This window comes from Pseudoxanthomonas sp. X-1, assembly GCF_020042665.1.
In the GTDB taxonomy this organism is placed as follows: domain Bacteria; phylum Pseudomonadota; class Gammaproteobacteria; order Xanthomonadales; family Xanthomonadaceae; genus Pseudoxanthomonas_A; species Pseudoxanthomonas_A spadix_A.
Window position 1 is genome coordinate 2,337,211 of the sequence record NZ_CP083376.1, and the last position, 114,609, is coordinate 2,451,819.

Genomic DNA, 114,609 nt, shown 5'->3' on the forward strand with positions numbered 1-114,609 from the left:
CCGATCCACTCGGCCTTGTCCTCGCCGATGGTCATGGTGATGGTGTAACGCAGCCGTCGCCCGCGCTTGTCGGTGCACATGTACACCGTGGGGAACTGCATGGCGAACTGGTTCTCGGTGCTGAGCTTGCTCAGGAACGCCCGCGTCTGCTCCACCAGTTCCGCACGCTGCTGGGGATCCAGGTGCTCGGTCTCGCCCTTGAAGTAGGGCGAGTCGTTCAAGAAGTGCTCGACAGCCTCCGCGGGCGCATAGCCGTTGCGCCGGATCCAGCTGGCGAAAGCGGTTTCATGGCGGGCGAACAGGGCAGTGGCTGGCTTCGACATCGAGACTCCTGGGGATCGGCAGGCGGAACGCGGGGCGGCATCGCATTGCACGGCGTTGCGCCTGTTTATTTTGATGAAGCCCGGGTGGCGTGAGCATGAAGATGCAGACGCTTTCTTCTTCATGTGGGGCTAATGCTTGCCGCCCTTCGCGCGCTTGCGACTTGCAGGTTGACCTTGCGTCCCGTGCTTCTGCGATGAGCGCGATGGCCTCGAAGATGGGCGCTATGGCTTCGGAGGGGCAGCGGCCTGATGGGCGGCGTCCGATTTCCCCAGGAGTCCTGATCCGTTCGCCGCGGCGCCTCGACCGGTCGGGCGTGCGGAAAGCGGGCCAGGGAAGGCTCGGCGGCGAGTCCGCCAGAGAGATGGACCGAGCCGAGGAGCCACGTCCGGCCAGGTCGAGGTTGGTTGGCGAAGTGAGCGCTTCGATCCGCTCAGGGACCGACAGGCCTAAGCCAAACCCTCGACAAACAAAAAAGCGCAGCGGGTGAGCGCTGCGCTTCTCGTAAAACCTGGCGTCCCCACGGGGATTCGAACCCCGGTCGCTACCGTGAAAGGGTAATGTCCTAGGCCTCTAGACGATGGGGACGCGTCTGGAACATCTGACGCGAACGGGTCGGTCTTCGGACCCGCGCATCCTGGATGCGGCGATGAAGTGGTGGAGCCAGGCGGGATCGAACCGCCGACCTCCTGCATGCCATGCAGGCGCTCTCCCAGCTGAGCTATGGCCCCGAACTTCAAGAAAAAGCGCAGCCGGACAACGCTGCGCTCTTCGTACAACTTGGCGTCCCCACGGGGATTCGAACCCCGGTCGCTACCGTGAAAGGGTAATGTCCTAGGCCTCTAGACGATGGGGACGCGGTGAAACCTGTGTTGCCTCGCGGACGGGCCTAACGTCTGCGATTGAAACGTGGTGGAGCCAGGCGGGATCGAACCGCCGACCTCCTGCATGCCATGCAGGCGCTCTCCCAGCTGAGCTATGGCCCCGGTGTCTTGGGAGCCCGGCATTCTAATGACGCTCCGGGCCTTCCGCAAGCATCACGCGAAGGGAATCGTGCGGGCAGTGTCGGGTCTGGCGAGCGTTGCTTCGAGGCCGCGATGCGTCCGCCGGCGCGGGTAGGCACTCGACGGGCCAAGCGCCGCCCGACGGGGTGTCGCGAGGATCGGGAGCGCGTCGCACCCGGGCCGCGCGGGTTGAAGGGGATGGCGAAGGCGCGGGGCAGGGAGTCGACGCGCACCCCATAAGGCGCGGCCGCATGGGGCGCCGATCCGGGAGACTCCCCGCGCCAAGCGCGCAGGATCGGATGAGATGTCTCCAAGGTCGTCGCGCCAGACGAGGAGAACGGCTCCATAGACATTCAGCATCACGCTGAGAAATCGCACTGCGCAACGCCGGGGCTGCGCACTGTGCGAGCGCGCTCGCAGGCGCGTTAGACGAGCGCCCAACGAGCGCCGTCGCGCCATGTCTCGCGAAAACGATCAGGCCGCCGAAGCGGACACGTTCCAGCGCAGGATCACCGGCACGTTCGCGTGGCGGGCGTCCAGATCGAGCACGCACAGCGTGGCCGGATCCAGGATCAGATGCTGACCCAGGTCGACCGGCCGCTGCAGCCAGCGCGCGGTCAGCACACGCCCGAAGTGGCCGTGGCTGAAGACCGCCACGTCGCCCGGCAGCGTCAGCAGGCGCGAGACCAGCCGGTCGGCGCGCGCGGACACGGCCGCCGGCGACTCGCCGCCGGGACAGCCGTCGCGCCAGATGTCCCAGTCGGGTCGCGCGGCCAGGATCTCGGTCGAGCGCAGGCCTTCGTAGTCGCCGTAATCCCATTCGGCCAGATCCGGCTCGATCTGCGCGGCGTGCCCAAGGCCGGCGAGCCGGCAGGTGTCCTGCGCGCGCTGGCGCGGGCTGACCAGCACGCTGGCGAAGCGCACGCCGGCCAGCAACGGCGCAAGCGCGCCTGCCATCTGCGCGCCGTGTTCGGTCAGCGGGATATCGGTGCTGCCGGTATGGCGGCCGGACCGCGACCATTCGGTCTCGCCATGCCGGATGAGATGGATCGCCAAGGCCGTCTTTCCTGGAAGTGGGGACGGCATCGTAGACAGTTCCGCGCGAGGCGTGCACGCCTCGGCAACGCCCTGTCTCCTAGCCGCCAGCCGCGGATGCGGACAGGGCAGGGTAGTCGGTCAGGCCATGCGCCCCGCCGCCGAACAGCGTGGCGGGATCGTGCGCGTTGAGCGGCGCGCCGATGCGCAGACGCTCGGGAAGATCGGGGTTGGCCACGAAGGGCCGACCGAAGGCGATCAGATCGGCCCAGCCTTCCTCCAGCGCGGCACGCGCACGCTCGGCGGTGTACTTGCCGGCGTAGATGAGCGCGCCGGGGAAGGCGGCACGCAGCTGCTGCTTGAACTCGAGCGGCATGTGCGGCGCATCGTCCCAGTCGGCCTCGGCGATATGGAGGTAGGCCACGCCGATCTCACCCAGCCGCCTGGCAGCGGCCAGGTAGGTGACCTGCGGCTGCGCGTCCGAGCAGCCATTGAGCGTGGTCAGCGGGGCCAGGCGGATGCCGACGCGGCGCCTGTCCCCGGTGCCTTCGACCAGCGCCGTGGTCACTTCCTCGAGGAAGCGCAGCCGGTTCTCCAGCGAGCCGCCGTAGGCATCGGTGCGGTCGTTGGCGTTGGAGTCGATGAACTGGTTGACCAGATAGCCGTTGGCCGCATGCAGCTCGACGCCATCGAAGCCGGCAGCCATGGCATGGCGCGCGGCCTGGCGGAACTCGTCCACGATGCCGGAGATTTCCCCGGTGGCCAGCGCACGCGGCATCGAGGCCTGGACGAAGCCGGGCGTGCCGTCGCGCTCGGCCACGAATACGTTGACGCCTTCGGCCTGGAGGGCCGAGGACGACACCGGCGATCGCCCGTCGAGCAGGCTGGTGTGGCTGAGCCGGCCGACGTGCCAGAGCTGGGCGAAGATCCGCCCGCCGGCGGCATGCACGGCCTCGGTCACCTGGCGCCAGCCTTCCACTTGCGCGGGACTGTGGATGCCGGGCGTCCACGCGTAGCCCTTGCCCAGCGGAGCGATCCAGGTGCCTTCGCTGACGATCAGCCCGGCGCTGGCGCGCTGGGCGTAGTAGGCGGCCATCAGCGCGTTCGGCACATCGCCGGGCTGGCTGGCACGCGAGCGCGTCATCGGCGGCATGACGATACGGTTGGGCAATTCGAGCTCGCCCAGGACATAGGGCTGGGTGAGAGGATCTTGGATGTTGGACATCATGGGTCTCCTTGGCGGGCAGGCGAACGCCGGCCATGCGGGAAAGTGGGGGAGAAAGGACTCGGCCAAGCCGGTTGCGCATGCGCGGCGACGTGTCAGTCCCAGGCCGGCGCCAAACCGGTGGGATCGACCTCGCGGCCATTGCGCTCGAGCGTGGCGATCTGGGCCATGTCGTCCGCATCCAGCCGCAGGTCGCGCGCGAGCAGGTTGCTGGCCAGGTTCTCGCGCCGGGTCGAGGAGGGGATCACCGCATGGCCCAGCTGCAGGGCCCACGCCAGCGCGACCTGGGCCACGGTGGCCTGGTGCTTGTCCGCGATCCGCATCAGCACCGGGTCCTTGAGCACCTTGCCGTAGGCCAAGGTCATGTACGAGGTGACTGCGATGCCCTGCTCCTGCAGGAAGGCGGTTAGCTTGCGACCCTGCAGATACGGGCTCAACTCGATCTGGTTGGTGGCGATCTCGCCTTCGCCCACCACGGCAATGGCCTGGCGGGTGAGGGCGATATTGAAGTTGGACACGCCGATCTGGCGGGTCAGGCCCAGCGCCTTGGCCTCGGCCAGTGCCGTCATGAACTCGGCGAGCGCCACGCCGTTGCCGGGCGCCGGCCAGTGGATCAGGGTCAGGTCCACGCGGTCGGTGCGCAGCTTGTCCAGGCTCTGGCGCAGGCTGGGGATCAGCTTGTCCCGGGCGTAGTGATCGACCCAGATCTTGGTGGTCAGGAACAGCGCATCGCGCGCGACGCCGCTCTCGGCGATGGCCTGGCCGACTTCGGCCTCGTTGCCGTAGACCTGCGCGGTGTCGATGTGGCGATAGCCCAGTTCCAGCGCGTTGCGCACCGAATCGATGGCGGTCTGGCCGGTCAGACGGAAGGTGCCGACACCAAAGGAAGGAATGCTCATGGAAAACGCTCCGATTGCGTGGAGAGAAAGGCGAGGGGAGATCAGGCCGCGTGGGCCAGGGACGCGGCGTTGCGACGATCCAGCCGGCCTGAGAGGACAGTCAGGCCCAGGGCGCCCAGCGTCACCAGCGCCGCGATCCAGGGCGTGTGGGCGAGCCCCAGGTGCGCGACCACCTGCGCACCGGCCCAGGAACCGCCCGCCACACCCAGGTTGAAGGCCGAGATGTTGAAACCGGCGGCGACATCGGTCGCATCGGGCGCCACCTGTTCGGCCTGCCTCACCACATAGACCTGCAGGGCGGGCACATTGCCGAAGGCCACCGCGCCCCAGGCGAGCACCGTCAGCACGACCAGCCACGGCGAGGAGGCGGTGAAGGTCAGCACCAGCAGCACCAGCGCCAGCAGGCCGAAGATGACTTTCAGCGCACCAACCGGCCCGCGGCGATCGGCCAGGCGACCGCCCCAGACGTTGCCGATGGCCACCGACACGCCATAGGCCAGCAGCACCAGGCTCACTATCTGCGGCCGGAAGCCCGAGATGTCTTCAAGGATGGGCGCGAGGAAGGTGAAGGCGATCAGCGAGCCGCCATAGCCGACCGCGGTCATCGCGTAGACCAGCAGCAGGCGCGGCTGCAGCAGCACGCGCAGCTGGCGGCGCAGCGGCGCCGGCGTGGCGTGCGCGATGTTTCGCGGCACCAGCGACTGCGCGCCGATCATTGCCACCAGACCGAACACCGCCACCGCCAGGAACGTGGTGCGCCAGCCGAAGTGCTGGCCGATGAACGTGCCCAGCGGGATGCCGGTGACGAAGGCCACGGTCATGCCGCTGAACATCGTGGCGATGGCGCTGGCCGCCTTCTCCCGTGGCACCAGGCTGGTGGCGACGATGGAGCCGACCGAGAAGAACACGCCGTGGGCCAGGCCCGTCAGCAGGCGGGCGACGATCAGCGTGGCGTAGCCCGGCGCCAGCCAGGCCACTAGGTTGCCGACGGTGAACAGCGCCATCAGCCCGACCAGCAGCGGCTTGCGCGGCACCCGGCCGGTGATGGCCGTGAGGATGGGCGCGCCGATGGCGACGCCCAGCGCATACAGGCTGACCAGCAGGCCGGCGGAGGGCAGGGTGACACCCAGATCCGTCGCGATGGTGGGGATCAGGCCGACGATGACGAATTCGGTGGTACCGATGGCGAAGGCCGCCAGGGTCAGGGCGAGGAGGGCAAGCGGCATGGTGGACTCACGTCAGGGCGCTTCTGGTATGAAGCGATGGCGCGCAGTCTGGGCGCTTTACATTTCCGGGAAAACACCCTAATAGGTCATATACTTTTGATCCGGCGTCAACAATGAAGATCACCCTCGACGAACTGCAGGCCTTCATCGCCGTGGTGGACGCCGGTTCGATCACCGCGGCCGCCGAGCACCTGGAGCAGACTGTGTCCGGGATCAGCCGCACCCTGGCCCGGCTGGAAACCAAGCTGGACACCACGCTGCTGCGCCGGACCACGCGGCGGCTGGAGCTGACCGAGGAGGGCGCCGCCTTCCTGGCCCGCGCCCGCGCCATCCTGGATTCGGTCGAGGCGGCCGAGGAGCAGATGGCCGCGCGGCGACAGCAGCCCGTGGGGCGCCTGCGCGTGGATGCGGCGACGCCGTTCATGCTGCACGTCATCGTGCCGCGGGTGGCGGGCTTCCGCGCGCGGTTTCCCAAGGTGGAGCTGGAGCTCGCCAGCAACGAGGGCATCACCGACCTGCTGGAAAAGCGCACCGACGTGGCGTTCCGCATCGGGCCATTGAAGGACTCGACCCTGCATGCGCGACCGGTCGCCACCAGCCGGCTGCGCGTGCTGGCGAGCTCGGCCTATCTGGCGCGCGCCGGAACGCCCAGGCGCGTCCCTGACCTGAAGGCGCACTCGCTGCTGGGCTTCACCCAGCCGGAGTCGTTGAACCGATGGCCGCTACACGACGCCGACGGCCAGCCCCTGCAGATCCGCCCCGACGTGGCGTCCTCCAGCGGCGAGATCCTGCGCCAGCTGGCGCTCGCAGGCGAGGGCATCGCCTGCCTGTCCGACTTCATGACCGCGGCCGACCGCCAGCGCGGCGACCTGGTCCAGCTTTTGCCCAAAGCCACCCTCGACGTCCGTCAATCGATCAACGCCGTCTACTACCGCAACACCACGCTTGCCTCACGCATTACCTGCTTCATCGACTACATGATCGATGCGCTGGCGCCGGGGAAGTTTGAGGCTTGAGGACGCTGGGGCGCCGTCTGGTTTGCAGGATCTGCAGCCGATGCGAGAGGCAGATGGCTAGATCGCAGAGCCAGACTAGTTCGCATGCGTCCGGCGCCATTCGTAGAGGCAAAGCCTCCAGACGGGCTCAGCAAGGCTCATAGGGCAGGTCCTGCCAGCCGTTCGGGAGTCGCTTGAGCCGACGGCCGCCAATGCAGCGTTCGTCCTCTGCCAACGGACGCTTGGTCCTTGCCTGCGGCGGCGTGAAGCCTGGCGTGGGCGGCACCGCAGACTGCGCCTGCCGCGTGGCCTGCTGCAGCTGCCGGCTGAGCTGCTTCGCCGCATCTTCCGCCTGACTGGCCGCGAAGCTGGCCAGGACAAGGAATGCGACGCCCGCCACAGCCGCGCTCATCAGCTGGCCGACAAAGACGCCGAGCGCGATCTGCCACCACAATCCGTCGTGCGGCCCGCGCGTGGGCTGGTAGCGATAGTTCATTGGCCTGTCCCTGGTCGAAGTCCTGGAGCATAACGGGAGGCAGGCGTCCGCCTCCAAAGCGTATGGCAGCTTGACGAGGAGCGGTGCTAAGGGGAGCGCCAAACCCGCTTACAGCCAAACATTACTTCGCATAATGTATATTATGTAATATCTACTCACTGGGGCTCTCGCGGCATCTCGCGATCCAGTAGCTGCCTGCCAATGCCCTTGCCCCACGCCTGATCGACAGGATGAGCCAACGCTGGTGCGCACGGTTCCCACCCAGGTCTTCGGCATCGAGCGCGATGGAGCCGACGATTTGGCCGTCGACGATCGCGGTGCCAGACCCGGTTCCCCGAATTGTCCAGGCGATGGCAAAACGCGCAGCCAACCCGGTGACCACGACCGATTCAAAGGCCTAGCCGAGGCTTGACCCCGAGGATCATCAGGCCGAGCGCGCAATGGGTCCATCGCGGTCCGTGCAAGTATCGAGACCGGCCTAATGCTGGAGCCGCACGGCAAGCTCGGTGTCGCGCATCGGGAACGACCTCCGTCATTGATGGCGATCTCCCACCAGCCTGTTCGTGTTGAAGCGGCTTATCAGCCATCCCCAGGGCTCCTATCTTGTACTGGACCTCATGGGAAACCACCGATGAAGACATGGTTGATCGCTGATGTGCCATCCGGTTCTGGCGGTGCCGCGGACAGGAAGCTGTTACCGGGGCGACCCGACCGGATGGCGGCGTGCGTGCGACCGGAAGCGCGCCTGCGAAGGGAGGACAGGGCATGAAGTGGTCGCTCGCACTCCTGCTTGCGGCGACGTCCATTGCCGCCAAAGCCGGCGAACCCGTGCCCGTCCCTGCCCGGCCCAATCTGGTTGCAGGCACATGGCGCATGGCGGCTGCCACCCTGGAGACCGCGGGCACCACCCAGCGGCCTTATGGCGAGCATCCGCAAGGCATGCTCGTCTTCACCATCGACATGCATTTCGTCGAAGTGCTGACCGATGGCGACACCCCGCGCTTCGCGTCAGATGCCCGCGGCGGGGGCACCGACGATGAGAACAGACGCGCCATGGCATCCAGCATCGGCTTCTTCGGCACTTACTCGGTAGACGAGCACGGTCGTTTCGCCGGCAACCGCGTCGAGGGCGCCACTTTTCCGAACTGGGTGGGCAGCGTGCGGACCAGGCGGGACCTGCAGCTGACCGTCGAGGGGGACCGGATGTACGAGACGTTCACTCGCCCGGACGGAGGACGGGTGAGCGCGGAGTTCGTGCGGGTGCGCTAGTCCGCATGGGGCGTCGGGAAGAATTCATGGCACGAGGTCCCCCGACGGTACCGCCAATGCCGGACCAGCCTTCAGGCGCTTCCCCCATCCTGCGCAACCTCCCTGCGTCCTTGGCGGGAGGCATGCCGAACATACGGGCATAGTCGCGACTGAATTGCGAGGGACTCTCGTAGCCGACGCGATATCCGGCGCTCGCCGCGTCCATGGCCTCGACCACCATGAGCCTGCGTGCCTGCTGCAATCGCAACTGGCTACGGAACTCCAGCGGACTCATCGACGTGACGGCCTTGAAGTGCAGATGGAAAGCGGAACGGCTCATGCCGGCGATATCCGCGATCTCTTCGATCCGGCATGCTTCGCTGTAATGCTGCCTGATCCAGTCGATGGCTCTTGCGATCTGGTTCAAACGGCTGTCCGCGGTCGCCATCTGCCGGACGATGCCGCTGCCTGAGTCGGTGAGCAGACGATAGAGGATCTCCCGGACCACCAGCGGGGCCAACGCTTCGATGTCGCTCGGCTGGTCGAGCAACGCCGCAAGCCGTGCCGCCGCGTCCAACAGCTCGGGCGTGGCACTGTTGAGGACAAGGCCGGCGGACGGCAGGGGGTCCTGCGCATGCGGTGCGGGATGACGCAGGGCGAGATCGCTCAGCTCGGCCATGTCCAGATCGAGCACCAGGCACAGGTACGGGACAGCCTCGCTGGCCTCGATGACCGAGCCGGTAACCGGCAGATCGACCGATGCGAGCAGGTACCTGGTCGGGTCGTACACATAGGCGTGCGTCCCCAGCATCACCCGCTTCCGCCCCTGCGCGACGAGGCAGAGCGTCGGCTCGTACACCACGGGCATTGGCATGGTGGGCGCGCGCGAGCACACCAGGCGCACGCCCGGAATGGGCGTGTCGTGCATGCCATCGTCCCGCGCATGACGACCCAGGATATCGGCGAGCTTTGTCAGCGAGTCCATGATCACGTCCTCAGTGGGCCGGCGCGCCAGCAAGCGAGAAAGCACTCGCTGGACGATCGTACAAGAACGCCGGACGATCCCGCTACAGGCCTGCGGCGTGTCGACAGCAGACTGCGTCCATGCAAGTTAGTCCTGCCCAACGACGCAATGCGCGCTCGAATCGAAGCTGGCCTGTGCACCCCATCGGCGCATGGCGGTCGACGCAGGATGTTGTGTCCACTCATGCCGAAGGAGAGCCGTGATGCGGATCATGCCGGTCGCCCTGGTGCTGGCCGCGATGGCGGGCACCCCGCTTCAGACCGCCGCGAAGACAGGAATCGAACCGCGGCCGGAGACGTGCGCCGCCAGCGGTCCGGGGAGCCCCGGCGCGCTTCATCGCGAATGGATCATGGTGGGATGGGAAAAGCGTCGCGGCGATCCTCCGTTCGACTTCCGCCAGAGGCTGGGACACCTCTATCACTGGACCTCCAGCGACGTCCGGCTCTACGACGATTTCGATCCTCAGCACCGTGTGGCGCGCAGCGCGGGCGAATGGGCCTCGATCTGGACAGCACCTTTCACCGCGCTGAGGTCGGCCCGGCACAACATCACCGATGGTCCGGATGTCGTGGACGGCGATGCCCTGTCCGCCTCCACCCTCGAATTCGCTGCGCGCCTCGAAACGGCACAGGGGGAGATCGTCGGCATCAGGGCGCGTTCCTCGCTGGTCTGGCAGTGCACGTCCACTGGCTGGAGGATCGTGCGTGAGCACACCTCCACCCGCCGGGTGTCGCGCCAGGACATCGACGCGATCGTCCCTGCCCGCGATTGAGTTCGCGGCGGCAGAAAGGCGGTACTGATGGCCCCACCCCACGCACACCGTCATCTCCGGGAGCACACGACATGAGCAAACCAGGATCCATCAAGGCTGCGGCACTGGCGCTGGCCATGCTGATCAGCGCTTGCGCGCTGGCCCGGCCCGTCGATTCGACAGCCGAGCGAAATCGCCAATTCGTCGCGCAGGCGTTCGAGAAGTGGGCCGCAGGCGGCGGGACGTTCTTCCAGGACGTCCTGGCGGACGACGTGGTGTGGACCATCAAGGGAACGAGCCCGGCAGCCGGGAGCTACGAGGGACGGGACATGTTCCTGAAACAGGCGGTCGCCCCCTTCGCGGCGCGCCTGTCCTCGCCGGTCCGGCCCACGGTAAAGGGCATCTGGGCGCAGGGCGACCACGTCATCGTGCATTGGGACGGTGACGCCATGGCGGCCGACGGAAGGCGTTACAGCAACAGTTATGTGTGGATTCTCCGGATGGCGAATCTGCGCGCAAGCAAGGTCACCGCGTTTCTCGACCTGGTGCCCTACGACGATGTCATCAGGCGAATTCCGATCGAGCGACAGGGAGACAATCAAATGCACAAGCATCCTTACATCGGCATGTGGGTGACCGCCGACGGGCGCATTCGTCAGGCGCTTCTCGCGAGCGGCCGCTACGACGAGGCGCGCGGCAGCCGGGAAAGCGCCTATCAGGGTCGTTACGAGGTGAAAGGAAACCGGATCGATTACTGGGACGACTCCGGATTCACAGCGGATGGCATCTTCGTCGACGAGAACACGCTCCATCACGGCGGGATGATCTTTCGTCGCCAGTAACCCCTGCTTTTTGCGGCGCTTTCAACTGTTGGCGCGAGGCTGCGTCGTGCCGCTCGCGCCCGCAACGCCCTCCCTTGCGCCGGAGGCCGAACCATAGGGAAGGACCCCCGCCCTCCCCTATGGCCGCGCGCTGCACCTCGCCCGGCTCGGAAGATTGACTGCTCGTCTTCTTCGCAATGGCCGCATTCGCGCCCGAGCGGATCGCGCTTGCGATGCCATAACGCACACCGTCTTGCCGCCGTCCCGATCACCTGATCGCTGGGCCGCCCTGGACACATCGCTTCGCAAATCCAGGCGATTGCATCGTTGGCCACACGCCCGCCGTCGCTGACCGATGGTCATGTGATGACGCACCGCCTGGTCGAGGCCGACGGCGGTCGGTCCACGACGATGCTGCGGCTTCAGCTGCGTCCCCGAAGCATTAATCGCTTCTTAAAGTCGGCGCCCCAGATTGGGAGTGCCTGCTCTCCCGTACGCAGGCCATCGCCTCCGCCCTCCTCCGCGCTCCATGAGCGCTGAGGAACGAGCACTCCCATGGCTGTCCAGGAGACTTCCCCGTGAACAAGAGCGCCATGCCAACGTCGGGCCGATTTCGGCCGCTCCATCGCCTGTTCAATCTTCATCACGAGGAGACCTGGCCGGTCCTGATCGCCGCGCTGTTCTTCTTCTGCGTGCTGACAGCGCTGATGCTGCTGCGGCCAGCGCGGGACGCCCTCGGCATGGAACGCGGCATCGAGAGCATCCGCTGGCTGTTCGTCGGCACCGCGTTGGCGACGCTGGCGGTCAATCCGGTGTTCGGTTGGCTGGTCTCACGTTTGCGACGGCTGCAGTTCGTCGGTGCGACCTACGGCTTCTTCGTGCTGAGCCTGGTGGGATTCTGGGCGCTGCTGGTGTTCGCGCCGGGCGCCGTGGGCCAGCGAAGCGGGCAGGTGTTCTATGTCTGGTTCAGCGTATTCAACCTGTTCGTGACCATGGTGTTCTGGGCGCTGCTGGCGGATCGTTTCACGAGTGATCAGGGCAAGCGCTTGTTCGCGCTGATCTCCGTCGGCGGCACGCTGGGCGCGATCTTCGGCCCCTGGCTCACCTCGCGCCTGGCCGAGCCGCTCGGCACCCCGGGCCTGCTGCTGGTGGCGGGCGGGTTCCTGCTTGCGTCACTGACCCTCGCATGGCTGCTCATGCGCGTGAGGCCGGACAGCAGCGCCGCCAGCCAGCGGCTTTCTGTGACGCGTCACGAGGCGGCGGACCCGCGCATCGGCGGCGGCGCGTGGGCCGGCCTGGCCGCGGTGTTCCGCTCGCGCTACCTGACCGCCATCGCCGGCTACGTCGTGCTGATGACCGTGCTCGCGACCTTCATCTACTTCACGCGTCTGCAGATGGTCGCCGCGGTCACCGACGACACGGATGCGCGTGCGGCCATCCTGGGTAACATCGACATGTGGACACAGGTGGCCGTGCTTGCGCTGCAGGTCACGCTGACCGGCAAGCTCATCCAGCGGTTCGGTCTGGGCGTGGCGCTGGCGATCCTGCCCGCCGCTATGGCGCTGGGCTTCATCGGGCTGGCGATCTATGGCTCGTTCGTTGTGCTGGTGCTGCTGGAGGCCAGCAACCGTGCCGTGCAGCGCGGCATCACCCGGCCGGCGCGCGAGGCGCTGTTCACCGTGGTCAGCCGCGAGGACAAGTACAAGGCCAAGGCCTTCGTCGACACCTTCATGTACCGCGCGGGAGACGTCGTCGGAGCGCAGGCCGAGGGCGTCCTCGGCCGGCTCGGGCTGGCCCTCGGCGGCCTGGCCAGCATCGTCGTGCCACTGGCCGTCGCCTGGGCCGCCATCGGCCTGTGGCTGGGCCGCGCGCAGGCCCGACATGCCGCCTCCGCGGCGCCGACGTCCGATTCCACCTTACGCAAAGCATCCGCGCAGGATCGCCCGCGCTCGCCGCATGCGTCCCCCGCCGCAGATGAGGCTTGACGACACCCGCACCGACAGTCCGCTGCCCGAACGGTATGGCGACGGCCCTGGCGGCGTCACGCCAGGCCGCAAACGCCGCTTCCTGTGCTCACGCAACACCCACTCCCATCCCTCGCGAGGACTCGCCCATGCTCAACGAACCCATCCCTTCCCGCACGCCGCGCTCTTCCCGCTGGCGCCGCTGGCTCGCCGCCCTTGGTCTGCTGCTGGGCAGCGTGTCCACCGTCGGCGCGACCGCGCAGACCCCGCCACCGCCCGCCTGGAGCACGGCCGACATGCCCTCGCAGAAGGGGCGCATCTTCCTGGTCACAGGCGGAACCAGCGGCATGGGATTCGAGGATGCCAAGGCCCTGGCGGCGGCAGGCGCCCGCGTGATCATCGCCGCGCGCAACGCGGAGCGCGGACAGGAGGCGATCGACAGGATCCGGCAGGACATTCCGGCGGCGCAGGTGCAGTTTGAAAGGCTGGACCTTTCCAGCCTGTCCTCGGTTCGGGACCTCGGCAGGCGCCTGGGCGCTTCCCTCCCCAGGCTGGATGGCTTGATCAACAACGCGGCCATCATGGCGACGCCCGAGCGCGCGACGTCGGTGGATGGCCTGGAAATGCAGTTCGCCACCAACTACGCCGGCCACTTCGTCCTCACCGCCGAGCTGCTGCCCCTGCTGCGCAAGAGCGACGCGCCACGCGTGGTGACCTTGTCCAGCGTCGCGGTGCATCGCGGCACGCTGAACCTCGACGACCTGCAGTCGTCCGGCGCCTATGAGCCCATGACGACGTACGCGCAGTCGAAGCTGGCCTGCCTGATGTTCGCCTTCGAGCTGCAGCGTCGCAGCGATGCCGCGGGATGGGGCATCCAGAGCATGGCCGCGCATCCCGGCGTGGCGGTCACGGAGCTGGTGGCGCGCGGCCCGGGCCTGGACAGCCCACAGGGACGCCAATGGGCCAGCCACCGGGAGCACTACCAGACCGCGGCGCAGGGCGCCATTCCCACGCTGTACGCGGCGACCGCGCCTACGGCGCAGGGCGGCGTCTACTACGGGCCGACCGGGCCCAATGAAATCTCCGGACCGCTGGGTCTGGCCACTGTTCCCGCCATCGCCCGCGACACGGCGGCGGCCGCCAGACTGTGGGAGTTGAGCGAGGAGATCACCGGCGCACGTTTCCCGCAGCCCGTCCCCACCCGCACGCGATGACGTGACGTCGATCGCGATGTTCGCCCCGGCATGCGGCGGCTCGCCCGCCGCCTCGCCGACCCAGGCAGGCCGCGGGACGTCGCAGGCCGTCCCACACCCGGGAGCGGGCCAGCTCTTTGTCCACCTGCCGGACCGGCGGCGCCGTCTTCACCGCATGCATCGCGATTTTCTTCGGAGATACGGCCACCGGACGGACGCCCATGATCGATGCGCGTCCGCCCTGCCCGCTGCCTGCAGGCCCGCCTTCCCTTCCACGGATGAAATGGCTCCGTTGAGGAGCCACATGGGGCCGTGACCTCAGCCCGCGAGGCTTGGGCAGCTAGGCTCGGCCCCGTGTCCAGTCGAAGAGCGCATCGAACACCGGCCCGAGCCGCCGCGCTTCCTCGGTGATTTCGTATTCCACCCTGGGCGGGACTTCGGGATAGAGCGTCCTGCGCACCAGGCCATCCTTCTCGAGTTCCCGAAGCTGCATGGTGAGCATGTGCTGGGTCACCCCCGGCACGGCGCGACGCAGCTCGTTGAAGCGATGCGTCCCGTGGCTGAGCACCCACAAGATCTCAAGCTTCCATTTGCCGCCGAACACCGCAATCGCTTCACGAATCTGGGCATGGAGCGCGGCAGCGTGTTCCTCGCTGGGACACGAATCAACAGTATGGTCAGGCATACCAGGTCTGCAAGATGATCCTTCTTGTCCAGAAAACTATACGCGCTTAGTTTGCTGCGGGCACCGACCGCTTGGCCTGTGCAGACCCCGCTCACGCATAGACTCGGACATGAAAATTCTGCACATCGATTCCAGCATTCAAGGCGACAGTTCCATCAGCCGCCGCCTGTCGGCCGCCATCGTCAGCCGGCTCCTGGCCGTAGCGCCGGACAGCAGGGTGACGTACCGGGATCTGGCGATGGAGCCGCTCCCGCAGTTCTCGCCCGAAGTCGTGGCCGCCATGCAGGACAACGATGGACACGGGAAAAGCGCCGAAGTCATGGCGCGCCTGCGCGAAGCATTGGATGAGCTGCTCGCGGCCGACACGATCGTCGTCGGCGCGCCGATGTACAACTTCAGCATCCCCACCCAGCTCAAGTCCTGGCTGGACGCGATCGCCGTGCCCGGGAAGACCTTCAGCTATGGCGCCGAAGGCGTGACGGGGCTGCTCGGGGACAAGCGCGTCATCGTCGCCTCGGCCCGCGGCGGCCTCTACGAACAGGGCTCGCCTGCCGCTGCCGCCGAACATCATGAGACCTACCTGCGCGCCTTCTTCGGCTTTCTCGGCGTCACGCGGTTCGAGGTCGTTCGCGCCGAAGGCGTTCGCCTGGATCCGCAGATCGCCGCGCAGGCTGTGAGCGACGCGCTGGCCCAGGCCTCGCAGCTGCTGCCGGCATGACGCCCGCCGGCGAGGCCGACCGGAACCGCAGTCAACCGGATTAATGTCCGCCCCGCCGGCCGGCTGCCAGGATGGCATGCCAGCTCGACCGACCGCCGCGCAGGACGCCCGGCTGCGGAACAACGACTATCGATCACGCATGGCGCCGGCCGGTCGAACGCGGCGCCGAGGTGCAGGCATCCACCGCGGCGTCATCCGGGCGGCGGAGCGCCGAAACGATCCTCGTACAACCGCGCCACCCAGTCGATGAAGACTCTCACGCGGGGTGACAACTGGCGATGCAACGGGTACATCGCGGACACCGGCAGCCCTGTGCTCGACCAATCTCCCAGCACCTGCACGAGACGACCATCGCGCAGCTCGTCCTCGACGTGGAAGCGCGGCAGCTGAATCAGGCCGCAGCCCTGCAGCGCGCATGTCACGTAGCTTTCCGCGTCGTTGACCGCGATCCACCCGCCCAGCTCGAACGCCCTGACCTGCCCATCGACGATGAGTTCGAACGGGTAGTTGCGGTCATGGCTGCTGGCGAAGAAGCCCACGGCCTGATGCGAGGACAACGCATCGGGATCTCGAGGCGTGCCGAAGTTCCGCAGGTAGTCCGGGCTTGCACAGATGACCTCCGGCATCACGGCCAGGCGCCGCGCGACCAGTGACGAGTCCTTGGGCGTGCCGGCACGCACGACGCAGTCGATTCCCTCACGGACAAGATCCACCAGGCGATCGCCGCTGCTGATGACCAGATCCATCCTCGGATAGAGGCGGCGGAACTCATCGATGCGCGGCAGCACGATCCGCGTCGCGTGGGTGCCATGCAGGTCCAGACGCAGGATGCCACGCGGGTCCGCGACATTCGTGCGCAGTGAGGACTCGGCGTCGTCCAGGTCTGCCAGCAGTTGCACGCAGCGCTCATAGAACGCTTGGCCATCCAGGGTCGGGCGCACCTGACGGGTCGTGCGCTCGAGCAGGCGCGTGCCCAGCCTCGCCTCCAGTTCCTTCATCGCATGGGTGGCGGTGGCGCGCGGGATCCCGAGCGCACCGGCGGCCCGGGTGAAGCTGCCCAGTTCGACGATTCGGGTGAGCAGCCGGAAAGAGTCGAAACGATCCATCTCCTATTGTTGTCGATTTTTGAATGTAATTGCCAACATTCGATTGTTTATCCAGAAGCCGACAACGATCAGCATGGACGCCGTCCCCACCCGCCTCGCGGGCGCCCCATGGAGTACGAAATGAGCGCGATCCATCACCGCAGTCCCCAGTCCGCCCTCCCCGGCCCTCCGCTACGGGTCGCCATCGTCGCCGGTGGTTCGCGTGGCATCGGCCGCGCGATCGTGCGTCGCCTGGCGGCCGATGGTTTCGCCGTGGTCATCAACTACACCGGCAACGCGTCCGCGGCGGAATCGGTCGCGCAGGAGGTGCGCGCGGGCGGCGGCGACGCGGTCGTCGTCCAGGCGGATGTCTGCCGCCCGGAAGATGTGGCGCGCCTGTTCGCGGCCGCGCAGGACGCCTTCGGCCAGACCGATGTGGTCGTCAACAGCGCCGGCATCATGCCCATGGCGCCCATCGAAGAATCCAGCCTTGCCGACTTCGACCGCGTCATCGCCGTCAACCTGCGCGGCAGCTTCCTGATGCTGGCGCAGGCCGCGCACCACTTGCGCGAAGGCGGTCGGATCATCGCCCTGTCCACCAGCGTGATCGCCAAATCCTTTCCCGGCTACGGGCCCTACATCGCCTCCAAGGCCGGGGTCGAGGGCCTGGTGCCTGTGCTGGCCAACGAACTGCGCGGCCGGGGCATCACCGTCAACGCGATCGCCCCGGGGCCGGTGGGCACCGAGCTGTTCTTCGCCGGCAAGACGGCCGAGCAGATCGCGCACATCAGCCAGCTCGCCCCGCTCGGGCGCCTCGGCACGCCGGAGGACATCGCGGCCGCGGTCGCCTTCCTGGCCGGACCGGAGGGAGGCTGGGTCAATGCCCAGGTCCTGCGCGTCAACGGCGGCTACGCCTGATCACGATTCCCACCGCACGACGCAAGCGCGTCCTGGAGACTTTCCATGAAGGCTCATCCGAAGCACGTCATCCTCGTCACCGGCGCCTCCAGCGGCTTCGGCGCCCTGTCGGCGCGAGCGCTCGCACGGGCGGGCCATATCGTCTATGCGAGCATGCGCGAGACCGCGGGCCGCAACGCTGCGCAGGTGCAGGCCGCACGCGACGATGCGGACAAGCAGCGCATCGATCTGCGCACGATCGAACTGGATGTCCAGTCGCAGGCCTCCGCCGATCGGGCGATCGCACGCATCGTTGGCGAGACTGGCCGACTCGACGTGGTGATGCATAACGCGGGGCACATGGCGTTCGGCCCGGCCGAGGCCTTCACGCCCGAGCAGTATGCCCAGCTCTACGACATCAACGTTCTCGGCGCGCAGCGCGTCAACCGCGCGGCAGTGCCGCACCTACGCCAACAGGGACGTGGCCTGGTGTTGTGGATCGGCAGCAGCAGCCATCGCGGTGGCACCCCACCCTATCTCGCGCCGTACTTCGCGGCGAAGGCCGCGATGGACGCGCTCGCGGTCAGCTACGCCGCAGAACTCACGCGGTGGGGGATCGAATCCTCGATCGTGGTACCCGGCGCGTTCACCAAGGGCACCCAGCACTTCGCCCACCCTGCCGTGCCGGCCGATACCGACCGTCTCGCCGAATACGATGCGGGCCCAACTCAGGGCCTCGCCCAGGAAATCCTCAGCGGGCTCGCCGCTTGCGAGCCACCGGACGCGGACGTGGCGGCCGTGGCACAGGCCGTGGTCGACGTCGTCGATTCGCCGTTCGGGAAACGGCCCTTCCGCATCCACGTCGATCCCTCCAGCGACGGTTGCGAGGTGGTGAACGTGGTGGCCGACCGGATCCGCGCCGAGTTCCTGCGCCGCATCCGGCTCGGCGATCTGCTGACACCGCGGGACGCTGCCCCAGCCGAGGGGGTGTCCCATGGCGCATGATGCCGGCGTCGCCAGGGAGTTCAAGATCACACTGGGCGAATCGGTCATCGCCACGTGCGCGGCCACGATCAGTGCGCTGGTGCTGGAGGTCCCGGTGTGGGCGATGTTCGTCGGATGGATCTCCTACTTCACGCGCGGGGTCAATCTCCGCCAAGGGCTGGTCAATCTGGTCTGCGTGTTCATCGGACTCGGCCTGGGAATCGCGGCGGGCGCGGCGACCCACGCCCTCACGCCTCATCTCGGTCCGGTGGCCCTCACGGCCGTCGTGTTCGCCATGTCGCTCGTGGTGCTGTCGCTACGGCATCTGCCGGTGTTCAACAACCTGCTCGGCTTCTTTCTCGGACTGGTCGCCTTCTTCGCTTCGCACCAGCCGCCCTCGTGGGTCGCATTCGCGGACCTGGCCATGGCCGCGGCGGTCGGCACGACGGCCGCCTGGATCGCCGTCCTGCTTCAACGGCGAGCACTGCGCGCAGACGCCCGGGCCTGACACGCCTGGCATTCCCCGGTCGATCGCTCCCACGGCATCGCGCAGGCCGCAACGACGTCACAGCTCGCCGGCGCGATCGCAAACCATTCCTTGCCGGTGGGGTCGGCGCCATCCATCCCACAAAAAACGCGGCCGCCCCGGCCGTTGCCCTCCTGGAGGACACGATGCAGCTTCCTACTCCGCCCGATACCGCCCACCCTGCCGCCGCGGGGCCGCCGCTGATCTTTCCTCATCTGAGCGGCCTGTACGCGCGTGCCGAGCCCGCCGCCTATGCGCTGTTGCGTGGCGTGTTCGGCGTGGTGCTGATGACCCATGGCCTGCCCAAGCTGCTGCGGACTTCGCATGGCTCGATGGCCGACCCGATGGCAGGCTCGATCCAGCTGATCGAGAACGTCCTGCGTCTGCCGGCGGCACCCGCGCTGGCCTTGTTCGTCGCCCTGCTCGAAGGCGTGGGTGGCGCGCTGCTTGCCATCGGCCTCGGCACGCACGCCATCGCGGCCATGGTGACTGTGCAGATGCTCGCGATCTGCGTGGCACTGGGCCCGACGTGGCCCTGGATCGATCGCGGTATCGAGTTTCCATTCCTGATGATGTTCCTCGCGATCTTCATGGCCTTCAAGGGGAGCGGCCCCTGGTCGCTGGACCGTGCTCTCGGCCGCGAGCTTTGAGGCCACGCTCGACCCGCCGCCGCCGAACGGCCCCACGGGTCGGCGGCCAACCGCGCGGTCGGTGCGCGTTGAAGACGCCACAGGTCACGATGCGCTACAGCATGTGATTCCGTCCAAGGATGTGACTTCCGGCGCGTGACACCGGTACCAGGGTCTTCTCCAATTACATCCTCCAGGGGCAATGGCAAGGATTCGGACATGAAGATTGCCAGGCGCACAGCTGCCGTGTTGTTCCTGCTCGCCGCGGCGACAGCAGGCGCGAAGGAGAATGCGGATGGGCAGGTCCGCAGCGCGGATGCAAGGTTCTGGCAGGCGTACAACACCTGCGACATGAAGGCGATGGGCGATCTGCTGACCGCCGACGTCGAGTTCTATCACGACAAGACCGGACTGACGGTCTCCCGCGAAGCGGTCGTTGAATCATTGCATAAAGGCCCCTGCGGAACTCCCGGAATGCGGCTGCGGCGTGAAGCGGTGGCTGGAAGCCTGGAATTCCATCCGCTCGCCGGTGGCTATGCCATCCTCTCCGGCAGGCACCGCTTCTATGTCGAGGAGGCAGGCAAACCCGAGCGCCTCGATGGGCAAGCCGACTTCACCAGCGTATGGAAACGCGACGATGGCCAATGGCGCATGCACCGCGTGCTGAGCTATGACCATGGTCCCGTCCCCTACACGCCGCCCCGCGTCACGATGGCGCTTCCGTCTTCGACGCTCGCGACCTACGCCGGCCGCTATCGTTCGCCCCGTATCGGCGACATTCTCGTCTCCGTCGAGGGCGACCATCTCAAGCTCACCGCCGGCAGTTTTGTCGCCACGCTCTATCCGGAGACGCCAACGCGCTTCTTCGCCATGGAGCGCGACCTGCGCTTCGATTTCGAAAGCGGCGGGGATGGCGACGTGCGGGCGCTGGCCGTCTATGAGAACGGCAAGGTGAGCGAACGTGCCGCGCGCGCCGGATCGAACTAGACGCGGGTGTTGGCCACTAATCGACAGGAAGGCAGCATGGGATTGTCGACCGGATCATCGGTTCGGTCGCGTCTCCGGCGACATGCCTGACCCTCACATCGCCGGCCGCGTCGCCGGAGGCCTCGGGTCAGGTGACCGCTAGCGGCCTTGGCCGGCGCGGGAATCGGCCCCCGGAACGGCGGGGATCCGGATCTCGACGCCAAAACCGCGGCCGTCGAGTCCAACGCCGCAATGCAGCCGCCCGCCATGCGAGGCGACCACGCGCTCGACCAGGGACAGCCCCATGCCGATGCCCTGCGCACGATGCCCGGTGCCGGCACGATAGAACCGCTCGAAGACCCGCTCGCGCTCGCCTTCGGCGATGCCCGGACCGTCGTCGGCGACGCGCAGGACGGCCGTCCGCGCGGGCCCCTCGCCGTCGACCCCGGTGTGCAGCCGCACGCGGGTGCCGGGCCCGCCGTGTCGCAGCGCGTTGTCGAGCAGGTTCCTGACCAGGATTCCCAGATCGTCGATGTCGCCATGCACCGGCGCGTGCCCGCCTTCGATCTCGATCGACTGGCCGGTGCGCAGCGCGAACAGTTCGAATTCGTCGGCGACCATTCCCACCACCAGCGCCAGATCCACATCGGTCGCGCGCGAAGCGCCACCGCCGCCCTCCACCCGCGCGGCGTCGAGCAACTGCTGGGCCAACCGCGAGGTGCGCTCGATCCCGGCGACCAGGTGGTCGAGCGCCTCGCGCGCCTCCTCGCGATCGCCGGCGTGCTGCAGCACCTGCGCCTGGGCCAGCAACGCCGCAAGCGGCGTGCGCAGTTCGTGCGCGGCCTCGTCGAGGAACTGACGCTCGTGCCGCAGCGCCTGCGCCAGCCGCGCCATCAACTGGTTGAACGAGCGCACCAGCGGCGTGAACTCGTCCGGAAGTCCGCGTTCGGGCAGCGGCGCCAGATCCAGCGGCGCACGCCTGGCGAGCGATTCGCTCACCCGCACCACGGGCCGCAGCGACCAGCGGATCACCAGCCAGACCGCGATGGCGATGAACAACAGCAGCAGCAGCGCGGTACCGAGGCTGACGCCGAACCATCGCCGCAGCTCCGCCCGCAGCGCGGCCCGCGGCAGACCGACCTGCACCTGGACCCGCGCGCCGGCGTCGCTGAGCGAGAACACGCGCCAGGGCGCGCCGGCGATGTTCACCTCCGCGAAACCGTCCGCGAAGTCCGGCCTCATCGCGTGCGCCGGCGCCGGCCGCGAGGACATGAGGCGCCGGCCGGTGCCGCGCTCCCAGACCTGGAAACCAAGCGCGGCGAACTTGCCGCTGCCCTGCCTGGCTTCGCCACCGAGCACGAACTGCCGCTGCTGGCCCGCGGTCGCGATGTCCGTCGGCAGCGAATACAGGATCTGTTCGGCGACGTTGCGCAGCATGCCATCGACCTCGCCGTCCTGCCGCGATGTCATCTCCAGGAACTGCATCAGAAACCAACCGCCCCACGCCGCCAGCAGCACCGCCGCCAGCGCGACCAGCAACCGCGTCCGCAGCGCGCGCATCAGTCCTCGCTCCCGGCGCGGTAGCCGAAGCCGAGTTCCGTCAGGACCACCTCGTCGCCGAGCTTGCGCCGCAGCTGGTGCACGTACACCGCGACCGTATTGCTGCCGATCTCCGCGTCGCCGCCGTAGAGCCGGTCTCGCAGCTGGTCACGGCTGAGCACCCGGCCGCGCGCCTGCAGCAGGGCCACCAGGATGTTGTACTCGCTCGCACTCAGGCTCACCCGCTTGCCGCCACGGGTCACCGTCCTGGCCGCCGGATCGACCTCGACATCGCGCCAGCGCAGCAGCGGCGTCACCTCGCCGCGACTGCGCCGCAGCACCGCGCGCAGCCGGGCGAGCATCTCATCGCGCTGGAACGGCTTGACGATGTAGTCGTCGGCGCCGGCGTCCAGCCCACGAACGCGGTCGCTGAGCTGGTCGCGGGCGGTGATGATCAGCACGGGCGTCGGGTCATAGCGGCTGCGCATCATCGTCAGCACTTCCAGTCCCGAGCCCCCGGGCAGCCCCAGGTCGAGCAGCACCGCGGCGAAAGCATGGTCGACCAGGGCGGCCCGTGCCGAAGCCGCGTCCTCACAGTGGGCAACGCGCCAACCCTCCTGGCCGAGCGCGGCCGTCAGCGCACGCCCGAGCATGTGGTCGTCTTCGATGAGGAGCAGTTCTTCCATGGCGGCGCAGGCTGAAGAGAAGCGGTCGGCGATGTTCCGATGCCGGCATTAATACCGGATTAAACGCCGCGCTCAAAACCCGTTGGACCGACCGCCGCGACGGGGCTCACCGCACGCGCGCCCACGCCATCGCCTTAAACGCAAATTAATCGCGCCCGCCGAACTTGGCCGCGTCCGCAACCGTTCCTCCTTCCCCAAACCCCGCGAGGCACCGCCATGGGCCCCTGGACCGCGACCGGCATTCCCCATCGACGCACACGCGCCGCGCCCAGCGCGGGCTTGCAGGCCCAGCCCAGTCCCGATCCGGCTCGGGCCGCCATGTCCTCTCGCACACCGCGCCACCCGCACGCGTCCCTCCAGCCCGCATCGAACCAGGATTCCCACTCATGACTCCCGCCGCGAGACCGACGCCGTCCCGTCCGCGCCCGTTACAGGCGCTCTTCAATCTCCGCCGCGAAGAGGTCGGGCCGGTCCTCATCGCATCCCTGTTCTTCTTCTGCGTGCTGACGGCGCTGATGCTGCTGCGTCCGGCTCGTGACGCGATGGGCATGGAGCATGGCATCGAGGGCATCCGCTGGCTGTTCGTCGGCACCGCGGTGGCGACGCTGGCGGCGAACCCGCTGTTCGGCTGGCTGGTCAGCCGGCTGCGGCGGCTTCAGTTCATCGCTGCCACCTACGGATTCTTCGTGTTGAGTCTGCTGGGCTTCGGGGCGCTGCTGTCCTTCGCGCCCGGGGCGATCGGGCAGCGCAGCGGGCAGGTGTTCTACGTCTGGTTCAGCGTGTTCAACCTGTTCGTGACCATGGTGTTCTGGGCGCTGCTGACCGACCGCTTCACCCCCGATCAGGGCAAGCGCTTCTTCGCCCTGATCTCGGTCGGCGGCACCCTCGGTGCGATCTTCGGACCCTGGCTGACCTCGCGGCTGGCCGAACCGCTCGGGACGCCGAGCCTGCTGCTGGTCGCGGGCGGGTTCCTGCTGCTGGCCCTCGTGATGGCCTGGCTGCTGGTGCGGGTGGTGCCCGACAACGCTGCCGACAAGGGGCCGGGCGACGGGACCGGGCCAGCGGAGGCGGCGGGCTCCATCGGCGGCAGCGCCTGGGCGGGCCTGCGCGCGGTCTTCCGGTCGCGCTATCTGACTCTCATCGCCGGCTACATCGTGCTGATGACCGCGCTGGCGACCTGCATCTACTTCACCCGCCTGCAGATGGTCGCGGGCGCGGCGGATGGGCTGGATGCGCGTGCGGCCCTCATGGGCAGCATCGACATGTGGACGCAGGTCGCCGTGCTGGCGCTGCAGTTCACTTTGACCGGGAAGATCATCCAGCGCTTCGGCCTGGGCGTGGCCCTGGCGATCCTGCCCGTGGCCACCGCGCTGGGCTTCGTCGGGCTGGCGCTCTATGGCTCGTTCCTGGCGCTGATCCTGCTGGAGGCCGCCAACCGCGCCGTGCAGCGCGGCATCACCGGCCCGGCGCGCGAAGCCTTGTTCACCGTGGTCGGCCGCGAGGACAAATACAAGGCCAAGGCCTTCGTCGACACCTTCATGTACCGCGTCGGCGACGTGGTCGGCGCACAGGCCGAAGGCGTGCTCGGGCGGCTGGGCCTGACCATGGGCGGACTGGTCGGCGCGGTGGTCCCGCTGGCGCTGGCGTGGGCCGCGCTGGGCATCTGGCTGGGCCGTGCGCAACTGCGACACAGCGCGCCGGCGGCTCCCGGCAGCGCGCACCAGGCTCCGCAGCCGCTCCTTCCGGTGCAGACCCCTGCTCCTACCACGCGCTAACGCGACATCGACCCAGCCCCCTTCACCCACCACGGCAGCCACGGAATGAACAAGACAGCCCGCAATCTCGTCAAGCTCGCGCTTCTCGCGCTTCCCGCGACCGCGCTCGGCCAGCAGCCCTCCTCCACCTCCGACACATGGTCGCTCGGCGTCGGTGCCGCGGCCATCGACAGTCCCTATGCCGGCGAAGGGACGCGGGTGCGGCCCTTTCCGCTGATCGGCTATGAAGGAGAGCGCGTGTTCCTGCGCGGCGTCTCCGGCGGCGTGCACCTCTACGAGTCGGGCCAATTCACCCTCGATGCACTGCTGTCCGTCCGGCTCGACGGATTCGACATCAGCGATCTTGGACGGACCGAGCTTCTCGCCAATGGCGTGGACCCTGCCCTGCTGAGCGACCGCGACGACGGCATCGATGCCGGCTTCCGCGCGGGCATCAGCTCGACCTGGGGTGCGATCGCCCTCGAGGCGGTTCATGACATCTCCGATACCAGCGACGGCTATCAGATCTCCCTGGACTATCGATACACATGGCTGCTCGATCGCAGCAGACTCACGACCAACGTGGGCGCGAGCTGGATGTCGTCGGCCCTGGCCGACTATTACTTCGGAATACTCGACGAGGAAGTCGCGCGCGGCGTCGCCGCATATGCACCGGGATCGGCCCTGGTCCCGCGCCTTGGGCTGACACTGACGCAGCCGATCGGGAAGAGCAAGTGGCAGTTGCTGGGCTCGATCGAGTATCGCTTCCTGCCAGGCGAGCTCAGCGACAGCCCGCTCCTGGAGCCGGGAAGCGAGGGCGTCGGGCGCGTATTGCTTGGACTGAGCCGGCGCTTTTGAGCCCGACAGTCGGGGCGGGGACGCGTCTCGGCGGAATCGACCGAGATGCGCCGCTCGGCGGATTCGGTCGATCCGGAAGCCGCTCGCTCCACCAATTCCCAAGATGAGCCACCACCATGCACAAGTACCTCCTCTATTCCGCCTATGGATGGCTCGCCCTGAGCGGGGCGCTGCATTTCGTCGTCGACGTGGCGTCCCAGTATTTCCGCGGGAAACGCGAGCCAGGCCTTGAAACCACGCTGTACTACGGACTGAATACCGCCTTTTCGCTTGGGCAGGTGGCCTTCGGTCTGTTCGGGGTTCTCCTGGCCTGGCGGGCTAGAGGCCTGCTGAGCGCGACGCCGGTCCAGATCCTGTCCATCGCCGCCGCGCTCGGATGGCTCGCCATCACTTTCATGTTCATGGAGTACTGGGAACCCAAGCTCAACGCGGGCATTTTCCTCGCGCTCGTCGTCGCCGCCATCATCACCCGATGATCGCACTGCATGAGGCGCCTGGCGGCCACGCAAACGGGGGCCGATGGCGTCTGCCTTCCGGGGGTCTTCGTGGCAGCGGTGTTCGCCCCGCCTTTGATGCGAACGATGGCGCGTCCCTCGACACCCGCACCGCGTCCAGCGGCAGCTTGGATCGATGATGATTTCCGGCACCGCCTGTCCGCAGCCTCGCCTCGACGCGCGCATGCGCAGGAGCACGCGCATCGGCCTGGACGTTCATTCCACTCCCTCTTACCCAGGCAAAACAGGAGGTCACCGCATGAAGTACGGCATTGTCCGCCAGATCGCCAATCTCGCCTTTCAACTCGACGACAACCCCGAGCATGTCTATCGCTGGATCACCGACGAACACGTTCCCGCCCTCGGTGATCGAAGGCCGATAGAGCTCATCTGGGAAGATCAGGGCGAACTGGTGCTTTCCTTTCTGTCTGATCTCATCGGCAGGAACGCGCCCTCGACTGCCTCGCCGGGCGGGTGCGATCATTCGAAGCGGGTTTCGTCGCCGGACATCCCGCAGACGCAAAGGGCTCCCTCACTCGCCTGAGCTCCCCACCAGACTCCAGGCCAGCGACCATCCCATGGCCTGCCCGGTCCCGTTTCTCCTACAGGCGATGGTCCCTCACCCGCCAGGGTTGGCGAACTCCATACATGAGTGTCCGCCACAGCCACTCCATGGGGCCGAACCGGAACCGCTTCAGCCACCAATGGCTGATGAGAACCTGCGCGATATAAACCGCGATGCCCAGCAGCATCGCCTGCGATGCGCCCAGGCGGCCGAACAGGCCCAGTCCATATCCGAAGAAGATCCAGCCGAACACCAGCGACTGGGCCAGGTAGTTGCTGAAGGCCATGCGGCCCAGCGGGCCGAGCAACCCCAGCAAGCAGTTGAGCCTGGTGAACGTATACAGGGCGACGCAGGTGGCGCCGTAGCCGATGGCAAGCACGACCGGGGCCAGTGTCGTCAGCGCCGAGACGAGTGGCGCCAAGATCCGCAAGGAAGACCCTGGGCCAGGCAGCGTCAGCAGACGCATCCCCAACCCAAGGACGAGGCCCACCACGGCGATACCGATGAGTAGGCGGCGGTACCTTTCGGGGTCGCGCAGCAGGCCGGTGCGCCACACGAGCACGCCAAGCAGGAACAACGCGAACGTCCGCGGGGCCACCAACACATGCAGCGGCACGAGGCGGGGTATCTCGGCGATGTTGAAGCGGACGACCTCGCTCCAGGTGCCCGTTGCGTAGACCGATGTCGCGACGCGGATGTACTGTCGAAGCCCTGCCTCGTCGGGCCCGAAGAAGCTGTCCGGGAGCCAGGACGGCATCGCCGCATAAAGCAGCAGCGCCGCCGCACAGAAGACGATGAGCGCCCTGCTGGGAAGATAAAGGAACGGCAGGGCGAGCAACCCGATCAGCGCGTACTCCGTGAGGATGTCGCCATTCCAGATCAGGCACAGGTGCAGGATGCCGAACCCCAGCAGGACCAGCAGTCGCCTGACCAGCAGCGACAGGCGCTGTGGCTTGGAGGCGAGCCTCTCGAACTGGATGGCAAGGCCAACGCCGAACAACAGGGAGAACAGGGCAAACGCCTTCAACTCCATGCCGATGCTCACAACCGCATCGACCAGTCGATCCAGACGGCCCCCCGCCATGGTCGGCTGGAGAAACTGCTGAAACACCGAGACCCGGAACTCGGTGATCAGGTTGACGGAGAGCACGCCGAAGAGCGCCACGCCCCGCAGCACATCGATGACCGCGACGCGACGGCCGGGAGCGACAGGGAGCGCAGCATGCTGTTCAAGGAAGTTGCCTGCTTCTGAAACGCCGTTCATCGCAGCCTCTGGGCCGTGCGCTGGTTCGCAAAGCATGTCCGCTTCGTCGCGGCGCAGACGGCCGCCCCGCCCTGGATCACCCCACCATGACCTCGGGATCGAACCCGGAAGACAGGCGAAGGTGATCGCGTTGGTTCTCTTCCGGAGACATCCTGCCGTCCTGCCATCCCGATCTCATCGAGCCGATCGTCGCTACGCCAGCGACCACTCGACCCCCTCCCCCGCCCGCATCGGCACCACCACCGAATCGGCCAGCGGATAGGTGTCGGGCACGGTCCAAGCCTTGCGCTCCAGCACGATCCGCTCCTGGTTGCGCGGCAGCCGGTAGAAGTCCGGGCCGTGGAAGCTGGCGAAGGCCTCCAGCTGCTCCAGCTTGCCGGCCTGGTCGAAGGCCTCGGCGTACAGCTCGATCGCGGCATGGGCGGTGTAGAGGCCGGCGCAGCCGCAGGCGGTTTCCTTGGCGCCGCGGGGGTGCGGGGCGCTGTCGGTGCCGAGGAAGAAGTGCGCATCGCCGCTGGTGGCGGCCTGCAGCAGGGCCTGGCGGTGGGTCTCGCGCTTGAGGATGGGGGCGCAGTAGTTGTGCGGGCGGATGCCGCCTTCGAACAGGACGTTGCGGTTGAGCAGCAGGTGATGGGCGGTGATGGTGGCGCCGACGTTGGCCGGGGCGCCGGTGACGAAGTCCACCGCGTCCTTGGTGGTGATGTGCTCGAGCACCATGCGCAGGCCGGGGAAGCGGGCCTGCAGCGGCAGCAGGTGGCGCTCGATGAACACGCGTTCGCGGTCGAAGATGTCCACGGCCGGGTCGGTCACCTCGCCGTGCAGCAGCAGCGGCAGTTCGTGCTTCTCCATCGCCTCCAGCACCGCGTTCACGCGCGCCAGGTCGCGCACGCCGGACTGCGAGTTGGTGGTCGCGCCGGCCGGGTAGTACTTGACGGCAAACACGTGCTCGCTGGCCTTGGCGCGGGCGATCTCCTCCGGCGCGGTGTCCTCGGTCAGGTACAGGGTCATCAGCGGCTGGAAGCCGGACCCGGCCGGCAGGCAGGCCAGGATGCGCTCGCGATAGCTTTCGGCCTGGGCCACGGTGGCCACCGGTGGCTTGAGGTTGGGCATGACGATGGCGCGCGCGAAGCGCCGCGCGGTATGCCTCACCACCGAGGTCAGGGCCTGTCCGTCGCGCAGGTGCAGGTGCCAGTCGTCGGGGCGGATGAGTTCAAGGCGCGTGGCGGTCATGGCGCGGTCGTCTTCAAGGTCGGATTGCGGGGCGCGGCATGGTAGCGCACGCCCTCGGCACTGCCCTGCCCTGCCCGGCCCTCCCTCGCCGCCCTTTAAAGCGCGACGCCCGCGGCGGACGCGGGCGTCGGGTTGCAGCAATGGGGGCGTCCGCCTGGGCGGCTCAGCCCGGATAGGCCGGGAACTTGTCCTTCGGGTGACGCGCCTTCCACTCGTTGTAGGCGGCGGTGCCTTCCCAGGCGGCGAAGGCCTTGGGGGTGCGGCCTCGGCCGGTCCAGGTCTCGCCGGTGTGCGGCAGCCAGTACTTGGGCGCCACGGTGGTGCCGCGGGTGCTGGAGCCGGCGGACTTCCGCGCGCGCGGCTCGCCGGCGCCGGTCAGCGCGGCGATCTCCGCCTTCTGCTTGGCGTTGAAGTGGCTGCCGTAGGTCTGCAGCAGCTTGATCACGTTGGAAAACGCGTCCGTGGCCTCCTGCTGGCGCAGCTCGACTTCCTGCGCCTCGAGCTTGCGCAGTTCTTCGGCCAGCTTGGCCTTGGCTTGGGCGATGGCGTCCAGGTTCAGCGTGTTCTTTTCGGTCATGGGTTCGTGTCGGAAGGGATGGAAGGCAGGGCATGCCCGCCGCGCATTATGCCTGTCCGCGCGTGCAAGCCTTGGGCTGTCGCGCCGTCGCATGCGACACTGGGTCACATGTTCGAGCCATTCAAAGCGGGCGGCGCGCTGGCGCCGCTGTGGTCGCGGGAGCGCTGGATGCGGCGCGTGGCCTTGTGGGGCGGCGCCGTCGCGGTGGCGGTGGTGGCGCTGATCTTCGCCCGGGCGGCCGATGCGGCCTTCGGGCTGTTCTCGCGGGTCATCCACCACTCGGTGTGGTGGGCGCTGCTGCTGACGCCGACGGTGTTCGCCGCGCTGGCCTGGCTCACCAACGGGGCGCTCAAGCCGACCCGCGGCTCGGGCATCCCGCAGGTGATCGCCGCGCTGCAGCTGCCCGATCGCGATTTCCGCAAGCGCAACCTGTCGCTGGGGGTGTCGGCCGGCAAGCTGGCGCTGACCGTGCTGGCGCTGTTCGGCGGCGCCTCGGTCGGCCGCGAGGGGCCGACGGTGCACGTGGGCGCCAGCCTGATGTATGTGATCGGGCGGGCGCTGGGCTTCAAGGATCCGCGCGACGCCACGCACTTCCTGCTGGCCGGCGGCGCGGCCGGCATCGCGGCGGCGTTCAACACCCCGCTGGCCGGCGTGGTGTTCGCGATCGAGGAACTGTCGGGCCGCTTCGAGCACACCTTCTCCGGCACGCTGCTGACGGCGGTGATCGTCGGCGGCGTGGTCTCGCTGGGCCTGCTGGGCAACTACACCTACTTCGGCACGGTGCAGGCCGCCCTGCCGCTGGGGCTGGGCTGGCTGGCGGTGCTGCTGTGCGGGGCCGTGGCCGGGCTGCTGGGCGGCCTCTTCAGCCGCACGATCCTGGCGGCGATGGACGGCCGGCCGCGCTGGCTGGGACGGATGCGCGCGGCCAATCCGGTGCTGTTCGCCGGCGGCTGCGGCCTGGTGCTGGCGCTGCTGGGCATCGTCTTCGGCGCGGGCGCGTTCGGCACCGGCTACGAGCAGGCGCGCAGCCTGGTGCAGGACCACGCGGTGGTCGGGCATGAGTTCGGGCTGATGAAGTTCGCCGCCAACCTGGTGTCCTACGTGGCCGGCATCCCCGGCGGCCTGTTCTCGCCGGCGCTGGCGGTCGGCGCGGGCCTGGGCCACAACCTGGCGGTGCTGCTGCCGGGCGTGGATCCGTCCTCGATGGTGCTGCTGGGCATGTGCGCCTACCTGACCGGCGTGACCCAGGCGCCGCTGACCTCGTCGATCATCTGCCTGGAGCTGACCGACAACAGCGACATGATGCTGCCGATCCTGGCCACCGCCCTGCTCGCCCGCGGCGCCTCGGCGCTGGTCTGCCGCAAGCCGGTGTACAAGGCGCTGGCCGACCGCCTGCTGGCCGCCATGCCCGAGCCCGCGCCCGTGGCGCCGGACGCGCACGACGACGATGCCGACGGGCCACGTCCGGCGCATACCTGACCGATCCTCGTCCGCCGGACCTGGCGCGGCGCGCGCACCGTGCACCAGGCGTCAGGCGGCGCTTTCCGAGGCGGCGCGCAGCAGCGCCTTGCCGACCCGGCGCCGGTCGAGCGAGAACACCTCGGCCAGGACGTCCCCCACCACGACGCGGTCCCCGGGCGCGGGCAACCGGTCCAACTGGTGCAGGAACAGCCCCGACAGGGTCTGGTAGCGGCTCGAACGCGGCAGCACCAGCCCGGTCAGGCGCTCGATCTCGTCCAGATGCATGGCGCCGTCGATCTCCCAGACGCCGGTCTCGCGTTCGAGCGCGCCGTAGTCCGCGTCCTGGGTATCGGCCAGGTCGCCGGCGATGGCGGCCAGCAGATCGTTGGCGGTGACCAGGCCCTCGATGCTGCCGTACTCGTCCACCACGATCGCCAGCGGCAGCGGGTGCTCGCGGATCCGGTCCAGGGCGCGCAGCGCCGTGGTCGTCTCGGGCAGCACCAGCGGCTCGCGCGTGCAGCCGACCAGGTCCAGCGGCGCGCCGCCGAGCGCGTTGGCCAGCAGGTCGCGGCTCTGCACCACGCCCTGCAGGCGATCGAGTTCGCCGTCGCACACCAGCATCCGGGTATGCGGCGAGGCGGCCAGGCGCTGGGCGATGTCCTGCGCATCGGCCCGGGAATCCAGCCATTCCAGGTCGGCGCGCACGGTCATTAGCGCGGTCACCGGACGCTCGGCCAGCGTCAGCACGCTGCGGATCATGTGCTGCTCCGACGGCTCCAGGCGTTCCTCGTCAGCCGCGTCCGCAACATCGCGCTGGTCCTGTGCGTCGCGCCGGCCGCGCGCGCCCAGCAGGCGCAGCACGGCCTCGGCGGTGCGCTGGCGGAAGGGCAGCCGGCGCTGGCGGCGCTCGCGGTTGAAGCGCGACCACTGGTTGAAGCCTTCGATCAGGATCGAGAACGCGATCGCCGCGTACAGATAGCCCTTCGGGATCTTGAAGCCCAGGCCTTCGGCCAGCAGGCTGAAACCGATCATCAGCAGGAAGCCCAGGCACAGGATGACCACCGTCGGATGGCGGCCGACGAACCGGGTCAGCGGCCGGCTGGCCAGCATCATGATGGCCATGGCGATGACCACCGCGGCGATCATCACGCCCAGTTCGTCGACCATGCCGACCGCGGTGATCACCGAGTCCAGCGAGAACACCGCATCCAGCACCACGATCTGGGCAATCACCAGGGCGAAGCTGGGAAAGGCCTTGGCGCCGTCCTGGTGCGCATCGGCGCCTTCCAGGCGTTCGTGCAGTTCCATGGTCGCCTTGAACAGCAGGAACGCGCCGCCGGCCAGCAGGATGAGGTCGCGTCCGGAAAAGGACTGCCCGCCCAGGGCGAACAGCGGATCGGTCAGCCGCATGATCCACGACAGCGTGGCCAGCAGCACCAGGCGCATCAGCAGCGCCAGGCTCAGTCCGATGAGGCGGGCCCTGTCGCGCTGCTCCGGCGGCAGCTTGTCCGCCAGGATCGCGATGAAGACCAGATTGTCGATGCCCAGGATGATCTCGAGGATCACCAAGGTCGCCAGGCCCATCCAGATCGATGGGTCGGACAGCCATTCCATAGGAAGTTCAGCGTGGGACGGCCCCGGATCTTCGCACGCGCGGTCGCCCGGCCAGCCGAATCCGCACCGAAATGACCACGCCGTCACTCGGCGGCCGGCACGACGCCGCGCGCATTTTCCTTCCGCGCGCCACCGGCGATCCGTCAGGTGGCTCGCGACGACGTGTCGCCGCGTTGCAGCAAAACCGAGGGGGCTCTACTATTGATGAGAACAATTCGCGTTCTCATAACATCCCCCTCGATGCCCCTGCCCCGCCCCGTTTCCCTGTGCGCGTGCCTGCTGACCTGCGCGCCGTTCGCCCTGCATGCGCAGCCCGGCGACGAGACCACCGCGGCCGCCCCCATGCCCCAGACCCGGGAACTGGATACCGTGCGCGTCACCGGCACGGCGAGTGGCTTCCACAGCCAGGGGCCGGCCCAGGTCGGCAAATCGGGGCTGGCGCCGGAGGCGTCACCGCAATCGGTCAGCGTGGTCACGCGCGACCTGCTCGATGCGCAGCAGGCCCAGAGCCTGGCCGATGCCCTGCACAACGTCCCCGGCGTGGTCAGCAACACCTTCGGCCGACGCGGCTGGGACGACCTGATCATCCGCGGCCAGGTCGCCTCCGACTCGCTGTTCGTCGATGGCCTGCGCACGGCCGCGTCCAGTCGGGTGGCCGAGCAGCTGTTCGGCTACGAGCAGGTCGAAGTGCTCAAGGGCCCGGCCTCGCTGATGTACGGGCTGGTGCTGCCGGGCGGACTGGTGAACATGGTCAGCAAGCGTCCGCAGGCCGACCCTTTCGGCCGCGTCGACGCCACGGTCGGCAGCCACGGATGGGTCCAGGGCACGTTCGATCTCAACACGCCGCTGTCGGCCGATCGCAGGGCCGCGCTGCGCCTCAACGGCCTGGCCATGAACAGCGACGACGCCACCGACCATGTCTGGTTCCGGGCGCGCCACATCGCGCCGGCGCTGTCGCTGGAGCTGGGCCCGGACACCGACCTGACCCTGCTGGCCAGCTATCAGACGCGCGAATACCTGCGCCAGCAGGGCCTGCCGCTGGTGGGGTCGATCCTGCCCAGCCGCAATGGGCCGATCCCGCGCGACACCTTCACCGGCGAGCCAGGACAGGATCCCTACCGCGCGCGCCAGTCGCGCATCGGCTACGCCTTCAGCCACCGCTTCGGCAACGGCTGGACGCTCAACCAGAACCTGCGCGTGCAGGACTTCGAGGTCACCGGGCAGTTGGTCAGCAATACGGCGATGAACGCCGACCAGCGCACCCTGCGCCGCGGCGCGCAGGACCAGGCCTACGATGGCCATACCCTGTCGGTCGATACGCATGCATGGAAGCAGGTCGCCACCGGCGCCTTGCGCCACGACCTGACCTTCGGCGTGGATTCCCTGGAGACGCGCGAAGACGTGCTGTCCTACACCTGCAGCGTCGCCGCGCTGAACGTCTACGCGCCGGTCTACGGCAGTCCGATCCGTTGCCCTGCCACGCCCCGCACTAACACCCGCGTGCGGCTCGAGATGCTGGGCCTGTATGCGCGCGACCAGTTGCACATCGGCGAGCGCTGGCTGGTCAGCGCCGGGCTGCGCCGGGATTTCACCACCACCCGGACCACCAACCGCGCCAACGGCCGCGTCGAACGCGATCCGGCCGACGCCACCACCGGTGCGCTGGCGGTGATGTACGACCTCACGCCGGCCGTGCGGCCCTACCTGAGCTACGCCACCTCGTTCTATCCCAACACCGGCACCGATGTGGACGGCCGCGGGTTCGAGCCCGAGGAAGGCCGGCAGTGGGAAGCGGGCCTGAAGATCGACCTGGCGCAGGGCCGCGCGACGCTGACCACGGCGCTGTTCGACCTGCGTCGGCAGCACGTGCTGCAGGGCGATCCGCTCAACGACGGCTTCAGCATCGCCATCGGCGAGCAGCGCACGCGCGGCGTCGAACTGGGCATCGCCGCGGATTTCGGGAATGGCCTGAGCCTCAACGCCGGCTATGCCTACACCGACGCGGTGATCACCGACGACGGCGGCCAGGCGGCGTCGACGGTCGGCAACCGCCTCAACAACGTGCCACGGCACAGCGCCACGGCCTTCGCGCGCTACCAACTGCCCGGCGCCTGGTCGCGCTGGTCGGTCAACGGCGGCCTGCGCGGGGAAAGCGATCGCTTCGCTTACAGCTACGTGCTGCCGGGCTATGTGGTCGCCGATGCGGGCGTGGCGTATGACGCGCCGCGCTGGCACGCTGCCTTCAGCCTGAAGAACATCTTCGACACCCATTACTACAGCGGCGGCCTGGCCGCGGCGGTGGCGATGGGCGACGACCGCACCGCGCTGTTCAACCTCGGCCTGCGCTTCTAATCCTCCCCCTTTCGGCAATCCGCGCGCAGGAACCCCCACGTGCTCAAGCAGCTCCTGTTCCAGACCCATTGGTTCCTGGGCATCACCGCCGGCACGGTGCTGGCCCTGATGGGACTCACCGGCGCCAGCCTGTCCTTCCAGGACGAACTGCTGCGCGCCATGAACCCACCGCTGGCCCAGGTCGCGCGCCATCATGCCGCCGGCGAGCAGGCGCTGCCCTTGACCACGCTGGCCGAGCGCCTCTCGCAGGGCCGGCGCGGGCCGATCCAGCGCCTGCGCGTGGACACCACCGGCGCCCATCCGTCCGAGGTGCGCTTCGATGGGCGTGGCGGCACGTCGCTGTACTTCGACCCCTACACCGGACAGGTGATCGACGCGCCCCGCGGTGCGCGCTTCTTCGACGTCGCCGAGGACCTGCATCGGCGGCTGGCGGCCGGCGAGACCGGCAAGGCGATCACCGGCGCCTGCGTGCTCATGCTGCTGTTCTTCTGCCTGTCCGGCCTGTACCTGCGCTGGCCCCGGCAGTGGCGCAGTCCGCGCACCTGGCTGGCGGTGGAGTGGAAACGCAGCGGCCGCAGCTTCCTGTGGAGCCTGCATTCGGTGATCGGCACCTGGGTGCTGGTGGTGTATGTGCTGATTGCGTTGACCGGGCTGTGGTGGTCCTACGACTGGTACCGCGATGGGGTCAGCAGGCTGCTGGGCGGTGCCGAACGCGAGGAGACGCGTGGCGGGGCCGGCTTCGGCCGGCTCGACCTGGCCCGGGTGCAGGCCAGCCTCGACGCGGCCGTGCCCGCCCTGCGCGCGGGTGGCTACCTCGACCTGCGCTTCGCGCCCAAGGGCGATCGCCCGCTGACCGCACGGGTCAGGCTGGAAGGCGCCGCGCACGACCGCGCCTACGACACCTACCTGCTCGACCCGGCCACCGGCGCGGTGCTGGAGCGCAGTCCCTACGCCGCGCTGCCGGCGGGCCGCAAGCTGCTGACCAGCGTGTTCGCGCTGCATTCGGGCAGCTTCTTCGGCATGCCAGGGCGGATCATCGTGATGGTGTCGGCCCTGTGCATGAGCCTGTTCTTCGTCACCGGCTGGATGCTGTACCTGGATCGGCGCCGCAGGAAGCGCGCCGCGCGCGCATCGCGCCTGCCCTTGCTGCAGGCCGATGGCGAGCCGTGGCTGGTGTCCTTCGCCAGCCAGAGTGGCTTCGCCGAACAGCTCGCCTGGCGCGCGGCCGGCCAGCTGCAGGCCGCCGGCCTGCCGGTGCAGGTCGAATCGATTGCGCGCCTGGATGCCGCGCGCCTGGCCCGGACCCGGCGGGCGCTGTTCGTGATCAGCACCTTCGGCGACGGCGAGGCGCCGGACACCGCACGCCCGTTCGAGCGGCGCATGCTCGACCGGGCGCTCGCCCTGCCCGAGCTGGGCTATGCGGTGCTGGCGCTGGGCGATCGCCAGTACGCGCGCTTCTGCGGCTTCTCGCGCCGGGTCGAACACTGGCTGCATGCGCAGGGCGCACGGGCGCTGTTCCCCAGCGTGGAGGTGGACCGCAACGACGGCCAGGCGCTGGAACACTGGCAGCGGCAGCTGGCCGAACTCACCGGCGTGGCCGCCGATGCGCCCCTGGTGGAAGACGTGCCGTTCCAGGCCTGGCGCCTGCTGGACCGCACGCGGCTCAATCCCGGCAGCGCCGCGGCGGCGATGTGGCATGTGCGCCTGCAGCCCCCGGCCGACGCGTCCTGGCAGGCCGGCGACATCCTGGAGATCGCACCGCGGCACGGCGCGGGCCACGTCGCGGCCGTGCTGGCGCATGTCGGCCTGGACGCCGCCACGCCGGTGACGGTCGACGGCCGGACGCAGGCGCTGGCGAGCGCCGCCGCCACGCGCGACCTGCCGCAGCTGGACCTGCCGATGGCACCGGTGCACGACGCGCAGGCGTGGATCGACGGCCTGCCGCCGCTGCCGCATCGGGCGTACTCGCTGGCGTCGATCCCTTCCGACGGCGCCGCCGAGCTGGTCGTGCGCCTGATCACGCTGCCCGATGGCCGCCATGGATCGGGCTCGGGCTGGCTGTGCGCGCATGCGCCGGAAGGCGCTGCGGTGCAGGCGCGCGTGCGCCGCAACCCCGGCTTCCACCGCGTCGATGGGCCCATGCTGCTGATCGGCAACGGCACCGGCATCGCCGGCCTGCGCAGCCTGCTGCACGAGGCGGCGGCGGCCGGCACACACGGCCACTGGCTGCTGTTCGGCGAACGCACCCGCGCGCACGACCATGTCTTCGAACAGGCGCTGGCGGCATGGCAGCGCAGCGGCCACCTGGCCCGGGCGGATCTGGCGTTCTCGCGCGACCAGGCCGAACGCCGCTACGTGCAGCACCTGCTGGCCGCGCAGGCCGAAGAGGTGCGGGCCTGGGTCGCGCGCGGGGCCACGCTGTATGTGTGCGGCGCGCTGCACGGCATGGCCGCCGGCGTGGACGAGGCCCTGCGCGGCATCCTGGGCGAGGACGGCCTGGACCAGCTGCTGGCCGCCGGCCGCTATCGCCGCGACGTGTACTGAAGACGACAGCGGCTGTTGCCACCGCGCGGGCACGGAGGCCCGCTGCCGGCGATCGCGTGCGGGCTGCCGGGCCATCCACGGCCCGCCTGCCGCCGCTCCACGAACGCCTCACATCGCTGGCCTGCTTGTCATCGGTGGGGGGAAGGCATTTAGTAGGATGGTCCGGTTCGCACCGGTCCAGGTTCCGGCGCCCCCACCCTCGCCTGCACCGCATGACCGCCTCGATCCCCGCGTCTATTCATTCCTTTCGTCCGTTCGCCTGGACCGTGCTGCTGGCGGGCACGCTGGGCCTGGCCGCCTGCGGTGCGCGCCCCTCGCCGGCGTCGAAGGCGGCGCCGGTGGTTTCGGTACTGACGCTGCAGCCCGAGGCGCTGGCGCTGGAAACCGAACTGGCCGGCCGCACGGTGGCCTCCGAGGAATCCGAGGTGCGCCCGCAGGTGGACGGCGTGCTGCTCAAGCGGTTGTTCACCGAGGGCGAGACGGTCCAGGCCGGGCAACCGCTATTCCAGATCGAACCCACGCTCTACCAGGCCGCCAGCAACGAGGCCCGCGCCAACCTGGCCACCGCCGAGGCCGCCCTGGCCAGCGCGAAACTGCAGGCGCAGCGCTACCAGGTGCTGGGCAGGCAGCAGCTGATCGCCCAGCAGGATGTGGACGATGCCGACGCCGCCTACAAGCAGGCCGCGGCGACGGCGGAGGCCAGCCGCGCGGCGCTGGACACGGCGCGCACCCGCCTGCGCTTCGCCACGGTCACCGCGCCCATCACCGGGCGCGTCGGCCGCGCCCTGTTCACGCCCGGCGCGCTGGTGACCTCCGGCCAGGCCGATCCGCTGGCGCGCATCCAGAAGCTGGACCCGATGAACGTGGACATCACCCAGTCCAGCACCGACTACCTGGCGCTGCGCCGCGCGGTGGCCGCCGGCGGCGTGCAGCCGGCGACCACACCGGTGCGACTGAAGCTGGCCGACGGCAGCGACTACGCCGTGGCGGGGACGCTGGAATTCGCCGACATCGACGTGGACCAGGCCACCGGCAGCATCACCCTGCGCGCGCGCTTCCCCAACCCGGACGGCACGCTGCTGCCAGGCATGTACGTGCGGGCGCTGGTCGGACAGGGCGTGCGCCAGCAGGCGCTGCTGGTGCCGCAGGCGGCCGTGGACCGCACCCCACGCGGCGAGGCGCAGGCCTGGGTGGTCGGCGCGAACGGCGTGGTGCACCAGCGCCAGTTCACCACCGTGCGCGCGGTCGGCAACCGCTGGCTGGTGGCCGAAGGCCTCAAGGCCGGCGACCGGATCGTCACCAGCGGCCGCCAGGACCTGCGCGACGGTGCCAGGGTGAGCGTCAAGCAGGCCGCCGCCAGCGCCGGACAGGGCTGAGCGGCCGATGCTGCCGCGCTTCTTCATCCACCGGCCCATCTTCGCGTGGGTGCTGGCGATCTGCATCATGGCCATGGGCGCGATCGCCATCGCCACCCTGCCGGTCGAGCAGTACCCGGACATCGCCCCGCCGCAGGTGAACATCGCGGCCAACTACACCGGCGCCTCGGCCAAGACGGTCGAGGACAGCGTCACCCAGGTGATCGAGCAGCAGCTCAAGGGCATCGACCACCTGCTGTACTTCTCCTCGTCCAGTTCGTCCTCGGGTCAGTCGCGCATCAACGTGACCTTCGACCAGCGCGCCGACCCGGACATCGCCCAGGTGCAGGTGCAGAACGCGGTCAACCAGGCCGTCAACCGCCTGCCGCAGGAGGTGCAGCAGCAGGGCATCACCGTGTCCAAGTCGCAGGGCGACAGCCTGATGGTGGTGGCGCTGTACGACACCACGCGCAAGATGACGCGCGTGGATGTGTCCGACTTCCTGGTCAGCACGCTGCAGGACCCGATCAGCCGCATCAACGGCGTGGGCGAGGTCAACGTCTTCGGCGCCCAGTACGCGATGCGCGTGTGGCTGGACCCGCACCGCCTCAACGCCTACAGGCTGATGCCCAGCGACGTGCGCGCGGCGATCCAGGCGCAGAACACCCAGGTCACGGCCGGTGAGCTGGGCGCCCTGCCTGCGGTCGATGGCCAGTCGCTCAACGCTACGGTCACCGCGCAGTCGCGCCTGCAGACGCCCGAGCAGTTCCGCCAGATCATCCTGTCCACCCTGCCCAGCGGCGCCAGCGTGCGCCTAGGCGATGTGGCGCGGGTGGAGATCGGGGCGGAGAGTTACCAGAACAGCAGCTTCCTCAACGGCTATCCGGGCTCGGGCTTCTCGGTGTCGCTGGCCTCCGGCGCCAACGCGCTGGAGACCGCCGATGCGGTGCGCGCCGAGATCGAGCGGCTCAAGCCCACCTTCCCGCCCGGCGTGGAGGTGGCCTACCCGCGCGACAACACGCCGTTCGTGCGGGTGTCGGTGGAAGGCGTGGTGCACACCCTGATCGAGGCCATCGTGCTGGTGGTCGTGGTGATGTATCTGTTCCTGCAGAACGCGCGCGCGACCCTGATCCCGGCGATCACCGTGCCGGTGGTGCTGCTGGGCACCTTCGGCGTGCTGGCACTGACCGGCTTCACCATCAACACGCTGACGCTGTTCGCCATGGTGCTGGCCATCGGCCTGCTGGTGGACGATGCCATCGTGGTGGTGGAGAACGTCGAGCGGATCATGCACGAGGAGCACCTGCCGCCGCTGGAGGCCACCGAGAAGTCGATGGGCGAGATCACCGGCGCGCTGGTCGGCATCACCGTGGTGCTGGGCGCGGTGTTCCTGCCGATGGCGCTGTTCGGCGGCTCCACCGGCATCATCTACCGGCAGTTCTCCATCACCATCGCCTCGGCCATGGCGCTCTCCGCGCTGGTCGCGCTGACCCTGACGCCGGCCCTGTGCGCCACCCTGCTCAAGCCGGTGGAGAAGGAGCGCAGGCCGGGGCGGTTCTTCCAGTGGTTCAACCGCAGCGTCGAGCGCAGCCAGCACGCCTACCAGCGCCGGCTGAGTGTGCTGCTGACCCGTCCGAAGCGCTGGATGGCGCTGTACGCGCTGGTGGTGGCGGTCATGGCCGTGCTCTACCTGCGCATGCCGACCAGCTTCCTGCCGGTGGAGGACCAGGGCCAGCTGTCGGTGCAGTTCACCACGCCCGAAGGCACGACGATGGCCACCACCGAGGCGCTGGCCCATCGCATCAGCGACTACTTCCTGGACAAGGAGAAGGCCAACGTCGAGGCGGTGTTCCTGGTGGTGGGCCGCAACAACGCCGGCATCGGCCAGAACGCGGGCCAGGGCTTCCTGTCGCTCACGCCCTGGGGCGAGCGCGACCGCCACAACACGGCCGCGGCGATCATCGAGCGCGCCAACAGGTACTTCCGCGCCCACGAGGACGCGCGGATCAACGTGCTCTCGCCGCCGGCGGTGCGCGGGCTTGGCCAGTCCAGCGGTTTCGAGCTGTGGATCCGCGATGCGCAGGGCAAGGGGCGCGAGGCGCTCGAGCAGGCGCAGCGCACGGTGCTGGAGAAGGCCGACGACGACCCGGCGCTGACCTCGGTACGGTTGAACGGCCTGGGCGACAAGGCGCAGCTGCAGCTGGACATCGATCATGCCCAGGCCGGTGCGCTGGGCCTGGCGCAGTCGGACATCAACGCCACTTTGGCGGCGGCGTGGGGCGGCACCTACGTCAACGACTTCATCGACCGCGGCCGGGTCAAGCGCGTCTATATCCAGGGCGATGCGCCCTATCGCGCCGTGCCGGAGGATCTGGGCCAGTGGTACGTGCGCGGCGACACCGGGCAGATGGCGCCGTTCTCCAGCTTCGCCACCAGCCACTGGACGCGCGGCCCGCAGCTGCTGCAGCGCTTCAACGGGCTGTCGGCGCTGCAGCTGCAGGGCAGCGCGGCCGAAGGGCGCAGCTCGGGCGAGGCGATGGACAAGATGCAGGCGCTGGTGGACCAGCAGCCGGGCTTCGACCTGCAGTGGAGCGGCCTGTCCTACCAGGAGCGGCTGTCCAGCAACCAGACGCTGTGGCTGTACGCGGCCTCGATCGCCTTCATCTTCCTGTGCCTGGCCGCGCTCTATGAGAGCTGGTCGATTCCGGCGGCGGTGCTGATGGTGATCCCGCTGGGCGTGCTGGGCACGGTCGTGGCGACGACGCTGGCCGGGTTCACCAACGACATCTATTTCCAGGTCGGCCTGCTGACCACGATCGGCCTGTCGGCCAAGAACGCGATCCTGATCGTGGAGTTCGCCGAGGCCGAACAGAAGGCGGGCCGTACGCCGATGGCCGCCGCGCTGGAAGGCGCGCGCCTGCGCCTGCGGCCGATCGTGATGACCTCGCTGGCCTTCGTCGCCGGCGTGATCCCGCTGGCCGTCGCCACTGGCGCCGGCGCCGCCAGCCGCCGCGAGATCGGCATCAGCGTGATCGGCGGCATGCTCTCCGGCACGCTCCTGGCGGTGCTGCTGGTGCCGCTGTTCTTCGTGCTGGTGCGCGGCATGCGGCGCGAGCGCAAGGTGGAAGACGCGCAGGCTTTGGGTTGATCCCGCAGGCCCAGGGTCGATCCTGCACCCAGCGTTGAGCCGGTCGGCTCAGCAGTGAGCAACAGGGCGCAGGGTCCGCCCCTCCCCTTGCGCAGCAAGGGGAGGCTGGGAGGGGGTCGGATCAGGTCACGGCAGTGCCTGGCTTGGACACCGATACCAGCAACCCCGACAAAGCGCGGGGGCTGGAGGCTTCAGGCTCCCCACGAAGAACACCCCTCCCCAACCCTTCCTTTCGCCTGCGGCGAAAGGGAGAGGGCAGAAGCTTCTGTGCCCACGTAACTACCGCACGTGCGTGCCGATCGAATCCGCTCAAGCCGATTGGACCGGAATGCGGCTTACGGGGCGTGCGCGGGTGCGAAGCGTTCGACGAGGAAGTCGACGAAGGCGCGCACCAGCAGCGAGGCCTGGCGGTGCTGGGGATAGAGGGCGTTCATCGCGCTGGGGGCCGGTTCGAATTCCTCCAGCACCGGCACCAGCCGGCCATCGGCCAGGCCATCGTCCAGCAGGAAGGCCGGCAGGTGCACCAGGCCGTGGCCGGCGAGCGCGGCCTGCACCAGCACTTCGCCGTTGTTGGCGTGCAGGCGGCCGGACACTTCCACCGACAGCGCGCGGCCTTCGCGCGCGTAGTGCCACTGGCTGGTGCGGCCGTGGCCGTACAGCAGGCAGGCGTGGTCGCGCAGCTGCGCGGGCTGGTGCGGCGTGCCGGCCCGCTGCAGGTAGGCGGGGCTGGCGCAGGTGACCATGCGCAGCGCGCCCAGGCGCCGGGCCACCAGCGTGGACTCGGCCACCGCGCCGATGCGCAGCGCCACGTCGAACCCCTCGCCCACCAGGTCGACCGCGCGGTCGCTGAGCTCCAGCTCCACGCTGACCTCTGGATAGTCGGCGAGGAAGGCCGGCAGCACCGGTCCCAGGTGCAGGGTGCCGAAGGACATCGGCGCGCTGATGCGCAGCGTGCCGCGCGGGCGCGCCCCACCCTGCTGGCAGATGGCCATTTCGGCCTGGTCCACGGCGGCGACGATCTCGCGCGCGTGTTCCAGATAGGCCAGGCCCAGCGGCGTGGGGCTGAGCTTGCGCGTGGTGCGGTTGAGCAGGCGCACGCCCAGGCGCGCCTCCAGCGCGGCGATGCGCCGGCTGACCAGCTGCTTGGAGGTGCCCACGCGCTCGGCCGCGGCGGTGAAGCTGCCGGTGTCCACCACTTCCTGGAACACACGCATGTCTTCGAGTGCGTTGATTGTCATCTCTGTGCTGACAGTATTTCCATCAAAGACTGATTTATAGCATTCAATGGCGACAGTAGGATGCTCCCACGGTGAGGCCCAGCCCTCATCTCCCATCCAGAACAACAGCGAGGCGTACCCCATGCACGACATCATCCGGGCCGACAAGCGCGGCGTCGCCAACCACGGCTGGCTCAACTCGCGCCACACGTTTTCCTTCGGCCACTACTACAACCCGCAGTTCGTCGGCTTCTCCGACCTGCGCGTGATCAATGACGACCGCGTGTCCCCGGGCCAGGGCTTCGGCACCCATCCGCACCGCGACATGGAGATCTTCTCCTACGTGCTGGAAGGCGCGCTGGCGCACAAGGACTCCATGGGCAGCGGCTCGGTCATCCGCCCGGGCGACGTGCAGCTGATGAGCGCCGGCTCCGGCGTGGCGCACAGCGAGTTCAACGGCTCGGATCGTGAGAACGTGCACTTCCTGCAGATCTGGATCGTGCCCAACGTGACCGGCGCGCCGCCGCGCTACCAGGAGAAGTCCTTCCCGGAGGCCGAGAAGCGCGGCCGCCTGCGGTTGATCATCTCGCCCGATGGCGCGCAGGGCTCGCTGGAGATCCGCCAGGACGCGCGCGTCTACGCCGGCCTGTTCGACGGCGAGGAGAGCGCCTTGCTGACGCTGGGCGACGATCGCCACGCCTATGTCCACGTGGCCCGCGGTTCGATCGAGCTCGACGGCCAGGCCCTGCACGAGGGCGACGGCGTGCGTGTGCGCGATGCCGGCACGCTGAGCCTGGCCAAGGGCCAGGGCGCCGAAGTGCTGGTGTTCGACCTGCGCCCCAACGAGGTGCCGGGCCTGAACTGAAGCCCGGCGGCTTGAACGCTGCGGCCCGCCGCGTGTGCCCCCAGGGGCCACGCGGCGGGTCGCTTTGCGTCAGCCCCAGCGGCACACCTTGAACACCGCCGCATCCCAGCGCGAGGCATCGTCGAAGGACCAGTGAAGGCCGCGCCGCGCATGGGCCGCGGCGCGCGCCGCGCGGGCGCGCTCGCAGGCATCGGCCCTCGGGATCCGCACCGGCGCCTGCCTCGACCTGGCGCCACGCGCGGAGCGTGCCCGCGAGGTGGCGCGAGGTGCGGCCTTGGCCAGCGAGGCCTGCCAGGCCTTCCGCGTCACTTCGATCCTGCGCTGCGCCTCGTCCCGGTCCAGGGGCGGGCCCGGCACGGCGACCAGCTCGGCCCGCACCCAGGTCTGCAGCGGCAGGCCGGCGCAGGGCGCCTCCTGATAGGCCACGCCTTGCGCGGCGGCGCAGCGATGGACCGCCTGTGCCCCGGCGTGGTCGGCGGCCAGGCTCAACAGCAGCAACAGCGCGCATCGGTGTCGCATTGTCTCGTCCCTCGGTGTCCGGAGGGCCTCAGGCTCGCGCGTGGCGCTGCCCCAGCCCATCGGACAACGCCGCCGGCGGGCGTCGGAAGGTGCCGCCCTGCATCCGCGCCGCCGTCGCCGACGTAATCCCCGGTGTCGCCCCCGGAGCCGATGCCGATGTCTGCCGTCTTGAAGCCCTTGTTGGACGCGTACACGATCCCGGCTTCGGCATGCCCCCCCATGCTGCTGACGCGCCATGCGCACTGAGCCTGTCATGGTCATCGCGCCTGCCGTGCCGGAGCGACGGCACGTTCCCCTGGATTGTGGAGGAAACGCGACATGGTCAATGCCTACCTGTGGCTCAACGCGCTGCTCTACATCGCCCTGGCGCTGTGGTGCACTCTGGCGCCTGACAGCACCGCGCAGGCGGTGGGATTCACCGGGCTCACGCCGGCCGGTCAGACCGAGTTCCTGGCGGTCTATGGCGGCATGGAGTTCGGCATCGGGCTGCTGTTCGCCTACTTCGCGCGCAGCCGGCAGCCGCGCAACGGCCTGGTCCTGGCCCTGCTCTTCTATGCGCCCATCGTGGCCTGGCGCGCCTATGCCATCGCGCGCTACGGGCTGCCGGGCGGCACGACCCTGGGGCTGGTGGTGGGCGAATGGCTGCTCCTGCTCGCCGGAGCGGGACTGTTCCTGTGGCAGCGCAACCGGGCCGGGTGAACGTGTCGAGACCGCATTAACGGGGCGCCCCGTAGGATCTGCCGCACTTTCCGCCCCCTCTCCAGAAGACGCGCGCCGCATGGCGGATTTCCCCGAACGCGACATCCAGGCCGACGATGCCGACCAGCTACTGCTGGCCACGGCCCGCGGCGACCATCTTGCGTTCGAGCGCCTGTACAAGGCGACTTCGCCGCGCCTGTACGCCGTGTGCCTGCGCGTGCTGACCCAGCGCAGCGAGGCCGAGGACGTGCTGCAGGAGGTCTACACCAATGTCTGGCGCAAGGCGGTGCAGTTCGATCCGGGCAAGGCCGGCGCGCTGACCTGGCTGTCGATGCTGGCGCGCAACCGCGCCATCGACCGCCTGCGCGCTGGTCGCAACGAGCGCCAGTCGGTTCCCATCGACCTGGGGCCTGAGCTGGTCGACGACGCCCCCGGCGCCGAACAGCTCGCCGACGCCGCCCTGGAGGCCCACGGCCTGGACGTCTGCCTGGAGGAACTGGAGCCGCAGCGGCGCACGCTGATCCGCACCGCCTTCTTCGAGGGCTGTACCTACGAGGAGCTGGCCACGCGCAGCCAGACCCCGCTGGGCACGGTGAAGAGCTGGATCCGCCGCAGCCTGGCCAAGCTCAAGGCGTGCCTGGAACGATGAACACTCGCGCCGACACCTTCGAACAGGATCCGCCGGACCACGGGCCACAGGCCGGCGAGTACGTGCTGGGCGTGCTCGACCAGGCGCAGCGGGCGCAGGTGCAAGCGCGCATCGCCCACGATCCGGCATTCGCCGCCGAGGTGGCGCAATGGGAGGCGCATCTGGCGCCGCTGCTCGAAGAGCTGCAGCCGGTGGCGGTGCCCGACTATGTCTGGGCGCGGCTGCGGGCTGCGCTGGCGCTGCCCGACGCGGCCGTGATGCCCGCCTCGTCCGCGACCACGGCCGCCCCGACCGGCTTCTGGAACAACCTGGGCCTGTGGCGCAGCGTCGGCATCGGCAGCCTGGCCACCGCCGTGGTGGCGGTGCTGGCGCTGGTGTCCACCCTGCGCAACGTGCCGCCGGCCCCGCAGCCGCCGCCGGTGGCGCAGCAGTCGCCCGCGGCCAGTGGCATGCCGCAGATGGTCTCCACCCTGGCCCAGGACGACGGCAGCACCGGCTACGTGGCGACCATGGACGCACGCAATGGGCGGATGACCATCATGCCGATGCAGCCGATGCACCAGGACGGGCGCGTGCCGGAGCTGTGGATCATCCCCAAGGGCGGCAAGCCGATCTCGATGGGCGTGATGGATCCCGAGCACCCGGTCGAGCATGTCCTGCCCGAGCCGATGCGCAAGCTGCTGCGCGCCGACGCCCTGCTGGCCGTGACGATGGAACCGCCAGGCGGCGCCCCGGGCGGCGTGGCCACCGGCCCGGTCGTCGCCAAGGGCGCCATCACCGCGCTGACGCTGGGCAGCTGACCCCTGCATCCGGGAGGGTGCGTGCCACGTACATCTCCTCACGCCTTGCCTGAAGGAGTCTTCGTGCCAGACCCGGCTCTCGCCGACGCGCCCGCCTCCCCTGCCCCGCCCGCCGCCCGCGCGCGCTGGTGGCAGGCGCTGCGGCGCTGGTTCGACACCGCCGCGGACACGCCGCTGGATGCGGCCCGGGCCGACCGCATCGACTGGCTGCGCGCGGTGCCCTTCATCTTCCTGCACCTGATGTGCCTGGGCGTGTTCTGGGTGGGCTGGTCGTGGTTCGCCGTCGCCACCGCGGTGGCGCTGTACGCGGCGCGCATGTTCGCGATCACCGCCTTCTACCATCGCTACTTCGCGCACAAGGCGTTCAAGACCTCGCGCCCGGTGCAGGCGGCCTTCGCCGCGCTGGGCGCGATGAGCGTGCAGCGTGGCCCGCTGTGGTGGGCCGCGCACCATCGCCACCACCATCGGGTCACCGATACGCCGGACGATCCGCATTCGCCGCGCCAGCATGGCTTCTGGTGGAGCCACATGGGCTGGTTCCTGACCCCGCGCGGTTTCCGCACCGACTGGGCCGCGATCCCGGACCTGCGTCGCTTCCCCGAGCTGCGCTTCATCGACCGCTTCGACCTGCTGCTGCCGGTGCTGCTGGCCGCCGGGCTGTTCGCGCTGGGCATGGCGCTGGAGCGCTGGGCGCCCTCGCTGCACACCAACGGGCCGCAGCTGCTGGTGTGGGGGTTCTTCGTCTCCACGGTGGTGCTGTTCCATGCCACGGTCACGATCAACTCGCTGGCGCACCGCTTCGGCTCGCGCCGCTTCGACACGCGCGATGACAGCCGCAATAACGCGCTGCTGGCGCTGCTGACCTTCGGCGAGGGCTGGCACAATAACCACCATCACTTCCCCGGCTCGGCGCGGCAGGGCTTCGTGTGGTGGGAGGTGGACCTGACCTGGTACGGGCTCAAGCTGATGGCGTGGCTGGGCCTGGTGCGCGACCTCAAGCCGGTGCCGCCCGGACTGCTGCGTCGCGCGCGGGGCACGCGATGAGCCGCATCGCGGTGGTCGGCGGCGGCATCGCCGGCATGGGCGCGGCCTGGGGCCTGTCGCAGCGTCATCAGGTGACGCTGTTCGAGGCCGGCGACTATCTGGGCGGGCATACGCACACCCACGAGATCGAGATCGAAGGGCGGCATTACGCGGTCGATACCGGCTTCATCGTGTTCAATCCGCTCCACTACCCGCTGCTGTCGCGCCTGTTCGACACGCTGGGCGTGGCCTCGCAGCCGACCACGATGAGCTTCTCGGTCAGCGATGCGCGCAGCGGGCTGGAATACAACGCCGGCACGCTGGCCGGCCTGTTCTGCCAGAAGCGCAACCTGGTCAGCCCGACGTTCTGGCGGATGCTGGGCGACCTGCGCCGTTTCTATCGCCAGGCGCCGCAGGTGCTGGCCCAGCCTGCGCCTGGCCCGACGCTGGGCGAGTACCTGGCCGCGAACGGCTACTCGGCCGCCTTCCGCGACGCGCACATCGTGCCGATGGCCTCGGCGCTGTGGTCCTCGCCGGCCAGGACGATCCTCGACTTCCCGATGCAGCACCTGGTGCGCTTCATGCACAACCACCACATGCTGCAGCTGACCGGGCGGCCGCCCTGGCGCGTGGTCAGCGGCGGCTCGAACCGCTATGTGCAGGCGCTGCGGCAAGCCTGGCGCGTGGAGGTGCAGCTGGCCACGCCCGTGCACGGTGTGAAGCGCCAGGCGCAGGGCGTGCGGCTGCGGACCGCCGCGGGCGAGCAGGACTTCGATGCCGTGGTGCTGGCCTGTCACGCCGACGATGCGCTGGCGCTGCTGGAGGACGCCGATCAGGAGGAGCGCGCGGTGCTCGGCGCGGTCACCTACCAGGACAACGACACCGTGCTGCATACCGATGCGCGCGTGCTGCCGCGCGACCGGCGCGCCTGGGCGGCGTGGAATGCGCGGCTGCCCGAGCAGGACGGCGACACCTGCACGGTGAGCTACTGGATGAACGCCCTGCAGTCGTTGGACGCGCCGGTGCCCTTCATCGTCAGCCTCAACCAGGACGCGCTCATCGACCCGGCGCGCGTGCTGCGCCGGATGCGCTACCGCCATCCGCACCAAACCGCCGCCTCGGTGGCCGCGCAGGCGGCGCTGCCGCGCATCCAGGGGCGCGGCCAGGTGTGGCACGCGGGCGCCGGCTGGGGCTTCGGCTTCCACGAAGACGGGCTGCGCAGCGGGCTGGACGTGGCCCGCGCACTGGGATCGCCATGGCCGTGAGCCAGGCCCGCGAAACGGTTTCGGCCCCGAGCCACGCGCACGATGCAAGTGCGCGTGCCGATGGTCGCGCGCGCGATGCCGCGTCGAGCGCGCTGGCGAGCGCGCTGTACGTAGGCCGCGTGCGCCATCGCCGCCACGCGCCCAGGCCGCATGCCTTCACCTGGCCGCTGTTCATGGCCTACCTGGACCTGGACGAACTGGAGCGCGTGTTCGCCGGGCGCTGGCTGTGGTCGCGCGAGCGCCGCAACGTTGTCGAGTTCCGGCGCGCGGACTTCCTCGGCGATGCCGTGGTGCCGCTGGATCAGGCGGTGCGCGACCTGGTAGAGGCGCGCACCGGCCAGCGGCCGCGCGGCCCGATCCGCATGCTCACCCACCTGCGCACCTTCGGCTACAGCTTCAATCCGGTGACGTTCTACTACTGTTTCGCCGCCGACGGCCGCACGCTGGAGACGCTGGTGGCGCAGATCACCAATACGCCGTGGAAGCAGCGCCATGCCTATGTGCTGCCGGTGGCGCAGGCCACGGTCGACGGCGAGTTCCTGCAGTGGCGCTTCGACAAGCGCTTCCATGTCTCGCCGTTCATGGCGATGGAACACGACTACCGCTGGCGCTTCGATGTGCCGGGGCAGGCGCTGCGCGTGCATATGGACGTGCTGTGCCCGCCCGATCCACAGGGCGGCCACGCGCGACGCTTCGACGCCACCCTGACCCTGCGGCGCCGGCCGATGACCGGCCGGCGCATGGCCGCGGCGCTGCTGCGCTATCCGCTGATGACCCTGCAGGTGATCGTCGGCATCCATTGGCATGCGCTGCGCCTGTGGCTGCGCGGCAATCCCGTCCACGACCATCCCGACAAGAGGGCCGCCCCATGACCCGACTCGACGCGTCCACCACACCGGCCGCCAGCACGCCGGCCGATTCCGGCAGCTTCGTCGAGCGTCTGCTGCGCCGCCGCCTGCTCGACACCCTGGGCCAGCTGCGCGGCGGTCGGCTGGTGCTCGAGGAGGCCGGCCAGATGCACGTGCTCGGCCACTGCGCGGCGGACGAGCCGGCGCCGCTGAGCGCCCACCTGCGCGTCCACGACCCGGCGTTCTGGCGCATGGCCGCCTTGAACGGCAGCGTCGGCGCCGGCGAGGCCTGGATGGAGGGACTGTGGGACTGCGACGACCTGGTCGCGCTGATGCGCCTGCTGGTGCGCAACCGCGACCTGCTCGACGCCATGGACAGCGGCACCGCGCGCCTGGGCGGCGCCGCGATGAGGCTGCTGCACGCCTGCGCGCGCAACACCCGCCGCGGCAGCCGGCGCAACATCGCCGCGCATTACGACCTGGGCAATGCGCTGTTCGCGCTGTTCCTGGACGAGAACCTGATGTACTCCTCGGCCATCTACGAGGACCAGGACGAGTCGCTGGAGGTCGCCGCCACCCGCAAGCTCGACCGCATCTGCCAGAAGCTGCAGCTGGGGCCGCAGCACCGCGTGGTGGAGATCGGCACCGGCTGGGGCGGCTTCGCGCTGCATGCGGCCGGGCGCTACGGCTGCCATGTCACCACCACCACGATCTCGCGCGAGCAGCACGACCTGGCCGCGCAGCGCATCGCGCAGGCCGGGCTGCAGGACCGCATCACCCTGCTGATGCGCGACTACCGCGACCTGGAGGGTCGCTTCGACCGGCTGGTCTCGATCGAGATGATCGAGGCCATCGGCCATCAGTACCTGGACACCTACTTCGCCAAAGTCGGCGACCTGCTGGCCCACGATGGCCAGGCGCTGATCCAGGCCATCACCATCGAGGACCACCGCTATGTGCAGGCGCGCGATTCGGTAGACTTCATCAAGCGGCATATCTTCCCGGGCAGCTTCATTCCTTCGGTCGCGGCGATGACCGGGGCGATGGCCAAGGCCAGCGACCTGCGCCTGTTCAACCTGGAAGACATCGGCCCCAGCTATGCGCTGACCCTGCGCGCCTGGCGCGCGCGCTTCACCAGCCGGCTCGACGAGGTCCGCGCCCTGGGCTACGACGCGCGCTTCATCCGCATGTGGGTGTTCTACCTGGCCTATTGCGAGGCCGGCTTCCTGGAGCGCTCCATCGGCGATGTGCAGCTGTGGCTGACCCGCCCCGGCGCGCGCGCCATGCAGTATCCCTACGCGTTGGCAGGCGCATGAACGGCTGGCTGATCCTGCATGTGCTGCTGGTGGCGTTGGTGGCCATGGTGCTGGCCTGGCTGTGGCAGCGCCGCACGCGCAACGCCGGCGTGGTCGACGTGGTCTGGGCCGCCGGCATGGCCGCCAGCGCGGTGTACTACGCCCTGGCGGCGAACGGTGCGGCCCTGCCGCGTGCACTGGTCGCGCTGCTGGGCGGGGCCTGGGGACTGCGCCTGGCCTGGCATCTGGGCCGGCGCGTGTTCGGCGATGCGCACGAGGACGGCCGCTACGCATACCTGCGCCAGCACTGGCACGACCACCAGGGCAAGTTCCTGCTGTTCTTCCTGGCCCAGGCGCTGATGATCGTGCTGCTGTCGCTGCCGTTCTGGATCGTGGCGCACAACCACGGCGCCGCGTTCTCGGGCTGGACGGCGGCCGGGATCGCGGTGTGGCTGGTGGCCGTGGCCGGCGAAAGCGTGGCCGATCGCCAGCTGGCCGCGTGGAAGCGCGATCCCGCGCACAAGGGCCGCACCTGCGACGCCGGCCTGTGGGCGTGGTCGCGCCATCCCAACTACTTCTTCGAGTGGGTGCACTGGTTCGCCTATGTGCTGCTGGCCGTCGGCCTGCCGTGGGGCTGGCTGCTGGCCGCCTTCAGCGGCCCGGTGCTGATGCTGGCCTTTCTGTATCGGCTCACCGGCATTCCCTTCACCGAAGCCCAGTCGCTGCGCAGCCGCGGCGAGGACTACGCGCGCTACCAGCGTCGGGTCAGCGCCTTCTTTCCGCGTCCGCCGAAGGCGTAGGCTTCATGGACTTCCAGATGGACGCGGCCAACAGCACCTCGTCGTCCCCGCGCAAGCGGGAACCCATGGACGTTGCCTTCCCGCCAGAAAGCCTCTGGATTCCCGCGTTCGCGGGAATGACGGGAGAGGGGCCTTGGCGGCTGAGCGCTCGACCTCACGGGCGCGCCCCATGACGCAGGACGCGCGCGTTCCAACGCCCCGCATTCGCGACAGATCCCATCACACGCATTGAATCCCCCTGGAGTTGCCGATGTCCGCCGCCCGCCCCCTGCCCGAACACGACGCCTCGCGCGAAAGCCTCGCCACGCGCCTGGCCGAATCCGGCCGCCTGCCCGACCCGCTGCTGCGCCTGGGCATCCGCCGCCAGTGCGCGCAGCGCCTGAAGGAGGAACGCCGCGGCGGCGCCGAGGCCGTGCGCCAGCGCCAGCAGGCGCTGCTCGACGCGCTGCGCCTGGACGCGATCGCGGTGGAGACCCAGGCCGCCAACCGCCAGCACTACGAGCTCCCGCCTGAGTTTTTCCGCCTGTGCCTGGGCAAGCACCTGAAGTACAGCAGCTGCCTGTGGGACGAGCACACCACCGAGCTGACCCAGGCCGAGGAGAAGATGCTGCGCCTGTACGGCGAGCGCGCCGATCTGGCCAATGCCAGCCGCATCCTTGAGCTCGGCTGCGGCTGGGGGTCGCTGACGCTGTGGATGGCCGAGCGCTATCCGAGGACCATGATCACCGCGGTGTCCAACTCGCGCCCGCAGAAGGAGTTCATCGAGGCGCGCTGCCGCGAGCGCGCGATCTTCAACGTCGAGGTCATCACCTGCGACGTCAACACGCTGCAGCTGCCGCAGGGCATGTTCGACCGCGTGGTGTCGATCGAGATGTTCGAGCACATGCGCAACTACCAGACGCTGATGGAGCGCGTGGCCGGCTGGCTCAAGCCGGGCGGCAAGCTGTTCGTGCACATCTTCTGCCACCGCGAGTTGGCCTATCTGTTCCAGACCGAGGGCGAGGACAACTGGATGGGACGGCACTTCTTCACCGGCGGGCTCATGCCGGCGGCCGACACGCTGCTGCAGTTCCAGGAGGCGCTGACCCTGGAGGAGCGCTGGCTGCTGCCCGGCACCCACTACGAGAAGACCGCCAACGCCTGGCTGGCCAACCAGGACGCGCACCGCGACCAGATCATGGGCCTGATGCGCCAGACCTACGGCGTGGCCGAGGCGGCGCGCTGGTACCAGCGCTGGCGCATGTTCTGGATGGCCTGCGCCGAACTGTTCGGCTACGCCGGCGGCAGCGAGTGGATGGTCGGCCACTACCGCTTCCGCAAGCCCGCCTGACGCGAGCGCTTCGCCCCTCCCCTTCGCGCGACCAGCGCAAGCGACCTGCCCCTCCTCTTTGCGCGAAGCGCAGGGGGAGGCCGGGAGGGGTGCGCTTCGCGGAGACCCTTCAGCCGCCGCTCAACGCTCCCTCAGGCAACAGGCAACTCCACCGTCGCCACCGCGCCACCCTCCTCGCCGTTGCGCAGCGCAACCCGCCCCCCGTGCAGGCGCACCACCTCGCGCACGAACGGCAACCCCAGCCCGGTGCCGCGACGCCCGCTGCCTGGCGCGGGCAGCGAGTAGAACCGCTCGAACACCCGCTCCAGCGCATAGTCCGGCACGCCCGGTCCGGCATCGCGCACGCGCAGCACCACCAGGCCCTCGCCGGAACGCGCAGACAGGACGATCCGTCCACCCCGCGGCGAGAACGCCAGCGCGTTGTCCAGCAGATTGGCCAGCGCCTGGCGCAGCAGGAAGGCATCGCCCTGCACCACCAGGCCCTCCTCGGCCTGCGTTTCCAGCGCGACCTCGACGGCCCGCAGGCGCGGCGCCATGGCCGCGGCCACCTGCGCGAACAGGTCCGCCACCGCCACCGGCGCGCGCGTCTGCAGCCAGCCATGCTGTTCGACCTCGGCCAGCGCCAGCAGCTTGTCGATGGTCTCGGTCAGCCGCTGCTGCTGGTCCAGGATGTTGCGCGCGAAGCGCTGGCGCTCGGCCTCCGGCAGCGGCTCCTGCAGCAGTTCCGCGGCGCCGCGGATGCCGGCCAGCGGGCTCTTCATCTCGTGGGTCAGCGACTGCACGTACTGCTCGACGTAGTCCTTGCCTTCCAGCTTGCGACGCATGGTCTCCAGCGCCCGGCCCAGGTCTCCGATCTCGTCGCGCCGCGGCTTCGGCGGGGGCACCGGCAGGCCGGCGCTGACCGCCTGCGCATAGCGGTTGAGGCGGCCGATGCCGCGCGCCAGCCACCAGGTCATCAGCACGCCGATCAGCACCGACAGCCCCACCAGCCAGCCGCCGCGCCGCAGGATGCTGCGCTGGCTGGCGGCGATGAACGGCTCGAAGGTGCGGTTGGGCTGTGACAGCGTCAGCACGCCGATCAGCCGCCGCGACGCGTCGCCCGGCGCATAGATCGGCGCGGCCACGTGCATCACCGTGTGGACCTGGTCGTCCGGCGCCTCAGGGCTGGAGCGCGCGCCGTACTGGCCGCGCAGCGTGCGGTAGACATCGTTCCAGCGCGAATTGTCGCGGCCCAGGTCCTGTCCGCGCGAGTCGAACACCACCACCCCGCGCGCGTCGGTGATGCTGACCCGGTAGTCGACGCGCTTCTTCGGGATCTGCCAGATGTGCGCGTCGACCTCGCGCTGGAACGCCAGATCCATGTCGCGCGCGAAGCGGCCCTGGCCGATGCGCCCGGCCGCCAGATCCTCGGCGGCCATCACCGCCAGCACGTTGGCCGTGTCCACCAGCGTGGACTCCATCGCCTGGCGCACGCCCGGCTTGACCTCGTCCACGAACACGCGCATGACGAAGAACGCCGCCAGGCCGGTGATCAGGAAGAACCCCAGGAACAGCCGCAGGCCCAGCTTCATCGGCTAGAGCTCCAGCGAGTAGCCCAGCCCCCGGTGCGTGCGCACCGGATCGGGCTGCGCGCCGGCCGCGCGCAGCTTGGCGCGCAGGGTCTTGATGTGCGTATCCACGGTGCGGTCGGCACTGTCGGCATCGCGGTCCCAGCCGCGGTCCATCAGCTGGGCGCGGCTGAGGATCGCGCCGGGGCGCTGCAGCAGCGCGGCCAGCAGCGCGTATTCGTAACGGGTCAGGTCCAGCGGCTGGTCGCGGAAACGGATGCGATGGCCTTCGTGGTCGATGGTGAACGCGCCTTGCGCGCGCTCGGCCGGCGCCGCGCTGGCCGGCCGGCGCAGGCGGGCGCGCACGCGCGCCACCAGCTCGCGCGGGGAGAACGGCTTGGCCACGTAGTCGTCCGCGCCCAGCTCCAGGCCCAGCACGCGGTCGATCTCGTCGTTGCGCGCGGTCAGGAACAGCACCGGCACCTGGCTGAAGGCGCGCAGCTGCCGGCACACCTCGAAACCGCTGCCGTCGGGCAGGCCGACGTCCAGCACCACCACGTCGATGCCGCCGCCGCGCAGGCGCGGCACCACCTCGCGCGCCAGCGCCACGTGCTCGGCCTGCAGGCCTTCGCTGCGCAGCGCATAGAGCACCGCGTCGGCGATGGCAGGCTCGTCTTCCACGACCAGGACCTTGGGCATGGCGCGCAGCATAGCCGTGCCCTGCCGCGCGCTCTATCCTTGCGCGCATGAACTATCGACACGCCTTCCATGCCGGCAACCACGCCGACGTGCTCAAGCACCTGGTCCTGGTCAACCTGCTGGAGGCGCTGAACCGCAAGGACAGCCCCTACTTCGTGCTCGACACCCACGCCGGGCGCGGCCACTACCTGCTGGCCTCGCCGGAGGCGCGCAAGACCTCCGAGGCCGAGCACGGGGTGTTCAAGCTGTTCGGCCAGCCGCAGCTGCACCCCAGCATCGAGGCCTACCTGCGCGCGGTGCAGGCGCACAACCCGGTCGGCGCGCTGGTGGCCTACCCCGGCTCGCCGCTGCTGGTGGCCCAGCACCTGCGCGAGGGCGACCGCCTGGCCGCCTGCGAACTGCAGCCCGAGGAGGCCCAGGCCCTGCGCGAGCTGTTCCACCGTGACGCGCGCGTGGCGGTGCATGCGCGCGACGGCTACGGCGCGATCAAGGCCCTGCTGCCGCCGCGCATCGGCCAGGTCAAGTACGGCCGTGGCCTGGTGCTGATCGACCCGCCCTACGAGGCGCAGGACGCCGAGTATCCGCAGATCATCGCCGCCGTGCGCGAGGGCCTGGCCCGCTGGCCCGGCGCCAGCTTCGCGGTCTGGTACCCGATCAAGCAGCGGCGCACGCTGCAGCCCTTCCTGCGCAAGGCCGCCGCGCTGCCGGCGCGCTCGGTCTGGCTGGCCGAGCTGCAGGTGCGCGCCGACGATTCGCCACTGCGGCTGGCCGGCAGCGGCATGCTGATGATCAACGCCCCCTGGCAGTTCGAGCAGGCCATCGCCCCGGCCCTGCCGCAGCTGCAGCAGGCCCTGGGCGAGGCCGGCGCGACCACCCGGCTGGAATGGCTGCGGCAGCCGGACTGACGCCTAGAACTTCTTGCGCAGGGTCACGAACACCTGCCGCGGCGCGCCGGCCTGCATCGTGTTGTTGAGCGAGGCGGCGGTGTTGAAGAACTGCCCCGAGCCCAGCGCGGCGATATAGCGCTTGTCCAGCAGGTTGGTGGCGTTGAGCTGGATCTCGCTGTTGTCCCAGATCCCGCCGGCGAGGCGGTAGCCCAGCGTCGCATCGACCAGGGTGTAGCCGGGCGTGGTGACATCGCCGGTGTAGGTCACGTTGCGCTTGGAGGTGTAGGCGCCGGACAGGTTGCCGAACAGCGTGCCGTTGTCGTAGTTGAGCTCCAGCTTGGCCAGCTGCTCGGGCGTGTCGACCGGCCGCACACCGCGCGTGGGCACCGTGGTGGTGCCGTTGACGGTGTCGTCGTCGTACTGGCTGTCGTTGTAGGAATAGGAGCCGATCAGCGACAGCGCCGGGTCGATGCGCCAGGTCAGGCCGGCCTCCACGCCCTGGCTGGTGACGCTGCCCACGTTCTGCAGCACGCTGGGATTGCCCAGGATGTTGGCCGAGCTGAAGGCCGCCAGCAGGCGGTTCTCGAACTTGACGTGGTACAGCGTCAGCGAGCCGCGCAGCGCATCGGCATCGAAGCGCCAGCCGCCCTCCACCGTGCGCGAGGTCTCCGGCTTGAGCGTGCCGCGGATCGCCTCGAATCCCGCCTGGGTGGTGCCGAATGGCCCGCGGAATGAGCTCTGGAAGGCACGCATGTTCTCGGCATAGTTGGCGAAGAACTCGCTGCCGCCCACGCGCCAGGCCGCGCCCACCTGCGGCTGGAACCAGTCCTTGGCCTCGATATGGCCATTGATGAACGGCGTGCCGGCCCGGGTGACGATGCCGTTGCGCACCTTGGCGCCCTTGAAGCCGGCGTCGATGGTCAGCCGATCGTTGACCGACCAGCGATCGCTCAGCGACACCTGGTTGGTGATGGTGGTGAGGTCGGTGAGGAAGTCGCTGCGGAACGGATCGGAGAGGAAGTCGGTCACGTCCGGGCGGTGGCTCAGACTGGCCGCGTAGTAGTTGCGATCGGTCGAGCCACGGTTGTCCTCATACCAGTAGGTCGCCTGCACGCTGTGCGCGCCCAGCGTGGCGGTGGCCTCCAGCAGCGCGCCATCGCGGTCCACGCCGTATTCGGTGGTGCGCACCGACAGCGGGAAACCATCGGGGCTGAACACCGCCGGCGTATAGATGCCGCCCGACCCCTTGTCGGTGTGACGGTAGTAGGTGCCCTTGAGGCTCAGCCAGTCGCCCACCGGCACTTCCAGCGTGCTGGCGCCCAGCCAGTCGCGGCGGATGCCGCCGCTGTCGTAATAGGTGTCGTTGACGGTCTTGTACGGCGCCGGGAACTGCGTGCCGGCCGACGGGAACGGCAGCGGCTTGCGCGCGGCGGCGGCCTTGCGGTTCGCATCGACCTGCGAGAGCAGGATCGCCGTGGCGTAGTCCGGCGCCAGGAAGTCCAGGTCGTAGCCGATGGTGCGCAGCGTGGCCGGCGAGAGGTCGGCGTAGTTGCGCTCGCGGTGCAGCGAGTAGTTGACCCAGGTGGTCAGCGTGGCGCGGCCGATCTCCTGCTCCCACTTGGTGTTGAGCTTGCGGTCGGGCTGGGTGCCGCTGCCCTTCCACTTGTCCGCGTCGTGGTAGACGCCGGAGATGGACAGGCGCGTGCCGGTGGACAGCTGGCCGGTCTCGGCGCGGGCGAAGACGTGCGTGGTCGCGTCGCTGCCATAGGTCGCGGCCACCTCGCCGCCGGCCTTGTCCTCCAGCGGCCGCGAATGGAACTGCAGGCTGCCGCCCAGGTTGCTGGTCGAGGCCACGCCCAGCCCGCCGGCGCCCTGGGCGAACACCACTCGGTCGATGTTCTCGGCGGCGATGGCGCGGCTGATGTGCAGGCCGTTCCAGGTGTTGTAGAACATGTCGCCCAGCGGCACGCCGTCCAGGGTGTAACCCATCTGGCTCTGGTTGAAGCCGCGCACCGACAGGCGCGTGCCCAGCTCGTAGGTGCCGAACGGATCGGAGGACTGCAGCGCCACGCCCGGCAGCCGGGCGATGGCCTTCAGCGGCGAGCTGCCCGGCGCCAGCAGGTCGATGGCCTGGGCCGAGACCGTCTGCTCGGCGCGCACGGCGCCATCGCCGTACACCACGATCTGCGACAGCTCGGCGGGCTTGGAAGGATCGGTGGCGGCGGCGCCATCGGTGGTCTGGGCGTGCAGCGGCGCGGCCAGCACGGTCAGGACCACCGGCAGCCGCGAGGCGAACGCGAGGCGTGATGTCATGGGGAGATGGCACAGATACGGGGCCAGCGACCATATCGGCGCTGCGCTGCAGCAATACGACGGGGACATGACAGTCCGGTGTGGGTGGCATGTCGGCGGCGCTGGTCCAACGCCGCGCGGCGATGGGCGAACGCCGCAGGCGCAACGCTTGGACGTCCATGGAGTCCCGCGTTCGCGGGGATGACGGTGGTGGTTGCCACCGTCGTTGACGTGGCTTGGCCGCTGCCAATGACCGGCAGGGGCGAAGTTGCGTCCGCGCCGTGTCAGCGCCGATCCCGTCGCGCAACGGTCATCAAACCCGCCTGGCCACGGCCTTCAGGCTGGAAAGCTCACCACGGCCATCGCGCCTTGAACCTCACCCTCGTCGTTCCCGGGCACGCGCGAACCCAGGCGCTTCCACGCGAACGGCTCAAGGTCCTGCCCCAAACGGCGCACGGGTGTCAGCCAGACGACCAACCCGTGTCCAAGCCATGTCACCCAAATGCGCCGCTCTCCCGGCCACCCATCCCGTGTCCGCGCCCTCATCTTCCATGTCAATCCGGACTTCACCCGGCCCGTGCCAGCATCGCGACCATGAGCGGGCAAAAGCGACTGCCGCCGTGGCATGAGAACTTCCGGTTGCGTGACGGCCGGGAACTGCTGATCCGCCCCATCCGGCAAGAGGATGCGGCGCCGATCCGTGGTGCATTCGAGCTGCTGGAACCGATCGAGATCCGCCAGCGCTTCCTCACGACCATGGCCGAACTTCCGGCGGACCAGGCCGCGCGCCTGTGCAGTCCGGACCCCAGAACCGAATTCGCCCTGGTGGCGGCCGAGCCCTTGCCGCCCGGCGAGGCGCTGGTGGGCGCGGTGGCCCGGGCGCGGGTGCTGCCCGAAGGCCAGCAGGCCGAGTACGCCGTGCTGGTCAGCCGCTTCATCGCCGGCCAGGGCATCGGACGCCATCTGATGCGCCGGCTGGTGAAGTGGGCGCGCGGGCGCAACCTGCGCCAGCTGCGCGGCGATGTGCAGGACGACAACCAGCCGATGCTGCAGCTGGTCAAGTCGCTCGGCTTCCGCGTCCTGCCCGAGCGCCCGGCCCAGGGGTTGGTGCGCGTGGTGCTGGACCTGGACACCGCCGACGGCCGCCTGCCCGCCGAGACCGCCGGACCGGTCTGACGGCCGCGCCCTGCCCGGAGGTTCCGCGCCGTCGGCGTCACGCGGCCGGGCTCGCCGGCCACGTTAAAATGCCCGGCTGATGAGCAAGCCCGTCCCTTCCCCGCCGCTGCCTCGCGCCGGCCACGCGCGCGCCTGGTGGCGCGCCCCCGCCTCCCCGACCGCCCTGGCCTGGTACCTGATCCAGGCCGCGCGCGCCCACGACGGCCCGCTGCTGGCCATCGCCGCGGACAACCACGCCGCGCACCAGATCGAATCGGACCTGCACACCCTGCTCGGCCCCGACGCCGCGCTGCCGGTGCTGCCGTTCCCGGACTGGGAAACCCTGCCCTACGACCGCTTCAGCCCGCATCCTGACATCGTCTCCCAGCGCCTGGCCGCGCTGAACCGCCTGCCCACCCTGGGGCGCGGCATCGTCGTCGTGCCGGTGCAGACCCTGATGCAGCGCCTGGCGCCGGTGGCGCGCATGTCCGGCAGCAGCTTCGACTACAAAGTCGGCGAGAAGCTGGACTTCGACACCGAGAAGCGCCGGCTGGAGGCGGCCAGCTACCGCAACGTGCCGCAGGTGCAGGACCCGGGCGACTTCGCCGTGCGTGGCGGCCTGCTGGACGTCTATCCGATGGGCGCCAAGGCGCCGCTGCGCATCGAGCTGTTCGACGAGAGCATCGACACCATCCGCGCCTTCGACCCGGAGACCCAGCGCTCGCTGGAGAAGACCGAGGCGATCCGCATCCTGCCCGGGCGCGAGGTGCCGCTGGACCCGCGCAGCGTGGAGAAGGCGATGAACGCGCTGCGCGAGCGCTTCGACGTGGACACGCGCCGCAGCAGCCTCTACCAGGACCTCAAGTCCGGCCTGGCACCGGCCGGCATCGAGTACTACCTGCCGCTGTTCTACGAGCAGACCGCCACCCTGTTCGACTACGTGGGCGACAAGGCGCTGCCGGTGCTGGCCGATGCCGCGCTGGCCAACGCCGACGCGTTCTGGCTGCAGGCGCAGTCGCGCTACGAGCAGCGCCGGCACGACGTCGAGCACCCGGTGCTGCCGCCCGAGGAGCTGTACCTGGCGCCCAACCCGCTGCGCGAGCTGCTCAACCAGCGCCCGCGCGTGGAGCTGTGCGGGCCGACGCATCCGCGCGTGGAGGACGCCGCGCCGCTGGGCGAGGTCCCGCTGCCGCCGCTGCCGCTGGCCCCGCGCGACGCGCCCGCCGGCCAGGCGCTGCGCCAGTTCATCGAAGGCTACCCCGGCGGCGTGCTGGTAGCGGCCGATTCGGCCGGCCGCCGCGAGGCGCTGCTGGAGGTGATGCAGTCGGCCGGGCTGAAGCCGCAGGTGGTCCCCGACTTCACCGCCTTCCTCGGCGGACGCGCTGCCAGCGACGGCGATGCCGCGCCGCTGAAGTTCGTCATCGCCGTGTCGCCGCTGGAAGACGGCTTCGCCCTGGAGGCCCCGCGCATCGCGGTGCTGACCGAGCGCCAGCTGTTCCCCGAGCGCGCCAACCAGCCGCATCGCCGGCGCCGCAGCGGCAAGGAGCCCGAGGCGATCATCCGCGACCTGGGCGAGCTGTCCGAGGGCGCGCCGATCGTGCACGAAGACCACGGCGTGGGCCGCTACCGCGGCCTGGTGACGCTGGAGGCCGGCGGCATGCCGGCCGAGTACGTGGAGATCGAGTACGCCAAGGGCGACCGTCTGTACGTGCCGGTGGCCCAGCTGCACCTGATCAGCCGCTACTCCGGCGCCTCGGTGGAGACCGCGCCGCTGCATTCGCTCGGCGGCGAGGCCTGGACCAAGGCCAAGCGCCGCGCCGCGGAGAAGGTGCGCGACGTGGCCGCAGAGCTGCTGGAAATCCAGGCCCGCCGTCAGGCCCGTGCCGGCCTGGCGCTGGACGTGGACCGCGCCATGTACGAGCCCTTCGCCGCGACCTTCCCCTTCGAGGAGACGCCGGACCAGCACGCGGCCATCGAGGCCGTGCTGCGCGATCTGGCCAGCAGCCAGCCGATGGACCGGGTGGTCTGCGGCGACGTGGGCTTCGGCAAGACCGAGGTCGCCGTGCGCGCGGCCTTCGCCGCGGCCAGCGCCGGCAAGCAGGTGGCCGTGCTGGTGCCGACCACGCTGCTGGCCGAGCAGCACTACCGCAACTTCCGCGACCGCTTCGCCGACTGGCCGCTGCGCGTGGAAGTGCTCTCGCGCTTCAAGTCGACCAAGGAGATCAAGGCCGAGCTGGCCAAGGTGGCCGAGGGCCAGCTGGACGTGATCGTCGGCACCCATCGCCTGCTGCAGGCCGACGTCAAATTCAAGGATTTGGGCCTAGTGATCGTCGATGAGGAGCAGCGCTTCGGCGTGCGCCAGAAGGAGGCGCTCAAGGCCATGCGCGCCAACGTGCACCTGCTCACCCTGACCGCCACGCCGATCCCGCGCACGCTCAACATGGCCATGGCCGGCCTGCGCGACCTGTCGATCATCGCCACCCCGCCGGCCAACCGCATGGCGGTGCAGACCTTCGTCACCGTCTGGGACGAGGCGCTGCTGCGCGAGGCCTTCCAGCGCGAGCTCGCCCGCGGCGGCCAGGTGTACTTCCTGCACAACGACGTGGAGAGCATCGGCCGCATGCAGCGCGACCTGCAGGCGCTGGTGCCCGAGGCGCGCATCGGCGTGGCCCACGGTCAGATGCCCGAGCGCGAGCTGGAACAGGTGATGCTGGGCTTCCAGAAGCAGCGCTTCAACGTGCTGCTGTGCTCGACCATCATCGAGTCGGGCATCGACATCCCCAACGCCAACACCATCATCATCAACCGCGCCGACCGCTTCGGCCTGGCCCAGCTGCACCAGCTGCGCGGCCGCGTCGGCCGCTCGCACCACCGCTCCTACGCCTATCTGGTCGCGCCGGAAACCCGCGCGCTGACCGACGACGCGCGACGCCGGCTGGAGGCGATCTCCTCGATGGACGAACTGGGCGCCGGCTTCATGCTCTCCACCCACGACCTGGAGATCCGCGGCGCCGGCGAACTGCTGGGCGAGGACCAGAGCGGCCAGATGGCCGAGATCGGATTCAGTCTGTACACCGAGCTGCTGGACCGCGCCGTGCGCTCGATCCGCCGCGGCCACCTGCCCGACGTGGACGTCGGCGAAGAAGCCCGCGGCGCCGAGATCGGCCTGCACGTGCCGGCCCTGATTCCCGAGGACTACCTGCCCGACGTGCACACCCGCCTGACCCTGTACAAGCGCATCTCCAGCGCCCGCGACGTGGACGAGCTGCGCGAGCTGCAGGTCGAGATGATCGACCGCTTCGGCCTGCTGCCCGACCCGGTCAAGCACCTGTTCGCCACCGCCGAACTCAAGCTCAGCGCCGACGCGCTGGGCATCCGCAAGCTGGAGCTGGGCGAGAGTGGCGGCCGCATCGTGTTCGAGGCCAAGCCCAAGGTCGACCCCATGACCGTCATCCAGCTGATCCAGAAGCAGCCCCGCATCTACGCCATGGACGGCCCGGGCAAGCTGAAGATCAAGCTGCCCCTGCCCGAGCCGGCCGACCGGTTCAACGCGGCCAAGGGGCTGATGGCGGCGCTGGCGCCGGCGGGGTGATGCGGCACCGAGCCCGCGAACTGAGGTAGATTGGCGTCGTCGGGCCCGGCGGCGTGCCGGGGTCCTTTCCAAGGAGTTGGAATCATGAAGCGCGAACGGTTGATCCTGCTGGCGGTATTTGTGGCCGCCCTTTTGGTCCATTCGCTCGGCGCACCAGCCACACACTTCGCCGACGATGCATTCACCATGGGCTACCGCGTCGGGGCGGCCATTGGCGCGGCAGTGCGTGACATGGGTTACGCAGCCATCGGGCTGGTTCTGTTTCGCGCCCTGGATCGACGCCGCACCGAACGCGCCATGACCGCGGGCACGCTGGGAGCGCGCTGAGCCTTTTGAGACCCCGAAGCTGCCTGCATGCCAGTCTCGGCCCTCTCGTACTGTCGGCAGGACCTGATCATTCCGTCCTGACGTCGCTTTGCGGCGCGACTTAACTTAGACCCAGGTGCTCGCATGAAGTTGCTCGCACACTTAGTCCTCTTCGTTGCTCTTATGGCGATCTGCGCGACAGGGCGCGCGACCTCATCATTGTCGTTCGAGGGTCAAGGCTACTGGTTGGACCTTGAGATTGGACACACCGATCAGCCAGTCGTAGCAAGCATCACTTTCCACAAGCCAGGAGACTCGAGGGGCGTCGTTCTGCGCGACAATTTTCTGGTGAAAGTTTTCGACGTCCGCAGCAAGAGACTGGTTCTTGACTACAAAGGCGGTGATCCTCGGGTAGGGCCGTTCACGCTCATCGTCCATGGTGAAAGAGCCACACTTGAAACGGCTGGAACTCACATAAATTCTGATTTCAACTGGCTCATGTAGATGCGCGACCACGCACCTACCAGTTCATTCAAGCCAACACCGCTTCGCGGCGCTGGCTGACTTAAGATTTTGCACGACGCGTGACCCCACAAATTCATTCAAGCCGACCCACTTAGCAGGTCGCCCTACTTCATGCGACAGGCACCAGGTCATGCATACCGCGGACGTTGAGATTTACTCAGACCAGACCAACGCAGCGGTGCTGCGGCATCCGGGACGGCGCTTTCCTGGCGTGCTGATCCAAGGTGATTCGCTCCACGCTCTCTGTGTGCAGGCGGACGATGCTTGTGCTGCAGCAAAGGGAAAGTTGGACTCTGATGCGTATGTGGAGCTCAACCACCTGCGCAATGCCCTTTGGGGCTATCTCAATCACTACAAATCTGTACTTGGTGAGCACGAGCTCCCCCTGCCGTTTGGTTAGGACGCAAGTGCCTAATGATCAATTTAAACCACTTCGACCATTACGAAGATAGTAGGCGTGCTAAGCAGCAGGCAGTAGACCTTCTATTGAATTGACCAAGCCAGTTTCCATGAACTATCGAAGCATCTTGAAGACGGTCGGCGTGATGCTGGTGCTGTTCGGGCTGATCGACTTGGCATTGATGATCTACTGCGTGGTCAACGGCTTGGGCTACTCCTCGAGCTTCAACATCTTTGCCATCGCAGCGGGCGTCTTCCTGATGCGGGGCAGTCTCCGCGCCGCACACGTGATTACTGTGCTTTGCGCCTTCATCATGGGCGCGCTCATCGGCGTGACGCTCCTGATCCTTCCATTTGTCCTACCGATCGGCTTGCTGGTGACGCAGGTCAAGCTGCATCCCGGACAGAGCCTCCTGTCATGGTTGGCAGCCCTGCTGTGCCTGGGTTTACTGGTCTGGACCTATCGCCAGCTGCGTAGAGCGCCCGTGCTGGAGGCGTCGCACGCGGCCGGCCGCCGCATGGCCCGGCCGTACTTCACTTTCGGAGTGGGCCTAGCGTTCGCCATTCTGATGGCCGCCCTGCTCCATGTGACGCTTCACGGCACAGCTGCCAGCAAGGCCGTCGCGCTGGTGCGACAACAACTGGGGCCTGGCTACAAGTACGCCACGCAATCCATCCAGTGGGGTGGCGGGCGTGGCCGTGCCGTCGTGGCCGCTTACAACGACCATGAGATCAAGTACGTTCCGGTGCAGTGGGATGATCAGGAACCCTGAGGCTCCTGCACAGGAACTTTGCGCCTGAATCCGATTCCGTCCCACGGAAGCTCTGCGGACATTGGTATCCATCAACCATACGACGCTGGGCGCGGCAGACGCCGCCATATAAAGAGCATTACCAAATGAACATCCGTAAAGCGCAGCCAGAAGACCATCCATCGCTCCTTGGCATCTGGGAACAATCGGTGCGCGCGTCGCACGATTTCCTGTCGGAGCAAGACATCGAATCGGCTGCTTCGCCTCGTGCGCGATCATGCCTTGCCGGCTCTTGAAGTCTGGATCCTGTGCGACGAGGCGTCATCGCCGATCGGCTTCATGGAGTTGGACGATAACAAGGTGGAGGCATTGTTCATTGCTCCCACCAGCTTTCGGCGGGGCGGCGGAAAGGTCATGCTTGAGCATGCGAGAAAACTGAAAGGCGCCCTGAAGGTGGACGTCAACGAGCAGAATCCCCGTGCGGTCGCGTTTTACCTCTCCAATGGATTTGTCATCTCTGGCCGCTCCCCCTTGGATGCCCAAGGGTTGCCATTCCCGTTGTTGCATCTGGATGAGGCCAGTCCGAGCGCCGCATAGCCGCTCGAACCAACGCCGCTTCGCGGCTCGGTTTCAGGCCGGGGATGTGAGCGCTACAGGCGAAGTCAGGTTCGCTTGTCGAGCAGCGAGAGAAGCGATCCGACCTCTCCTTCTGCTACGCCAGATCTTCCGCTTTGAATCGCAGAACCCGTGCCGGTCATCAGCGCCAGCGCCGCAGCACGCGCATCGGCGTCCAGTTCGACCAGCGCCTCGAAGCGCTCGCTGGCCCAGGTCGCGATCGGCACGCCGTCGCGGTAGACCACGCGGTTGCCGGGCACGCGCGGGATGCGTTCACCCGGCAAGACGGTGCCGAGCAGGTTGGCGGGGTCGCAGGCCGAGAGCGCCAGCAGGCGGCCCTCGTGCGGGCGGCGGCGGGTGTCGCGCAGCAGGCCGATCGCTTCGGGCAGGGCGAACTGTTCGCCGCTCAGGCCTTCGATGAAGCGGCCGCCGCGGATCTCGCCGCGCGCTTCCAGGCGCTGGTAGACGCGGGAGAGTTCGCGCCAGGGCGGCAGCCAGGCGGCCTCGCGTTCGAGCAGGCGCCAGGCGACCACGCCATAGCGCTGCAGCAGCACGCGGGCGATATGTTCGACCGAGGACGTGCGGGCCTCGGCCTGCAGGGCGCGGGCCTGCGCATCGTCGGCCTCGGCCTCCGGCGCGCTGCGCACCAGTGCCCAGCGGCCTGCATCCTGGATGCCGAACAGCGGCACGCGCCGGCGCTTGCGCGACAACGCGGACGGGCGCTTGGAGGCCGGCACCAGCAGCGCGCGCAGGCCGCCGAAGCTGTCGCAACGCGCGCGGCCGCGGGCGACCAGTTCGGACAAGGCGTCTTCCAGTTCGGTGGACAGCAGCCGCGTGCCCTCGGCGATCTCGTCGAAGAACGAGGCGCCATGCATCGCCAGATAGTCGGCCACCCGCTGCGCGCGTGAGCCCAGCGCGGCCTCGCCCTCGCCGTGCGGTGCCAGCCGCGTCCAGTGGGCGGCGGTGCGGCGCGGCAGCAGCAGGATCGGCGTGGCGCGCAGCGACTGGCCGGTGCCGCCGGCCGGCTTGGCGACCTTGGTGGCGGCCTTCGCGCGCGAGGCGCTGGATCCCCGCGTGCGTGGGGATGACGGAACCACCGAGGTCGAGGTGCCGGGCGCCGGACGCAGGCGCGTCCACAGGGTGCGGCCGGCGCTGCACAGTTCGTCCAGCCACGAAGGCGCGTAGTCGCGCACGCGGGCCGCGAGCAGTTCGTGCTCCCACACCGCGGCCTGCGCTTCGTAGCCTTCCAGTTGGGCCAGGACGCCGGCCAGGGCCTCGGGGCCGGCCACGCGCGATTCGGCATCCAGATGCTGCCAGCGGAACAGGAAGCGCGCGTAGTCGCGCGCCGGGACCGGCTCGATCTCGCGCCGCAGCCGGCCCAGCGTGTAGCGATGGATGCGCGCCAGCAGGTGGCGCTCGCACCACTCGTCCTGCGCGGCGCCGGGCGTGAAGCGGCCGGCGATGACGAAGCCATCGGACTGCAGGGCCAGCAGGCCGGCCTGCACCTGGGTCAGCGGCAGCTGCAGGTCCGCCGCGATCACGGCCGCCGGCAGCGGGCCGAATCCGGACAGGCGTGCGCGCAGCAGCTCGCGCAAGGCCGGCTCGGACTGCCAGTCCTCCACTTCGTAGCCGCGCGGCGCGGCGATGGCCGGCTCGGGGACGGCGCCGGCGTAGAGCGGGCCGAACTGGGCCAGGCGCTCGGCGGCGATCCACAGCCCCGGCGCGCCCTGCGCATCGACCAGCCGTGCGGCGCGGCCGGCCTGGGTCAGCTGCTGCAGCCAGCCGGCCCAGCCGGCGTTGGCCTGGATCTCCGCCGGCGTCAGCACGCCCAGGCCGCTCAGGGCCTCGTGCAGTTCGTCGGCGTCGCGCGCCTGCGGCCAGGCCTCGGCGCGCACGGCGGCGATGGCCTCCGGATCGAGCCGGCCCAGGTCGTCGGCCGTTTCCGGGTCGCCGTAGCGGCGCGACTGCACGGCCTGGGTGCGGCGTTCCTCCAGCGGCGCGTCGTCGAGGAAGGCGTAGGGCCGTGCGTTGAGCGCCTCGGCCGCCAGCGGCGAGGGGCCGGTCAGGTCGCGCGCCAGCAGGCGCACCTGGCCGCTTTCCATGCGCCGCAGCAGCGCCAGCCAGCCTTGCGCGTCCATCGCTTCGTGCAGGCAATCCTCCAGCGTCTGCGCGACCAGCGGATGGTCGGGGACTTCGCGTTCGCCGACGATGTTCTCCAGGCAGGCGACCTGGTCGGGGAAGACGGTGGCCAGCAGATCCTCGGACTTCATGCGCTGCAGCTGCGGCGCGGTCTTGCGGCCGCCGGTGAAGCGCGGCAACGCCAGCGCGTTGGTCGCGTTCCAGCGCCAGCGCACGCCGAACAGCGGCGCATCCAGCAAGGCCTGCACCAGTACTTCCTCCGCACTGCCGGACTTGAGGTAGTGCCAGACCTCCTCCAGCGGGAAGCTGTGGCTGGTGGACAGGGACAGCACGATGGCGTCCTCGGTCGCGGCGGCCTGCAGCTCGAAGTTGAAGGTGCGGCAGAAGCGCTTGCGCAGCGCCAGGCCCCAGGCGCGGTTGAGCCGGCTGCCGTAGGGGCTGTGGATGACCAGCTGGGTCCCGCCGCTGCCATCGAAGAAGCGCTCCATCACCAGCTGCTGCTGGGTCGGCAGCGCGCCCAGCGCGGTCGCCGCGGCGACCAGGTAATCGGCGATCTGCCGCGCGGCCTCGGCGTCGAGCCCCGGCTGCGTGCGCAGCAGCGCGAGCACGGCCTCGCGTCCGCCCTGCTCCGCCGCCTCGCCCACCTCCGCGCGCAGGCGCGAGACCGCCTGCGACAGTTCGTCGGTGCGGCCCGGCGCCTCGCCGAGCCAGAACGGGATGTTGGGCGCGGCGCCGCGCGCATCCTCCACCCGCACCCGGCCCGGCTCCACGCGCAGGATGCGATAGCTGGTATTGCCCAGCTGGAACACGTCGCCGGCCAGGCTCTCGACCGCGAAGTCCTCGTTGACCGTGCCGATGGTCTGCGCCTGCGGTTCCAGCAGGACGCTGTAGTCGCCGGTCTCGGGGATGGTGCCGCCGCTGGTCAGGGCCGTCATGCGCGCGCCGCGGCGCTGGCGCAGGCGGCCGTTGACCGCATCGCGGTGCACGTAACCGGCGCGCTGGCCGTTGCGGGTGGCGAAGCCCTCGGAGAGCATGCGCACCACCGCGTCGAATTCTTCGCGCGTCAGCCGCGCATACGGCCAGGCGCCACGCACCAGGTCGAACAAGGCGTCCTCGTCCCAGTCCTGGGTGGCGGTCTCGGCCACGATCTGCTGGGCCAGCACGTCGCGCGGCGCCTCGAGCAGGTGGAGTGCGTCCAGTTCGCCGCGCCGCACGGCGTCGAGCAGCGCGGCGCATTCAACCAGCTCATCGCGCGACTGCGGAAACAGCCGCGCCTTGGGCGTGCCGCCGACCGCATGGCCGGAACGCCCGGCGCGCTGCAGGAAGGTGGCGATGGAGCGCGGCGAGCCGATCTGGCAGACCAGGTCCACATCGCCAATGTCCAGGCCCAACTCCAGCGAGGCGGTGGCCACCAGCACCTGCAGCTGCCCGGCCTTGAGGCGCTGCTCGGCCAGCAGCCGCGCCTCGCGCGCCAGGCTGCCGTGGTGCGCGGCCACCGCATCCTTGCCCAGCAGCTCGCCCAGGTGTCGGGTCACGCGCTCGGCCATGCGCCGGGTGTTGACGAACACCAGCGTGGTGCGGTGCGCGCGCACCAGTTCGGCGATGCGCTCGTGGATCTGCTGCAGCTGGTCGCCGGACAGCACCACCGAGAGCGGCGTGGGCGGCAGTTCCAGCGCCAGGTCGCGCCGGCGCGTATAGCCAATATCGACGATGGCGCAGTCCGGCGTGTCCCCGTGCACGTGGCGGCTGCCGACCAGGAAACGGGCGACCTCCTCGATCGGCTTCTGCGTGGCCGACAGACCCACACGCACCGGCGGGCGTTCGCACAGATGCGCCAGGCGTTCCAGTGACAGCGCCAGATGGCTGCCGCGCTTGCTGGCGGCAACCGCGTGGATCTCATCGACGATGACGGTGCGCACATGGCGCAGGGAGGCGCGGCCCGATTCGCTGCCCAGCAGCACGTACAGCGACTCGGGCGTGGTCACCAGCACATGCGGCGGCAGCCTGCGCGCCGCGGCGCGCTCGCGCTGCGGCGTGTCACCGGTGCGCACGGCGGTGCGGATGGCCACATCGGGCAGCGCCAGCGCGCGCAGTTCGGCGCGGATGCCGGCCAGCGGCGCTTCCAGGTTCAGATGGATGTCGTTGGACAGCGCCTTGAGCGGCGAGACGTACAGCACCCGGGTCTCGTCCGGCAGCGCGCCGCCGGCTTCCACGCCCTCGCTCACCAGCGCATCCAGCGCCGCCAGGAAGGCGGTCAGCGTCTTGCCCGACCCGGTCGGCGCGGCCACCAAGGTGTGCCGCCCCGACTGGATCGCCGGCCACGCCTGCGCCTGGGCGTCCGTCGGCGACGGAAACGCCCCGGCGAACCAGCGCTGGACGGCGGGATGGAAGGGCAGGACGGTGGGCATGACGGGCACGCGGGGGGGTGACTCCAAGATGGGGACGGGCACGGCCGCGGTCAACACGGCCCGCCGGACCTGTTGTGACGCGATGCAGAACCCGAAATGAGACCGGCGCCTCGGAACCCCACGCCAAGCAAAGGCTTTTGCAACGCGGGGTTTGCGTTTTTTTTAGGTCCTCACCGATAGCGTCCTAATTGCCCGCCCCGGCATCCCCCGACGGAGCGCGAACAGGAGCAGGACCGATGATGACGTTGAAACACGCCCACCATTCCCAGGACGAGGACACCCACCACACCGCCCCCCGCTGGTCGCAGCACGTCACCGAGACCAGCCATGCCCTGGCCCTCAAGCCCGGCATCTTCGAACAGGACGATCCCAAGGACATCGCCCACGGCCTGAAGCAGGCCGCCGATGCCAGCACCCGGCGCCGGGCCCCGCCCTTCCGCTCGGCCATGTCGATGCTGGTGTTCTACATCAACCGTGCCGGCCAATCCCTGCCCCGGCAGCGGCTGGACATCCTGGAACGCGCCAAGGACGAATTGCGCGCGCTCTACGGCAAACCGCGCAAGCTGGCCTGAGCGAAACAACGGGGCGGCGCCGACGCGGCGCCGTCCCGCTCGCACCTTCCGTCAGCGGGAGAACAGCCCCGCATCCTCCGGCGCCAGATACGGTGCCAGCACCTGCGCGGGCACATCCACGGTCTGGGTGCCGTCCGAGTACGGGCCCACCTGATACGGCGGGAAGACGAACCGCAGCGCGGTGATCCTGCCGTCGGCATTCAGCACTGGCTGGAACAGGCTGAAGTTCTCCAGCTTCGGCGCGGTGCCCTCATCGATCATCTGCGTCGCCGACTGCAGCAGGCTGGCGCGGTCCTCGGGCGACATGCCCGGATCGTCGCTGTTCAGCGAGGCGGCGGTGTGCAGCTGCTCGCGCACGTAGCTGCTGACCGCTTCCAGGCCCTTGCCCTGCGCCAGCAGCGACTGGGTGGTCAGCAGCGCCTGCCGCTGCGGCAGCCAGGTGAAGCGCGCCACCAGCGGCTCGCCATGGGCCCCGCCGGTGTAGCGGCTGCCGTTGCCCGCCACGGCCACGATCTGGGGCGTATTGGCGACCAGGTCGAAGGCCAGCGACAGTTCGTACGGTGCGGTCGGCTTTTCCTGACCGAGGTCCTTCACGGCCTCCATCAGCCCCTGGCGCGCGGCGCCGGCGTAGTCGCCCACGGCTTTGGCCAGACCGGGGTACTGGTTGATCTGCGGCGGATAGCTGATGCCGATGACGTAGCGCGGGTCGGATTCGGCCACGTCGGCCAGCGCGGCCTGTGCGGGCGGCGCCGAGACGGCCGGTGCGGTGCTCGCCGGCGTCGTGCCCCCGGCGGGCGTGCTGGCCTGGGGCGGCGCCGGAGACGGGCCGCACGCGGCCAGCAGGCCGGCGACCAGCAGCGGCGGGACGATGGTCTTTCCTTTACCCATGGTGTCATTCCTTACTGGCGAAAAACGGCAGGAGTGTAGCCGGCGGCCGGCGGCATGGCGCCTTCAGGCGCGCAGGTCGGCGTACTCGGGATAGCGCTGCAGGAAGTCGGCGCTGTAGCTGCACACCGGCACGACCTTCCAGCCTTCCTGGCGGGCTTGGTCCAGCGCGGCGCGGACCAGTTCGCTGGCCAGCCCGCGGTTGCGCAGCGCATCGGGCACGAAGGTATGGGTGATGACCATCTGGGCGCCGTGGCGGCGGTACTCCAATGCCGCCCGCTGGCCGTCCTTGTCCAGGAAAAACTTGCCGGCGGCGGGATCATGCTGGACGTCGGACACGGGCGCTGGCCTCGCTGGCTCGCTGGAAAGGGTGCACAGCGTGCCATGCCGGGCGTGAGACCGGCGCATGACAGGGTCTGACACGCAGCGTCACTTTCGCACCGCCGCCGAAGCGCCTGGCGGCGCGCAACGCCCGGTCCGGCGGGGGGCGAAACTGGCATGGAAGCTGCATGGGAGGTTCCCCACGAGCCAAGCGAACCGGAAGGGGGGACGTGCGATGAGCCAGATCGAAGATGCAGGCAGCGACGCCGGCGTGGCGTCCAGCGATTTCACCCTGCTCGAGGGCCTGTACCAGCTTTCCGTGAACGGCCACACCCAGGACTGGGAGTTCGAGCGCCTCAACAACGCCGTGTACGAGCGCCTGCTCTCGTCCTACGGCAGCGACGATGTTCCGTACGACCAAAGCAAGAGCGCGCTGGCAGGATCCTGACCGGCCGCGCCATCGGATTCGCGTTTCACCATTGAAACGGGCAACGGGGGTTGCCCGTTTTTTTGTGCTTTGCGGAGGCGCGTGGCCGGTGACCGCGTTTCCGAGCAGGCTCCCCGACCGCCTCTAGCAGCCGAGCGTTGATCCTCTGCCAGCCCCCTGGCCGTGTCTTGGAATGGCCCGAGGCTCGCGCTCAGTGAAGGCCCGCTTCGGTGGAGCCCTGCTTCCGTGGGAGCCGCCATGGCGGCGATGAGGCGCTATCGGGAAAGCTCCATCGCCGCCATGGCGGCTCCCACAGGGATTCAGTGGACGCCCTGCCGAACAAGGCCTGCGAACCGAAAGATCAGGACTCTTCAACACGAAGCCCCTGCACCCGACGCGCGCGGCAGCGGCCGGCGGGCGGTGACCGCGCCTAGCGAGGCAGGATGCCGAGCGCCCGAGTCAGGGCAGGATGCCCTGACCGAGGGAAGAGCGGACACCGCCCGCCGGACCGCTGCCTCTCCGAAGCCACGAAGCGCAACCGCCGCGCTCCGCGTCGAGCGGAGCGATCCTGCTAGAGAACCTGGCTTACGCCAGCGCGGCCAACCTCAGCCGGCGGCGCTGTCACTTAGCCTTGCCCGGGACCGCTGTTACTTGGCCTTGCCCTGATTGGCCACCGCCTCGGCGGCACGCTTGGCCGCTTCCGGGTCGCCCAGGTAGCGGAAGGACTTGACCTGCAGCTGGTCGTCCAGCTCGAACAGCAGCGGGATGCCGGTGGGGATGTTGAGCTCCAGGATCTCTTCCTTGCTCACGTGGTTGAGGTACTTGTACAGCGCGCGCAGCGAGTTGCCGTGCGCGGTCACCAGCACCGTCTTGCCGTCCTTGAGCGCCGGCGCGATGGCATCGTGCCAGTAAGGCAGCACGCGCTCCAGCGTGGTGGCCAGCGACTCGGTCGCCGGCAGCGCGTTGCGGTCGAGCATGGCGTAGCGCCGGTCCTGCGCCGGATGGCCCGGGTCGGCCGCCTCCATTGGCGGCGGCGGGATGTCGTAGGAACGGCGCCAGATCTTGACCTGCTCCTCGCCGTGCTTGGCCGCGGTCTCGGCCTTGTCCAGGCCCTGCAACGCGCCGTAATGGCGCTCGTTCAGGCGCCAGCTCTTGTGCACCGGCAGCCAGTCCTGGTCCATCTCCTTCAGCGCGCCCTGCAGCGTGTGGATCGCGCGCTTGAGCACCGAGGTATAGGCCACGTCGAACTTCAGGCCCTCTTCCTTCATCAGCTTGCCGGCCGCGGCCGCCTCGGCGCGGCCCTGCTCGGTCAGATCCACGTCCACCCAGCCGGTGAAGCGGTTGGACAGGTTCCATTCGCTCTGGCCGTGGCGCAGCAGGACAAGGGTTCGGCTCACTGGGTGGTTCTCCGCGAAGCTGTCAGGGCCGCCGATTGTAAGGCCAGCGCGTGACGCGCCTACAGGCGGGGCCGGCTCAGTTCGGCCAGGAAGTGCTGCAGCACCTGCGGCTCCATGATCAGCATGAACATGATCCCGTAGGCCGCGCCGGCCAGGTGCGCGCTGTGATTGACGCGATCGCCGCCACGGCGGTCCATCCAGATGCTGTAGACCACGTAGAGCACGGCGAACACGATGGCCGGCATCGGGATCACGAACACCAGGATCTGCGACCACGGCGCCAGCAGGATGAAGGCGAACAGCACCGCCGACACCGCGCCCGAGGCGCCCAGGCTGAAGTAGTTGGGGTCCTTCTGGTGCTTCAGATAGGTCGGCAGGATCGCCATCACCAGCGCCGAGAGATAGAACAGCGGATACGCCCACAGGGTGCCGGTCTGCTGCTCCATGAAGCCTTCGATCTGCCGGCCGAAGAAGAACAGCGTCAGCATGTTGAAGAACAGGTGCATGAAGTCGGCATGGATGAAGCCATGCGTGATCAGCCGATCGTATTGATGGTGCCGATCGATGGCCGGCGGCCACAGGATCAGGCGGTCGGCGACGCGGCGGTTGTTCAGGGCCAGCAGTGAGACGACCACGGTGATGGCGATGAGGATCAGGGTGATCATGCGGTTCCTGTGATCGGGACGAGGGGCGCGGTGCTACGCGACCCGGTAATTGTCCTGCATCGGGTAACGCCGTGCGTAGCCGGCGAAGGCCAGCGCCGCCAGGAAGGCGAACCCGGCGAAGAAGAACATCAGGAATGCCGCCTCGCTCAGGCCGCTGCCGTCGATGTGCGCGGTCACCGTAGCGTTGCGCACGCCGGCGTTGGTCAGCAGCACCCACAGGCTGCCGAAAGTGCTGGCCAGGTACCAGAAGGCCATGATCACGCCCTTCATCGCCACCGGCGCCTGGCTGTAGGCGAACTCCAGCGCCGTGGCCGAGACCAGCACCTCGCCCAGGGTCAACAGCGCATAGGGCAGCGTCTGCCAGGCCAGCGAGACCGGCTCGCCCTCGTCCAGCGCCAGCTGCAGCACGCCCGCCACCACCCAGGCCATGCCGGCCAGGACGATGCCCGCGCCCATGCGCCGCAGCGGCGTGGGATCGAAGCCGATCCTGCGCAGCAGCGGATACAGCACCAGCGCATTGAAGGGGATGATCAGCATCACCAGCAGCGGATTGAGCGCCTGCATCTGCGCCGCGTCCTTGACCAGCCAGCTCGGCCACCACGCCAGATGGTGCGGGATCTGCATGGCCTGGCCCTGCAGCACCCAGGTCGAGGCCTTCTGGTCGAACAGCGAGAAGAACGGCGTGGTCAGCGCGAACACGATCAGGATGCGCAGCACCGCGCGCACGCCGTCGACCGCCGCATCGGGGTGGACGCCACGCGCGCGCTCCAGCTGCAGCGAGGCTCCCGCGCCACCGAAGGCGATCACCAGCCCCAGCGCCAGGCACGCGGCCGCCACGAAGCCCAGCACCGGCGTGGCCGCCAGCGCGCCCACGGCCAGCACCGCGCCCACGCCCGCCAGCACCAGCCCCGGCCTGCCCTGCCCCGGCGCGCGGGCCAGCAGTGCGCTGCGCACCACCTTGAGGAAGGCATGCGGATCGGACGCCGCCGGCGGCACGTGCACGTAGCGGTGCCGGCCCATCCAGAACACGATCGTGGCGATCAGCATCAGCACCCCCGGCACGCCGAAGGCTACCGCCGGGCCGTGGCTGCGCAGCAGGATCGGCGCCAGCAGCGAGGCGAAGAACGAGCCGAAGTTGATGATCCAGTAGAAGGCGTCGAACACCCTGCGCGCCAGGTGCTTGTTGGACTGGTCGAACTGGTCGCCGACGAAGGACACCACCAGCGGCTTGATCCCGCCCGAGCCCAGCGCGATCAGGAACAGTCCGGTGTAGAAGCCCTGCCGGTCATGCTCGAAGATCGCCAGGCAGGCGTGGCCGGCGCAGTAGATCAGCGAGAACCACAGCACGGTGTTGTACTTGCCGAAGTAGCGGTCGGCCAGCCAGCCGCCCAGCAGCGGGAAGAAGTACACCCCGATCACGAAGCTGTGGAACACGTCCTTGGCCATCGCCGCGCGGTCGGCTTCCGGCGCGTGCAGCAGCAGCGTGCCGACCAGGAACGAGGTCAGGATGTTGCGCATCCCGTAGAAGCTGAAGCGCTCGCAGCCTTCGTTGCCGATGATGAAGGGGATCTGGCGCGGCAGGCGGGCCGCGGGCGGGGTGGCGTGCATGGGAACTCGACGGCGAAATTCGAGCGCCAGCTTAGCGAGCACCCTGGCGCGCTTGGCTGACCACCCTGTCAGACCTCTCCTACCCGCGCGCGCAGGCCGTCGCGCGCGGGATCGCTGGCATGATGGCGACCCCTCACGCCACCCGCCCGGTCCCGATGCGCCTGCGCCCCGCCCTGCTCGCCTGTCTGCTGTTGAGTCCCTGGATGCCGGCGGCCGCCGCGCCTGGCGATGCGGCGCTGGTCAGCGTCTCCGAAGCCTCCGGCTTCACCAGGACCGGCCGCTACGAGGAAGTCGGACGCCTGTGCGCCGCCTTCGCCGCGCGCTGGCCGCAGGCGGTGCGCTGTTTCGACTTCGGCACCACGCCCGAGGGCCGCCCGCTGCAGGCCATGGCGATCTCCACCAGCGGCGCGCTCGATCCCGCCGCGGCCCGCGCGCGCGGCCTGCCGGTGGTGCTGATCCAGGGCGGCATCCACCCCGGTGAGATCGATGGCAAGGACGCCGGCTTCCTCGTCGCCCGCCAGCTGCTGGAAGGCCAGCGCGCCAAGGGCGCGCTGGACAAGGTGGTCTGGCTGTTCGTGCCGGTGTTCAACGCCGACGGGCACGAGCGCTTCGGCCCCTGGAACCGCCCCAACCAGCGCGGCCCGGAGGAGATGGGCTTCCGCGCCACCGCGCAGAACCTCAACCTCAACCGCGACTACATGAAGGCCGACGCGCCGGAGATGCAGGCGATGCTGGCCCTGGTCGACGCCTGGGACCCGCTAATCGCCATGGACCTGCACGTCACCGACGGCGCCAAGTTCCGCCACGACATCTCGGTCCAGGTCGAACCCTCGCACGAAGGCGACCCCACCCTGCAGCGCGACGGCCAGGCCCTGCGCGCGGCGATGATCGCGCAGCTGGACCGCCAGGGTTCGCACGCGCTGCCGTTCTACCCCTCGCTGGCCGAGAACGACAATCCGGCCGCCGGCTTCGCCGACGAGATCTATCCGCCGCGCTTCTCGCACGGCTACTTCCAGCTGCGCAACCGCTTCGGCGTGCTGGTGGAGACCCATTCCTGGCTGCGCTATCCGCAGCGCGTGGCGATCACCGGCAATGCCATCGTCGCCGTGCTGCAGCAGGCCGCCGCGCACGGCGCCGCCTGGCGCGGCGATGCGGCCGCGGCCGATCAGGCCGCCACCCGGCTCGGCGGCCAGCCGCAGGTGCTGGACTGGAAGGCCAACAACACCCCGCGCATGATCGACTTCCTCGGCTATGCCTACACGCGCACGCCCTCGGACGTGTCCGGCGGGCTGATGACGCGCTACGACGAAAACACCCCGCAGGTCTGGCACATCCCGCTGCGCGACACGATGGAACCGGCGGTGACCACCACCGCGCCGCGCGCCGGCTACCTGGTGCCGGCAGCCTGGGCGCCGATGGTCGAGCCCAGGCTGCGCGCGCACGGGCTGCAGTACCGCCGCCTCGACGCGGCCCTGGAGGCGCCGGCGCAGGCCTATCGCGCCACCCGCATCGACTTCGACAAGACCTCCACCGAAGGCCGCCAGCGCCTCAGGCTCGCCGGCGCCTGGGCCGACGAATCCGCGCAGCTGCCGGCCGGCAGCCTGTTCGTGCCCATTGCCCAGCCGCGCGCGCGGCTGGTGGTGGCGCTGTTGGACCCGGACGCGCCGGACTCGCTGCTGCAGTGGGGGCTGTTCAACGCCGCGTTCGAGCGCAAGGAATACATGGAGAGCTACGTGGCCGAGGACGTCGCGCGGCAGATGCTGCGCGATCCGCAGGTCAAGGCGGCCTTCGAGCAGCGCCTGAAGGACGATGCGACCTTCGCCGCCAGTCCGCGCGCGCGGCTGGAGTTCTTCGCCCGCCGCCATCCCTCCTGGGATCCGCGTTACGGCCTGTATCCGGTGCTGCGTACCGACCAGCTGCCGCGCTGACCCGCACGCCAGCGCGGGCGCCCGCCCAGACGTGAGTATCCGTGGCGGCGCGCCGCTCTCGGTTTACAAGCCGGGGCGCTGCGACCAAACTGCCGGCTCCAAGCTGAATGGGGAAAGGCATGTCGGGTCGGGGTCCGCGCCCACAAGGATTCTGGCAAGGACGCGGCCGGCTGCTGCTGCTCGCCGTGGTGGCCGCCGCGGTCGCCTGGCAGGCCACGCGCGCGCCCCGGCCGGCCACCGAAAGCACACCGGCGCCGATCGCCACGTCCCAGGCCGGGGCGGCTTCGCCGGCCGATGCCCTGCCCGCCTTCCTGCCGCCCGAGGCGCGCGACACCCTGGCGCTGATCGCCCACGGCGGCCCCTTCCCGCATCCGCAGGACGGCTCGGTCTTCGGCAACTACGAAGGACGCCTGCCTGCCCAGCCGCGCGGCTGGTACCACGAGTACACGGTCCGCACGCCCGGCGTGCCCACGCGCGGCGCGCGCCGGATCATCACGGGGGGCACGCCGCCGCGCGAGTACTGGTACACGGCCGATCACTACGGCAGCTTCCGCCGGTTCCAGGTGCCCCGCCGGTGAACGCCGACCAGGATCCGCACCTGGAGGATGCCAGCCGCGCCGGCGTGTACTTCGTCGGCGCGCAGGATCTGGACGCCCTGGCCGCTTACGCCTTCACCGCGCGGCTGGTCCTGCGGCGCATCGACCTGATGGGCGTGCGCGACAAGCAGACCCTGCTGCTGCGCATCGCGGTCGCGCTGGACTTCCCCCTGGGCACCGGGCGCAACTGGGACGGCCTGCTGGACTGCCTGCGCGACCTGGCCTGGCTGCCCGGCGCCGGCTATGCGCTGCTGCTGGAGAACGCCGGCGAGCTGCACGCGGGCAACGAGGCCGACTTCGACACGCTGGTGGCGGTGCTGGACCAGGCGCAGCTGGCCTGGCGCGAGCGCGGCGTGCCGTTCTGGGCATTCCTGGCGCTGCGCGACAAGGACATCGACGCGCTCGAGGACTAGCGCAGGCGATGCACCGCGCCGGATCGCCAAGCCTTCCAAGCGCCGTCGGGAGCGCGAGCCGCAGGGTGCGCCATGCGATCATGGTGCATGGATGATTTCTCGACACTGCCGCTGAGCGACGCGCTGCGGCGCGGCCTCGACGCCTCCGGCTACACCCGCCCCACCGACATCCAGGCACGCGCGCTGCCGGCCCTGCTCGAGGGGCGCGATGTCATCGCCCAGGCGCCGACCGGCAGCGGCAAGACCGCCGCCTTCGCGCTGGGCCTGCTTTCGCGCGTGGACACCGGCCTGGTCAAGACCCAGGCGCTGGTGCTGTGTCCCACGCGCGAACTGGCCGACCAGGTCGCCCGCGCCGTGCGCCGGCTCGCCGTCGGCCTGCCCAACCTGAAGGTCTCGCTGCTGTGCGGCGGCATGGCCCTGGAGCCGCAGCTGGCCTCGCTCGAACACGACCCGCACGTGGTGGTCGGCACGCCCGGCCGCGTGCAGGAGTTGATGCGCAAGAAGGCCCTGCATCTGAACGGCGTGCGCGTGCTGGTGCTGGACGAGGGCGACCGCATGCTGGACATGGGCTTCGAGGACCAGATCCGCGAGATCGTCGGGCGCACGCCCCGGACCCGCCAGAGCCTGCTGTTCTCGGCCACCTGGCCGGACGCGATCCGTGCCATCGCCCAGGACATGCTGCGCGAACCGCTGGAAGTGGCCGCCGCGGCGACCGCCGCCACCGCGCCGGACATCCTGCAGCGCTTCTGCGAGGTCGAACCCGCCCTGCGGCAGAAGGCACTGGCCGGCCTGCTGCTGGCCCAGCGCGTGGAGCCGGCCGTGGTGTTCTGCAATACCCGCAAGGACGTGGACGAGGTCGCCAACTCCCTGCAGGGCTACGGCTTCTCGGCCCTGGCCCTGCATGGCGACCTGGAGCAGCGCGATCGCGAGGAGGTGCTGGTGCGCTTCGCCGGCGGCAGCTGCAACGTACTGGTGGCCAGCGACGTGGCCGCGCGCGGCCTGGACGTGGAGGACGTGGCCGCGGTGTTCAACTACGAACTGCCGACCGACACCGACACCTATACCCACCGCATCGGCCGCACCGCCCGCGCCGGACGCAGCGGCCTGGCCTTCAGCCTGGTCGCCCCGCGCGAACTGCCGCGGGCGCGGATGCTCGAAGAGCTCTCCGGCGCGCCGCTGGAATGGATGAAGACCCCGCTGGCCACCGGCCGCCCGGCGCAGCCGCCGCGCGCGCCGTTCGCCACCCTGCGCGTGGACGGCGGCAAGAAGGACAAGCTGCGCCCCGGCGACCTGCTCGGCGCCCTGACCGGCGACGCCGGCCTGCCGGGCAGTGCGATCGGCAAGATCATGATCGGCCCGGTGCGCAGCTATGTCGCCGTGCAGGCCGGCCAGGCCGACAAGGCCGTGGCGCGCCTGTCGGCCGGCAAGATCAAGGGCCGCAGCTTCCGCGTGCGCAAGCTCTGAGGATCGTGCCGGCGCTCAGGGCGTCGGCCGCAGCTGCAGCGCGATCCAGGCGCCCAGCGCCACCAGCACCAGCCCACCGGCCAGGCTGACGCCCAGGTTGGCGAAGGCGACCATGCCGCGCCCGGTGCGTGCCAGCATCAGGCTTTCCATCATCAGCGAGGAAAAGGTGGTCAGTCCGCCCAGGATGCCGACCACCAGGAACGCGCGCAGGTACAGCGCCGAGGGCCCGCGGTTCTCCAGCCACACCAGCAGGAAGCCGCCGACCAGCGAGCCGATGAAGTTGGCCGCCAGCGTGCCGTAGGGGAAGCCGCTGCCGAACTGGCGCAGCATCTGCCCGCCGATCCAGAAACGCAGGCCCGCGCCCAGCGCACCGCCGCCCATCACCAGCGCCAGCTGCTGCCACCACAGGGACGGATTCATGCCGCCCCCCGCGAGGCGCGCATCGAGGATTCAGGGGAAGCGGGCGAGGCGTGTTGCGGCATGACGGTCTCCGAAGGATCGAGGCCGGGGCACGCACCTGCCACCCCGGCGCGGGGTTGGGCAGGCATCATCAGCACGGCGGTTCGCGCCGCCGGCGGTTCGAGGAGGAATGCCATCTCCTGTGGGCCGCGACGATAGCCGCTTCAGCGCGCCTTGTCAGCCCGCGCCTGCGCGCGCGCCGCGCGCAGGGCATCGAGCTTCTGCTTGAGCTTGATCTCCAGCCCGCGCTCGACCGGCTGATAGTAGACGCGCTCGCCCATCGCATCGGGGAAGCCGGTCTGGTCCAGCGCGATGCCGCCCTCGGCATCGTGGTCGTACTGATAGCCTTGGCCGTAGCCCAGGCCCTTCATCAGCTTGGTCGGCGCGTTGCGCAGGTGCATCGGCACCTCCTGGGTGCCGGTCTCGCGGACCTCGGCCTTGGCCTGGTTAAAGGCGGCATAGCCGGCGTTGGACTTGGCGGTGGAGGCCAGGTACAGCACCAGCTGCGCCAGGGCGAGTTCGCCCTCCGGGCTGCCCAGGCGCTCATAGATGTCCCAGGCCTCCAGCGCCATCTGCTGGGCGCGCGGATCGGCCAGGCCGATGTCCTCGATCGCCATGCGCGTGAGGCGGCGCGCCAGATACGCCCGGTCGCAGCCGCCATCGAGCATGCGCGTGAGCCAGTACAGCGCCGAATCCGGATTGGAGCTGCGCACCGACTTGTGCAGCGCCGAGATCTGGTCGTAGAACTGCTCGCCGCCCTTGTCGAAGCGGCGCGTGCGGTCGGCCAGCACCTGCACCAGCGTGGCCTCGGTGACCTGGCCGCCCTCGTCCACCGCCAGCTCGGCGGCGATCTCAAGCAGCGTCAGCGCGCGGCGCACGTCGCCATCGGCCGCGCCGGCGATCTGCATCAGCGCCTCATCGGAGACCTCCAGCCCCTGCCCGCCCAGCCCGCGATCGCTGTCTTCCAGCGCATGGCGCAGCGCCTGGGCGATGTCGGCCGGCGATACCGCCTCCATCACGTGCACGCGGCAGCGCGAGAGCAGCGCCGAGTTCAGCTCGAAGGACGGGTTCTCGGTGGTCGCGCCGACGAACAGGATCGTGCCGCGCTCGATATGCGGCAGGAACGCATCCTGCTGGCCCTTGTTGAAGCGGTGCACCTCGTCGACGAACAGCACCGTGCGCCGCCCCTGGGCGAAGCGGTGCGCGGCCTCGGCCAGCACCTGGCGCACCTCCGGCAGGCCGGAGAGCACGGCGGAGATCGCCTTGAACTCCGCATCGGCGTACTGCGCCAGCAGCAGCGACAGCGTGGTCTTGCCGCAGCCCGGCGGCCCCCACAGGATCATCGAATGCACGCGGCCCGATTCGACCGCGCGGCGCAGCGCCGTGCCCGGCGCGAGCAGGCGGCGCTGGCCGACCATCTCGTCCAGCGTGCGCGGGCGCATGCGCTCGGCCAGCGGCTGCAGCGCGCTGCGATCGACGCTCAGCAGATCGTCGGTGGGAGGCGGGGAAGTGCGGGTGCGGGCCACACCGCCATTGTAGGCGGTGCGCGCCCAGCCGTCGTCGCGGCCGGTTTACTGCGCCGCGCCGACCACATCCACGCCCGCGGCCGGCTTGTAGCTGAAGGTGCCGGCGGCAAAGGCCGGGTTGCGCTTCCAGCCGCTGAACTCCACCTCGGTGCGCTGGCCGACCGCATCGGTCACCTTCATGCGCTTGAGCTGGCCATTGGCGAAACCCAGTTCGGCCACCTCGAAACCGCTGGTCGCATCGTCCCGCTTGGGCGTCAGCGTCATCCACTCCAGGCCCCGCGCGGCCGGGGCCTGGGAGACGTCGAACTTCGCGTCCAGCTCCTTCGGCTTGAGCAGCGCGGCCAGCGGGCTGCTCTGCGCCTCGCTGCCCTGGTCGCGCACGGTGGCCTGCTGCAGGTCCGGCTCGTAGATCCAGACCTTCCGGCCGTCGGCCACGATCAGTTGCTCGTAGGGCTTGGAGTATTCCCAGCGGAACAGGTCCGGCGTGGACAGCGCCACGCGGCCGCTGGAGCGCTCCTTCACCGCGCCGTTGGCGTTGTAGACGGTCTGGCTGAACTGCCCGTCCAGGCCCTTGAGGCCGTTGGTGAAGGCGACCAGCTCGGCGCGCGCGTCGGCCAGCGCGGTGCCGGCCAGCAGCACCGTGCCCAGCACGGCCATTTTCAGCATGCGGATCATGCAAACACCCCTGATGTCGTGATGCGGCAAGTGTGACGCGTCCAATCTGAATCGGCGGGCCATGGCGGTGCCGCCGAACGGGCGGGATCGGCTGCAGGCCCGCGCGGCAGGCGAGGCAACCTCGACGATCCACGGAAGGATGGGCGGACGGCGCTACGCCGCTCCACCGAAGTTCCCCGCCGCTTCAGCGCGGCGGCGGTGCCAGGACGCTGCGGTCGCCGTTGTGCTCGGGCGCGCTGACCACGCCGGCCGCTTCCATCGCCTCGACCAGGCGCGCGGCGCGGTTGTAGCCGATCTTCAGGCGGCGCTGCACGCCGGAAATCGAAGCGCGGCGCGTCTCGGTGACGATCTGCACGGCCTGGTCGTAGAGCGGATCGGCTTCCGGGTCGTCGCTGCCGGCCGATTCGGGCAGGCCGGTCGCGCCGACCACCACGCCATCGCCCATGGTCTGCACCTCTTCCAGCACGCCTTCGATGTAGTCCACCGGGCCACTGGCCTTGAGGTGCTCGACCACGCGGTGCACCTCCTCGTCGGAGACGAAGGCGCCGTGCACGCGGTCCGGCATGGCGGTACCCGGCGGCAGGTAGAGCATGTCGCCATGGCCCAGCAGGGTCTCGGCGCCGGACTGGTCCAGGATGGTGCGCGAGTCGATCTTGGAACTGACCTGGAAGGCGATGCGGGTCGGGATGTTGGCCTTGATCAGGCCGGTGATCACGTCCACCGAAGGGCGCTGGGTGGCCAGGATCAGGTGGATGCCGGCCGCGCGCGCCTTCTGCGCCAGGCGGGCGATGAGTTCTTCGACCTTCTTGCCGACGATCATCATCATGTCGGCGAACTCGTCGATGAAGATCACGATGAACGGCAGCGTGTCCAGCTGCCGCGGCATCTCGTCCAGGTCCGGATTGGGCTTGAACAGCGGATCCATGAGCGGCTGGCCGGCGTCCTGGGCGTCCTTGACCTTCTTGTTGAAGCCGGCCAGGTTGCGCACGCCCACCGCGCTCATCAGCTTGTAGCGGCGCTCCATCTCGGCCACGCACCAGCGCAGGCCGTTGGCGGCCTCCTTCATGTCGGTGACCACCGGCGCCAGCAGGTGCGGGATGCCCTCGTAGACGCTCAGCTCCAGCATCTTCGGGTCGATCATCAGCATGCGCAGTTCTTTCGGGCTGGCCTTGTAGAGCAGGCTCAGCACCATGGCGTTGACCGCCACCGACTTGCCCGAGCCGGTGGTACCGGCCACCAGCAGGTGCGGCATGCGCGCCAGGTCGGCCACCGTCGGCTGGCCGGCGATGCCCTTGCCCAGCGCCAGGGTCAGCGGGCTGGCCGACTTGTCGTATTCCTTGGAGCGCAGCAGCTCGGAGAGATAGATCATCTCGCGGCTGGTGTTGGGGATCTCCAGGCCGATCACCGACTTGCCCGGGATCACGTCGACCACGCGCACCGCCTTGACCGACAGGCCGCGGGCGATGTCCTTGTCCAGCGAGGAGATCTGGCTGACCTTCACCCCCGGCGCCGGCTCCAGCTCGAAGCGGGTGATCACCGGGCCCGGATAGGCGCCGACCACCTGCACGTCGATGCGGAAGTCCTTGAGCTTGAACTCGATCTGCCGCGAGAGCACTTCCAGCGTCTCTTCCGAATAGCCCTTGGCCTGCGGCTTGGGATCGTCCAGCAGGGCCAGCGGCGGCAGGCCGTCGGCCGTGCCGCCGGTGCCGTGGAACAGCGGGATCTGGGTCTCGCGCTTGGCACGCTCGCTCTTTTCCACCACCGGCGCGGCCGGCGGCTCGATCTTCACCGGCTCGCGCTTGGCGCGCACCTCGGCGTCGGCCTTGCGCACTTCCTGGCGCTGCTCGCGCAGGGTGCGGGTCTGCTGCCAGTCCTCGGCCTGCTTGCTACCCCGGCGCAGCAGGTCCGGCAGCGCCGACACGCCCTGCCCGATCCGCTCCATCACCGCGAACCACGACAGCCCGGTCGCCAGGGTCACCGACACCAGGAACAGCACCAGCAGGAACAGGTTGCCGCCCAGCGCGCCGAACAGCATCTCCAGCGAGCGCCCGACCAGGCGCCCGAGGATGCCGCCGGGCCCGTTGGCGATGTCCACCGCCGAAACGTGGCGCACGTAGAGCAGCCCCGAGGCGGAGATCAGGAATCCGACCATGCCCACCAGGCGCAGCGCCGGGCCCAGGTCCGACTCGCCGTCGCCGTCCTTGTCCATGCCGAACAGCGCGATCCAGGCGATCGCGCCCAGGATGATCGGCAACAGGAAGGCCACATAGCCGAAGAAGCCCAGCAGCAGGTCGGCCACGGTCGCGCCCACCCGGCCGCCGACGTTGTGGATCTGCCCGGTCACGCTGACCGACTGGGTCCAGCTGGGGTCGCTGGGCGAATAGGTGAACAGGCAGGCCAGCAGGTACAGCAGCACCGGCGCGATCACGATCAGCGCCAGGTCGCGCCACAGGCGCTGACGACGGGGATTGGGCGGCGTGGACGGCTTGGTGCGGCGCGCGGCGGGGGCGCCTTTGGATTTGCCGCGTTCCGGGAGCGCTTTTGCCACCTTGGGATCCGACCTCAGGAATATCGTGTTAGTGCTTGATACTAAACGAATCGAATCCGGAATTCAGCGCCGCCTTGGAGCGCGGCGGCCGTCGCGCCCGGATCGGCGCGCGAGCCCTGCGGGAGGGACGCGGCCCTGGTGCATTCCATCGGCGCGCCTTGATTCGCCCCCGCCCCACCGTCACCCTATGCGTGGTCCGCAGCACGCCCGATGACACCGGCTTGCGCGCTTTTCAGCCCACTTTTTCGAGTATACATGAGCACTTCCAAGCACAGCCGCCTGCTGATCCTGGGCTCCGGCCCGGCAGGCTGGACGGCCGCGGTCTACGCCGCGCGCGCCAATCTCAAGCCCGTGGTCGTGACCGGCCTGCAGCAGGGCGGCCAGCTGATGACCACCACCGAGGTGGACAACTGGCCGGGCGACGCCCATGGGCTGATGGGCCCGGACCTGATGGCGCGCATGCAGGCCCATGCCGAGCGCTTCGAGACCGAGGTCATCTTCGACCACATCCACACCGCCGACCTGTCCCAGCGCCCGTTCAAGCTGTCCGGCGACAGCCACGAGTACACCTGCGACGCGCTGATCATCGCCACCGGCGCCACGGCCAAGTACCTGGGGCTGGAGTCGGAGGAGGCCTTCAAGGGCCGCGGCGTGTCGGCCTGCGCGACCTGCGACGGGTTCTTCTACCGCGAGCAGGACGTGGCCGTGGTCGGCGGCGGCAACACCGCCGTGGAAGAGGCGCTGTACCTGTCCAACATCGCCAACAAGGTCTATCTGGTCCACCGCCGCGACACCCTGCGCGCGGAGAAGATCATGCAGGACAAGCTGCAGGCCAAGATCGACGCCGGCAAGATCGTGCCGGTCTGGCACCACGTCGTGGACGAGGTGCTGGGCGACGAGGCCGGGGTCACCGGCCTGCGGGTCAAGTCGGTGCTGGATGGCAGCACGCAGGACCTGAAGGTGCACGGCTTCTTCGTGGCCATCGGCCACACGCCCAACACCAGCCTGTTCGAGGGCCAGCTGGGCATGAACAACGGCTACCTGACCATCCAGTCCGGCCTGGACGGCAACGCGACCCAGACCACGGTGCCGGGCGTGTTCGCCGCCGGCGACGTGGCCGACCAGCACTACCGCCAGGCGATCACCTCGGCCGGCTTCGGCTGCATGGCCGCGCTGGACGCCGAGCGCTACCTGGACAAGGGCGCCTGACCCCGACCCAGGCGGTGGTCTCGCTGGGAATGGACGCCCATGGCCTGCTGAGGGCCTGGGTGCTCGACGGCGGTTGGCTGGCCCTGCCGATCGCCGCCGTTCTGCTGTGGGGCCTGTGGCGGGCGCGCCGGCGTGGCCCGCGCGTGATGTTGGCCACCCTGCTCGCCGGCGATCTGCTGTTCGCCTGGGCACGCTTCGCCGAGCCGAATCTGCTGCGGACACGCCACACCGTGTTGGCGGGCACCGGCGCCAGCGCCCGCATCGCGCTGATCGGCGACCCGCATGTCGGCCTGTTCAAGGGCGCCGATTTTCTGAAGCGCGTGGTCGAGCGCACCAACGCCGAACATCCCGACGCGGTCCTGATCGCCGGCGACCTCACCTACCAGCCGCAGGGCCAGTCGCTCGACGCGCTGCTGGCGCCGTTGGCCAGGCTCGAGGCCCCGACCTACGCCGTGCTGGGCAACCACGACCAGGGCAGGCCCGGCCGGGACATCGACCGTGCCCTGCGCCAGGCGCTGGCACGCCAGGGCGTGCAGGTGATCGAAGGCCGCGCGCTGCCGTTCAAGGGCTTCACCCTGGCCGGCCTGGGCGATCGCTGGGCGGGCAAGGACGATGCGCGCTTGCTCGATGCCCTGCCCGCCGACCGGCCGCTGCTGGTCCTTGCCCACAACCCCGACAGCGCCGACCGGCTGCGCAGCCGCCCGCATCTGCTGGTGCTGGCCGGGCATACGCACGGCGGGCAGCTGCGGATTCCGTGGCTGTACCGGCGCGTGCTGCCGGTTGAACACGGCTTCGACCAGGGCGAACAGACCTACGACGGCCCGCAAGGCCGCATCCGCGTGTACACCACCGGCGGCGTAGGCGAGAGCGGGCTGCCCCTGCGGCTGTTCAACCCGCCCACCATCGACCTGCTGGAGCTGAGCCCGTAGCATCGGGGATTCCATGCTGAAGCTTCGTGCGCTGCCCTCGCTGTCGTCGATTCCGCCCGCCACCTGGGACGCGCTGTACGACGGCCGCAATCCCTTCGTGCGCCACGCCTTCCTGTCCGGCCTGGAGCAGACCGGCTGCCTGCGCAGCGACTGGGGCTGGACCCCGCACCACCTCACGCTGTGGGACGGCGATACCCTGGTCGCCGCCGCGCCGGGCTATCTGAAGACCAACTCGCACGGCGAGTTCGTGTTCGACCACGCCTGGGCGAACGCCTACGCGCGCTATGGCCAGGACTACTACCCCAAGTGGCTGTGCGCGGTGCCCTACTCGCCCGTGACCGGACCGCGCCTGCTTGCCCGCGACGCGGCGGCGCGCCAGGCGCTGCTGACGGCCATCTGCGGCTATGTCGCCCGCAACGACCTGTCCTCGGCGCATGTGAATTTCCATACCGAGGCCGAGGACGCGGCCTTCGACCCGACTTGGCTGGCGCGAACCGACCTCCAGTACCAGTGGCAGAACGTCGCCGGTTGGCAGGACTTCGACGGCTTCCTGGGCGCGATGGACCACAAGCACCGCAAGAACATCCGCCAGGAACGCGCCAAGGTCGCCCGGGCGGGCGTGCGCTTCCGCGTGGTCCATGGCGACGAGGCCAGCGAGGACGACCTGGAGGCGATGTACGGCTTCTATCTGCAGACCTTCCACGAGTACGGCAACTCGCCGGCGCTGACCCTGGAATTCCTGCAGCACCTGGCGGCGACGATGCCGCGCGCGCTGGTGATCTTCCTGGCCCAGCACGAGGACCGCCCGGTCGCCGGCGCGCTGTGCCTGCGCGGCGGCGACACGCTGTACGGCCGCTACTGGGGCGCCGATGCGACCCTGGCCGGCCTGCATTTCGAGACCTGCTACTACCAGGGCATCGACTACTGCCTGCGCGAGGGCCTGACCCGGTTCGAACCCGGCGCGCAGGGTGTGCACAAGATCGCGCGCGGCTTCCTGCCCACCTTCGTGCGCAGCCGGCACTGGATCGCCGACCCGGAGTTCCGCGCGGCGCTGGCGCGCTGGTGCCAGGAGGAGGAGGCCTCCGTGCGCGAACACGCCGGCATCCTGGCCGCGCGCGCGCCGTTCCGCGCCTCGCAGGCGGACTAGCCGGTGACCCGACGCCTGCCGTTCCTGCTCGACACCGATCCGGCTTCGCCGTTCCCCGACCCGGCCCTGGCCCTGCGCGAACCGGACGGCCTGCTGGCCGTCGGCGGCGATCTGCACCCGGCGCGTCTGCTCAACGCCTATCGCGCCGGGGTCTTCCCCTGGTACTCGGAAGGCCAGCCGCTGCTGTGGTGGTCGCCCGATCCGCGCACCGTGTTCCGCACCGACGGCGTGCATCTGTCCAGGCGCCTGCGCCGCCAGCTGCGCGGCAACGGCTGGACGCTGCGCGCCGACACCGCCTTCGCCCAGGTCGTCGCCGCCTGCGCCAGCGCGCCGCGCCCCGGGCAGGACGGCACCTGGATCACCGCGCAGATGCAGGCGGCCTACCTGGCCCTGCACCGGCTCGGCCAGGCGCACAGCCTGGAGGTCTGGGACGGCCCACGGCTCGCCGGCGGCATCTACGGCGTGGCAGTCGGGCGGATGTTCTTCGGCGAGAGCATGTTCAGCGCGGTCTCCGGCGGCTCCAAGGCCGCGCTCGCCGGCCTGGCGCACGTGCTGCGCGGCTGGGGCTGGCCGCTGATCGACGCCCAGGTCGAGAACGACCACCTGCTGCGCATGGGCGCGACCAGCATGCCGCGCGCCGCCTTCCTGGCCGAGGTCGCGCGCCAGGCCGCCCTGCCCGATGCCCCGGGCGCGTGGACCGACCGCGTCGGCGCGCTGCAGGTTGCTGATCTGGCAGGCATTTAACGGGAATTTTGCGACAGGCCGCCGCGCGGGGTACAATACCCGGCTTCGCGGGCCAGCACGTCCGCTCCCGCACTCTCAGCAGGCTTCCATGTCGAAAGACGATTCAATCGAATTCGAAGGCGCCGTCACCGAGACGCTGCCCAACACCATGTTCCGCGTGCGCCTGGAAAACGGCCACGAGATCATCGCCCACATCTCCGGTCGCATGCGCAAGAACTACATCCGCATCCTGACCGGCGACAAGGTCAAGGTCGAAATGACGCCCTACGACCTGACCAAGGGCCGCATCACCTACCGCATGAAGTAAACCGCCCCGGCGGTTTTCACCAAAGGCAGCCTCCCGCAGGCTGCCTTTTCGTTTGCGCGCGATTCGGTGCCCTTCTTCACGTGGGCTGAAAAAGATCCGTCTCTGGATCGAGAGCGACCGTTGCAAGTGCGTGTACTGGCTTCGGTGGGACAGCGGGCCGGCGGGCCGTGGCCGCTTATCCCTCGATCAGGGCATCTTGCCCTGACTCGGGCGCTCGGCGTCCCGCCTCGCTAGGCGCGACCACGGCCCGCCGGCTCGCTGCCTCGCGCGTCATGCTCCAACACTTCGTTCAAAGCAGTCCTGTTCTATTCGCAGCAGAGCCTCGACCCGGGCGGGCGCGCGGAGAGCGGACCAGGAATGGCCCGCGACGGCGAGTCAGCCAGGAGGGCGGACCGAGCCAAGGAGCCGTGCCAGGCCGGGGCAAGGCCGGTTGGCGGAGTCGCTTCCCGCTTTCGCTCTGCCGCAGGACAAAAAGAAAGCGGCCCGAAGGCCGCTTTCCTGTTCTGGCACGCCGGACGGCGCTTACTCCACCGTCGCCGGCAGCAGGCGCTCGGGCTCGGACTGGCTGGTGACGACCAGTTCGTCGTCGACCACGTCGATGCTGACCTTGCCGCCGTCGATGAGCTTGCCGAACAGCAGCTCGTCGGCCAGCGGGCGCTTGATCTTGTCCTGGATCACGCGCGCCATCGGGCGGGCGCCCATCTGCGGATCGAAGCCATGCTGGGCCAGCCAGTCGCGCGCGGCCGGCGTGGCCGACAGCGTGACGTGCTTTTCGTGCAGCAGCAGCTCCAGCTCGATCAGGAACTTGTCGACCACGCGCAGGATGTGGTCGAAGCCCAGCGCCTGGAACTGCACGATCGCATCGAGGCGGTTGCGGAACTCCGGCGTGAACCCGCGGCGGATCACTTCCATCGCATCGGTGGAATGGTCCTGCTTGGTGAAGCCGATCGAACGACGCGAAGCCTGCGCGGCACCGGCGTTGGTCGTCATCACCAGGATCACGTTCTTGAAGTTCGCCTCGCGCCCGTTGGTATCGGTCAGCACGCCGCGGTCCATGACCTGCAGCAGGATGTTGAAGATGTCCGGGTGCGCCTTCTCCACCTCGTCCAGCAGCAGCACGCAGTGCGGCGTCTTGACGATCTTCTCGGTCAGCAGGCCGCCCTGGTCAAAGCCGACATAGCCCGGCGGCGCGCCGATCAGACGACTGATCGAGTGCGGCTCCATGTACTCGGACATGTCGAAGCGCACCAGCTCGATGCCCAGCTGCATCGCCAGCTGCCGGGTGACCTCGGTCTTGCCCACGCCGGTCGGGCCGGCGAACAGGAAGTTGCCGATCGGCTTCTCCGGATTGCCCAGGCCGGAGCGCGCCAGCTTGATGGCCGAGGCCAGCGACTCGATCGCCGGATCCTGGCCGAAGATGACCATCTTCAGGTTGCGCTCCAGGTGCTGCAGCACGTCCTTGTCGGTCGCGCTGACCTGCTTGGCCGGGATGCGCGCCATCTTGGCCACGATCGTCTCGATCTCCTCGATGTCGATCAGCTGCTTGCGCTGGTCCTCGGGCAGCAGGCGCTGGCGGGCGCCGGCCTCGTCGATGACGTCGATGGCCTTGTCCGGCAGCAGGCGGTCGCCGATGTGCTTGACCGACAGGTCCACCGCCGCCTGCAGCGCCTCGTCGGCGTAGCTGACGTTGTGGTGGGCCTCGTACTTGGGCTTGAGGCCTTGCAGGATCTCGTAGGACTCGGCGATGGTCGGCTCGATCACGTCGATCTTCTGGAAGCGCCGCGCCAGTGCGCGGTCCTTCTCGAAGATGCCACGGTATTCCTGGAAGGTGGTCGAGCCGATGCAGCGCAGCTCGCCCGAGGCCAATGCCGGCTTGATCAGGTTCGAGGCGTCCATCGTGCCGCCCGAGGCCGAGCCGGCACCGATGATGGTGTGGATCTCGTCGATGAACAGCACCGCATTGGGCACCTTCTTCAGCGCGCTCAGCACCGCCTTGAGGCGCTTCTCGAAGTCGCCGCGGTACTTGGTGCCGGCCACCAGGGCGCCGAGGTCCAGCGAATAGATGACCGCGTCCTCCAGCACCTCGGGCACGTCACCGTCGACGATGCGCTTGGCCAGGCCTTCGGCCAGGGCGGTCTTGCCCACGCCGGCCTCGCCCACGTACAGCGGGTTGTTCTTGCGGCGGCGGCACAGGACCTGGATAGTGCGCTCGATTTCCTCGGCACGCCCCACCAGCGGATCGATCCTGCCGTTGCGCGCGGCCTCGTTGAGGTTGCTGGCGTACTCGGCCAGGGCGTCTCCCTTGGCCTCGCCCTCGCCCGCCTCGGCCTTGCCGGCCTCGCCCGGCTCGCCGGATGGCGCGGCCTCGCCATCGCCCTGCTTGGCGATGCCGTGGGAAAGGTAGTTGACGACGTCCAGCCGGGTCACGTCCTGCTGGTTGAGGAAGTAGACGGCGTGCGAGTCCTTTTCGCCGAAGATCGCCACCAGCACGTTGGCGCCGGTGACCTCCTTCTTGCCCGAGGACTGGACGTGGTAGACCGCACGCTGGAGGACGCGCTGGAACCCCAGCGTGGGCTGGGTGTCGCGGCCGTCGTCCTCGGCCAGGCGCGAGACCGAGGCCTCGACCGCCTGGTCCAGGTCGGTGCGCAGGCGCGCGGTGTCGGCGCCGGTCGCCTTGAGGACGGCCTGCGCGGAGGGGTTGTCGAGAAGGGCGAGCAGCAGGTGCTCCACGGTCATGAACTCATGGCGTGCCTCGCGGGCGCGCTTGTAGCACTGGCCGATGGTCTGCTCGAGGTCTTTGCTGAACATGGATGGCTCCCAACTGCTGTTGCCAACAATATGCGGCCTGTCGCCGGGATTTCCACAACCCCGTTGGAACTGGGTGTTCAGCCGGCGCTGGGGACCGGTCCGCCCTGGATCAGGACTGTTCCATGGTGCACAGCAAAGGGTGCTGGCTCATCCGGGAATACTCGTTGACCTGGGCGACCTTGGACTCCGCCACCTCGCGCGTGTAGACGCCGCACACGCCGCGCCCGCGGGTATGGACGTGCAGCATCACCTGGGTGGCCTTCTCCAGGTCCATGTTGAAGAACTGCTGCAGCACCGTGATGACGAAATCCATCGGCGTGTAGTCGTCGTTGAGCAGCAGGACCTGATACAGCGGTGGCGGCGCGACCTCGGGCTTGCCGGTCTCGACCAGGACGCCGTGGTCATGCTCGTGTTGGGGGGAACGGGGCATGGGGCAATTATACGGATTGGACGAGGTGCGTCTGCGCACGCACAATTTGCGCACCTTCGCGCGCGTTTCAAGCCGGACGCCGGCCTGGATTCGTCCGCCACTGTCCCGATATCGGGTCAATCTTCTTTCAAAGGAATCACCTTTCCGTGAGTGTCGCCGAAGACCGCATCTGGCAACCGGATACCACCGTGGCCACCGTGGTGGTGCGCGAGGGCCGCCTGCTGATGGTCGAGGAATACGCCGAGGGCCGGCTGGTGCTCAACCAGCCGGCCGGCCACCTGGAGCCGGACGAGCACCTGTTCGACGCCGCCGTGCGCGAGACGCTGGAGGAAAGCGCCTGGACGGTACGCCTGAGCCACTTCGTCGGCGCCTACCAGTGGACGGCCGAGACCGGCCGCCAGTACCTGCGCATGGCCTTCGCCGGCGAGGCGGTCGCCCACCACGCCGAGCGCGCCCTGGACGAGGGCATCGTGCGCGCGCTGTGGATGACCCCGGACGAACTGCGTCAGGCCGCCCCGCGCCATCGCAGCCCGCTGGTGTGGCAGGTCGCGGCCGACTACCTGGCCGGCCGTCGCTTCCCGCTCTCGGCCGTGAGCCGGCTGGCATGAGCGCGACCCCGCGCGTGGTGGTGGGCGTGTCCGGCGGCGTGGATTCGTCGGTGGCGGCGCTGCAGCTGGTCCGGTCCGGCGTGCCGGTGGCGGGCCTGTTCATGCAGAACTGGTCCGATGACGGTGCGGGCCAGACGCAGGACAGCGCGGGCGTCGCCGAAGGCGCGGCCGCCCTCCCCGGCGGACAGACCTCGACGGCGGGCGGATGCCGCGCCGAAGAGGATCGCCGCGACGCGGTGGCCGTCTGCGGGCGGCTCGGCATTCCCTTCCATTTCCGCGATTTCTCGAAGGAGTACTGGGACGGGGTGTTCGCCCACTTCCTGGCCGAGTACGCCGCCGGGCGCACGCCCAATCCGGACGTGCTGTGCAACCGCGAGGTCAAGTTCAAGCATTTCATCGATGCCGCGCGCACGCTGGGCGCCGAGAAGATCGCCACCGGCCACTACGCGCGCGTCGAGCAGCGCGGCGGCCGCTGGCACCTGCTGCGCGGCGTCGATACCGGCAAGGACCAGAGCTACTTTCTGCACCAGCTCGGGCAGGAGCAGCTGGCAGCCACGCTGTTCCCGGTCGGCCACCTGCACAAGCCGGACCTGCGCGGCCTGGCCCGCGAGGCCGGGCTGCCGGTGCACGACAAGAAGGACTCCACCGGCATCTGCTTCATCGGCGAGCGCGATTTCCGCCAGTTCCTGGGCCAGTACCTGCCGGCCAGAACCGGCGAGATGCGCGACCCTGACGGTGCGGTCATCGGCCAGCATCCGGGCGTGTTCTTCTTTACCCTTGGCCAGCGCGAAGGCCTGAACATCGGCGGCGTGCGCGGCCGCGCGGCCGCGCCGTGGTACGTGGTCGGCAAGGACGTCGCCGAGAACGTGCTGTACGTCGACCAGGACAGCGCCAGCCCCTATTTGCAGTCCACGCGGCTGCGCAGCGAGACGATGCACTGGGTGGCCGGAAGCCCGCCCGCGGCACGTTTCGACTGCCACGCGCAGACCCGTTACCGCCAGGCCGCGCAGGCCTGCACGGTCTATGTCCTGGAGGATGGAACGCTGGATATCCAATTCGCCCGCCCGCAGCGGGCCGTCACCCCCGGCCAGTCGGTGGTGCTCTACGACGGCGATGATTGCCTGGGTGGCGCGGTGATCGACCGCACCGACGCGCCGCTGGAACTGCGCCTGCGGGAGCGCGCCGCATGAGCGCGCCCCTGCCCGAACGCGTGCTGGCCCTGGCCGCCCTGGCCCAGTCGCTGTCCCAGGTGCGCCGCATCGCCGAGACCGGTCATTCGGACAATGGCGCGACCGGCGTGGTGCTGGACAGCGTGTTCCGCATGGATGCCGAATCCACCGAAGCGGTCTACGAGCGCGTGGCCAACCTCGGCCCCGGCCTGCGCCTGGTGCGCGACTACTTCAGTGGCGAGAACAAGGACGAATCGCTGCCGCGCCTGGCGCTGGCGGTGATGCAGGTCGAGCGCCGCTTCGTGCGCGATCGGGAAACCGTGGCCGCGGTCAGCGGTGGCCTGGAGGAGATCGCCCCGCAGGCCGGCGAACGCGGCAGCACCCATCCGGACGTGCTGATGGCGCTGGGCACGCTGTACGCCGACACCATCAGCCACCTGCGCCCGCGGGTGATGGTCCAGGGCAACCCGCACTATCTCGCCCAGCCGGGCGTGGTCTCGGAGATCCGCGCGATCCTGCTCGCCGCGGTCCGCGCCGCCGTGCTCTGGCGCCAGCTGGGCGGCAGCCTGTGGGACTTCGTGTTCGCGCGCAAGGCGATGGTCAGCGCCGCGCGGGACTGGCTCAAGGCCTGAGTCGCGCCTGCGCGGGGCGCCTGGCGCGCTCTTCGCTCAGCGGCGCGCGGTCGCGTTCAGCGGCGCGCGGTCGCGTTCGCGCTGATCTCCACGCGCCGGTCCGGCGCCAGGCACGCGACCAGGGCCTTGTGCGCCTTGATCCTGGCGCAGTCGGCGAGCGGCTGGGTGCTGCCACGGCCTTCGGCACGGATCGCGGAGGCCGCGACCCCGCCCTCGACCAGGACCTGGCGCACCGCCTCGGCCCTGCGCTGGGAGAGCGTCAGGTTGTGGCGGGCATTGCCGAGACGGTCGGCATAGCCGACCACCAGGATGTCCTGCACCTGGCTCGCCCCGCGCACCTGCTGCAGCAGGCCTTCGATCCGCGCCCGCCCCTCGGCCGTGACCACGGCGCTGTCGAAGCCGAACAGCGCATCGGCCGACAGCCGCAGCGGCTGCTCGGGCAGCACGGCCGCCGCCTCCTGCCTGGGCTTGGGCGCGGGGGGATCGAGGATCGCGCTGCAGGTCTGCGGCTTCCAGTACTGCTGCTGGGCGATGCCCTGCTCGTCGAAGACCACCATGAACTGGCACTGGAACGGTTCCTGGCCGCGCGCGGAGCGGAAGTTGAACAGGTAGTTCCACGTGCGCACGCCCCACATGCCCTCGCCGAAATGCGGCGGGCCGAGCAGCGCGGAGAGCTGGCGCTTGCTCAGGCCGGGCGCGTACTGGCGTAGGTTGTCGACGTTCACGAAGGTGCCGCCGCGCGGGTAGGCGCGGGCGGGATCCGGGAACTCAGGCTCGGCCGCGGTCGCCGCACCGCTCTCGCGCGGCGGCGTGCCGGCGCACCCGGCGAGCGCCAGCGCCAGCAGCGCCGACCACGCGATCCATCGCTTCGATCCTGCCCTGACCTTGTCCATGCCGCGCATCCCCCGTTGCGTCTCATCCATGCCGGTCACCATTGGATGCCAGCGCCGACCGACACGCCGGCATCGCCGCGCGTGTTGGTCGTCCCGCTGAGCCGGTAGACCCAGCGGCCGCCCTCGGAGATCGCCGAGACGCCCAGCGCCACGCCGGCCTCGCCGTCGTAGCCGCTCACCGCCATCGCGGCCATGCTGCGGCCCGGTTCGTAGGCCTGCGGCAGGCCGGCGACCGCCATGGCCGAGGCCACGCCGGCCATGGCGCGATCGTCGACCCGCTGGATGTCGCGCCGGGTCTCGTTGAAGCGCTGGTCAACATAGTTGCGCGACCAGTCCTGCACTCCGGCCAGGCCGCGGTTGAACTGGGCGAAGTTGACGGCGTCGTTGTCGGCGGTGCCGGCGGCGACGTTGGTGATCTGCCGCTGCGCGCCGCTGCTGCCGACCGAGACCGTGCCGACCCGGTCGGCGACCGAGCCCGCGCCCAGCGCCACCGACCGGTCGGCGGTCGCCTGGGCGCCGCTGCCGATCGCGGTGCTGCCGCTGCCCGAGGCCACCGCGCCCGCGCCGCCGGCGGTGGCGTTGTCGCCGCTGGCCGCGGGCTGGCCCAGCCCGGCGGTATCGTTGGCGCGGAACATGCCGCCCGACTCCACCTGGATGTTCTGCAGCTGCTGATCGGTATAGGCGTTGGCCCGGTCGATGGCGTAGTTCACCCCACCCTGCAGCTGGCCCACGTTGACCGCGTCGTAGCGATCCGAGCCGTCGGCGACATGGGTCACCTTGCGCTCGCCGCCCGTGCTGCCCACCGACACCTCGCCGGCCGAGTTGCTGCTGCCGGCGGCCACGTACGCGCCGTCATAGCCGCTCTGCGCGCCGACCGAGGTGGTGGAACCGGCCCCCAGCGCCACGCTGTTGTCCTGACCGGCGCTGGCCCCCGCGCCGACCGCCACGCTGCCGGCGCCCGCGGCCGCGGCCTCCGGGCCGATCGCGACGCCATCGGTACCGGTCGCGGTCGCAGCGGCGCGGGTCGACTGCACGGCCAGATACTTCGAGCTGTAGGTCGCCGACTGCAGCTGGCCGAGCCGGGTGTTGAGGTTGACCAGGGAGTTGCTGACCGCGCCGAAGGCATCGCTGACGTTGGTGTAGCTGCTTCCGACCGTGCCGCCACTGCCGTCGATCTGGGTGATGTTGAAGGTCGGCCCGGTCCAGGTGCCGGTGCTGCTGTCGTACTGCGTGGTTCCGCCGAAGAACTGCGAGATGGCGCCGTGGGTGGCGAACAGCTGCGCGCCGTTGACCGCATCGCTGCTGGAGGCATTCACCGCCCCGGCGGCCAGATTGGAAAGCCCGACCGGCGCGCCGGACCCATTCGCGCCCAGGGTGATGTGGTCGAGCACCGCACCGTTGGCATCCACGTCGTACTGCACCGCGCGCGCGTTGAGGCTGTCCATGTCCCCGCTGACCTGCCGCAGCTGGGCCATATTGACCGCATCTTCGTCCTGTTGGCCCGCCGCCACGCCGCTGAGCGTGCGCGCCTGGCCGGAGGCGTTGCGAAAGCTCACCTGCGTGCCGCCGGTCTGCCCGGCCACGCTGACCGCCAGCGAGGTCGGGTCCTGACGCACCAGGCCGGCGGTGCCGTCCAGCAGGTTGGCGATGTTGGTGGTGTTGCTGGTCGTGCGCCCGTCGAGGTTCTCCAGCGCGGTGCCGACATTGGTGTAGTTGGCGCGGGTGCCCGTGTTGGTGCCATCGTCCAGCGCGTACACCGGCCCGCTGACCGCACCGGTGGTCGGGTCGATCGCCGCTCCGCCGCCGAGCGCGGCCACCGCCGGCGCCAGCTGGCCCACGTTCACAGCGTCGGTCTGCGCCACGCCTGCGGCGACATTGGAGATCCCGACCGGCGTGCCCGAGCCCGCCGCGCCGAGGGTGACGTGGTTCAGCACCGTACCGCCGGCGTCCACGTCGTACTGCACCACCCTCGCGCTGAGATCGTCCACGCCCCCGGAAACCGCCCGCAGCTGGGCCAGGTTGACCGCGTCTTCGTCCTGCTGGCCCGCCGCCACGCCGCTGAGCGTGCGCGCCTGGCCGGAGGCGTTGCGGAGGTCCACCTGCGTGCCGCCGGTCTGCCCGGCCACGCTGACCGTCAGCGAGGTCGGGTCCTGACGCACCAGGCCGGCCGTGCCGTCCAGCAGGTTGGTGATGTTGGTGGTGTTGCTGGTCGTGCGCCCATCCAGATTCTCCAGCGCGGTGCCGACGTTGGTGTAGTTGGTGCGGGTGCCCGTATTGGTGCCGTCGTCCAGCGCGTACACCGGCCCGCTGACCGCACCGGTGGTCGGGTCGATCGCCGCGCCCCCGCCGAGCGCGGCGACGGCCGGCGCCAGCTGGCCGACATTCACCGCATCGGTCTGCGCCACGCCGGCGGCGACATTGGAGATCCCGACCGGCGCGCCCGAGCCGGTCGCGCCGAGGGTGACGTGGTCCAGCACGACGCCGCCGGCATCCACGTCGTACATCACCGCGCCATCGCCGATGGCCTGAATCTGCGACACCGCGCCGCGCAGCTGGGCGACATTGACCGCGTCGGTATCCTGATTGCCCGCGGCGACGTGGGTCAGCTGGCGCTCGTTCCCGGCGGCGCCGATCGCCACTTCGCCGGCCGAGGTCTGCGCCGCGGTCAAGCCGTAGGCGCTGTAGCCGCTGGCCGCGCCGCGGCTGGCATTGGAGCGGTAGCCCAGCGCCACGCTGTTGGCCTGGTTGGAAGTGGCATTCGCGCCGAGGATGGTCTGGCCGTTGGCCGAGCCCGAGGCGCTGTCGCCGACCACCACCGAATGACCGAGCCTGGCGTCGTAGTTGGCATCGACGAAACCGCCGGCATACACGCTCGTCGCATCCACGCTCGGCAGGGTGTGGCTGGCGTTGGAACCGATCACCACTTCCTTGGAACCGTTCGCGGTCGCGCCTTCGCCGACCAGGGTCTGGTAGTCCTGGGCGGCGTTGACCGCCCAGCAGTCGGCGGTGATCACGCCCAGCACGTTGACGCAGTTGGTGGCATAGGCCGGTGATCCGTCCGGGAGCAGGACGCCGAGCAGGCCACCGGGATTGCCGCTGTTGACATTGGTCAGGTAGCTGTTGGACACCACACCACCGACCAGGGTCAGGTGCGAATTGCCGCCGGTCGCGGCGCCGCCGAGCGCGCCCAGCGCCGCGCCCACGGGACTGAGGGTGACCGTGGGGATGCCGAGCACGTTGACGGTGGTATAGGCCTTCTGCACGTTGTCGCTGTTCAGCGCCTGGCTGCCGTTGATCACCCAGCCGTCGCCGCCGAGCACGCTGGACAGCACCGGATCGAGCAATTCGCCCACGCCGCCGACGACGCCGCCGTTGCCGAGGACCGTGCCGGTCGAGGCGCCGGCCAGGTTGGGGGCGCTGGTGGCCTGCGCGGACACGAGCGCCGGGGTGGACAGCCGTACGCTCGCCGTGGTGGCGGGGGTCGCCACGGTGGCGGGCACGGCGACGGTCGCCGTGGTGGTCGTGCCTGAGCCGGTGTCCGATTCGGAGGTGGAAAGCCGCAGGCTCGCGCTGCTGGTCGGCGCGGCGACCGCCGTTGGCCCGGCGACCGCAGCGGTCGTGATGCGGGTCGAGCCGTCGGTCGACCCGGCGGTGGCACGCTGCACGCCCCCCTTGCCGGGCGGGGGAACGGCGGCCTCGGGCGCGGCGGTGGTCGCGGCGACTGTGCTGGTCGAGTCAGCGTCCGCCGCGATGGCCGGGGCCGTCGCGCGCACGGCGGCGCGGCGCTCGCTGGCCAGCGGCTCGGCACGCTTACCCACCGCCGATCGCGCCTGTGCCGGCGGGTTGGCAGCCTGGGGGGATGCAGGCTGGGGCACGTAGGCGTCGTCCGCGGTGGCGTACTTGTCCACCAGGGCCCGCAGGTCTTCCAGTCGCGGATCGACCTGCTGGGCGTGCAGACCGGCGCATGGCAAGGCCAGGAGTGCGGCCACGCAGGCGCCGGCCAGACGGCTGGCGGCGACACGTCGAGGCGTCCCGACACGCCGGGAGGTGGCTTGCCTGGGTCGCGCAAGTTCGGAGACGGCCACTAACGCGCCGAGCCTGAAGTTCCATATCAAGCGATAGATGCGATTCATGCGCCCCCCTGATTACGTCAGTGATTTAAATTCCGTTAAATGGTCGTTACCTGCGTGTTGCGTGGGATTAGAGCGCGCGTCCAGGGCGAGTTAGAGCACCGTTCCGGCACGACCATAGGAAATAACGGGCAGCGAATATCCCGTTTCGGCAAAGAACCGGCGGTTCACGTGGGTTTGACGCGACTAAATACGGGATTCGAGCGCCGACTTCGGAAAGCGGCAGCCTTCAAGGCGTGAATATCGCTAACCGATCGGCGTTATTTCGAAAGTGCAGGCTCGCGCTGGTTACCGGAAGCGAAACAGGTAAGCAATACTGCTCATGCGACCGGCCACCGCCACGACGCTCGCGGCAGCGGCGGGATTGCTAATCGATCAATCAGGGAACGGCGCGAACGCGCCGTTCTTCACATGCGCCAGAGGCCGACAGGTGGGCTGCGCAGCAGTGTGTCGCTCGGTAGTTCGCCGAAGAGCTGCCGATACTTGCCGGCGAACTTGGACAGGTCCCAGAGCCCGCAATTCAGGGCGATCGATTTGACCGAATGGCGGCTGGCGTCGCCGGCGGAGAGGCTGCGGTTTGCGATGGACAGGCGCAGCATGGACAGATAGCGGTTGGGCGAGATGCCCAGCAGGTCATCGAAGGTGTAGCGCAGCGTGCGCTCGCTGACGCCGACCGCATCGCAGATCTCCTGCATGTACACGTTCCTGTGCAGATGCAGGCGCATGAAATCCTCGGCGCGGCGCAGGATCCGGTAATGCATGAGCCTGCCGCGCGAACACCTGGGACGGTCGGTGGGCGCGGCGGCGAACTTGGCCATCAGATGCGCGCGCACGTAGGCGCTCGCACCTTCCTGGCGATCGCCTTGGCCCGGCGGCGGGCCGGGTTCCCGCACCCGCCTGGCGAGACGCGTGGCCAGTTGTTCCAGCCTGCGCGCGGTCGCCTCGCCGGAAGGCTTGAACAGGCGCACGTACTGCCCGACCGCTGGCAGCGAGGGCCCAAGACCGAGTTCGGAAAGATGCTGCCTCAAGGCGCTCTGCGGCGTCAGCACCAGCGTAAGCCTGGAACCCGCGCCGAGGACGAACTCGCTGCTCGCGCCCGGCAGTACGGTGAGCGCCACGCCCGTCTCCATGTCCACGCCGTGGCACCAACTGGCGTGAGGCTCGGTCTGATGCACGTAGCCGAACAGGCACCAGTCCGGCGGCAGCGTGAATCGCCCTCTGAAACGGAACGTGGTGCCCACCGAATAGACCAGCGCGTCCTGATCGATGAACGTCTCCACCGTCGGGCGCGCCGCATGTCGCTCCAGCAGCACCACGTCCAGGTCGCAGACCTTCAACACACCGGCCAGCGTGGCCAGGTCCAGCGGCGCCCCTCCAGCCTGATCCACTTTCGATATCCGCTTCGACCGCGCGTCTTCCATCCCTGTCCCCCTTGGATTCCGGCCGTCGAAGTATCCCGAGACCGCGCGTTCCGCGCGAACCACGCAACGCGATGGATAAACTATGCACCGACTCTTACGGGTTGTCACATACCGGGATCACATTCGACATTTGCGGTTCGCCTATTAAGCGCATTCCGCAAAGCGCAGCGCAGGCCACATCCCCCCGATGCATCCCGCCTTGGCGATGCTTATAGGTCCGCGACACCTGTTATCGATATGTATACACGGCTGCTGCGACCGCACATTCCATTATCTGGAACAACGCGCGATAACGCGGCAAGCGGTAATCGCTGGATGCCGTCCACGGACTTGCGACCGCTTCCCCGTCCCTCTCGGCGCGACGGGGCGTCACTACGCCGATCAGGATCCTTTCCTCGGACCATTGTCCAAGGCTCGCATCCGACCGAAAAGCCCACGGACACATGGTCATACGGAATGGATGGCGTCGTACAGCGTTCAATGGCTGCACGCGTGTAATGGCGCAGGCCGGGTGATATCCGGCGGTGCTGGCCGCGCTCTCTCGTCACGGGCTCACGCTGCGCTCTCGCATCACGGACTCCCAACGCGCAGCGCGCTTGGCGACATCCCGAAGGCGGCCGCCATCGTGAGCGAGGGCCATTGAGGACCGCCGGAACGACCGCTGGATACGGCGCCCTGACGCAGAAAGCCCGGCACGGGGCCGGGCTTTCTGGTGTCGCGCTTCAAGGGGACAATCAGGCGGCGGTCTTCTCGCCGACCTGGTAATCCTCGATCTGGTCGAAGTTCATGTAGCGGTAGATGTCGGCGGCGTTGGCATCGAGCACGCCGATGTCGGCCATGTACTCGGCCTTGGTCGGGATGCGTCCCAGACGCGAGCAGATGGCGGCCAGTTCCGCCGAACCCAGGTACACGTTGGAGTTGCGGCCCAGGCGGTTGGGGAAGTTGCGGGTCGAGGTGGAGAACACGGTCGCGCCCTCCTTCACCTGCGCCTGGTTGCCCATGCACAGCGAGCAGCCCGGCATCTCCATGCGCGCGCCGGCGGTGCCGAAGGTGCCGTAATGGCCTTCCTTGGTCAGTTCGGCGGCGTCCATCTTGGTCGGCGGGGCGACCCACAGCTTGGTCGGGATGTCGCGCTTGCCTTCCAGCAGCTTGGAGGCGGCACGGAAGTGACCGATGTTGGTCATGCACGAGCCGATGAAGACTTCATCGATCTTGGCGCCGGCCACTTCGGACAGGGTCTTCACGTCGTCCGGATCGTTCGGGCAGGCCAGGATCGGCTCATGCACGTCGGCCAGGTCGATCTCGATCACCGCGGCGTACTCGGCGTCGGCATCGGCCTTGAGCAGCTGCGGATCGGCCAGCCACGCCTTCATCTTGTCGATGCGGCGCTGCAGGCTGCGCGGGTCCTTGTAGCCCTGTTCGATCATCCAGCCCAGCAAGGTGATGTTGCTGTTGATGTACTCGATGATCGGCTCCTTGTTGAGGTGCACGGTGCAGCCGGCGGCCGAGCGCTCGGCCGAGGCATCGGACAGCTCGAAGGCCTGTTCGACCTTCAGGTCCGGCAGGCCCTCGATCTCCAGGATGCGGCCGGAGAAGATGTTCTTCTTGCCCTGCTTGGCCACGGTCAGCAGGCCCTGCTTGATCGCGTACAGCGGGATCGCGTTGACCAGGTCGCGCAGCGTCACGCCCGGCTGCAGCGTGCCCTTGAAGCGCACCAGCACCGACTCGGGCATGTCCAGCGGCATCACGCCGGTGGCCGCGGCGAAGGCGACCAGGCCCGAGCCGGCCGGGAACGAGATGCCCACCGGGAAGCGGGTGTGCGAATCGCCGCCGGTGCCCACGGTGTCGGGCAGCAGCATGCGATTGAGCCAGCTGTGGATCACGCCGTCGCCAGGGCGCAGCGAGATGCCGCCGCGGGTGGAGATGAACTCCGGCAGGGTGTGGTGGGTCTTGACGTCCACCGGCTTCGGGTACGCGGCGGTGTGGCAGAACGACTGCATGACCAGGTCGGCCGAGAAGCCCAGGCAGGCCAGGTCCTTCAGCTCGTCGCGGGTCATCGGGCCGGTGGTGTCCTGCGAGCCGACCGAGGTCATCTTCGGCTCGCAGTAGGTGCCCGGGCGCACGCCCTGGCCTTCCGGCAGGCCGATGGCGCGGCCGACCATCTTCTGCGCCAGCGAGAAACCCTTGCCGGTGTCGGCCGGCTGCTGCGGCAGGCGGAACAGGTCGGTGGCCGGCAGGCCCAGCGCCTCACGCGCCTTGGCGGTCAGGCCGCGGCCGATGATCAGCGGGATGCGGCCACCGGCGCGCACCTCGTCGAACAGCACCTCGGACTTGACCTTGAACTCGGCGATGACCTGGCCGTCCTTCAGCGCCTTGCCCTCGTACGGGCGCAGCTCGATCACATCGCCCTGCTCCATCTGCGACACGTCCAGCTCGATCGGCAGCGCGCCGGCATCTTCCATGGTGTTGTAGAAGATCGGGGCGATCTTGGAGCCCAGGCACACGCCGCCGAAGCGCTTGTTGGGGATGTACGGAATGTCCTGCCCGGTCCACCACAGCACGCTGTTGGTCGCGGACTTGCGCGAGGAGCCGGTGCCGACCACGTCGCCGACGTAGGCGACCAGGTGGCCCTTGTCCTTCAGGTCGGCGATGGCCTGGATCGGGCCGCGCTTGCCGTCTTCCTCCGGCACGAACGGCGCGCCTTCGCGCTTGTTCTTCAGCATCGCCAGGGCGTGCATCGGGATGTCCGGGCGCGTGGTGGCGTCCGGGGCCGGCGAGAGGTCGTCGGTATTGGTCTCGCCCGGCACCTTGAACACCGTCAGGGTCATGGACGCCGGCACTTCCGGCTTGCTGGTGAACCATTCGGCATCGGCCCAGCTCTGCAGCACGGCCTTGGCGTTGGCATTGCCGGCATCGGCCTTTTCCTTGACGTCGTGGAACGCGTCGAACACCAGCAGGGTCTGCTTCAGGCCGTCGGCGGCGATGGCACCGACGGTGGCATCGTCCAGCAGCTCGATCAGCGGATGCACGTTGTAGCCGCCGAGCATGGTGCCCAGCAGTTCGGTGGCGCGCTCGCGGCTGATCAGCGGGTTGCGCTCGCTGCCGAACGCCAGCGCGGCCAGATAGCTGGCCTTGACCTTGGCCGCGTCGTCCACGCCGGCCGGCACGCGGTGGGTGATCAGGTCGACCAGGAAGTCGGCCTCGCCCGCCGGCGGGTTCTTCAGCAGCTCGATGACCTGCGCGGTCTGCTGGGCGGTCAGCGGCAGCGGCGGGATGCCCAGCGCGGCGCGCTCGGCAACGTGGTGGCGATAGGCTTCCAACATGTGCGACTCCGGTACGTAACGTGTGTGAAGAGAAAGCGGGTCAGACCCGCGGCGCGATCAGCTTCAGTCCCTTGAAGTAGTCGCGGTAGAAGGCGTGGTTGTGGGTGATCAGCGCATCGCACTGCAGCAGCGCGTGGGCCCCGATCAGGAAATCGGGCAGCGCATGCGGCCCGCCGCCGCGCTGGCGGTAGCGGCGCTGCATCTCGCCCGCGCGCAGGGCCGACTTGGATTCCAGCGCGCTGAAATGGATGCCCATCTCCTCCAGCACCGTCAGCGCCTCGGCGCCGTTGCGCAGCGCGCTGCAGACTTCGGCCAGGGCGATGTCGCAGACCACCACCCGGCCGCTGGCCAGGCACTGGCGCAGGCAGGCCTCGGCCGCATCGGCCTGCGGACCGTCGGTCAGCAGGTCCACCAGCACGGGCGAATCGATGGCGATCACGGCCGCGGAATCAGCGCTTGGCCGGCTCGCGGGCGGCGCGCACGGCCGCTTCGGGCGAGTCGAACCCATCCAGGGCGAAACGGCCGCGCGCCTTGGAGATCGCATCGTCCACGCTCTTGCGCAGGACGATGCGGCTGCCGTCCAGTTCCACCTTGAGCAGCGTGCCCTTGGTCAGCCCCAGGGCGTCACGCACCGCCTTGGGCAGCGTGATCTGGCCGCGTTCGGCAACGGTGGCTTCCATCGGTGCTCCTCTTGAAGTATGCACGGATTATACATACTTGGATCTCCATACCGATAGCGGAATCGTGCGCCACCCGCCACATCCGGGGCCGCCCGGACACCCTTCAGTCACGCCGGAAGGCCGATACTGAACAGCGAGGCCGTCATCGAACAGCCAGCGTCGGGCCACCGGGTCGCGGCGCAAGTCACCTCGAACAGGAGCCCGAGCATGAGCGACACCTTCAACACCCGCAGCACGCTGGACGTGGCGGGGACCTCGTATACGTACTTCAGCCTTCCCCGGCTCGGCGAGCGCTTCGACATCGCCCGCCTGCCCTACTCCATGAAGATCCTGTTGGAGAACCTGCTGCGCGGGGAGGACGGGGTCAGCGTCACGCCCGAGCACATCGAGGCGGTCGCCAAGTGGGACGCCAAGGCCGAGCCGGACACCGAGATCGCCTTCATGCCCGCGCGCGTGGTGCTGCAGGACTTCACCGGCGTGCCCTGCGTGGTCGACCTGGCCGCCATGCGCGATGCGGTGGTCAAGCTGGGCGGCAAGGCCGAGCAGATCAATCCGCAGATTCCTTCCGAACTGGTGATCGACCATTCGGTGCAGGTGGACGTGTTCGGCAAGCCCGACGCGCTGGACCTCAACGGCAAGATCGAATTCCAGCGCAATGCCGAGCGCTACAGCTTCCTGCGCTGGGGGCAGAAGGCGTTCAACGACTTCAAGGTGGTGCCGCCCAACACCGGCATCGTCCACCAGGTCAACCTGGAACACCTGGCGCGCGTGGTCATGACCGCCTACAAGGACGGCGTGACCTACGCCTATCCGGACACGGTCTTCGGCACCGACTCGCACACCACCATGATCAACGGCATCGGCGTGCTGGGCTGGGGCGTGGGCGGCATCGAGGCCGAGGCCGCGATGCTGGGCCAGCCCTCCTCGATGCTGATCCCGCAGGTGGTGGGCTTCGAACTCACCGGCAAGCTGCCCGAGGGCGCCACGGCGACCGACCTGGTGCTGACGGTCACCCAGATGCTGCGCAAGCTGGGCGTAGTGGGCAAGTTCGTGGAGTTCTACGGCGAGGGCCTGCGGCACCTGCCGCTGGCCGACCGCGCCACCATCGGCAACATGGCGCCCGAATACGGGGCGACCTGCGGCATCTTCCCGGTCGATGCCGAGTCGCTGAACTACCTGCGCCTGTCCGGCCGCAGCGAGGACCATATCGCCCTGGTCGAGGCCTACGCCAAGGCCCAGGGCCTGTGGCACGACGCCAGCAGCCCGCATGCGCAGTACAGCGCCACCCTGCACCTGGACATGGGCGAGGTGAAGCCCTCACTGGCCGGCCCCAAGCGCCCGCAGGACCGCGTCCTGCTCAGCGACATGCGGAAGAACTACCGCGACAGCCTGGTGCCCTTCGCCGAGGCGCGCGAGAAGAAGCGCGCCAGCGACGTGCGCCAGGAAGAGCGCCTGGCCAACGAAGGCGGCGGCGGCACGGCCGTCGGCGCCCAGGAGTCGGTCAACGAGCCGGCGGCCAGCAGCGGCGCGGGCTGGGAGCTGAAGGACGGCGCGGTGGTGATCGCCGCGATCACCTCCTGCACGAACACCTCCAACCCGGCGGTGATGCTCGGCGCCGGCCTACTGGCGCGCAATGCGGTGGCCAAGGGCCTCAAGGCCGCGCCCTGGGTCAAGACCTCGCTGGGCCCGGGCTCGCTGGTGGTCACCGACTACCTGAAGAAGGCCGGCGTCATGGACGACCTGGAGAAGCTCGGCTTCTACCTGGTCGGCTACGGCTGCACCACCTGCATCGGCAACTCCGGTCCGCTGCCGGAGGACGTCTCGGCCGCCATCGCCAAGGGCGATCTGGTGGTGACCTCGGTGCTGTCGGGCAACCGCAACTTCGAAGGCCGCGTGCACCCGGAAGTGAAGATGAACTACCTGGCCTCGCCGCCGCTGGTGGTGGCCTATGCGATCGCCGGCACCACCGACATCGACCTGACCACCCAGCCGCTGGGCAAGGGCAGCGACGGCCAGGACGTGTACCTCAAGGACATCTGGCCGACCAACAAGGAGATCGGCGACTTCATCGCCAAGACCATCGGCCCGGAGATGTTCAAGAAGAACTACGCCGACGTGTTCAAGGGCGACAGCCGCTGGAACAACATCGCCTCGCCCGACGGCGGCCTGTACCAGTGGGACGCCAAGTCGACCTACATCAAGAACCCGCCCTACTTCGACGGCATGTCCGCCGAATCGGGCACCATCGACGACGTGCATGGCGCGCGGGTGATGGGCATCTTCGGCGACTCGATCACCACCGACCACATCTCCCCGGCCGGCAACATCAAGAAGGACTCGCCGGCGGGCCGCTTCCTGCAGGAGCGCGGCGTCCAGCCGGCCGACTTCAACAGCTACGGCAGCCGCCGCGGCAACGACGATGTGATGGTGCGGGGCACCTTCGCCAACATCCGCATCAAGAACCTGGTGTTCGGCGGCGAGGAAGGCGGCAACGCGCTGTACTACCCCAAGGCCGGCGGCGCGCCGGAGAAGCTGGCGATCTACGACGCGGCGATGAAGTACAAGGCCGACGGCGTGCCGCTGGTGGTGCTGGCCGGCAAGGAGTACGGCACCGGCTCCTCGCGCGACTGGGCGGCCAAGGGCACCAACCTGCTGGGCGTCAAGGCGGTGGTCGCCGAGAGCTTCGAGCGCATCCACCGCTCCAACCTGGTCGGCATGGGCGTGCTGCCGCTGCAGTTCAAGAACGGCGAGAACGCGCAGACCTTGGGGCTGGACGGCTCGGAGGTGATCGACATCACCGGCCTGCAGGATGGCGCCTCCAAGACCGCACAGGTCGTGGCCAAGAAGGCCGACGGCGGCGAGGTCAGGTTCGAGGTGCGTGTCCTGCTGCTGACGCCGAAGGAAGTCGAGTACTTCCGCCACGGCGGCCTGCTGCACTACGTCCTGCGCCAACTCGCCGCGAAACAGGCGGCCTGAGGCCGGACCGCGTCGGACCAAGCTCCGCTCCTGCGCCCGCGCCGGAGCGGAGCATCGCGGCACGCTCCACCGCTTCCGCTGCCCCAGCGACAAATCCACCATCGACGTTCCCGCAGACGCGGGAACCTGGGGATTTCCGCACCGCGCGCCAGGAACGCTGGATTCCCGCTTTCGCGGGATGGCGGGGGCCCGTCTGTCCGTCGCCGAGACGATCGAAGCGGGCGCTGCATAGGCTGCCCCTGCCCTCACCTCTCCCGCGCAAAGCCGCTCGACCGCGCTTCCTTTCCCCCTCGCTCAAGCCGCCGAGCCCAGCCGAGAGCCGCTGACCATTCGGAAAGGTATGGAAAGATTCCGGTTTGCGGCGACTGCCGGTATGCTCATCGCGATTTTTCGGGGGAAACGCCGGATCGGCCGGCCGCGCCTCGACCCTAGCACCCTGGGAGGGGCTTGACACGATGACGCAGGAACGGCCCTGGTTTGCCAGCTATCCCGCGGGAATTCCGCACGAAATCGACGTCGACGAGTACCGCTCGATCGTCGATGTCCTGGAGACCGCGATCTCCAGCTACCGCGACAAGCCGGCGTTCTCCAACTTCGGCAAGGTGCTGACCTACGCCGACATCGATCGCCTGAGCCAGCAGATGGCCAGCTACCTGCTGCATGAGCTCAAGCTCAAGCGCGGGGACCGCGTGGCGGTGATGATGCCCAACTGCCTGCAGTACCCGGTCTCGATCTTCGGCATCCTGCGCGCCGGGCTGACCGTGGTGAACGTCAACCCGCTCTACACCGATCGCGAGCTGCACCACCAGCTGCACGATGCCGGCGTCTCCACGCTGATCGTGGTCGACAACTTCGGCGTCACAGCGCAGAAGGCGCTGGAAGGCAGCGGCGTGCGCCATGTCATCACCACCGCGCTGGGCGACCTGCTCGGCTTCCCCAAGGGCCCGCTGGTCAACTTCGTCCTGAAGTACGTCAAGAAGATGGTGCCCGATTACGAGATCGCCGGCGCCGTGCGCTTCAAGGACGTGCTGCGCCTGGGCAGCAGGCCGCTGCCCAAGCTGGACATCCAGCCCGAGGACATCGCCTTCCTGCAGTACACCGGCGGCACCACCGGCGTGGCCAAGGGCGCGATGCTGACCCACCGCAACCTGGTGGCCAACATGCAGCAGGCCTCGACCTGGGTCGGCATCAAGACGCGGCCCGGCGAGGAGTACATCATCACCGCGCTGCCGCTGTACCACATCTTCGCGCTGACGGCGAACTGCCTGGTCTTCATGAAGTTCGGCGGCCTCAACCATCTGGTCACCAATCCGCGCGACATGAAGGGCTTCGTCAAGGAGCTCTCCAAGGCACCGTTCACCGCGATCACCGGCGTCAACACCCTGTTCAACGGCCTGCTCAACACCCCGGGCTTCGACCAGATCGACTTCAGCCATCTGCGGCTGACCCTGGGCGGCGGCATGGCGGTGCAGCGCAGCGTGGCCGAGCGCTGGAAGAAGGTCACCGGCGTCACCCTGATCGAAGCCTACGGCCTGACCGAGACCTCCCCGGCCGCGTGCATCAACCCGATGGACCTGACCGACTACAACGGCGCCATCGGCCTGCCCGTGCCCTCGACCGACTGCTGTCTCAAGGATGACGACGGCAACACCCTGCCCGGCGGCGACGACACCGTCGGTGAGCTGTGCATCAAGGGCCCGCAGGTCATGAAGGGCTACTGGAACCGCCCGGACGAGACCGCCAAGGTGATCGACGCCGAGGGCTGGCTGCACACCGGCGACATGGCCCGCATGGACGCGCGCGGCTTCTTCTATATCGTCGACCGCAAGAAGGACATGATCCTGGTGTCCGGCTTCAACGTGTATCCCAACGAGATCGAGGACGTGATCGCCGGCATGCCCGGCGTGCTGGAAGTGGCCGCCGTCGGCGTGCCCGACGAGCACTCCGGCGAGGTGGTCAAGGTCTTCATCGTGCGCAAGGATCCGGCCCTGAGCGAGGCCGACGTCAAGGCGTTCTGCCGCGAGAACCTCACCGGCTACAAGCAGCCGCGCCGGATCGAGTTCAGGGACGAGCTGCCCAAGAGCAACGTCGGCAAGATCCTGCGCAAGGAACTGCGCCAGCAGGAGAAGGCCGCGCGCTGAACACGCCGGCAGGCGGTCGCCGGCATCACGCCGGCGCGCCACACATTTCGGGAAGTGTGCACCCGCCGCAGGCCGCCGACGAGGGCTTCTGCGCGCTTTGGTGATTGCTATCACACTAAAAACGGGCCTTCGACCGAGTTACTCTAAGTCATTGAGTCACGGGCTTTTTTTGACGCATTTAACACTTGGTTCAGGTGTAGGATCGGCGTCGCCGCGGCCCCCGACGCGGCGACGACCCCCTTCTCTCTCTCACGCCCTTCAAGAGATCGCCGCCATGAACCTGATCGAAAAGCTCCAGCCGCGTCAGCGCACCTACTCCACCATCCGCACCGAAACGACCCACGAGGGCAACGCGCACTGGCTGTACATGCATGCCGATGCCGCCACCGGCGTGCGCCCGTGCTGCCGCAAGGACATGCTCGACGAGATGTGGTCGGTGATGAACCAGATCACCCTGCCCCCCTCGCAACGCGCCAGCGGCGCGCTGCGCCACTTCGTGCTGGCCTCGGATGCGGCCGCCTACAACCTGGGCGGCGATCTGAACCTGTTCACCCAACTGATCCGCGAAGGCAACCGCGACCGCCTGCTGGCCTATGCCCAGCGCTGCGTTGAGGGCGTGCACCACCTGCACGTGGGCTTCGGCGGCGACGTGCGCAGCATCGCGCTGATCCAGGGCGATGCGCTGGGCGGCGGCCTGGAGATGGCGCTGGCCTGCCACACCATCGTGGCCGAGGAAGGCTGCGGCATGGGCCTGCCGGAGGTGCTGTTCGGCCTGTTCCCGGGCATGGGCGCCTATTCGTTCCTGTGCCGTCGCGTGGCGCCACAGGTGGCCGAGAAGATCATCCTGGAAGGCCGCGTCTACAGCAGCGAGGAGATGTACAAGCTGGGCGTGGTCGACATCCTGGTGCCCAAGGGCCAGGGCGTGGCGGCCGTCGAGGACCTGATCCGCACCCAGCGCCGCATTCCGCACTCCTATCTTGCGATGAACGCGGCCCGCAACCTGGCCCAGGCCGTCAGCTACGACGAACTGATGGAGATCACCAAGGTGTGGGTGGAGACCGCGCTGGCCCTGGGCGACAAGTCGCTGCGGACCATGGACCGCCTGGTCAAGGCGCAGACCCGCCGCGCCAGCCTGGACGTGGTCGCCTGAGCCCGCAGGCATGGATCCCGGCCCGGCCGACAGGCCGGGCGGCCTCTGGGCCACACACGAAAGCAGCAGCGCCCCGTCGCCTGGGGCGCGGAAAGATCAGCGCTCGCCGCCGTCGCGCGCCTTGCGGCGCTGCTGCGCGCGCACGGTCAGCGCCTCGCGGCCCATGCGGAAGTGGCCATCGAGCTGATGCATGCGCTGGCGCCATTCGGCCAGCATCTGCCAGTCGGCCATGCGCATGAACTGACCGCTCTCCTCGGCCAGACGCGACATGCCCAGGTTGCCGGCCACACCCTTGAGCGCATGGGCATGCTCGCGCATGCGGTCCCAGTCCTGCGCCTCGCCGGCGCGCAGCATGCCGTGGAAGCAGGCCTCGGCGTCGTTGAGGCATTGCTGGATGAATTCCTGCTCGAAGGTCTCGCCCATGCCCAACTGCAGGAGTTCGTCGAGCACGCGCGGATCGAACACCTCGGCCTGGCTGGCGCCGGTCGGCTCGTTGCCGCGTACCACCGCCAGCTTGCCCTGAGGCTGGCGCAGGCTGCCGTTGACCGCGATGTCGTTGAGCGTATCGAGCAGCTTGCTCGCGACCACCGGCTTGGCCAGGAAGGCATGGGCGCCGGCCTGTTCGCAGCTGCTGATCGACTGCGGGGTCACATCGGCGCTGAGCACCACCACCGGCGTACGCGGCGCCCCGCCGGCCTGCATCACGCGCAGTTCCTTGAGCAGGTCCAGGCCGCTCATGCCGGGCATGTGCAGGTCGATGATCGCCGCGTCGTAATCGGTCACCGCCAGGGCGTCGAGCACCTCCTCGCCGCCGTTGACGCAGGCGACCCGGTGCCCCGCCTTCTGCAGCAGGCGCTGCAGCACCATGCGGTTGGCCTCGTGGTCGTCGGCCACCAGGATCTGCATGCTGCGCACGCGCGCCCGGTGGCGCAGGAAGGGATCTGAGAAGGCGATCACGTTCTCGGAACGCGCCTGCGGCGCGGCACCCGCCTCGGCGGCCTCCTCGGCGACATCGATCTCCTCGGCCAGTGCCGGCACCATCGGCGTGGCGCCGGATACGACCACGTCGAACGGTACCTCGACCCAGAAGGTGCTGCCCAGGCCGACTTCGCTTTCGAAGCCGATGGACCCGCCCATGGCCTCGGTCAGGCCCTTGGCGATGGCCGCGCCCAGGCCGGTGCCGCCGTAGCGGCGGCTCAGGCTCACGTCGGCCTGTTCGAACGCCTCGAACAGCCGATCCTGCAGACGCGGCGGGATGCCCACGCCGGTGTCGATCACGGTGAAGCGCAGACGCACGCGCGCGTCGATCGACGGCACGGTGGCGACCTGGATGCGCACGCCGCCGCGGTCGGTGAACTTGACCGCGTTGCCGACCAGGTTGATCAGCACCTGGCGCAGGTGGCGCGCGTCGCCCATCAGCGTGGCCGGCACGTCGTCGGCGAAGTGCACGGTGTAGTCCAGCCTCTTGGCCCTGGCCTGCGGCAGCATGATGAAGCCGACGTGCTTGACCAGTTCGCGCGGGGCGAACTCGCTGATGTCCAGGCGCAGCTTGCCGGCCTCGATCGCCGAGATGTCCAGCACCTCCTCCACCAGCGCCAGCAGGCTGCGGGCGGAGGCCTGGATGGTGTTCAGGCATTCGCGCTGCTCGGCATCCAGGCGCGTGGTCGCC

93 protein-coding genes, 4 tRNA genes, 3 pseudogenes and 1 riboswitch (2 of these 101 cut by a window edge) are annotated in these 114,609 nt (G+C 69.2%); of the genes and pseudogenes, 56 read left to right on the forward strand and 44 right to left on the reverse strand.

Annotated features, from left to right (window positions below):
• The 9 genes from LAJ50_RS10330 to LAJ50_RS10370 all read right to left on the reverse strand — a co-directional run.
• Positions 1-323, reverse strand: the 5' portion of a protein-coding gene (locus LAJ50_RS10330; protein ID WP_138651059.1) for a hypothetical protein. It extends 154 nt beyond the left edge of the window; 323 of the gene's 477 nt are visible here — the first part of the coding sequence; it begins with the start codon at positions 321-323; its stop codon lies off the left edge, out of view.
• Positions 324-833: 510 nt separating this feature from the next.
• A tRNA-Glu gene (locus tag LAJ50_RS10335) sits at positions 834-909 on the reverse strand.
• A 67-nt stretch (positions 910-976) separates the two neighbouring features.
• Positions 977-1,052, reverse strand: a tRNA-Ala gene (locus tag LAJ50_RS10340).
• Between the two features lie 50 nt (positions 1,053-1,102).
• Positions 1,103-1,178: transfer RNA gene (locus LAJ50_RS10345), tRNA-Glu, on the reverse strand.
• A 53-nt stretch (positions 1,179-1,231) separates the two neighbouring features.
• Positions 1,232-1,307 (reverse strand) — tRNA-Ala (locus tag LAJ50_RS10350).
• A 492-nt stretch (positions 1,308-1,799) separates the two neighbouring features.
• Positions 1,800-2,381 carry a histidine phosphatase family protein gene (locus LAJ50_RS10355; protein ID WP_171044510.1) on the reverse strand — a complete coding sequence of 194 codons (582 nt, stop codon included), beginning with the start codon at positions 2,379-2,381 and terminating at the stop codon, positions 1,800-1,802.
• A 79-nt stretch (positions 2,382-2,460) separates the two neighbouring features.
• Positions 2,461-3,585, reverse strand: coding sequence for an alkene reductase (locus LAJ50_RS10360; RefSeq protein ID WP_138651057.1), 1,125 nt, complete (start codon positions 3,583-3,585; stop codon positions 2,461-2,463).
• Between the two features lie 95 nt (positions 3,586-3,680).
• On the reverse strand, positions 3,681-4,484 hold the full coding sequence (gene dkgB / locus LAJ50_RS10365; RefSeq protein ID WP_138651056.1) for a 2,5-didehydrogluconate reductase DkgB: 804 nt from the start codon (positions 4,482-4,484) through the stop codon (positions 3,681-3,683).
• A gap of 41 nt (positions 4,485-4,525) precedes the next feature.
• Positions 4,526-5,710 carry an MFS transporter gene (locus LAJ50_RS10370; protein ID WP_138651055.1) on the reverse strand — a complete coding sequence of 395 codons (1,185 nt, stop codon included), beginning with the start codon at positions 5,708-5,710 and terminating at the stop codon, positions 4,526-4,528.
• A gap of 113 nt (positions 5,711-5,823) precedes the next feature.
• On the opposite strand from LAJ50_RS10370, the gene LAJ50_RS10375 reads away from it, so the two are divergent.
• A complete protein-coding gene (locus LAJ50_RS10375) occupies positions 5,824-6,726 on the forward strand; it encodes a LysR substrate-binding domain-containing protein (RefSeq protein ID WP_138651054.1) in 903 nt (300 codons plus the stop codon).
• Positions 6,727-6,853: 127 nt separating this feature from the next.
• Here LAJ50_RS10375 and LAJ50_RS10380 read toward each other — a convergent pair whose 3' ends face one another.
• Positions 6,854-7,201, reverse strand: coding sequence for a chloride channel protein (locus LAJ50_RS10380; protein WP_130553033.1), 348 nt, complete (start codon positions 7,199-7,201; stop codon positions 6,854-6,856).
• A gap of 765 nt (positions 7,202-7,966) precedes the next feature.
• On the opposite strand from LAJ50_RS10380, the gene LAJ50_RS10385 reads away from it, so the two are divergent.
• Positions 7,967-8,470 carry a lipocalin-like domain-containing protein gene (locus tag LAJ50_RS10385; RefSeq protein ID WP_130553034.1) on the forward strand — a complete coding sequence of 168 codons (504 nt, stop codon included), beginning with the start codon at positions 7,967-7,969 and terminating at the stop codon, positions 8,468-8,470.
• A gap of 91 nt (positions 8,471-8,561) precedes the next feature.
• Here LAJ50_RS10385 and LAJ50_RS10390 read toward each other — a convergent pair.
• Positions 8,562-9,434 (reverse strand): annotated as a pseudogene (locus LAJ50_RS10390) (AraC family transcriptional regulator); the annotation flags it as partial.
• A 241-nt stretch (positions 9,435-9,675) separates the two neighbouring features.
• Between LAJ50_RS10390 and LAJ50_RS10395 the strand changes: the two are divergent.
• From LAJ50_RS10395 to LAJ50_RS10415, 5 genes and pseudogenes are all read left to right on the forward strand, one after another.
• Positions 9,676-10,245 carry a hypothetical protein gene (locus LAJ50_RS10395; RefSeq protein ID WP_205961493.1) on the forward strand — a complete coding sequence of 190 codons (570 nt, stop codon included), beginning with the start codon at positions 9,676-9,678 and terminating at the stop codon, positions 10,243-10,245.
• A gap of 116 nt (positions 10,246-10,361) precedes the next feature.
• A pseudogene (locus LAJ50_RS10400) lies at positions 10,362-10,721 on the forward strand (nuclear transport factor 2 family protein); the annotation flags it as partial.
• Positions 10,708-11,066 (forward strand): annotated as a pseudogene (locus tag LAJ50_RS20280) (Atu4866 domain-containing protein). The pseudogenes LAJ50_RS10400 and LAJ50_RS20280, both read left to right, overlap by 14 nt.
• A 557-nt stretch (positions 11,067-11,623) precedes the next feature.
• A complete protein-coding gene (locus LAJ50_RS10410) occupies positions 11,624-13,030 on the forward strand; it encodes an MFS transporter (RefSeq protein WP_205961492.1) in 1,407 nt (468 codons plus the stop codon).
• 128 nt (positions 13,031-13,158) lie between these two features.
• A complete protein-coding gene (locus tag LAJ50_RS10415) occupies positions 13,159-14,223 on the forward strand; it encodes an SDR family oxidoreductase (RefSeq protein ID WP_138651053.1) in 1,065 nt (354 codons plus the stop codon).
• Positions 14,224-14,542: 319 nt separating this feature from the next.
• Here the strand turns inward: LAJ50_RS10415 and LAJ50_RS10420 are convergent, their stop codons facing one another.
• Positions 14,543-14,887 carry a helix-turn-helix domain-containing protein gene (locus LAJ50_RS10420; protein ID WP_138651052.1) on the reverse strand — a complete coding sequence of 115 codons (345 nt, stop codon included), beginning with the start codon at positions 14,885-14,887 and terminating at the stop codon, positions 14,543-14,545.
• A gap of 109 nt (positions 14,888-14,996) precedes the next feature.
• On the opposite strand from LAJ50_RS10420, the gene LAJ50_RS10425 reads away from it, so the two are divergent.
• Positions 14,997-15,605, forward strand: a complete 609-nt coding sequence (locus LAJ50_RS10425) for an FMN-dependent NADH-azoreductase (protein ID WP_138651051.1) — start codon at positions 14,997-14,999, stop codon at positions 15,603-15,605.
• 191 nt (positions 15,606-15,796) lie between these two features.
• Here the strand turns inward: LAJ50_RS10425 and LAJ50_RS10430 are convergent, their stop codons facing one another.
• Positions 15,797-16,711, reverse strand: coding sequence for a LysR family transcriptional regulator (locus LAJ50_RS10430; protein WP_138651050.1), 915 nt, complete (start codon positions 16,709-16,711; stop codon positions 15,797-15,799).
• A 120-nt stretch (positions 16,712-16,831) separates the two neighbouring features.
• On the opposite strand from LAJ50_RS10430, the gene LAJ50_RS10435 reads away from it, so the two are divergent.
• From LAJ50_RS10435 to LAJ50_RS10455, 5 genes are all read left to right on the forward strand, one after another.
• Positions 16,832-17,608, forward strand: a complete 777-nt coding sequence (locus tag LAJ50_RS10435) for an SDR family oxidoreductase (protein ID WP_138651130.1) — start codon at positions 16,832-16,834, stop codon at positions 17,606-17,608.
• A 45-nt stretch (positions 17,609-17,653) separates the two neighbouring features.
• Positions 17,654-18,592 carry an SDR family NAD(P)-dependent oxidoreductase gene (locus tag LAJ50_RS10440; protein WP_138651049.1) on the forward strand — a complete coding sequence of 313 codons (939 nt, stop codon included), beginning with the start codon at positions 17,654-17,656 and terminating at the stop codon, positions 18,590-18,592.
• A complete protein-coding gene (locus tag LAJ50_RS10445; protein WP_138651048.1) occupies positions 18,582-19,079 on the forward strand; it encodes a DUF1097 domain-containing protein in 498 nt (165 codons plus the stop codon). The genes LAJ50_RS10440 and LAJ50_RS10445 overlap by 11 nt, the downstream gene beginning before the upstream one ends.
• A 164-nt stretch (positions 19,080-19,243) precedes the next feature.
• The gene (locus LAJ50_RS10450) at positions 19,244-19,747 is read left to right on the forward strand and encodes a DoxX family protein (RefSeq protein WP_138651047.1); all 504 of its coding nucleotides are present in this window, start codon (positions 19,244-19,246) and stop codon (positions 19,745-19,747) included.
• A gap of 198 nt (positions 19,748-19,945) precedes the next feature.
• A complete protein-coding gene (locus tag LAJ50_RS10455; RefSeq protein WP_138651046.1) occupies positions 19,946-20,713 on the forward strand; it encodes a DUF4440 domain-containing protein in 768 nt (255 codons plus the stop codon).
• A 138-nt stretch (positions 20,714-20,851) separates the two neighbouring features.
• Here LAJ50_RS10455 and LAJ50_RS10460 read toward each other — a convergent pair whose 3' ends face one another.
• Together LAJ50_RS10460 and LAJ50_RS10465 are read right to left on the reverse strand one after the other, a co-directional pair.
• Positions 20,852-22,210 carry an ATP-binding protein gene (locus LAJ50_RS10460; RefSeq protein ID WP_224096292.1) on the reverse strand — a complete coding sequence of 453 codons (1,359 nt, stop codon included), beginning with the start codon at positions 22,208-22,210 and terminating at the stop codon, positions 20,852-20,854.
• 41 nt (positions 22,211-22,251) lie between these two features.
• Positions 22,252-22,917: a response regulator transcription factor gene (locus LAJ50_RS10465; protein ID WP_138651044.1), complete on the reverse strand. Its 666-nt coding sequence runs from the start codon at positions 22,915-22,917 to the stop codon at positions 22,252-22,254.
• Between the two features lie 386 nt (positions 22,918-23,303).
• Between LAJ50_RS10465 and LAJ50_RS10470 the strand changes: the two genes are divergently transcribed.
• The 4 genes from LAJ50_RS10470 to LAJ50_RS10485 all read left to right on the forward strand — a co-directional run bounded on the left by LAJ50_RS10470 (position 23,304) and on the right by LAJ50_RS10485 (position 26,567).
• Complete coding sequence (locus LAJ50_RS10470) at positions 23,304-24,692, forward strand: MFS transporter (protein ID WP_138651043.1); 1,389 nt, start codon at positions 23,304-23,306, stop codon at positions 24,690-24,692.
• Positions 24,693-24,737: 45 nt separating this feature from the next.
• On the forward strand, positions 24,738-25,529 hold the full coding sequence (locus tag LAJ50_RS10475) for a MipA/OmpV family protein (protein ID WP_138651042.1): 792 nt from the start codon (positions 24,738-24,740) through the stop codon (positions 25,527-25,529).
• Between the two features lie 116 nt (positions 25,530-25,645).
• Positions 25,646-26,005 (forward strand): hypothetical protein, encoded by a 360-nt coding sequence (locus LAJ50_RS10480; protein WP_138651041.1) that lies wholly within the window; start codon positions 25,646-25,648, stop codon positions 26,003-26,005.
• 157 nt (positions 26,006-26,162) lie between these two features.
• A complete protein-coding gene (locus LAJ50_RS10485; protein WP_138651040.1) occupies positions 26,163-26,567 on the forward strand; it encodes a hypothetical protein in 405 nt (134 codons plus the stop codon).
• Positions 26,568-26,625: 58 nt separating this feature from the next.
• On the opposite strand, the gene LAJ50_RS10490 is transcribed toward LAJ50_RS10485, so the two are convergent.
• The 3 genes from LAJ50_RS10490 to LAJ50_RS10500 all read right to left on the reverse strand — a co-directional run bounded on the left by LAJ50_RS10490 (position 26,626) and on the right by LAJ50_RS10500 (position 29,659).
• Positions 26,626-27,852, reverse strand: a complete 1,227-nt coding sequence (locus tag LAJ50_RS10490; protein WP_138651039.1) for a DUF418 domain-containing protein — start codon at positions 27,850-27,852, stop codon at positions 26,626-26,628.
• Between the two features lie 192 nt (positions 27,853-28,044).
• On the reverse strand, positions 28,045-29,082 hold the full coding sequence (gene pyrC / locus LAJ50_RS10495) for a dihydroorotase (RefSeq protein ID WP_138651038.1): 1,038 nt from the start codon (positions 29,080-29,082) through the stop codon (positions 28,045-28,047).
• Between the two features lie 163 nt (positions 29,083-29,245).
• A complete protein-coding gene (locus tag LAJ50_RS10500) occupies positions 29,246-29,659 on the reverse strand; it encodes an H-NS family nucleoid-associated regulatory protein (protein ID WP_138651037.1) in 414 nt (137 codons plus the stop codon).
• A 108-nt stretch (positions 29,660-29,767) separates the two neighbouring features.
• On the opposite strand from LAJ50_RS10500, the gene LAJ50_RS10505 reads away from it, so the two are divergent.
• Positions 29,768-31,138, forward strand: coding sequence for a chloride channel protein (locus tag LAJ50_RS10505; RefSeq protein ID WP_130553053.1), 1,371 nt, complete (start codon positions 29,768-29,770; stop codon positions 31,136-31,138).
• 51 nt (positions 31,139-31,189) lie between these two features.
• On the opposite strand, the gene LAJ50_RS10510 is transcribed toward LAJ50_RS10505, so the two are convergent.
• Positions 31,190-32,734: a TerC family protein gene (locus tag LAJ50_RS10510; RefSeq protein ID WP_138651036.1), complete on the reverse strand. Its 1,545-nt coding sequence runs from the start codon at positions 32,732-32,734 to the stop codon at positions 31,190-31,192.
• 240 nt (positions 32,735-32,974) lie between these two features.
• Here LAJ50_RS10510 and LAJ50_RS10515 point away from each other — a divergent pair, with 240 nt between their 5' ends.
• The 4 genes from LAJ50_RS10515 (at position 32,975) to LAJ50_RS10530 (ending at position 42,133) form a co-directional block, all read left to right on the forward strand.
• Positions 32,975-35,086, forward strand: a complete 2,112-nt coding sequence (locus tag LAJ50_RS10515; RefSeq protein WP_138651035.1) for a TonB-dependent siderophore receptor — start codon at positions 32,975-32,977, stop codon at positions 35,084-35,086.
• 39 nt (positions 35,087-35,125) lie between these two features.
• Positions 35,126-37,630: a sulfite reductase flavoprotein subunit alpha gene (locus LAJ50_RS10520; protein WP_138651034.1), complete on the forward strand. Its 2,505-nt coding sequence runs from the start codon at positions 35,126-35,128 to the stop codon at positions 37,628-37,630.
• 212 nt (positions 37,631-37,842) lie between these two features.
• On the forward strand, positions 37,843-39,006 hold the full coding sequence (locus LAJ50_RS10525) for an efflux RND transporter periplasmic adaptor subunit (RefSeq protein ID WP_138651033.1): 1,164 nt from the start codon (positions 37,843-37,845) through the stop codon (positions 39,004-39,006).
• A 7-nt stretch (positions 39,007-39,013) separates the two neighbouring features.
• A complete protein-coding gene (locus tag LAJ50_RS10530) occupies positions 39,014-42,133 on the forward strand; it encodes an efflux RND transporter permease subunit (protein WP_138651032.1) in 3,120 nt (1,039 codons plus the stop codon).
• Positions 42,134-42,468: 335 nt separating this feature from the next.
• Here the strand turns inward: LAJ50_RS10530 and LAJ50_RS10535 are convergent, their stop codons facing one another.
• Positions 42,469-43,371, reverse strand: coding sequence for a LysR family transcriptional regulator (locus tag LAJ50_RS10535; protein ID WP_224096293.1), 903 nt, complete (start codon positions 43,369-43,371; stop codon positions 42,469-42,471).
• A 121-nt stretch (positions 43,372-43,492) separates the two neighbouring features.
• On the opposite strand from LAJ50_RS10535, the gene LAJ50_RS10540 reads away from it, so the two are divergent.
• Positions 43,493-44,215 (forward strand): pirin family protein, encoded by a 723-nt coding sequence (locus LAJ50_RS10540; RefSeq protein WP_138651031.1) that lies wholly within the window; start codon positions 43,493-43,495, stop codon positions 44,213-44,215.
• 69 nt (positions 44,216-44,284) lie between these two features.
• Here LAJ50_RS10540 and LAJ50_RS10545 read toward each other — a convergent pair whose 3' ends face one another.
• Complete coding sequence (locus tag LAJ50_RS10545; protein ID WP_130553060.1) at positions 44,285-44,734, reverse strand: hypothetical protein; 450 nt, start codon at positions 44,732-44,734, stop codon at positions 44,285-44,287.
• A 318-nt stretch (positions 44,735-45,052) separates the two neighbouring features.
• On the opposite strand from LAJ50_RS10545, the gene LAJ50_RS10550 reads away from it, so the two are divergent.
• From LAJ50_RS10550 to LAJ50_RS10590, 9 genes are all read left to right on the forward strand, one after another.
• On the forward strand, positions 45,053-45,433 hold the full coding sequence (locus tag LAJ50_RS10550) for a DUF4345 family protein (RefSeq protein ID WP_138651030.1): 381 nt from the start codon (positions 45,053-45,055) through the stop codon (positions 45,431-45,433).
• Positions 45,434-45,512: 79 nt separating this feature from the next.
• Complete coding sequence (locus tag LAJ50_RS10555; protein ID WP_138651029.1) at positions 45,513-46,082, forward strand: sigma-70 family RNA polymerase sigma factor; 570 nt, start codon at positions 45,513-45,515, stop codon at positions 46,080-46,082.
• On the forward strand, positions 46,079-46,882 hold the full coding sequence (locus LAJ50_RS10560) for an anti-sigma factor (protein ID WP_138651028.1): 804 nt from the start codon (positions 46,079-46,081) through the stop codon (positions 46,880-46,882). The genes LAJ50_RS10555 and LAJ50_RS10560 overlap by 4 nt, the downstream gene beginning before the upstream one ends.
• A 138-nt stretch (positions 46,883-47,020) precedes the next feature.
• Positions 47,021-47,926 (forward strand): acyl-CoA desaturase, encoded by a 906-nt coding sequence (locus LAJ50_RS10565; protein WP_138651128.1) that lies wholly within the window; start codon positions 47,021-47,023, stop codon positions 47,924-47,926.
• The gene (locus LAJ50_RS10570; RefSeq protein ID WP_138651027.1) at positions 47,923-49,170 is read left to right on the forward strand and encodes an FAD-dependent oxidoreductase; all 1,248 of its coding nucleotides are present in this window, start codon (positions 47,923-47,925) and stop codon (positions 49,168-49,170) included. Before LAJ50_RS10565 ends, LAJ50_RS10570 begins: the two co-directional genes overlap by 4 nt.
• A 92-nt stretch (positions 49,171-49,262) precedes the next feature.
• Positions 49,263-50,042 (forward strand): DUF1365 domain-containing protein, encoded by a 780-nt coding sequence (locus LAJ50_RS10575; RefSeq protein ID WP_224096570.1) that lies wholly within the window; start codon positions 49,263-49,265, stop codon positions 50,040-50,042.
• A complete protein-coding gene (locus LAJ50_RS10580) occupies positions 50,039-51,334 on the forward strand; it encodes a cyclopropane-fatty-acyl-phospholipid synthase family protein (protein WP_138651025.1) in 1,296 nt (431 codons plus the stop codon). The genes LAJ50_RS10575 and LAJ50_RS10580 overlap by 4 nt, the downstream gene beginning before the upstream one ends.
• The gene (locus tag LAJ50_RS10585) at positions 51,331-52,113 is read left to right on the forward strand and encodes a DUF1295 domain-containing protein (RefSeq protein ID WP_138651024.1); all 783 of its coding nucleotides are present in this window, start codon (positions 51,331-51,333) and stop codon (positions 52,111-52,113) included. The genes LAJ50_RS10580 and LAJ50_RS10585 overlap by 4 nt, the downstream gene beginning before the upstream one ends.
• A gap of 250 nt (positions 52,114-52,363) precedes the next feature.
• Positions 52,364-53,443, forward strand: a complete 1,080-nt coding sequence (locus tag LAJ50_RS10590; RefSeq protein ID WP_138651023.1) for a cyclopropane-fatty-acyl-phospholipid synthase family protein — start codon at positions 52,364-52,366, stop codon at positions 53,441-53,443.
• Between the two features lie 131 nt (positions 53,444-53,574).
• On the opposite strand, the gene creC is transcribed toward LAJ50_RS10590, so the two are convergent.
• Complete coding sequence (creC, locus tag LAJ50_RS10595; RefSeq protein WP_138651022.1) at positions 53,575-55,014, reverse strand: two-component system sensor histidine kinase CreC; 1,440 nt, start codon at positions 55,012-55,014, stop codon at positions 53,575-53,577.
• A 3-nt stretch (positions 55,015-55,017) separates the two neighbouring features.
• On the reverse strand, positions 55,018-55,701 hold the full coding sequence (creB, locus tag LAJ50_RS10600) for a two-component system response regulator CreB (protein ID WP_138651021.1): 684 nt from the start codon (positions 55,699-55,701) through the stop codon (positions 55,018-55,020).
• A gap of 35 nt (positions 55,702-55,736) precedes the next feature.
• Here creB and rlmJ point away from each other — a divergent pair, with 35 nt between their 5' ends.
• Positions 55,737-56,594, forward strand: a complete 858-nt coding sequence (gene rlmJ / locus LAJ50_RS10605; protein ID WP_130553071.1) for a 23S rRNA (adenine(2030)-N(6))-methyltransferase RlmJ — start codon at positions 55,737-55,739, stop codon at positions 56,592-56,594.
• A gap of 3 nt (positions 56,595-56,597) precedes the next feature.
• On the opposite strand, the gene LAJ50_RS10610 is transcribed toward rlmJ, so the two are convergent.
• On the reverse strand, positions 56,598-58,889 hold the full coding sequence (locus LAJ50_RS10610; RefSeq protein ID WP_171044508.1) for a TonB-dependent receptor: 2,292 nt from the start codon (positions 58,887-58,889) through the stop codon (positions 56,598-56,600).
• Between the two features lie 573 nt (positions 58,890-59,462).
• On the opposite strand from LAJ50_RS10610, the gene LAJ50_RS10615 reads away from it, so the two are divergent.
• From LAJ50_RS10615 to LAJ50_RS10625, 3 genes are all read left to right on the forward strand, one after another.
• Positions 59,463-60,044, forward strand: coding sequence for a GNAT family N-acetyltransferase (locus tag LAJ50_RS10615; RefSeq protein ID WP_130553073.1), 582 nt, complete (start codon positions 59,463-59,465; stop codon positions 60,042-60,044).
• A 79-nt stretch (positions 60,045-60,123) separates the two neighbouring features.
• On the forward strand, positions 60,124-63,615 hold the full coding sequence (gene mfd, locus LAJ50_RS10620) for a transcription-repair coupling factor (RefSeq protein ID WP_138651019.1): 3,492 nt from the start codon (positions 60,124-60,126) through the stop codon (positions 63,613-63,615).
• An 84-nt stretch (positions 63,616-63,699) separates the two neighbouring features.
• A complete protein-coding gene (locus LAJ50_RS10625) occupies positions 63,700-63,942 on the forward strand; it encodes a hypothetical protein (protein WP_138651018.1) in 243 nt (80 codons plus the stop codon).
• A gap of 195 nt (positions 63,943-64,137) precedes the next feature.
• Here LAJ50_RS10625 and LAJ50_RS10630 read toward each other — a convergent pair whose 3' ends face one another.
• Positions 64,138-64,359, reverse strand: coding sequence for a hypothetical protein (locus LAJ50_RS10630; protein WP_171044507.1), 222 nt, complete (start codon positions 64,357-64,359; stop codon positions 64,138-64,140).
• A gap of 217 nt (positions 64,360-64,576) precedes the next feature.
• Here LAJ50_RS10630 and LAJ50_RS10635 point away from each other — a divergent pair, with 217 nt between their 5' ends.
• The 3 genes from LAJ50_RS10635 to LAJ50_RS10645 all read left to right on the forward strand — a co-directional run bounded on the left by LAJ50_RS10635 (position 64,577) and on the right by LAJ50_RS10645 (position 66,194).
• On the forward strand, positions 64,577-64,846 hold the full coding sequence (locus LAJ50_RS10635) for a hypothetical protein (protein ID WP_138651017.1): 270 nt from the start codon (positions 64,577-64,579) through the stop codon (positions 64,844-64,846).
• Positions 64,847-64,955: 109 nt separating this feature from the next.
• Complete coding sequence (locus tag LAJ50_RS10640; RefSeq protein WP_138651016.1) at positions 64,956-65,618, forward strand: hypothetical protein; 663 nt, start codon at positions 64,956-64,958, stop codon at positions 65,616-65,618.
• 246 nt (positions 65,619-65,864) lie between these two features.
• A complete protein-coding gene (locus tag LAJ50_RS10645; RefSeq protein WP_224096294.1) occupies positions 65,865-66,194 on the forward strand; it encodes a GNAT family N-acetyltransferase in 330 nt (109 codons plus the stop codon).
• A gap of 65 nt (positions 66,195-66,259) precedes the next feature.
• On the opposite strand, the gene LAJ50_RS10650 is transcribed toward LAJ50_RS10645, so the two are convergent.
• The gene (locus LAJ50_RS10650) at positions 66,260-70,759 is read right to left on the reverse strand and encodes a DEAD/DEAH box helicase (protein ID WP_138651015.1); all 4,500 of its coding nucleotides are present in this window, start codon (positions 70,757-70,759) and stop codon (positions 66,260-66,262) included.
• A 239-nt stretch (positions 70,760-70,998) separates the two neighbouring features.
• Here LAJ50_RS10650 and LAJ50_RS10655 point away from each other — a divergent pair, with 239 nt between their 5' ends.
• Entirely contained in the window at positions 70,999-71,331 is a 333-nt protein-coding gene (locus LAJ50_RS10655; protein ID WP_224096295.1) for a DUF3175 domain-containing protein, read from the forward strand.
• Positions 71,332-71,382: 51 nt separating this feature from the next.
• On the opposite strand, the gene LAJ50_RS10660 is transcribed toward LAJ50_RS10655, so the two are convergent.
• Positions 71,383-72,219, reverse strand: coding sequence for a DUF3298 and DUF4163 domain-containing protein (locus tag LAJ50_RS10660; protein WP_138651013.1), 837 nt, complete (start codon positions 72,217-72,219; stop codon positions 71,383-71,385).
• Between the two features lie 63 nt (positions 72,220-72,282).
• Positions 72,283-72,555, reverse strand: coding sequence for a GNAT family N-acetyltransferase (locus LAJ50_RS10665; protein ID WP_224096296.1), 273 nt, complete (start codon positions 72,553-72,555; stop codon positions 72,283-72,285).
• Between the two features lie 217 nt (positions 72,556-72,772).
• Here LAJ50_RS10665 and LAJ50_RS10670 point away from each other — a divergent pair, with 217 nt between their 5' ends.
• Positions 72,773-72,985 carry a hypothetical protein gene (locus LAJ50_RS10670; protein WP_130552416.1) on the forward strand — a complete coding sequence of 71 codons (213 nt, stop codon included), beginning with the start codon at positions 72,773-72,775 and terminating at the stop codon, positions 72,983-72,985.
• 626 nt (positions 72,986-73,611) lie between these two features.
• Here LAJ50_RS10670 and gpmA read toward each other — a convergent pair.
• The 3 genes from gpmA to LAJ50_RS10685 are packed head-to-tail and all read right to left on the reverse strand — an operon-like array spanning position 73,612 to position 76,634.
• Complete coding sequence (gpmA, locus tag LAJ50_RS10675) at positions 73,612-74,361, reverse strand: 2,3-diphosphoglycerate-dependent phosphoglycerate mutase (RefSeq protein ID WP_138651011.1); 750 nt, start codon at positions 74,359-74,361, stop codon at positions 73,612-73,614.
• A gap of 59 nt (positions 74,362-74,420) precedes the next feature.
• The gene (locus LAJ50_RS10680; RefSeq protein ID WP_138651010.1) at positions 74,421-75,026 is read right to left on the reverse strand and encodes a rhomboid family intramembrane serine protease; all 606 of its coding nucleotides are present in this window, start codon (positions 75,024-75,026) and stop codon (positions 74,421-74,423) included.
• A 33-nt stretch (positions 75,027-75,059) separates the two neighbouring features.
• A complete protein-coding gene (locus tag LAJ50_RS10685) occupies positions 75,060-76,634 on the reverse strand; it encodes an oligopeptide:H+ symporter (RefSeq protein ID WP_138651009.1) in 1,575 nt (524 codons plus the stop codon).
• Positions 76,635-76,789: 155 nt separating this feature from the next.
• Here LAJ50_RS10685 and LAJ50_RS10690 point away from each other — a divergent pair, with 155 nt between their 5' ends.
• The 4 genes from LAJ50_RS10690 to dbpA all read left to right on the forward strand — a co-directional run bounded on the left by LAJ50_RS10690 (position 76,790) and on the right by dbpA (position 81,035).
• On the forward strand, positions 76,790-78,562 hold the full coding sequence (locus LAJ50_RS10690) for a M14 family metallopeptidase (RefSeq protein ID WP_138651126.1): 1,773 nt from the start codon (positions 76,790-76,792) through the stop codon (positions 78,560-78,562).
• 119 nt (positions 78,563-78,681) lie between these two features.
• On the forward strand, positions 78,682-79,140 hold the full coding sequence (locus tag LAJ50_RS10695) for a ribonuclease domain-containing protein (RefSeq protein WP_138651008.1): 459 nt from the start codon (positions 78,682-78,684) through the stop codon (positions 79,138-79,140).
• Positions 79,137-79,571 carry a barstar family protein gene (locus LAJ50_RS10700; protein ID WP_138651007.1) on the forward strand — a complete coding sequence of 145 codons (435 nt, stop codon included), beginning with the start codon at positions 79,137-79,139 and terminating at the stop codon, positions 79,569-79,571. The genes LAJ50_RS10695 and LAJ50_RS10700 overlap by 4 nt, the downstream gene beginning before the upstream one ends.
• An 87-nt stretch (positions 79,572-79,658) precedes the next feature.
• Positions 79,659-81,035, forward strand: coding sequence for an ATP-dependent RNA helicase DbpA (dbpA, locus tag LAJ50_RS10705; RefSeq protein WP_138651006.1), 1,377 nt, complete (start codon positions 79,659-79,661; stop codon positions 81,033-81,035).
• A 15-nt stretch (positions 81,036-81,050) separates the two neighbouring features.
• On the opposite strand, the gene crcB is transcribed toward dbpA, so the two are convergent.
• The 4 genes from crcB to LAJ50_RS10725 all read right to left on the reverse strand — a co-directional run bounded on the left by crcB (position 81,051) and on the right by LAJ50_RS10725 (position 86,243).
• On the reverse strand, positions 81,051-81,455 hold the full coding sequence (gene crcB, locus LAJ50_RS10710) for a fluoride efflux transporter CrcB (RefSeq protein ID WP_130552423.1): 405 nt from the start codon (positions 81,453-81,455) through the stop codon (positions 81,051-81,053).
• Positions 81,456-81,569: 114 nt separating this feature from the next.
• Positions 81,570-81,644, reverse strand: a riboswitch (Fluoride riboswitch).
• 14 nt (positions 81,645-81,658) lie between these two features.
• A complete protein-coding gene (locus LAJ50_RS10715; RefSeq protein ID WP_224096571.1) occupies positions 81,659-82,936 on the reverse strand; it encodes a replication-associated recombination protein A in 1,278 nt (425 codons plus the stop codon).
• Positions 82,937-83,065: 129 nt separating this feature from the next.
• The gene (gene lolA, locus LAJ50_RS10720) at positions 83,066-83,695 is read right to left on the reverse strand and encodes an outer membrane lipoprotein chaperone LolA (protein ID WP_138651004.1); all 630 of its coding nucleotides are present in this window, start codon (positions 83,693-83,695) and stop codon (positions 83,066-83,068) included.
• 184 nt (positions 83,696-83,879) lie between these two features.
• The gene (locus tag LAJ50_RS10725) at positions 83,880-86,243 is read right to left on the reverse strand and encodes a DNA translocase FtsK (RefSeq protein ID WP_130552426.1); all 2,364 of its coding nucleotides are present in this window, start codon (positions 86,241-86,243) and stop codon (positions 83,880-83,882) included.
• A gap of 255 nt (positions 86,244-86,498) precedes the next feature.
• On the opposite strand from LAJ50_RS10725, the gene trxB reads away from it, so the two are divergent.
• The 5 genes from trxB to infA all read left to right on the forward strand — a co-directional run bounded on the left by trxB (position 86,499) and on the right by infA (position 90,579).
• Positions 86,499-87,452, forward strand: a complete 954-nt coding sequence (gene trxB / locus LAJ50_RS10730; protein WP_130518568.1) for a thioredoxin-disulfide reductase — start codon at positions 86,499-86,501, stop codon at positions 87,450-87,452.
• A gap of 29 nt (positions 87,453-87,481) precedes the next feature.
• A complete protein-coding gene (locus tag LAJ50_RS10735; protein WP_171044506.1) occupies positions 87,482-88,381 on the forward strand; it encodes a metallophosphoesterase in 900 nt (299 codons plus the stop codon).
• 13 nt (positions 88,382-88,394) lie between these two features.
• Positions 88,395-89,528 carry a GNAT family N-acetyltransferase gene (locus tag LAJ50_RS10740; protein WP_138651003.1) on the forward strand — a complete coding sequence of 378 codons (1,134 nt, stop codon included), beginning with the start codon at positions 88,395-88,397 and terminating at the stop codon, positions 89,526-89,528.
• A 3-nt stretch (positions 89,529-89,531) separates the two neighbouring features.
• Positions 89,532-90,272, forward strand: a complete 741-nt coding sequence (gene aat / locus LAJ50_RS10745) for a leucyl/phenylalanyl-tRNA--protein transferase (RefSeq protein ID WP_130552429.1) — start codon at positions 89,532-89,534, stop codon at positions 90,270-90,272.
• A gap of 88 nt (positions 90,273-90,360) precedes the next feature.
• Entirely contained in the window at positions 90,361-90,579 is a 219-nt protein-coding gene (gene infA / locus LAJ50_RS10750) for a translation initiation factor IF-1 (RefSeq protein WP_130518576.1), read from the forward strand.
• 522 nt (positions 90,580-91,101) lie between these two features.
• Here infA and clpA read toward each other — a convergent pair.
• Positions 91,102-93,387 carry an ATP-dependent Clp protease ATP-binding subunit ClpA gene (gene clpA / locus LAJ50_RS10755; protein WP_138651002.1) on the reverse strand — a complete coding sequence of 762 codons (2,286 nt, stop codon included), beginning with the start codon at positions 93,385-93,387 and terminating at the stop codon, positions 91,102-91,104.
• A 109-nt stretch (positions 93,388-93,496) separates the two neighbouring features.
• On the reverse strand, positions 93,497-93,817 hold the full coding sequence (clpS, locus tag LAJ50_RS10760) for an ATP-dependent Clp protease adapter ClpS (protein ID WP_130552431.1): 321 nt from the start codon (positions 93,815-93,817) through the stop codon (positions 93,497-93,499).
• Between the two features lie 146 nt (positions 93,818-93,963).
• Here clpS and LAJ50_RS10765 point away from each other — a divergent pair, with 146 nt between their 5' ends.
• The 3 genes from LAJ50_RS10765 to hflD are packed head-to-tail and all read left to right on the forward strand — an operon-like array spanning position 93,964 to position 96,226.
• The gene (locus LAJ50_RS10765; RefSeq protein ID WP_130552432.1) at positions 93,964-94,425 is read left to right on the forward strand and encodes an NUDIX hydrolase; all 462 of its coding nucleotides are present in this window, start codon (positions 93,964-93,966) and stop codon (positions 94,423-94,425) included.
• Positions 94,422-95,615, forward strand: coding sequence for a tRNA 2-thiouridine(34) synthase MnmA (gene mnmA / locus LAJ50_RS10770; RefSeq protein WP_138651001.1), 1,194 nt, complete (start codon positions 94,422-94,424; stop codon positions 95,613-95,615). The genes LAJ50_RS10765 and mnmA overlap by 4 nt, the downstream gene beginning before the upstream one ends.
• Positions 95,612-96,226, forward strand: coding sequence for a high frequency lysogenization protein HflD (gene hflD, locus LAJ50_RS10775; RefSeq protein ID WP_130552434.1), 615 nt, complete (start codon positions 95,612-95,614; stop codon positions 96,224-96,226). Before mnmA ends, hflD begins: the two co-directional genes overlap by 4 nt.
• A gap of 56 nt (positions 96,227-96,282) precedes the next feature.
• Here hflD and LAJ50_RS10780 read toward each other — a convergent pair whose 3' ends face one another.
• The 6 genes from LAJ50_RS10780 to LAJ50_RS10805 form a co-directional block, all read right to left on the reverse strand.
• Complete coding sequence (locus tag LAJ50_RS10780) at positions 96,283-97,149, reverse strand: OmpA family protein (RefSeq protein ID WP_224096297.1); 867 nt, start codon at positions 97,147-97,149, stop codon at positions 96,283-96,285.
• A 5-nt stretch (positions 97,150-97,154) separates the two neighbouring features.
• Positions 97,155-101,252, reverse strand: a complete 4,098-nt coding sequence (locus tag LAJ50_RS10785) for a YadA-like family protein (protein ID WP_130552435.1) — start codon at positions 101,250-101,252, stop codon at positions 97,155-97,157.
• A gap of 404 nt (positions 101,253-101,656) precedes the next feature.
• Positions 101,657-102,637 carry a helix-turn-helix domain-containing protein gene (locus LAJ50_RS10790; RefSeq protein WP_224096298.1) on the reverse strand — a complete coding sequence of 327 codons (981 nt, stop codon included), beginning with the start codon at positions 102,635-102,637 and terminating at the stop codon, positions 101,657-101,659.
• A gap of 767 nt (positions 102,638-103,404) precedes the next feature.
• Complete coding sequence (acnB, locus tag LAJ50_RS10795) at positions 103,405-105,993, reverse strand: bifunctional aconitate hydratase 2/2-methylisocitrate dehydratase (RefSeq protein ID WP_130552436.1); 2,589 nt, start codon at positions 105,991-105,993, stop codon at positions 103,405-103,407.
• A gap of 40 nt (positions 105,994-106,033) precedes the next feature.
• Positions 106,034-106,432: a type II toxin-antitoxin system VapC family toxin gene (locus LAJ50_RS10800; RefSeq protein ID WP_130518614.1), complete on the reverse strand. Its 399-nt coding sequence runs from the start codon at positions 106,430-106,432 to the stop codon at positions 106,034-106,036.
• 10 nt (positions 106,433-106,442) lie between these two features.
• The gene (locus LAJ50_RS10805) at positions 106,443-106,673 is read right to left on the reverse strand and encodes an AbrB/MazE/SpoVT family DNA-binding domain-containing protein (RefSeq protein ID WP_130518617.1); all 231 of its coding nucleotides are present in this window, start codon (positions 106,671-106,673) and stop codon (positions 106,443-106,445) included.
• Between the two features lie 207 nt (positions 106,674-106,880).
• On the opposite strand from LAJ50_RS10805, the gene acnA reads away from it, so the two are divergent.
• The 3 genes from acnA (at position 106,881) to LAJ50_RS10820 (ending at position 112,940) form a co-directional block, all read left to right on the forward strand.
• Positions 106,881-109,649, forward strand: a complete 2,769-nt coding sequence (gene acnA / locus LAJ50_RS10810) for an aconitate hydratase AcnA (protein ID WP_138651000.1) — start codon at positions 106,881-106,883, stop codon at positions 109,647-109,649.
• 455 nt (positions 109,650-110,104) lie between these two features.
• Complete coding sequence (locus tag LAJ50_RS10815) at positions 110,105-111,790, forward strand: AMP-binding protein (protein ID WP_138650999.1); 1,686 nt, start codon at positions 110,105-110,107, stop codon at positions 111,788-111,790.
• Between the two features lie 274 nt (positions 111,791-112,064).
• A complete protein-coding gene (locus LAJ50_RS10820; protein ID WP_138650998.1) occupies positions 112,065-112,940 on the forward strand; it encodes a crotonase/enoyl-CoA hydratase family protein in 876 nt (291 codons plus the stop codon).
• Between the two features lie 96 nt (positions 112,941-113,036).
• Here LAJ50_RS10820 and LAJ50_RS10825 read toward each other — a convergent pair whose 3' ends face one another.
• Positions 113,037-114,609, reverse strand: the 3' portion of a protein-coding gene (locus LAJ50_RS10825) for an ATP-binding protein (RefSeq protein ID WP_138650997.1). 647 nt of this gene lie beyond the right edge of the window; 1,573 of the gene's 2,220 nt are visible here — the last part of the coding sequence; its start codon lies off the right edge, out of view; the stop codon is at positions 113,037-113,039.

Coding starts and splice junctions, on each gene's coding strand:
- LAJ50_RS10695 (WP_138651008.1), top strand. CDS start 78,682: ATGTCGGGTCGGGGTCCGCGCCCACAAGGATTCTGGCAAGGACGCGGC.
- LAJ50_RS10655 (WP_224096295.1), top strand. CDS start 70,999: ATGACGTTGAAACACGCCCACCATTCCCAGGACGAGGACACCCACCAC.
- LAJ50_RS10590 (WP_138651023.1), top strand. CDS start 52,364: ATGTCCGCCGCCCGCCCCCTGCCCGAACACGACGCCTCGCGCGAAAGC.
- LAJ50_RS10375 (WP_138651054.1), top strand. CDS start 5,824: ATGAAGATCACCCTCGACGAACTGCAGGCCTTCATCGCCGTGGTGGAC.
- LAJ50_RS10570 (WP_138651027.1), top strand. CDS start 47,923: ATGAGCCGCATCGCGGTGGTCGGCGGCGGCATCGCCGGCATGGGCGCG.
- LAJ50_RS10670 (WP_130552416.1), top strand. CDS start 72,773: ATGAGCCAGATCGAAGATGCAGGCAGCGACGCCGGCGTGGCGTCCAGC.
- mfd (WP_138651019.1), top strand. CDS start 60,124: ATGAGCAAGCCCGTCCCTTCCCCGCCGCTGCCTCGCGCCGGCCACGCG.
- LAJ50_RS10465 (WP_138651044.1), bottom strand. CDS start 22,917: ATGGAAGAACTGCTCCTCATCGAAGACGACCACATGCTCGGGCGTGCG.
- LAJ50_RS10660 (WP_138651013.1), bottom strand. CDS start 72,219: ATGGGTAAAGGAAAGACCATCGTCCCGCCGCTGCTGGTCGCCGGCCTG.
- LAJ50_RS10430 (WP_138651050.1), bottom strand. CDS start 16,711: ATGGATCGTTTCGACTCTTTCCGGCTGCTCACCCGAATCGTCGAACTG.
- LAJ50_RS10740 (WP_138651003.1), top strand. CDS start 88,395: ATGCTGAAGCTTCGTGCGCTGCCCTCGCTGTCGTCGATTCCGCCCGCC.
- LAJ50_RS10505 (WP_130553053.1), top strand. CDS start 29,768: ATGTTCGAGCCATTCAAAGCGGGCGGCGCGCTGGCGCCGCTGTGGTCG.
- LAJ50_RS10385 (WP_130553034.1), top strand. CDS start 7,967: ATGAAGTGGTCGCTCGCACTCCTGCTTGCGGCGACGTCCATTGCCGCC.
- LAJ50_RS10500 (WP_138651037.1), bottom strand. CDS start 29,659: ATGACCGAAAAGAACACGCTGAACCTGGACGCCATCGCCCAAGCCAAG.
- LAJ50_RS10785 (WP_130552435.1), bottom strand. CDS start 101,252: ATGAATCGCATCTATCGCTTGATATGGAACTTCAGGCTCGGCGCGTTA.
- LAJ50_RS10455 (WP_138651046.1), top strand. CDS start 19,946: ATGAAGATTGCCAGGCGCACAGCTGCCGTGTTGTTCCTGCTCGCCGCG.
- creB (WP_138651021.1), bottom strand. CDS start 55,701: ATGCTGCGCGCCATGCCCAAGGTCCTGGTCGTGGAAGACGAGCCTGCC.
- hflD (WP_130552434.1), top strand. CDS start 95,612: ATGAGCGCGCCCCTGCCCGAACGCGTGCTGGCCCTGGCCGCCCTGGCC.
- acnB (WP_130552436.1), bottom strand. CDS start 105,993: ATGTTGGAAGCCTATCGCCACCACGTTGCCGAGCGCGCCGCGCTGGGC.
- LAJ50_RS10510 (WP_138651036.1), bottom strand. CDS start 32,734: ATGGAATGGCTGTCCGACCCATCGATCTGGATGGGCCTGGCGACCTTG.
- trxB (WP_130518568.1), top strand. CDS start 86,499: ATGAGCACTTCCAAGCACAGCCGCCTGCTGATCCTGGGCTCCGGCCCG.
- crcB (WP_130552423.1), bottom strand. CDS start 81,455: ATGAATCCGTCCCTGTGGTGGCAGCAGCTGGCGCTGGTGATGGGCGGC.
- LAJ50_RS10715 (WP_224096571.1), bottom strand. CDS start 82,936: ATGCGCCCGCGCACGCTGGACGAGATGGTCGGCCAGCGCCGCCTGCTC.
- LAJ50_RS10540 (WP_138651031.1), top strand. CDS start 43,493: ATGCACGACATCATCCGGGCCGACAAGCGCGGCGTCGCCAACCACGGC.
- LAJ50_RS10360 (WP_138651057.1), bottom strand. CDS start 3,585: ATGTCCAACATCCAAGATCCTCTCACCCAGCCCTATGTCCTGGGCGAG.
- LAJ50_RS10820 (WP_138650998.1), top strand. CDS start 112,065: ATGAACCTGATCGAAAAGCTCCAGCCGCGTCAGCGCACCTACTCCACC.
- LAJ50_RS10470 (WP_138651043.1), top strand. CDS start 23,304: ATGACTCCCGCCGCGAGACCGACGCCGTCCCGTCCGCGCCCGTTACAG.
- LAJ50_RS10640 (WP_138651016.1), top strand. CDS start 64,956: ATGAACTATCGAAGCATCTTGAAGACGGTCGGCGTGATGCTGGTGCTG.
- LAJ50_RS10395 (WP_205961493.1), top strand. CDS start 9,676: ATGCGGATCATGCCGGTCGCCCTGGTGCTGGCCGCGATGGCGGGCACC.
- LAJ50_RS10550 (WP_138651030.1), top strand. CDS start 45,053: ATGGTCAATGCCTACCTGTGGCTCAACGCGCTGCTCTACATCGCCCTG.
- infA (WP_130518576.1), top strand. CDS start 90,361: ATGTCGAAAGACGATTCAATCGAATTCGAAGGCGCCGTCACCGAGACG.
- mnmA (WP_138651001.1), top strand. CDS start 94,422: ATGAGCGCGACCCCGCGCGTGGTGGTGGGCGTGTCCGGCGGCGTGGAT.
- clpS (WP_130552431.1), bottom strand. CDS start 93,817: ATGCCCCGTTCCCCCCAACACGAGCATGACCACGGCGTCCTGGTCGAG.
- LAJ50_RS10610 (WP_171044508.1), bottom strand. CDS start 58,889: ATGACATCACGCCTCGCGTTCGCCTCGCGGCTGCCGGTGGTCCTGACC.
- LAJ50_RS10585 (WP_138651024.1), top strand. CDS start 51,331: ATGAACGGCTGGCTGATCCTGCATGTGCTGCTGGTGGCGTTGGTGGCC.
- LAJ50_RS10535 (WP_224096293.1), bottom strand. CDS start 43,371: ATGACAATCAACGCACTCGAAGACATGCGTGTGTTCCAGGAAGTGGTG.
- LAJ50_RS10485 (WP_138651040.1), top strand. CDS start 26,163: ATGATTTCCGGCACCGCCTGTCCGCAGCCTCGCCTCGACGCGCGCATG.
- LAJ50_RS10555 (WP_138651029.1), top strand. CDS start 45,513: ATGGCGGATTTCCCCGAACGCGACATCCAGGCCGACGATGCCGACCAG.
- LAJ50_RS10805 (WP_130518617.1), bottom strand. CDS start 106,673: ATGGAAGCCACCGTTGCCGAACGCGGCCAGATCACGCTGCCCAAGGCG.
- LAJ50_RS10370 (WP_138651055.1), bottom strand. CDS start 5,710: ATGCCGCTTGCCCTCCTCGCCCTGACCCTGGCGGCCTTCGCCATCGGT.
- rlmJ (WP_130553071.1), top strand. CDS start 55,737: ATGAACTATCGACACGCCTTCCATGCCGGCAACCACGCCGACGTGCTC.
- LAJ50_RS10625 (WP_138651018.1), top strand. CDS start 63,700: ATGAAGCGCGAACGGTTGATCCTGCTGGCGGTATTTGTGGCCGCCCTT.
- LAJ50_RS10415 (WP_138651053.1), top strand. CDS start 13,159: ATGCTCAACGAACCCATCCCTTCCCGCACGCCGCGCTCTTCCCGCTGG.
- clpA (WP_138651002.1), bottom strand. CDS start 93,387: ATGTTCAGCAAAGACCTCGAGCAGACCATCGGCCAGTGCTACAAGCGC.
- LAJ50_RS10635 (WP_138651017.1), top strand. CDS start 64,577: ATGCATACCGCGGACGTTGAGATTTACTCAGACCAGACCAACGCAGCG.
- LAJ50_RS10445 (WP_138651048.1), top strand. CDS start 18,582: ATGGCGCATGATGCCGGCGTCGCCAGGGAGTTCAAGATCACACTGGGC.
- LAJ50_RS10685 (WP_138651009.1), bottom strand. CDS start 76,634: ATGCACGCCACCCCGCCCGCGGCCCGCCTGCCGCGCCAGATCCCCTTC.
- LAJ50_RS10545 (WP_130553060.1), bottom strand. CDS start 44,734: ATGCGACACCGATGCGCGCTGTTGCTGCTGTTGAGCCTGGCCGCCGAC.
- LAJ50_RS10690 (WP_138651126.1), top strand. CDS start 76,790: ATGCGCCTGCGCCCCGCCCTGCTCGCCTGTCTGCTGTTGAGTCCCTGG.
- LAJ50_RS10525 (WP_138651033.1), top strand. CDS start 37,843: ATGACCGCCTCGATCCCCGCGTCTATTCATTCCTTTCGTCCGTTCGCC.
- creC (WP_138651022.1), bottom strand. CDS start 55,014: ATGAAGCTGGGCCTGCGGCTGTTCCTGGGGTTCTTCCTGATCACCGGC.
- LAJ50_RS10735 (WP_171044506.1), top strand. CDS start 87,482: ATGGACGCCCATGGCCTGCTGAGGGCCTGGGTGCTCGACGGCGGTTGG.
- LAJ50_RS10615 (WP_130553073.1), top strand. CDS start 59,463: ATGAGCGGGCAAAAGCGACTGCCGCCGTGGCATGAGAACTTCCGGTTG.
- acnA (WP_138651000.1), top strand. CDS start 106,881: ATGAGCGACACCTTCAACACCCGCAGCACGCTGGACGTGGCGGGGACC.
- LAJ50_RS10530 (WP_138651032.1), top strand. CDS start 39,014: ATGCTGCCGCGCTTCTTCATCCACCGGCCCATCTTCGCGTGGGTGCTG.
- LAJ50_RS10560 (WP_138651028.1), top strand. CDS start 46,079: ATGAACACTCGCGCCGACACCTTCGAACAGGATCCGCCGGACCACGGG.
- LAJ50_RS10630 (WP_171044507.1), bottom strand. CDS start 64,359: ATGGACGATGAGCGTGAACGGCCCTACCCGAGGATCACCGCCTTTGTA.
- LAJ50_RS10815 (WP_138650999.1), top strand. CDS start 110,105: ATGACGCAGGAACGGCCCTGGTTTGCCAGCTATCCCGCGGGAATTCCG.
- LAJ50_RS10490 (WP_138651039.1), bottom strand. CDS start 27,852: ATGAACGGCGTTTCAGAAGCAGGCAACTTCCTTGAACAGCATGCTGCG.
- LAJ50_RS10515 (WP_138651035.1), top strand. CDS start 32,975: ATGCCCCTGCCCCGCCCCGTTTCCCTGTGCGCGTGCCTGCTGACCTGC.
- LAJ50_RS10580 (WP_138651025.1), top strand. CDS start 50,039: ATGACCCGACTCGACGCGTCCACCACACCGGCCGCCAGCACGCCGGCC.
- LAJ50_RS10420 (WP_138651052.1), bottom strand. CDS start 14,887: ATGCCTGACCATACTGTTGATTCGTGTCCCAGCGAGGAACACGCTGCC.
- LAJ50_RS10425 (WP_138651051.1), top strand. CDS start 14,997: ATGAAAATTCTGCACATCGATTCCAGCATTCAAGGCGACAGTTCCATC.
- LAJ50_RS10680 (WP_138651010.1), bottom strand. CDS start 75,026: ATGATCACCCTGATCCTCATCGCCATCACCGTGGTCGTCTCACTGCTG.
- LAJ50_RS10450 (WP_138651047.1), top strand. CDS start 19,244: ATGCAGCTTCCTACTCCGCCCGATACCGCCCACCCTGCCGCCGCGGGG.
- dkgB (WP_138651056.1), bottom strand. CDS start 4,484: ATGAGCATTCCTTCCTTTGGTGTCGGCACCTTCCGTCTGACCGGCCAG.
- lolA (WP_138651004.1), bottom strand. CDS start 83,695: ATGATCCGCATGCTGAAAATGGCCGTGCTGGGCACGGTGCTGCTGGCC.
- pyrC (WP_138651038.1), bottom strand. CDS start 29,082: ATGACCGCCACGCGCCTTGAACTCATCCGCCCCGACGACTGGCACCTG.
- LAJ50_RS10380 (WP_130553033.1), bottom strand. CDS start 7,201: ATGAACTATCGCTACCAGCCCACGCGCGGGCCGCACGACGGATTGTGG.
- LAJ50_RS10650 (WP_138651015.1), bottom strand. CDS start 70,759: ATGCCCACCGTCCTGCCCTTCCATCCCGCCGTCCAGCGCTGGTTCGCC.
- LAJ50_RS10780 (WP_224096297.1), bottom strand. CDS start 97,149: ATGGATGAGACGCAACGGGGGATGCGCGGCATGGACAAGGTCAGGGCA.
- LAJ50_RS10435 (WP_138651130.1), top strand. CDS start 16,832: ATGAGCGCGATCCATCACCGCAGTCCCCAGTCCGCCCTCCCCGGCCCT.
- LAJ50_RS10480 (WP_138651041.1), top strand. CDS start 25,646: ATGCACAAGTACCTCCTCTATTCCGCCTATGGATGGCTCGCCCTGAGC.
- LAJ50_RS10440 (WP_138651049.1), top strand. CDS start 17,654: ATGAAGGCTCATCCGAAGCACGTCATCCTCGTCACCGGCGCCTCCAGC.
- LAJ50_RS10475 (WP_138651042.1), top strand. CDS start 24,738: ATGAACAAGACAGCCCGCAATCTCGTCAAGCTCGCGCTTCTCGCGCTT.
- dbpA (WP_138651006.1), top strand. CDS start 79,659: ATGGATGATTTCTCGACACTGCCGCTGAGCGACGCGCTGCGGCGCGGC.